Origin of the sequence: Sphingomonas sp. KRR8 (genome assembly GCF_023559245.1) — a bacterium.
Classification (GTDB): Bacteria; Pseudomonadota; Alphaproteobacteria; order Sphingomonadales; family Sphingomonadaceae; genus Sphingomicrobium.
The window spans coordinates 1,456,102-1,569,557 of record NZ_CP097462.1 but is presented as its reverse complement, the minus strand read 5'-3'; the positions used below and the strand labels follow the sequence as shown (position 1 = coordinate 1,569,557).

107 protein-coding genes and 1 tRNA gene (2 of these 108 only partly in view) are annotated in these 113,456 nt (G+C 66.6%); 51 read left to right on the top strand and 57 right to left on the bottom strand.

Annotated features, from left to right (window positions below; genetic code table 11):
• The 7 genes from M8312_RS07905 to M8312_RS07875 all read left to right on the top strand — a co-directional run.
• Positions 1–909, top strand: partial view of a bifunctional riboflavin kinase/FAD synthetase gene (locus M8312_RS07905; RefSeq protein WP_250117177.1) — the 3' portion only. Its footprint begins 15 nt before the window's first position; 909 of the gene's 924 nt are visible here — the last part of the coding sequence; the start codon falls outside the window, past its left edge; it ends in the stop codon at positions 907–909.
• The gene (locus M8312_RS07900; protein ID WP_250117176.1) at positions 906–2,000 is read left to right on the top strand and encodes a glycerophosphodiester phosphodiesterase family protein; all 1,095 of its coding nucleotides are present in this window, start codon (positions 906–908) and stop codon (positions 1,998–2,000) included. The genes M8312_RS07905 and M8312_RS07900 overlap by 4 nt, the downstream gene beginning before the upstream one ends.
• Positions 2,001–2,044: 44 nt before the next feature.
• Positions 2,045–4,936, top strand: a complete 2,892-nt coding sequence (gene ileS, locus M8312_RS07895) for an isoleucine--tRNA ligase (protein WP_250117175.1) — start codon at positions 2,045–2,047, stop codon at positions 4,934–4,936.
• 38 nt (positions 4,937–4,974) lie between these two features.
• Positions 4,975–5,454: a signal peptidase II gene (gene lspA / locus M8312_RS07890; RefSeq protein ID WP_250119737.1), complete on the top strand. Its 480-nt coding sequence runs from the start codon at positions 4,975–4,977 to the stop codon at positions 5,452–5,454.
• On the top strand, positions 5,447–5,860 hold the full coding sequence (locus M8312_RS07885) for a DUF3035 domain-containing protein (protein WP_250117174.1): 414 nt from the start codon (positions 5,447–5,449) through the stop codon (positions 5,858–5,860). The genes lspA and M8312_RS07885 overlap by 8 nt, the downstream gene beginning before the upstream one ends.
• Before the next feature lie 29 nt (positions 5,861–5,889).
• Complete coding sequence (locus M8312_RS07880) at positions 5,890–6,438, top strand: winged helix-turn-helix domain-containing protein (protein ID WP_250117173.1); 549 nt, start codon at positions 5,890–5,892, stop codon at positions 6,436–6,438.
• A 124-nt stretch (positions 6,439–6,562) separates the two neighbouring features.
• Positions 6,563–6,901 carry a hypothetical protein gene (locus M8312_RS07875; RefSeq protein ID WP_250117172.1) on the top strand — a complete coding sequence of 113 codons (339 nt, stop codon included), beginning with the start codon at positions 6,563–6,565 and terminating at the stop codon, positions 6,899–6,901.
• Here the strand turns inward: M8312_RS07875 and sseA are convergent.
• The 9 genes from sseA to M8312_RS07830 all read right to left on the bottom strand — a co-directional run bounded on the left by sseA (position 6,898) and on the right by M8312_RS07830 (position 16,185).
• Positions 6,898–7,737 (bottom strand): 3-mercaptopyruvate sulfurtransferase, encoded by an 840-nt coding sequence (sseA, locus tag M8312_RS07870; protein WP_349773276.1) that lies wholly within the window; start codon positions 7,735–7,737, stop codon positions 6,898–6,900. The genes M8312_RS07875 and sseA overlap by 4 nt on opposite strands.
• On the bottom strand, positions 7,734–8,183 hold the full coding sequence (gene queF / locus M8312_RS07865) for a preQ(1) synthase (protein WP_250117171.1): 450 nt from the start codon (positions 8,181–8,183) through the stop codon (positions 7,734–7,736). The genes sseA and queF overlap by 4 nt, the downstream gene beginning before the upstream one ends.
• Positions 8,180–10,201 carry an OPT family oligopeptide transporter gene (locus M8312_RS07860; protein WP_250119735.1) on the bottom strand — a complete coding sequence of 674 codons (2,022 nt, stop codon included), beginning with the start codon at positions 10,199–10,201 and terminating at the stop codon, positions 8,180–8,182. The genes queF and M8312_RS07860 overlap by 4 nt, the downstream gene beginning before the upstream one ends.
• 14 nt (positions 10,202–10,215) lie before the next feature.
• Positions 10,216–11,421, bottom strand: a complete 1,206-nt coding sequence (locus tag M8312_RS07855; protein WP_250117170.1) for a M20 metallopeptidase family protein — start codon at positions 11,419–11,421, stop codon at positions 10,216–10,218.
• A complete protein-coding gene (locus tag M8312_RS07850; protein ID WP_250117169.1) occupies positions 11,418–12,071 on the bottom strand; it encodes a hypothetical protein in 654 nt (217 codons plus the stop codon). The genes M8312_RS07855 and M8312_RS07850 overlap by 4 nt, the downstream gene beginning before the upstream one ends.
• 41 nt (positions 12,072–12,112) lie before the next feature.
• A complete protein-coding gene (gene spt, locus M8312_RS07845; protein WP_250119734.1) occupies positions 12,113–13,351 on the bottom strand; it encodes a serine palmitoyltransferase in 1,239 nt (412 codons plus the stop codon).
• A 17-nt stretch (positions 13,352–13,368) separates the two neighbouring features.
• Complete coding sequence (locus M8312_RS07840; protein WP_250117168.1) at positions 13,369–13,623, bottom strand: acyl carrier protein; 255 nt, start codon at positions 13,621–13,623, stop codon at positions 13,369–13,371.
• 79 nt (positions 13,624–13,702) lie between these two features.
• Positions 13,703–14,776, bottom strand: a complete 1,074-nt coding sequence (locus M8312_RS07835) for an aspartyl protease family protein (protein WP_250117167.1) — start codon at positions 14,774–14,776, stop codon at positions 13,703–13,705.
• A gap of 71 nt (positions 14,777–14,847) precedes the next feature.
• Entirely contained in the window at positions 14,848–16,185 is a 1,338-nt protein-coding gene (locus tag M8312_RS07830; RefSeq protein ID WP_250117166.1) for an Nramp family divalent metal transporter, read from the bottom strand.
• 145 nt (positions 16,186–16,330) lie between these two features.
• Between M8312_RS07830 and M8312_RS07825 the strand changes: the two genes are divergently transcribed.
• Positions 16,331–16,876 carry a D-Ala-D-Ala carboxypeptidase family metallohydrolase gene (locus M8312_RS07825; protein WP_250117165.1) on the top strand — a complete coding sequence of 182 codons (546 nt, stop codon included), beginning with the start codon at positions 16,331–16,333 and terminating at the stop codon, positions 16,874–16,876.
• A complete protein-coding gene (locus M8312_RS07820) occupies positions 16,866–17,234 on the top strand; it encodes a hypothetical protein (RefSeq protein ID WP_250117164.1) in 369 nt (122 codons plus the stop codon). The genes M8312_RS07825 and M8312_RS07820 overlap by 11 nt, the downstream gene beginning before the upstream one ends.
• 9 nt (positions 17,235–17,243) lie before the next feature.
• Here the strand turns inward: M8312_RS07820 and M8312_RS07815 are convergent, their stop codons facing one another.
• Positions 17,244–18,116 (bottom strand): alpha/beta hydrolase, encoded by an 873-nt coding sequence (locus tag M8312_RS07815; protein ID WP_250117163.1) that lies wholly within the window; start codon positions 18,114–18,116, stop codon positions 17,244–17,246.
• Between the two features lie 87 nt (positions 18,117–18,203).
• Here M8312_RS07815 and M8312_RS07810 point away from each other — a divergent pair, with 87 nt between their 5' ends.
• Entirely contained in the window at positions 18,204–18,593 is a 390-nt protein-coding gene (locus tag M8312_RS07810) for a PaaI family thioesterase (RefSeq protein ID WP_250117162.1), read from the top strand.
• Here M8312_RS07810 and M8312_RS07805 read toward each other — a convergent pair.
• From M8312_RS07805 to M8312_RS07795, 3 genes are read right to left on the bottom strand one after another with little or no spacing between them, the layout of a single operon-like run.
• The gene (locus M8312_RS07805) at positions 18,587–19,717 is read right to left on the bottom strand and encodes an acyl-CoA dehydrogenase family protein (RefSeq protein ID WP_284070163.1); all 1,131 of its coding nucleotides are present in this window, start codon (positions 19,715–19,717) and stop codon (positions 18,587–18,589) included. The genes M8312_RS07810 and M8312_RS07805 overlap by 7 nt on opposite strands.
• A gap of 3 nt (positions 19,718–19,720) precedes the next feature.
• Positions 19,721–20,884 (bottom strand): acyl-CoA dehydrogenase family protein, encoded by a 1,164-nt coding sequence (locus M8312_RS07800; protein WP_250117161.1) that lies wholly within the window; start codon positions 20,882–20,884, stop codon positions 19,721–19,723.
• 46 nt (positions 20,885–20,930) lie between these two features.
• Positions 20,931–21,557 carry a hypothetical protein gene (locus tag M8312_RS07795; protein WP_250117160.1) on the bottom strand — a complete coding sequence of 209 codons (627 nt, stop codon included), beginning with the start codon at positions 21,555–21,557 and terminating at the stop codon, positions 20,931–20,933.
• A 102-nt stretch (positions 21,558–21,659) separates the two neighbouring features.
• On the opposite strand from M8312_RS07795, the gene M8312_RS07790 reads away from it, so the two are divergent.
• From M8312_RS07790 to M8312_RS07770, 5 genes are all read left to right on the top strand, one after another.
• Complete coding sequence (locus tag M8312_RS07790; RefSeq protein ID WP_250117159.1) at positions 21,660–22,916, top strand: acyl-CoA dehydrogenase family protein; 1,257 nt, start codon at positions 21,660–21,662, stop codon at positions 22,914–22,916.
• Positions 22,917–23,008: 92 nt separating this feature from the next.
• Complete coding sequence (locus M8312_RS07785) at positions 23,009–23,785, top strand: SDR family NAD(P)-dependent oxidoreductase (protein WP_250117158.1); 777 nt, start codon at positions 23,009–23,011, stop codon at positions 23,783–23,785.
• Positions 23,786–23,787: 2 nt separating this feature from the next.
• Positions 23,788–24,567, top strand: a complete 780-nt coding sequence (locus tag M8312_RS07780) for an SDR family NAD(P)-dependent oxidoreductase (RefSeq protein WP_250117157.1) — start codon at positions 23,788–23,790, stop codon at positions 24,565–24,567.
• Between the two features lie 15 nt (positions 24,568–24,582).
• Positions 24,583–26,640 carry a 3-hydroxyacyl-CoA dehydrogenase NAD-binding domain-containing protein gene (locus tag M8312_RS07775; protein ID WP_250117156.1) on the top strand — a complete coding sequence of 686 codons (2,058 nt, stop codon included), beginning with the start codon at positions 24,583–24,585 and terminating at the stop codon, positions 26,638–26,640.
• 79 nt (positions 26,641–26,719) lie between these two features.
• Complete coding sequence (locus tag M8312_RS07770; protein WP_250117155.1) at positions 26,720–27,352, top strand: cytochrome b; 633 nt, start codon at positions 26,720–26,722, stop codon at positions 27,350–27,352.
• Here the strand turns inward: M8312_RS07770 and M8312_RS07765 are convergent.
• The 4 genes from M8312_RS07765 to typA all read right to left on the bottom strand — a co-directional run bounded on the left by M8312_RS07765 (position 27,349) and on the right by typA (position 32,092).
• Positions 27,349–28,521: an MFS transporter gene (locus M8312_RS07765; RefSeq protein WP_250117154.1), complete on the bottom strand. Its 1,173-nt coding sequence runs from the start codon at positions 28,519–28,521 to the stop codon at positions 27,349–27,351. The genes M8312_RS07770 and M8312_RS07765 overlap by 4 nt on opposite strands.
• A gap of 37 nt (positions 28,522–28,558) precedes the next feature.
• Positions 28,559–29,071, bottom strand: a complete 513-nt coding sequence (locus tag M8312_RS07760; RefSeq protein WP_250117153.1) for a response regulator — start codon at positions 29,069–29,071, stop codon at positions 28,559–28,561.
• 193 nt (positions 29,072–29,264) lie between these two features.
• Positions 29,265–29,963, bottom strand: coding sequence for a cell wall hydrolase (locus tag M8312_RS07755; RefSeq protein ID WP_250117152.1), 699 nt, complete (start codon positions 29,961–29,963; stop codon positions 29,265–29,267).
• Positions 29,964–30,268: 305 nt separating this feature from the next.
• Positions 30,269–32,092: a translational GTPase TypA gene (typA, locus tag M8312_RS07750; protein WP_250117151.1), complete on the bottom strand. Its 1,824-nt coding sequence runs from the start codon at positions 32,090–32,092 to the stop codon at positions 30,269–30,271.
• A 108-nt stretch (positions 32,093–32,200) separates the two neighbouring features.
• Between typA and M8312_RS07745 the strand changes: the two genes are divergently transcribed.
• Positions 32,201–32,437, top strand: a complete 237-nt coding sequence (locus M8312_RS07745; RefSeq protein WP_250117150.1) for a plasmid stabilization protein — start codon at positions 32,201–32,203, stop codon at positions 32,435–32,437.
• A 109-nt stretch (positions 32,438–32,546) separates the two neighbouring features.
• Here the strand turns inward: M8312_RS07745 and M8312_RS07740 are convergent.
• Positions 32,547–32,620, bottom strand: a tRNA-Gln gene (locus M8312_RS07740).
• Between the two features lie 141 nt (positions 32,621–32,761).
• Here M8312_RS07740 and M8312_RS07735 point away from each other — a divergent pair.
• Positions 32,762–33,820 (top strand): Ppx/GppA phosphatase family protein, encoded by a 1,059-nt coding sequence (locus tag M8312_RS07735; RefSeq protein ID WP_250117149.1) that lies wholly within the window; start codon positions 32,762–32,764, stop codon positions 33,818–33,820.
• Positions 33,817–34,473, top strand: coding sequence for an RlmE family RNA methyltransferase (locus tag M8312_RS07730; RefSeq protein WP_250117148.1), 657 nt, complete (start codon positions 33,817–33,819; stop codon positions 34,471–34,473). The genes M8312_RS07735 and M8312_RS07730 overlap by 4 nt, the downstream gene beginning before the upstream one ends.
• 237 nt (positions 34,474–34,710) lie before the next feature.
• Here the strand turns inward: M8312_RS07730 and M8312_RS07725 are convergent, their stop codons facing one another.
• Together M8312_RS07725 and M8312_RS07720 are read right to left on the bottom strand one after the other, a co-directional pair.
• On the bottom strand, positions 34,711–35,253 hold the full coding sequence (locus M8312_RS07725) for a biliverdin-producing heme oxygenase (RefSeq protein ID WP_250117147.1): 543 nt from the start codon (positions 35,251–35,253) through the stop codon (positions 34,711–34,713).
• A gap of 1 nt (position 35,254) precedes the next feature.
• The gene (locus M8312_RS07720) at positions 35,255–37,873 is read right to left on the bottom strand and encodes a histidine kinase dimerization/phosphoacceptor domain -containing protein (RefSeq protein ID WP_250117146.1); all 2,619 of its coding nucleotides are present in this window, start codon (positions 37,871–37,873) and stop codon (positions 35,255–35,257) included.
• 246 nt (positions 37,874–38,119) lie between these two features.
• On the opposite strand from M8312_RS07720, the gene M8312_RS07715 reads away from it, so the two are divergent.
• Positions 38,120–39,871, top strand: a complete 1,752-nt coding sequence (locus M8312_RS07715) for an aspartyl protease family protein (RefSeq protein ID WP_250117145.1) — start codon at positions 38,120–38,122, stop codon at positions 39,869–39,871.
• Here M8312_RS07715 and M8312_RS07710 read toward each other — a convergent pair.
• From M8312_RS07710 to M8312_RS07700, 3 genes are all read right to left on the bottom strand, one after another.
• On the bottom strand, positions 39,868–40,587 hold the full coding sequence (locus tag M8312_RS07710; RefSeq protein WP_250117144.1) for a DsbA family protein: 720 nt from the start codon (positions 40,585–40,587) through the stop codon (positions 39,868–39,870). The two genes, M8312_RS07715 and M8312_RS07710, sit on opposite strands and share 4 nt — an antisense overlap.
• On the bottom strand, positions 40,584–41,954 hold the full coding sequence (locus M8312_RS07705) for a M48 family metalloprotease (RefSeq protein ID WP_502957396.1): 1,371 nt from the start codon (positions 41,952–41,954) through the stop codon (positions 40,584–40,586). The genes M8312_RS07710 and M8312_RS07705 overlap by 4 nt, the downstream gene beginning before the upstream one ends.
• Before the next feature lie 86 nt (positions 41,955–42,040).
• Entirely contained in the window at positions 42,041–44,674 is a 2,634-nt protein-coding gene (locus tag M8312_RS07700; protein ID WP_250117143.1) for an Rne/Rng family ribonuclease, read from the bottom strand.
• Positions 44,675–45,055: 381 nt separating this feature from the next.
• Here M8312_RS07700 and M8312_RS07695 point away from each other — a divergent pair, with 381 nt between their 5' ends.
• From M8312_RS07695 to M8312_RS07680, 4 genes are all read left to right on the top strand, one after another.
• Positions 45,056–45,901 carry an N-acetylmuramoyl-L-alanine amidase family protein gene (locus tag M8312_RS07695; protein WP_250117142.1) on the top strand — a complete coding sequence of 282 codons (846 nt, stop codon included), beginning with the start codon at positions 45,056–45,058 and terminating at the stop codon, positions 45,899–45,901.
• A 46-nt stretch (positions 45,902–45,947) separates the two neighbouring features.
• Entirely contained in the window at positions 45,948–48,527 is a 2,580-nt protein-coding gene (locus M8312_RS07690; protein ID WP_250117141.1) for a penicillin-binding protein 1A, read from the top strand.
• Between the two features lie 67 nt (positions 48,528–48,594).
• Positions 48,595–49,722 (top strand): peptide chain release factor 2, encoded by a 1,128-nt coding sequence (gene prfB / locus M8312_RS07685; protein WP_250117140.1) that lies wholly within the window; start codon positions 48,595–48,597, stop codon positions 49,720–49,722.
• A gap of 134 nt (positions 49,723–49,856) precedes the next feature.
• Entirely contained in the window at positions 49,857–50,528 is a 672-nt protein-coding gene (locus tag M8312_RS07680; protein WP_250117139.1) for a class I SAM-dependent methyltransferase, read from the top strand.
• A 30-nt stretch (positions 50,529–50,558) separates the two neighbouring features.
• Here M8312_RS07680 and M8312_RS07675 read toward each other — a convergent pair whose 3' ends face one another.
• Positions 50,559–51,140, bottom strand: a complete 582-nt coding sequence (locus M8312_RS07675; protein WP_284070162.1) for a class I SAM-dependent methyltransferase — start codon at positions 51,138–51,140, stop codon at positions 50,559–50,561.
• Positions 51,141–51,181: 41 nt separating this feature from the next.
• Positions 51,182–51,580 carry a JAB domain-containing protein gene (locus M8312_RS07670; protein ID WP_250117137.1) on the bottom strand — a complete coding sequence of 133 codons (399 nt, stop codon included), beginning with the start codon at positions 51,578–51,580 and terminating at the stop codon, positions 51,182–51,184.
• A 120-nt stretch (positions 51,581–51,700) separates the two neighbouring features.
• Between M8312_RS07670 and M8312_RS07665 the strand changes: the two genes are divergently transcribed.
• From M8312_RS07665 to M8312_RS07655, 3 genes are read left to right on the top strand one after another with little or no spacing between them, the layout of a single operon-like run.
• Complete coding sequence (locus tag M8312_RS07665) at positions 51,701–52,495, top strand: thymidylate synthase (protein ID WP_250117136.1); 795 nt, start codon at positions 51,701–51,703, stop codon at positions 52,493–52,495.
• Between the two features lie 54 nt (positions 52,496–52,549).
• Entirely contained in the window at positions 52,550–52,675 is a 126-nt protein-coding gene (locus M8312_RS07660) for an entericidin EcnA/B family protein (protein ID WP_250117135.1), read from the top strand.
• 42 nt (positions 52,676–52,717) lie between these two features.
• Complete coding sequence (locus M8312_RS07655) at positions 52,718–52,858, top strand: entericidin EcnA/B family protein (protein ID WP_250117134.1); 141 nt, start codon at positions 52,718–52,720, stop codon at positions 52,856–52,858.
• Positions 52,859–53,000: 142 nt separating this feature from the next.
• On the opposite strand, the gene rpoC is transcribed toward M8312_RS07655, so the two are convergent.
• The gene (gene rpoC, locus M8312_RS07650) at positions 53,001–57,275 is read right to left on the bottom strand and encodes a DNA-directed RNA polymerase subunit beta' (RefSeq protein WP_250117133.1); all 4,275 of its coding nucleotides are present in this window, start codon (positions 57,273–57,275) and stop codon (positions 53,001–53,003) included.
• A 71-nt stretch (positions 57,276–57,346) separates the two neighbouring features.
• Positions 57,347–61,516, bottom strand: coding sequence for a DNA-directed RNA polymerase subunit beta (gene rpoB / locus M8312_RS07645; RefSeq protein WP_250117132.1), 4,170 nt, complete (start codon positions 61,514–61,516; stop codon positions 57,347–57,349).
• Between the two features lie 283 nt (positions 61,517–61,799).
• Here rpoB and M8312_RS07640 point away from each other — a divergent pair, with 283 nt between their 5' ends.
• Together M8312_RS07640 and M8312_RS07635 are read left to right on the top strand one after the other, a co-directional pair.
• The gene (locus M8312_RS07640; RefSeq protein WP_250117131.1) at positions 61,800–62,180 is read left to right on the top strand and encodes a hypothetical protein; all 381 of its coding nucleotides are present in this window, start codon (positions 61,800–61,802) and stop codon (positions 62,178–62,180) included.
• 56 nt (positions 62,181–62,236) lie between these two features.
• Complete coding sequence (locus tag M8312_RS07635; RefSeq protein ID WP_250117130.1) at positions 62,237–63,658, top strand: hypothetical protein; 1,422 nt, start codon at positions 62,237–62,239, stop codon at positions 63,656–63,658.
• Between the two features lie 81 nt (positions 63,659–63,739).
• Here M8312_RS07635 and rplL read toward each other — a convergent pair whose 3' ends face one another.
• The 3 genes from rplL to M8312_RS07620 all read right to left on the bottom strand — a co-directional run bounded on the left by rplL (position 63,740) and on the right by M8312_RS07620 (position 65,489).
• Positions 63,740–64,114, bottom strand: coding sequence for a 50S ribosomal protein L7/L12 (gene rplL, locus M8312_RS07630; RefSeq protein ID WP_250117129.1), 375 nt, complete (start codon positions 64,112–64,114; stop codon positions 63,740–63,742).
• Between the two features lie 57 nt (positions 64,115–64,171).
• Positions 64,172–64,687, bottom strand: a complete 516-nt coding sequence (rplJ, locus tag M8312_RS07625; RefSeq protein ID WP_250117128.1) for a 50S ribosomal protein L10 — start codon at positions 64,685–64,687, stop codon at positions 64,172–64,174.
• A 274-nt stretch (positions 64,688–64,961) separates the two neighbouring features.
• Positions 64,962–65,489, bottom strand: coding sequence for a GNAT family N-acetyltransferase (locus M8312_RS07620; RefSeq protein ID WP_250117127.1), 528 nt, complete (start codon positions 65,487–65,489; stop codon positions 64,962–64,964).
• Positions 65,490–65,597: 108 nt separating this feature from the next.
• Between M8312_RS07620 and M8312_RS07615 the strand changes: the two genes are divergently transcribed.
• Positions 65,598–66,281, top strand: a complete 684-nt coding sequence (locus tag M8312_RS07615) for a hypothetical protein (protein WP_250117126.1) — start codon at positions 65,598–65,600, stop codon at positions 66,279–66,281.
• Here the strand turns inward: M8312_RS07615 and M8312_RS07610 are convergent.
• Genes M8312_RS07610 through aroF form a run of 3 tightly spaced genes read right to left on the bottom strand, consistent with a single transcriptional unit; the run spans position 66,169 to position 69,256 of the window.
• On the bottom strand, positions 66,169–66,747 hold the full coding sequence (locus M8312_RS07610; RefSeq protein ID WP_250117125.1) for an anthranilate synthase component II: 579 nt from the start codon (positions 66,745–66,747) through the stop codon (positions 66,169–66,171). The genes M8312_RS07615 and M8312_RS07610 overlap by 113 nt on opposite strands.
• Positions 66,744–68,246: an anthranilate synthase component 1 gene (locus M8312_RS07605; protein WP_250117124.1), complete on the bottom strand. Its 1,503-nt coding sequence runs from the start codon at positions 68,244–68,246 to the stop codon at positions 66,744–66,746. The genes M8312_RS07610 and M8312_RS07605 overlap by 4 nt, the downstream gene beginning before the upstream one ends.
• A complete protein-coding gene (gene aroF / locus M8312_RS07600; RefSeq protein WP_250117123.1) occupies positions 68,243–69,256 on the bottom strand; it encodes a 3-deoxy-7-phosphoheptulonate synthase in 1,014 nt (337 codons plus the stop codon). Before aroF ends, M8312_RS07605 begins: the two co-directional genes overlap by 4 nt.
• A gap of 247 nt (positions 69,257–69,503) precedes the next feature.
• On the opposite strand from aroF, the gene M8312_RS07595 reads away from it, so the two are divergent.
• Entirely contained in the window at positions 69,504–69,683 is a 180-nt protein-coding gene (locus M8312_RS07595) for a hypothetical protein (RefSeq protein WP_250117122.1), read from the top strand.
• A 46-nt stretch (positions 69,684–69,729) separates the two neighbouring features.
• Here the strand turns inward: M8312_RS07595 and M8312_RS07590 are convergent, their stop codons facing one another.
• The 12 genes from M8312_RS07590 to M8312_RS07535 form a co-directional block, all read right to left on the bottom strand.
• Entirely contained in the window at positions 69,730–70,137 is a 408-nt protein-coding gene (locus tag M8312_RS07590) for a UrcA family protein (protein ID WP_250117121.1), read from the bottom strand.
• Between the two features lie 293 nt (positions 70,138–70,430).
• A complete protein-coding gene (locus tag M8312_RS07585; RefSeq protein ID WP_250117120.1) occupies positions 70,431–70,979 on the bottom strand; it encodes a hypothetical protein in 549 nt (182 codons plus the stop codon).
• A 129-nt stretch (positions 70,980–71,108) separates the two neighbouring features.
• Positions 71,109–71,375, bottom strand: coding sequence for a hypothetical protein (locus tag M8312_RS07580; protein ID WP_250117119.1), 267 nt, complete (start codon positions 71,373–71,375; stop codon positions 71,109–71,111).
• A gap of 37 nt (positions 71,376–71,412) precedes the next feature.
• The gene (locus M8312_RS07575) at positions 71,413–72,585 is read right to left on the bottom strand and encodes a BaiN/RdsA family NAD(P)/FAD-dependent oxidoreductase (RefSeq protein ID WP_284070161.1); all 1,173 of its coding nucleotides are present in this window, start codon (positions 72,583–72,585) and stop codon (positions 71,413–71,415) included.
• Positions 72,586–72,654: 69 nt separating this feature from the next.
• Complete coding sequence (rplA, locus tag M8312_RS07570; RefSeq protein WP_250117118.1) at positions 72,655–73,350, bottom strand: 50S ribosomal protein L1; 696 nt, start codon at positions 73,348–73,350, stop codon at positions 72,655–72,657.
• 3 nt (positions 73,351–73,353) lie between these two features.
• Positions 73,354–73,785 carry a 50S ribosomal protein L11 gene (rplK, locus tag M8312_RS07565; protein ID WP_114228465.1) on the bottom strand — a complete coding sequence of 144 codons (432 nt, stop codon included), beginning with the start codon at positions 73,783–73,785 and terminating at the stop codon, positions 73,354–73,356.
• Positions 73,786–74,792: 1,007 nt separating this feature from the next.
• Positions 74,793–75,221 (bottom strand): hypothetical protein, encoded by a 429-nt coding sequence (locus M8312_RS07560; protein WP_250117117.1) that lies wholly within the window; start codon positions 75,219–75,221, stop codon positions 74,793–74,795.
• Between the two features lie 116 nt (positions 75,222–75,337).
• Complete coding sequence (locus tag M8312_RS07555) at positions 75,338–76,351, bottom strand: sulfotransferase family protein (protein ID WP_250117116.1); 1,014 nt, start codon at positions 76,349–76,351, stop codon at positions 75,338–75,340.
• Positions 76,352–76,354: 3 nt separating this feature from the next.
• On the bottom strand, positions 76,355–77,674 hold the full coding sequence (locus tag M8312_RS07550; RefSeq protein WP_250117115.1) for an outer membrane protein assembly factor BamB family protein: 1,320 nt from the start codon (positions 77,672–77,674) through the stop codon (positions 76,355–76,357).
• Positions 77,675–77,697: 23 nt separating this feature from the next.
• Positions 77,698–78,399: a tetratricopeptide repeat protein gene (locus M8312_RS07545; RefSeq protein WP_250117114.1), complete on the bottom strand. Its 702-nt coding sequence runs from the start codon at positions 78,397–78,399 to the stop codon at positions 77,698–77,700.
• Positions 78,400–78,531: 132 nt separating this feature from the next.
• A complete protein-coding gene (gene panB, locus M8312_RS07540; RefSeq protein ID WP_250117113.1) occupies positions 78,532–79,401 on the bottom strand; it encodes a 3-methyl-2-oxobutanoate hydroxymethyltransferase in 870 nt (289 codons plus the stop codon).
• Positions 79,402–79,410: 9 nt separating this feature from the next.
• A complete protein-coding gene (locus M8312_RS07535; protein ID WP_250117112.1) occupies positions 79,411–79,875 on the bottom strand; it encodes a hypothetical protein in 465 nt (154 codons plus the stop codon).
• A gap of 78 nt (positions 79,876–79,953) precedes the next feature.
• Between M8312_RS07535 and M8312_RS07530 the strand changes: the two genes are divergently transcribed.
• Together M8312_RS07530 and M8312_RS07525 are read left to right on the top strand one after the other, a co-directional pair.
• Positions 79,954–80,235 carry an usg protein gene (locus tag M8312_RS07530; RefSeq protein WP_250117111.1) on the top strand — a complete coding sequence of 94 codons (282 nt, stop codon included), beginning with the start codon at positions 79,954–79,956 and terminating at the stop codon, positions 80,233–80,235.
• A gap of 6 nt (positions 80,236–80,241) precedes the next feature.
• Entirely contained in the window at positions 80,242–80,484 is a 243-nt protein-coding gene (locus M8312_RS07525) for a hypothetical protein (RefSeq protein ID WP_250117110.1), read from the top strand.
• Here M8312_RS07525 and M8312_RS07520 read toward each other — a convergent pair.
• The 5 genes from M8312_RS07520 to M8312_RS07500 form a co-directional block, all read right to left on the bottom strand.
• Positions 80,481–81,851 carry a sensor histidine kinase gene (locus tag M8312_RS07520; RefSeq protein WP_250117109.1) on the bottom strand — a complete coding sequence of 457 codons (1,371 nt, stop codon included), beginning with the start codon at positions 81,849–81,851 and terminating at the stop codon, positions 80,481–80,483. The genes M8312_RS07525 and M8312_RS07520 overlap by 4 nt on opposite strands.
• A 6-nt stretch (positions 81,852–81,857) precedes the next feature.
• Positions 81,858–82,538 carry a winged helix-turn-helix domain-containing protein gene (locus M8312_RS07515; RefSeq protein ID WP_250117108.1) on the bottom strand — a complete coding sequence of 227 codons (681 nt, stop codon included), beginning with the start codon at positions 82,536–82,538 and terminating at the stop codon, positions 81,858–81,860.
• 266 nt (positions 82,539–82,804) lie between these two features.
• Positions 82,805–83,371, bottom strand: a complete 567-nt coding sequence (locus M8312_RS07510) for a L,D-transpeptidase family protein (RefSeq protein ID WP_250117107.1) — start codon at positions 83,369–83,371, stop codon at positions 82,805–82,807.
• Positions 83,372–83,446: 75 nt separating this feature from the next.
• Entirely contained in the window at positions 83,447–83,917 is a 471-nt protein-coding gene (locus tag M8312_RS07505; RefSeq protein ID WP_250117106.1) for a hypothetical protein, read from the bottom strand.
• Between the two features lie 32 nt (positions 83,918–83,949).
• On the bottom strand, positions 83,950–85,548 hold the full coding sequence (locus M8312_RS07500; protein ID WP_250117105.1) for an FAD-dependent oxidoreductase: 1,599 nt from the start codon (positions 85,546–85,548) through the stop codon (positions 83,950–83,952).
• A 104-nt stretch (positions 85,549–85,652) separates the two neighbouring features.
• Between M8312_RS07500 and M8312_RS07495 the strand changes: the two genes are divergently transcribed.
• Complete coding sequence (locus tag M8312_RS07495) at positions 85,653–86,363, top strand: MIP/aquaporin family protein (protein ID WP_250117104.1); 711 nt, start codon at positions 85,653–85,655, stop codon at positions 86,361–86,363.
• On the top strand, positions 86,360–86,770 hold the full coding sequence (gene arsC / locus M8312_RS07490) for an arsenate reductase (glutaredoxin) (protein WP_250117103.1): 411 nt from the start codon (positions 86,360–86,362) through the stop codon (positions 86,768–86,770). Before M8312_RS07495 ends, arsC begins: the two co-directional genes overlap by 4 nt.
• A 69-nt stretch (positions 86,771–86,839) precedes the next feature.
• Here the strand turns inward: arsC and guaA are convergent, their stop codons facing one another.
• Both guaA and M8312_RS07480 read right to left on the bottom strand, forming a co-directional pair.
• A complete protein-coding gene (gene guaA, locus M8312_RS07485) occupies positions 86,840–88,399 on the bottom strand; it encodes a glutamine-hydrolyzing GMP synthase (RefSeq protein ID WP_250117102.1) in 1,560 nt (519 codons plus the stop codon).
• An 83-nt stretch (positions 88,400–88,482) separates the two neighbouring features.
• Positions 88,483–89,052, bottom strand: coding sequence for a hypothetical protein (locus M8312_RS07480; protein ID WP_250117101.1), 570 nt, complete (start codon positions 89,050–89,052; stop codon positions 88,483–88,485).
• Between the two features lie 208 nt (positions 89,053–89,260).
• Between M8312_RS07480 and M8312_RS07475 the strand changes: the two genes are divergently transcribed.
• Positions 89,261–90,376 carry a lipase family protein gene (locus tag M8312_RS07475; protein ID WP_250117100.1) on the top strand — a complete coding sequence of 372 codons (1,116 nt, stop codon included), beginning with the start codon at positions 89,261–89,263 and terminating at the stop codon, positions 90,374–90,376.
• 1 nt (position 90,377) lies between these two features.
• On the opposite strand, the gene mscL is transcribed toward M8312_RS07475, so the two are convergent.
• Together mscL and M8312_RS07465 are read right to left on the bottom strand one after the other, a co-directional pair.
• Positions 90,378–90,800, bottom strand: a complete 423-nt coding sequence (gene mscL / locus M8312_RS07470) for a large conductance mechanosensitive channel protein MscL (protein WP_250117099.1) — start codon at positions 90,798–90,800, stop codon at positions 90,378–90,380.
• Positions 90,801–91,013: 213 nt separating this feature from the next.
• The gene (locus M8312_RS07465) at positions 91,014–93,119 is read right to left on the bottom strand and encodes a prolyl oligopeptidase family serine peptidase (protein WP_250119730.1); all 2,106 of its coding nucleotides are present in this window, start codon (positions 93,117–93,119) and stop codon (positions 91,014–91,016) included.
• 200 nt (positions 93,120–93,319) lie between these two features.
• On the opposite strand from M8312_RS07465, the gene der reads away from it, so the two are divergent.
• Together der and M8312_RS07455 are read left to right on the top strand one after the other, a co-directional pair.
• Positions 93,320–94,684, top strand: a complete 1,365-nt coding sequence (gene der, locus M8312_RS07460) for a ribosome biogenesis GTPase Der (RefSeq protein ID WP_250117098.1) — start codon at positions 93,320–93,322, stop codon at positions 94,682–94,684.
• Between the two features lie 35 nt (positions 94,685–94,719).
• On the top strand, positions 94,720–95,178 hold the full coding sequence (locus M8312_RS07455; protein ID WP_250117097.1) for an Hpt domain-containing protein: 459 nt from the start codon (positions 94,720–94,722) through the stop codon (positions 95,176–95,178).
• Here the strand turns inward: M8312_RS07455 and M8312_RS07450 are convergent.
• From M8312_RS07450 to M8312_RS07440, 3 genes are all read right to left on the bottom strand, one after another.
• On the bottom strand, positions 95,175–96,431 hold the full coding sequence (locus M8312_RS07450) for a DUF418 domain-containing protein (protein ID WP_250117096.1): 1,257 nt from the start codon (positions 96,429–96,431) through the stop codon (positions 95,175–95,177). The genes M8312_RS07455 and M8312_RS07450 overlap by 4 nt on opposite strands.
• Before the next feature lie 60 nt (positions 96,432–96,491).
• Entirely contained in the window at positions 96,492–98,768 is a 2,277-nt protein-coding gene (purL, locus tag M8312_RS07445; RefSeq protein ID WP_250117095.1) for a phosphoribosylformylglycinamidine synthase subunit PurL, read from the bottom strand.
• Between the two features lie 184 nt (positions 98,769–98,952).
• Positions 98,953–99,297: a hypothetical protein gene (locus M8312_RS07440; RefSeq protein ID WP_250117094.1), complete on the bottom strand. Its 345-nt coding sequence runs from the start codon at positions 99,295–99,297 to the stop codon at positions 98,953–98,955.
• A gap of 129 nt (positions 99,298–99,426) precedes the next feature.
• On the opposite strand from M8312_RS07440, the gene M8312_RS07435 reads away from it, so the two are divergent.
• The 14 genes from M8312_RS07435 to murB all read left to right on the top strand — a co-directional run.
• Complete coding sequence (locus tag M8312_RS07435) at positions 99,427–99,633, top strand: hypothetical protein (protein WP_250117093.1); 207 nt, start codon at positions 99,427–99,429, stop codon at positions 99,631–99,633.
• On the top strand, positions 99,630–100,304 hold the full coding sequence (locus tag M8312_RS07430; protein ID WP_250117092.1) for a DUF4350 domain-containing protein: 675 nt from the start codon (positions 99,630–99,632) through the stop codon (positions 100,302–100,304). Before M8312_RS07435 ends, M8312_RS07430 begins: the two co-directional genes overlap by 4 nt.
• Before the next feature lie 293 nt (positions 100,305–100,597).
• Positions 100,598–101,083 (top strand): division/cell wall cluster transcriptional repressor MraZ, encoded by a 486-nt coding sequence (locus M8312_RS07425; protein WP_250117091.1) that lies wholly within the window; start codon positions 100,598–100,600, stop codon positions 101,081–101,083.
• Entirely contained in the window at positions 101,080–102,036 is a 957-nt protein-coding gene (rsmH, locus tag M8312_RS07420) for a 16S rRNA (cytosine(1402)-N(4))-methyltransferase RsmH (protein ID WP_250117090.1), read from the top strand. The genes M8312_RS07425 and rsmH overlap by 4 nt, the downstream gene beginning before the upstream one ends.
• Complete coding sequence (locus tag M8312_RS07415) at positions 102,033–102,734, top strand: hypothetical protein (RefSeq protein WP_250117089.1); 702 nt, start codon at positions 102,033–102,035, stop codon at positions 102,732–102,734. The genes rsmH and M8312_RS07415 overlap by 4 nt, the downstream gene beginning before the upstream one ends.
• Positions 102,731–104,437, top strand: a complete 1,707-nt coding sequence (locus tag M8312_RS07410) for a peptidoglycan D,D-transpeptidase FtsI family protein (protein WP_250117088.1) — start codon at positions 102,731–102,733, stop codon at positions 104,435–104,437. The genes M8312_RS07415 and M8312_RS07410 overlap by 4 nt, the downstream gene beginning before the upstream one ends.
• 6 nt (positions 104,438–104,443) lie before the next feature.
• Positions 104,444–105,859, top strand: a complete 1,416-nt coding sequence (locus M8312_RS07405) for a UDP-N-acetylmuramoyl-L-alanyl-D-glutamate--2,6-diaminopimelate ligase (protein ID WP_250117087.1) — start codon at positions 104,444–104,446, stop codon at positions 105,857–105,859.
• On the top strand, positions 105,856–107,253 hold the full coding sequence (locus tag M8312_RS07400; RefSeq protein ID WP_250117086.1) for a UDP-N-acetylmuramoyl-tripeptide--D-alanyl-D-alanine ligase: 1,398 nt from the start codon (positions 105,856–105,858) through the stop codon (positions 107,251–107,253). Before M8312_RS07405 ends, M8312_RS07400 begins: the two co-directional genes overlap by 4 nt.
• Positions 107,253–108,323 (top strand): phospho-N-acetylmuramoyl-pentapeptide-transferase, encoded by a 1,071-nt coding sequence (gene mraY / locus M8312_RS07395; RefSeq protein WP_250117085.1) that lies wholly within the window; start codon positions 107,253–107,255, stop codon positions 108,321–108,323. Before M8312_RS07400 ends, mraY begins: the two co-directional genes overlap by 1 nt.
• Positions 108,320–109,594 carry a UDP-N-acetylmuramoyl-L-alanine--D-glutamate ligase gene (gene murD / locus M8312_RS07390; protein ID WP_250117084.1) on the top strand — a complete coding sequence of 425 codons (1,275 nt, stop codon included), beginning with the start codon at positions 108,320–108,322 and terminating at the stop codon, positions 109,592–109,594. Before mraY ends, murD begins: the two co-directional genes overlap by 4 nt.
• Positions 109,591–110,802, top strand: a complete 1,212-nt coding sequence (locus M8312_RS07385) for an FtsW/RodA/SpoVE family cell cycle protein (RefSeq protein ID WP_250117083.1) — start codon at positions 109,591–109,593, stop codon at positions 110,800–110,802. Before murD ends, M8312_RS07385 begins: the two co-directional genes overlap by 4 nt.
• Positions 110,803–110,807: 5 nt before the next feature.
• Positions 110,808–111,959: an undecaprenyldiphospho-muramoylpentapeptide beta-N-acetylglucosaminyltransferase gene (murG, locus tag M8312_RS07380; RefSeq protein WP_250117082.1), complete on the top strand. Its 1,152-nt coding sequence runs from the start codon at positions 110,808–110,810 to the stop codon at positions 111,957–111,959.
• Positions 111,956–113,371 carry a UDP-N-acetylmuramate--L-alanine ligase gene (murC, locus tag M8312_RS07375; RefSeq protein ID WP_250117081.1) on the top strand — a complete coding sequence of 472 codons (1,416 nt, stop codon included), beginning with the start codon at positions 111,956–111,958 and terminating at the stop codon, positions 113,369–113,371. Before murG ends, murC begins: the two co-directional genes overlap by 4 nt.
• On the top strand, positions 113,368–113,456 hold the start of the coding sequence (gene murB, locus M8312_RS07370; protein ID WP_250117080.1) for a UDP-N-acetylmuramate dehydrogenase. Its footprint extends 808 nt past the window's final position; the window shows 89 of its 897 coding nt (coding positions 1–89); it begins with the start codon at positions 113,368–113,370; the stop codon falls past the right edge of the window. Before murC ends, murB begins: the two co-directional genes overlap by 4 nt.

The window sequence follows — 113,456 nt, the reverse complement described above, 5'->3', positions numbered from 1 at the left end:
CTAAGCGCCGGCCTGCCCGATCGGTTCCGGGGCAGCGTCGTCGCTCTCGGCAATTTCGATGGCTTTCACCTCGGCCACCAAGCGGTCGTCGGGCGGGCGGTAGCCCGTGCCGCGCACGAGGGCCGACCGGCGCTGGTCGCCACCTTCGATCCCCACCCGGTTCGCTTCTTCAAGCCCGACCTCCCGCCGTTCCGCCTGACCAGCCTCGATCAGCGGGAGCGTCTGTTCGGCCAGGCCGGCGCGGACGCCACCCTGGTGTTCAACTTTGACGCCGATCTGGCTGCCACTAGCGCGGGGGAGTTCGTCCACCTGCTCGCGGAGGAGATCGGCGCCGCAGCCGTGGTCACCGGCGAGGACTTCACCTTTGGCGCCAGGCGCGGCGGCAATGTCCATGTACTGCGAGAGCTTGGGCAGGCTTGCGGCATGATCGCCGAGACCGTTGCCGCCGTGGTCAGCGAGGGCGAGCCGGTCTCCTCCAGCCGGATTCGCGACGCCCTTGCCGCAGGGGACCCTGGCACCGCCACGCATCTGCTCACGCGTCCATTCGCCATTCAGGGCACTGTGCAGCACGGGGACAAGCGTGGGCGTGAACTCGGTTATCCGACGGCCAACCTGGTGCTCGGCGATTACCAGCGCCCCGCCTACGGTATCTACGCGGTGCGGGTGACCCTCCCCGACGGCCGGGAGCAGGCCGGCGTGGCCAACGTGGGTATCCGGCCGACCTTCGAACCGCCAACTGAATTGCTCGAGGCCTTTCTGTTCGACTTCAGCGGCGATCTCTATGGGCACACCGTCGAGGTGGCGCTTCACCACTTCATCCGCCCCGAGCGGAAGTTCAGCGACATGGATTCGCTGGCCGAACAGATGCGCGCCGACGAGGCTGAAGCACGCCGATTGCTGCTTCCTTGAGCGGAGACGAGGGCGAACCCGGCGCTCAGCCGAACTCGCGCCTGTCCGTCTGGACCTGGCGAATTCTCACGGGACTTGCCGTCCTGCTGTTCGGGCTGACGCTGTTCAACGCCAGCTGGCTGGCGCCCACCCCGCGCGGCACCCTCCGGCTCATCGCCAGCCGCGGCGTGAGCCAGCTGTTCGATCATGCGGGCGTGACCGAAGACAGCTGCACCGCAACTCGCATTGAGCCGCCGGTTCACGACCGCATTGAGAACACGACCCGCTCGATGACCGACGCTCAGCGGCTCGGCGCGAGCATGGTGCAGGTTCAGGTCGTCTCCACCGCCGACGGCAGGCTGGCCCTCTTCCACGACTGGAACCTCGACTGCCGGACCAATGGCCACGGTCCGACCCGCGGTGCGACGCTGGCGCAGCTTCAAGGCCTTGATCCGGGCTACGGCTACACCGCCGACGGTAAGACATTCCCGCTCCGCGGCCAGCAGGGCACGCATATTCCCAGCCTGGAAGAAGGGCTCGCCGCGCTTCCCGGAACGTCCATGCTCTTCACCCTTAAGAGCCACGACCCGGCGGAGGCCGACCGGCTCGTCATGGGCCTCAAGGCCGCTCAGCGCGAGGTCGAGCAGCGCGGCGATGCGTTCACCGGCGATCCGGCGCTGCTTGCCCGCATCCACGCGGCTTTCCCCGGTGCCTGGACCTACAGCAAACAAGGCGTGAAGGCCTGCACCGTCGGATATCTCAAGACCGGCTGGTTCGGCATCGTTCCGGAGGCCTGCCGCAACGGCACCCTGATGGTTCCGGTGGACAGGGGCTGGGCCTTCGCGGGCTGGCCCAATCGCCTGCTGGCCAGGATGGCGAAGGTTGGCGGACGCGTGGTCGTGGTCGGCCCCCAGGGCTCGCCACGGCTCGGCATGGGCCTCACCCTGCCCGAACAGCTCAGCCAGGTTCCGGCCGACTTCAAGGACTTCGTCCTTGTTGACGATATCTGGACCATTGGCCCGTCCCTCCACCCCGACCGCGACTTCCGTACCCAGGCGCAGATCGACGCGGCGAATGCGGGGCTCGACCGACGCCGGGCGCGCGGCGACTAGCCCATGCTTTGCACTTCGCTCTCCGCCCGCTAGAGCCGCCCCAAATGGCCGACGCACCCACCACCACTGACTATCGCGACACCGTCTTCCTGCCCAAGACCGCCTTCCCCATGAAGGCCGGGCTGCCGCAGAAGGAGCCGCAGATTCTCGCCCGCTGGCAGGCGGAGGACCTCTACGCCCGCATTCGCGAGGCGCGCTCGGGCCGCGACAAGTTCATCCTTCACGACGGCCCGCCTTACGCCAATGGCGACATGCACATCGGACATGCGCTGAACCACATCCTCAAGGACATGGTGGTCCGCACCCAAACGCTGCTCGGCAAGGACGCGCCCTACGTGCCGGGCTGGGACTGCCACGGCCTGCCGATCGAGTGGAAGGTCGAGGAGCAGTATCGCAAGCAGAAGAAGAACAAGGACGAGGTGCCCCCGGCCGAGTTCCGCGCCGAGTGCCGCGCCTATGCCCAGACCTGGGTCGACCGCCAGCGCGAGCAGCTGAAGCGGCTCGGCATCGGCGGCAACTGGGACAAGCCCTATCTGACGATGGACCCGCAGGCCGAGGCGACGATCGTCTCCGAGCTCCTGAAGTTCGCCGCCTCGGGCCAGCTCTACCGTGGCGCCAAGCCGGTGATGTGGAGCCCGGTCGAGAAGACCGCGCTGGCCGAGGCGGAGATCGAATATGAGGACGTCACCTCGACCCAGATCGACGTGGCATTCGAGATCGTCGAGAGCCCGATCCCCGAGCTGGTTGGCGCCCATGCGGTGATCTGGACGACCACCCCGTGGACGATCCCGGTGAACCAGGCGATCGCGTATGGCGAGAATGTTGAGTACCAATTGGTCACTGAGCCAGGTGGTCGTAAGCTTTTGATCGCTACCGAGCTTGAGGACGGTGTCTTCATGCGGCTATCCGACCCTCACGACGAATATCGATGGGGCGGCACTTGGCGAGGCAAAGGCTCCGACCTCGCCGGCACCATCGCCCGTCACCCGATGCACCACCTCGGCGGCTTCTTCGCCACCCCGCGACCGCTGATCCCCGGCCACCACGTCACCACCGACGCCGGCACCGGCCTCGTCCACATGGCGCCCGACCATGGCGAAGAGGATTTCGAGGTCTGCAAGGCGCACGGCATCAACCCCGTCTTCGCGGTCGAGGGCGACGGCAAATATCGTGCCGACTGGCCGTGGCTCGGCGGGCAGGGGAGCGTCATCAACCCCAAGTTCAACGCGCCCGACGGCCCGATTTGCTCCGACCTGCGCCAAGCGGGTGCGCTGCTCAGCGCGGGCGACTTCCGCCACAGCTACCCGCATTCGTGGCGGTCCAAGGCCCGCGTGATTTATCGCTGCACCCCGCAATGGTTCGTTCCGATGGACCGGCCGCTCGACCATCTCCCCGCCATCTCCCGCGCCGAGCAGCGCTGGGAAGGCGAGGGCGGCAATGCGGCGATCGACGACCAGCCGGCGGCCGGCTCGCCAAGCTTGCGCGAGCTGGCGCTCCAGGCCATCGCCGACACGCGTTTCTATCCCGAGAAAGGTCGCAACCGGATCGGCTCGATGGTCGCCGACCGCCCCGATTGGGTGCTCAGCCGCCAGCGCGCCTGGGGTGTGCCGATCACGCTGTTCGTCGACCGCAAGTCCGGTCAGTACCTCGTCGACGCGGACGTCAACGCCCGCATCGTTGCCGCCGTCGCTGAAGGCGGCGTGGACGCCTGGACCGCCGAGGGCGCCGTTCAGCACTTCCTCGGCGAGGGCCGCAACCCCGACGATTTCGAGCAGGTCACCGACATTCTCGACGTGTGGTTCGACAGCGGCTGCACCCACGTCTTCACGCTCGAAAGCGGCCGCTGGCCCGAGCTTCGCTGGCCGGCGGACCTCTATCTCGAAGGCTCCGATCAGCATCGCGGCTGGTTCCAGTCCTCCTTGCTGGAAAGCTGCGGCACCCGCGGCCGCGCGCCCTATGACGCGGTTCTGACCCACGGCTTCACCATGGACCCCAAGGGCATGAAGATGTCCAAGAGCCTGGGGAACACCGTGGATCCCATCAGGGTCATGGAGACCAACGGGGCCGACATCATCCGACTGTGGGCGCTGTCGGTCGACTTCACCGAAGACCATCGCATCGGCGACGAGATCCTCAAGGGCGTTGCCGACCAGTATCGCAAGCTACGCAACACCTTCCGCTACCTGCTCGGCGCGCTGGAGGGGTTCGGCGAGGAGGAGCGGGTCACGGACGTCGCGGAGATGCCCGAACTGGAGCGCTACATGCTGGCGCTCCTGTCGCAGCTCGACGCCGAGCTGAAGCGGGCGGTCACCGATTACGACTTCAACACCTACACTCGCGCGCTCACGGACTTCTGCAACAACGACCTCAGTGCCTTTTTCTTCGATATCCGCAAGGACAGCCTCTACTGCGACGCGGCGGACGACCCGAAGCGGCGGGCCTATCGAACGGTGCTCGACACGCTGTTCCACGCGCTGGTCCGCTACGCCGCGCCGGTGCTGGTGTTCACCGCCGAGGAAGTGTGGGGCACGCGATATCCCCACGGCGGAAGCGTCCACCTGCTCGAATGGCCCGAAATCGGCGATTGGCAGGACAATCGCCTCACCGAAATCTGGACGGGCTACCGGTCGCTGCGCGAACTGGTCACCGCCGAGATCGAGCCGATGCGCCGCGAGAAGACGGTCGGATCGAGCCTCGAGGTGCGGGTGGCGCTCGGCTTCCCCGACGACTCCGACCGGCCGATGCTCTCGGCCGAGGAACTGGCCGAGCTGTTCATCGCCTCGGAAGTCGTGCTCGACACCGGCCATGTGGTGAGCGGCCCGGCGGTGGTCGTGCAGCGCGTCACCTACGACAAATGTAATCGCTGCTGGCGGCTCCTGCCGGAGGTCGAAGCCAATGCCGGGCTTTGCGATCGCTGTAAGGGAGTGGTCGCGTGAGTAGTGCCATTCTACGCGTGCGCCCCACCTTCGGCCTTATGGTGGCGGCTCTCATCTTTCTCTCCGACCAGGTCAGCAAGTGGCTCGTCGCCGGGCCCCTGAAGATGCGCGGGGAGGGCGACCGGCTCGATCTGCTGCCCTTCTTCGACCTGCTGCGGGTGCACAATCATGGCATTTCGCTGGGCCTGCTGACGGCCTCCAACGACACGCATCGTTGGCTGCTGGTGGCGTTCACCGCGGGCATCGCCCTGCTCGTCGCCGTGTGGCTGTTCCGCGAACCGAAGCGGGGCGACCAGCTGGCGCTCGGCATGGTATTGGGCGGGGCACTGGGGAACATCGTCGACCGGTCCCGCTTCGGCTATGTGCTCGATTTCGCCGATTTTCATATCGGTGCGTGGCGTCCGTTTCTGGTCTTCAATGTCGCGGACGCAGCGATTAGTATCGGCGTCGTGATCCTGATATTGCGGGCGCTGCTGGTAAAGGACCAGCCGCCCAGGGAGAAAGTTCAAAATGCGTAAGTCGACCCTCATCCTGGGTGTGGCCGCCAGCGCGGTTCTGCTGTCGGGTTGTCACAGCTTCGGTGGTTCGAAGGCCAAGCGCCTCGATGAGTTTGCGGTTGCCCGCAATGCGCCGCTGGTGATCCCGCCCGATTATACCCTGACTCCGCCCGCGCCGGGCACTGCCTCCCTGAGCGCCTCGGACGCGCAGCAGCAGGCGATCCAGGCCCTGTTCGGGGGCGCTGCGCCTCGCTCGGCGAGCGAGACCAGTCTGCTGGAAAAGGCTGGTGGTGACCGGGTCGCGCTTGGCATTCGCAGCAATGTCGGCGACAACGACACGCAAGTGGTCGACAAGGGCGAGACCACGCGTACCCTCCTGTCTGCGCCGGCAACGGACAGCCAGGTGGCAATCGCCTCGGTTCCTTAAGGCAATATTGGGAAAATAGCGGGGGACGCATGGCGGACGACAACCTCTCCGGCCGACTGGTCGAAATCGAAGCAATGCTCGACCGATCGCGGCGGCGCTTCGAAGAAGGCGCCAAGCTGGTGGAGGAGGCGCACAAATCGATCGCCGAGCTTCAGCAGCAGCTGCTCGGCGCGCCGCAGAGCATGCAGGACGATAGCGATGAGATGGCATCGCGCCTGTTGTCGACCATTCGGGCTAGCGGCGGCGAGATGCCGGCCACGCTGTGCGGCGGTCGCCTTGCGGTTGATCAGGTCCAGCGCCTTATTCGCATCGACGGCCACCCGATCGCCATTACCGAGATGGAATATCGCGTCCTTGAACTGCTGGCCTTCGCCCGCAACAACGTCGTGACGCGGACCATGCTCTTGAAGCATCTCTACCGCCGCGCTGACGACCAGCCGCAGCCGAAGATCATCGACGTCTTCATTTCCAAGCTGCGCAAGAAGCTGCGCATGGCGTCAGGCGGGGCTGAGTTCATCGAGACCATTCCTCAGCGCGGCTGGATCCTCCGCGACATCCAGAACGCCGACGCGGCCTGAGCTCTGGTTCCTCCTACTGCGGTGCGGGGAAGGGCAGGGCTAGGCTGGCGGGCGGCGCCGGAAGCAGCTCGAGGTTGACCACGACTTTCACCGTTCATTTACCATTGGCGCCCATCCCGAAAGGATGGCCCGCCCTCTCCCACGCCCCGAGTCGTCACCGTCGAACGAGGGCGCCCACGCGGCGGCCCACCTCGCCAGCATCCGGCAGGCGCTACGCACCGCCGACATGATCGCCGGGAAGAGTGCGGCACAAGTGGCTGAGCCCATCGATATTCTCCAGGTCTGGCCAGAGCTTCCGCCACTCCACCGCGACGCGTTCGCCCGCCGCTCGCAGCGGGTCGCCGACCGTGCACTCGGCGGGCTCGAGCTGCTGCTGAACGCCCCAAATCCGCACGCCGCCGAGCGGCTGTCGCACGACCTGCGCGCCGGTCTCGCCGAGGTGGAGGCTCTGTTCCGCCGTTAGTCGGCGGGACCAGTCACCTTCGGCGTCGCCGGGTCCGAGCCCCACTCGCTCCAGCTTCCGTCGTACAACCTCGTCTCATCATTGCCGAGCAGGTGCGCGGCAACGATCAGGGTATTAGCCGTCAGGCCCGATCCGCAGCTCGCCACGAAGGGCCTGGTGGGATCGACCTTGGCATGGGCGAAGGCAGCTCTCAGCTCATCTGGGGAGCGGAAGGTCCCGTCATCCCGGTACATGGCAGAGTAGGGGAGGTTGCGTGCCCCCGGCATGTGGCCCGGCGCGATCCCCGGCCGCGGGTCATTCTCTTCTCCGCTGAAGCGCTTGGCCCCACGTGCGTCCACGACCTGTACGCCGGACCCGCGGAGTAGCTCATCCTTGTGAATCACCTGGGCCGGCTGCGCGACCGCGTCGAACCGGGCGTCGCGATAGCCGGGTGTCCCTGCCTCGACTGGCCGTCCCTCGACGACCCACTTACCAAGTCCGCCGTCCAAGATGGCCACCTGACTGGCGCCGAAGTGGCGAAGCATGAACCAGGCGCGGGCCGAAGTCCGCAGTGCACTGTCGTCATACACAACGATCCGGTCGCCGTTGCTGACGCCCAGATCCGTCATTGCGGCGCCGAACAGCTCAGCCGAAGGCAGCATGTGCGGAAAGCCCGCATCGTGATCGCTGATGGCTTCGATATCAAAAAAGCGCGCCCCCGGGATATGCCGGGCCTCAAACTCCTGGCGTGCCGACCGGTTGGTCGCAGGCATGTGCCAGCTCGCGTCCAGCACCATCAGGTCGGGTGCGCCCAATTGCTCGGCGAGCCACTCGGTTGAAACAAGAGTTTGCATCATCCTCTCCCGCGATAGCTGGCTACCCCCTGGTCCGGTACCCACAGCCCCTCGGGCGGGTTCGCGGTCTGCCAGAAGACATCAATTGGTATGCCGCCACGCGGATACCAGTAGCCACCGATCCGCAGCCAGCGTGGATGCATCTCTTCCGCGAGGCGCTGACCGATCCCGACCGTTACATCCTCATGAAAACCGCAGTGATTGCGGAAGGATCCGAGGAATAGCTTGAGGCTTTTCGACTCCACGATTGTCTCGCCGGGCGCATAGTCGATCACCAGATGCGCGAAGTCCGGCTGACCCGTGACCGGGCACAATGAGGTGAATTCCGGCGCAGCGAACCTCACCAGGTACAGCGATCCGGCCCTGGGATTCGGGACATAGTCGAGCACCGCCTCCTCTGGAGATGAGGGCAGGGGGGTGGCCTGGCCGAGGAAGCGCGGTCCGCTCACCGGAAGTTTTCCGGCGGGGGCGCGGCGCCCACCGGATCGGTACCGGGCGCCACGGCTGAAGACCGCCGCGTCAGCGCGTACAGCGCACCAATCGCCAGTGCGAAAACGACCGCGGCGACTGGCATGGCGAGCGGATAAGTATCGACCACCGCGAGCACGTCGGCACTATTCGGCGATCCGGCCTTTTCAGCCGCGGCAACGAGGCCCGCATAGACGACCCCCATCAGGCTCTCACCAACAATGAGTCCGGTGGCCATCAGGGTGCCCATGCGTTCGGCGAAGGCCGGGTTGGCCGTACCCCGGGCCCAACGGTCATAGCTCCAGCCGAGCAATGCGCCGACAGGGATCAGCAGGTCCACCTCCATCGGCAGGTACATGCCCATGCCGACCGCCAGCGGGGGAAGGGAGAAGCGTCCCGCCGAACCGCGCTTCAGCAACTCGTCGACCAGCACGACAACCGCGCCGATGCCTACCCCGATCTCGATCATCTGCCAGTCGAGTGTGCCGCCGAGCACACCTTTGGTGATGCCGCTGATGAGCAAGGCCTGCGGTGCAGCGAGTGCGTTTGGCCCGGCGCCTGGAGCGCCCTGGAAGCCGAATGCGCTGTTGAGGAGGTTCAGGATCGGCGGAATGACCAGCGCACCGAAGATGACGCCGATCACCAGCGCCAGCTGCTGCCGCCATGGGGTCGCACCGACGAGCTGGCCCGTCTTCAGATCCTGGAGATTATCGTTGGCAATGGTAGCTACGCCGAAGATCACGCCGGTGACCAGCAGGCCAAATGCCACCAGGCTTTTGGTCGCTTCCGGCGGCGCACCGCGGAACAGTGCGGCCAGGATCAGCGAGATGCCGAGGGCAGTCAGGATCCCAACGCCCGACACCGGGCTGTTGGACGCGCCGATCAGCCCCGCCATGTAACCGGTAATGGATGCGATGATCAGGCCAGCAATCAGAATATAAGCGACCGACACCAGCACCAGCGTACCAGCGTGGGCGGCAAGCGCACCGCTGGCGGCGAAGCTCCACAGCAAAAGGCCGATCGGCAGCATGGATAGCAGGATGGCGCCGCCGACGATCGTGATAGGCAAGTCGCGTTCCGTCAGTTCCAGCGTTTCGCCACCGCTGCGCGCGCGATTGGCGGCGAGGGCCTGGCGAATGCCGCCGATCACCGGGCCGATGACCTTGAGCAGGGTCCAGAGGGCCGCGACCAACATGGTGCCCGCGCCAATGTATCGGACCTTGGTGCGGAACACCGTCCCGACCAGCGCCTCCACGTCGGTCCCGGCGGGTACCCCCGCCTGTGACGTGAGCCAGGGGATCAGCCCGACCCAGCTGATCAGGATGCCGACCAGCATGGCGATGCCGACAGCCATGCCGACCAGGTGCCCGACGCCGATCAGGGCCATCGACAGGCTGGTCGCCGCTCCGCTTGCGCCCGCGCCGACCCGGAAGGTGCGGGCGACCGTGTCGGTGAGCAGCTTGGTCTTGGCAAGCGTGAAGAAGCCCGCTGACACCAGCGACGCCCAGATGATGGCGAGCAGACCGCGGCGGTTTTCTTCGTGGCCGCCAACGCCGGCGCCGACCTTGAGCACCTCGGCCGCAGCTACGCCTTCCGGGTAGGGCAGATCGCTGCCCGTCACCAGGGCGCGACGCAGCGGCACCGAGTACATGACCCCGAGTATGCCACCGAGCCCGATGACCCCGACACTCAACCAGTAAGGAAAATCGGTCCACCAGCCCACCATGATCAAACCGGGCAGGACGAAGATGATCGCGCTCAGCGTGCCGGCCGACGAAGCGATCGTCTGGACGATGTTGTTCTCCTGGATCGTGCTGTCGCTGAACAGCTTGAGTACCGCCATGGAGATCACCGCGGCAGGAATCGATGTGGCGAAAGTGATTCCGAGCTTCAGCCCGAGATAAACGTTGGCGGCGGTGAACAGCACGGTCAGCACCGCGCCGAGCAGAATGCCGCGCAGGGTCAGTTCGGTGTGGCTCGCAGGGACAGTCGCGGGAATGGTCGCCAACGGCCTTACTCCCACCCACTCGCCAGGAAGCGAGTCGCAAAGGCGCAGTGCAGCGCTACTCCGCGAGCCAGCCAATCCTCATGGATCGTCATCTTGCCGTTGTGCAGCGGCGCACGCGGCGCCGGGTCCTCGCCCGGCGGAGCCACGCCCAGGAAGGCCATCGCCCCTGGTACCTTCTGCAGCACATAGGCAAAGTCCTCGCCGCCCATGATCGGAGTCGGCATCTCGGCATACTGAGCGGCGCCGAACAGGTCGGCAGCCACCTCACTGATCAATCGTGCTGCGCGCGGATCGTTGACGCAGGCCGGATAGCCGGTGTCGATCCTGACCTCGGCCGTGCACTCGTGCGCTGCCGCGACCTGGGTCACGATCCGCTCGAATGCCGTCTTCCCGGCGTCGCGCCGCTCGTCCGACAGCGTACGGAGCGTACCTTTGATCTCCACCGTATCGGGCACGATGTTGTAGGCGGTGCCGGCGTGGATCTGTGTCACCGACAGGATCGCGGGGTCGAAGAAGGGCGTCCGCCGGGCAATGAAGGCCTGCGCCGCACTGACTGCCTCGCACGCGACCGGAATCGGATCGATCGCGTCATAGGGCATGGCGGCATGCCCACCGCGTCCGCGGATGGTGGCGTTCAGCGCATCGGTGGAGGCGAGTAGCGCGCCCGGCCGGGTGGTCACCACGCCGCCAGCGATATTCGGGAAAATGTGCAGCGCAAAAGCGGCGTCGGGCTTGGGATCATCCAGCAGCCCGTCCTCGATCATGAAGCGGGCACCGTGATGCCCTTCCTCGCCCGGCTGGAACATGAACACGATCGTTCCCGCGAGGCTGGCCTGCTGTGCGCACAGGATACGTGCCGCGCTTGCCAGCATCGCTGAGTGCGTGTCGTGACCGCAGGCGTGCATGTTGCCCTCGACCGTGCTGGCGAAGGGAAGGCCGGTCTCCTCGCGGATCGGCAGCGCATCCATGTCGCCGCGCAGCAGCACCGTCCGGCCTGGCTGCGCCCCGCGCAGGATTGCCATAAAGCCGCTGGTCGACCGGCTGTCCCTGATTTCAAGCGGCAGGTCGGCAATCGCCGCCTTCAGCTTCTGCGTCGTCCGGGTGCAGTGGAGCCCCAGCTCCGGGTCGGAATGGATCGCGCGCCGGAGCTGGATCATCTGGTCGAACTCGGCGGCTGCGGCCGCGCGGAAATCGGTGTTGAGCAGGGTCATGGAGTCACCTTGCGGAAGCGGATGCCGGTGTCAAAGCGGTTCATGGACAGCGTCTCACCGTCGATCATGAGCTGCTCGCCCTTGAACGCAACCTTGCCGAGATCATTGGGAACGAACCGGAAGGTCACGCGATGCCCGTGAGCCGGATCGAGCCCCACCCTCCCGGCCACCTCGCCACCGTAGATAGGCAGCTGTGGCACCAAAGTTTTGGGGTAGGGCAGGGTGCCAAGGCGCACTTGCCCGTCGCTGTCAGTCCGCAGCAGCTCGGGTTCAAGATCGGCATAGCCGAGCCACAGCTCCAGCGGCAATTGAAAGCCGAAACCCGGCGGGTCGAGCTTCACCCACAACTCACCTGCGGGCGCCGGCTCGTCCTTCAGCAGTACAAAGGCGGGAGGCACGGGCATCGGATCGCTAGTCAGCGCGATGCGATCACCACGCAGCTCCCAGCGGCCCTCGGCGACCTCATCGGCCGCGCCATAACTCAGCGCATAACGAAAGCGGCCGCCCGGCATCAATTTCAGCGCGCCGGCCATCTCCATCTGGCTGGTCCGCCACTCGCCTTCCAGCAGGTCTGCACGCAACCTTTGATCAGGCTGCGTCGCCTGCACCGGCGTCACGACCGCTGCCAAGGCGGCAATCATTAGGAGCATCAACCGATGGTGCGCTTCGCCGGCACCCTTGGCAAGGTTCGCTAGATTACCCCGACGCGCTTCCCGGCCGCTTCGAACATGCCGAGGATCTCGCCGACCTGTTCCTCGCTATGTTCCGCACAGAGGGAGCAGCGCAGCAGCGTCATTCCCTGCGGCGTCGCGGGAGGCCGCGCCAGGTTCACATAGAGGCCCTCGTGCAGCAGCGCTTCCCACATCGCCGCCCCCCGCTCGAGGTCGGGCATGATCACCGCGATGATTGCCGACTGCGGTGTGTCGGTGCCGAGATGGAAGCCAAGGCCCTTCAGTCCGCCATGGAGCCGCTTGCTGTTCTCGATCAGGTGCGCGCGCTTGTTCCCGCCATGCATGAGCTTGCGGATGGAGGTTGCCGCCGTTGCGACAACACTTGGCGGTAGGCTGGCGGTGAAGACATAGGGCCGACACACCAGCCGCAATATCTCGAACTTGGGATGGTTCGACACGCAGAAGCCACCGACGGTCCCGACGCTCTTGCTGAAAGTCCCGATGATGAAGTCGACATCGTCGATGACACCTTGGGCTTCGGCGACGCCGCGGCCGTGTTCGCCGATGAAGCCCATCGAATGCGCCTCGTCTACCAGCACCATTGCGCCATGCGCCTTGGAGACAGCGACCATCTCCTTGAGCGGGGCAACGTCGCCAAGCATCGAATAAACGCCTTCCAGCACGACCAGCTTGCCCGCCTCGGCCGGAAGCCTCTTCAGCCTTTTTTCCAGCGCTTCGACGTCATTGTGACGAAATGCGACGATCTGGGCGTTTCCGAGCCCGCAGCCGTCGTAGATTGACGCATGGCTATCGATGTCGAGGATGACGTAATCGTCCTTGCCCGCCAGCGTGGAGATGATGCCGAGATTCGCTTGGTATCCGGTCGAGAAGACCATCGCCCCGGACATGCCGTAGAAGTCGCGCAGCGCGTCCTCGCACTCGCGGTGTCCCTGGTAGGTGCCATTGAGCACCCGGCTGCCGGTCGTTCCAGCGCCGAATTCGTCCAGTGCCTTCTTGCCGGCCGCGATGACGTCCGGATCGAATGTCATGCCCATGTAATTGTAGGTGCCGAGCAGAATCGTCCGCTTGCCGTTGCAGATGGCGACGGTGGGGCTTTCCACTCGCTCCATCACGAGGTTGAACGGGTCCGTCAGCCCCGTCGACAGTAACGCTTGGCGCTGGTCGATCAGTGGCTGGAACTTGTCGAACAGGTCGGGCGCGGTGCCCCGCACACTTGGCTGCCCTGCATCGGCGGTCATCGCCAGGCCAGGATCGGTCATGCGTTCCCCGGCTGGCTAAGCTCGCCCACCGCATCAACCAGCTGGCCGACGGTCTCGATATCGGCGGCGCGGTTCATGGTGATGATGATGTCAAACTCATCCTCGACCGCTGCGACGAAATCCATGACGGTGAGGCTGTCCCACTCGAGGTCCTGGGCAAAGCGGGTGCCTTCCGAAACGGCGATCCCCTTCTTGTTGAACTCGCCAATGAGGCGCTGGATGGTGTCGAGCCGTTCGTCGCGGTCAGTCATGGCGGCGTCCTAAAGTGAGCGCTCGCCAGTGGCAACGTCGTGCGGCAGGATTGCGGCAATGGGTTTCGCAGAATGCGCCCTAATCCTGGCAGGCCTGATTACCACCCACGCCTTGGATGCGTGTCACCCGGTCGGGATTGGTGCTGATGGTGATACCTTCGCTGACGCAACGGCGGAGCTGGAAGCGCACCCTGCGCGCACGAAAATCGAGCGACACCCGACGGAACTGCTCCATCAGGTCCGTTCCCAGCAGCATGGCCGGCTGCTTCGCCAGCCCGAATAGCGCAAACGGCGGAGCGTCAACGAACGCGATCGGAACATCACGCAGCAGGATGGGACCGACCTCCAGATCGCTGATCACGGCCAGCTCGATCTTGATCGGGGTGCCGGTGACCCCGATCATGTCGATGGTGCGAAGCGTCGCCCGTTTCTTGCGGACCAGACGATCGCGAAGCGCCAGGTTGCCGATCGTCACTTCGCTACCGGTGTCGATGATGGCGTCCAGCCGCTGGTCGGCTGCGCGGACGCCAGTCATGATCAGCTGCCCGCGCCGACGCCGTGCCACCACGACAATTTCACCGGGCAGCGCCTTGATCGGCACGCGTCCGTCCTCGACCTTGATCAGGCGTTTCTCGAAATCGAGCATCAGCCTTTGCTCGACGAGGGCGTCCAGGCCGATCAAACCGGCGCTGCCGACATTTTCCTCACTGAGCGCGGGCAGTTGCAGGTCGTGAACAGTGGTTGCCCCCACCGTCAGTGAGGCGACCTTCACCCTATCGACAAGCGTGGTTCCCGTCATGCCGTGAAGTGTGGCGGGAGTACCCAACGGCAACTCCAGCTGACGGGCAAGCGAGACGCCGATGACGGAGGAGTCGGCTCCACTGTCGACAATGAAGCGATAGGGTCCACGATCGTTGATCCGGACGTCCACGCCCAGCCGAGTGTCCACCTTGCGGGCCTTGATGTCGCTTCCGCCTACCTGCAGAGAGGGATCATATTTAGCGGGCGGCAGCGGCAAGACGCTGCCCGGAACTGTCGGAACGGGCCGAGGCTTGCTGATGACTGGCGGCTCGACGTAAGCGCCACGTAGCGCCGCCGTTGCCGAACCGGCCGCCAGCCCGGCGGCGATCAAGATGAGACGCGTTGCAATCACCCGCTTCCTCCCCCTTGCCACCCACTCTAGCACGAAGGCGGGCGCGAGGGGAAAGGCGGGCCTAACGGCCGTCAGCCGCCGGTCACGAAGCTGGCGAGCAGCCGCAGGTTGAGGCCGATGATCAGAACCGCGCAGGCAGTTGCGGCCACGGTCAACAACCTGCTGTTGACCAGCGCTCCCATCTGTTTGCGGTTGCTGGTGAACTGGATCAGCGGGACGATCGCGAACGGCAGCTGCAAGCTGAGCACGACCTGGCTCAGCACCAGCAGCCGCGCGGTGCCGCTTTCGCCATAGAGGGCGGCCACCACGACCGCCGGGATGATTGCCAGCCCGCGGGTGAGCAGCCGTCGCACCCACGGCGCGAGCTTGAGGCCGAGGAAGCCCTCCATCACCACCTGACCGGCGAGCGTAGCGGTGAGCGTCGAGCTTTGGCCGGAGGCGAGCAGCGCGACCGCGAACAGGGTGCTGGCCGCTGCCGCGCCGACCGTCGGGCTAAGCAGCTTGAAAGCCTCCTGAATCTCCGCCACGCCGGTCTGGCCCGACGCATGGAAGGCCGAGGCAGCAAGGATGAGAATCCCGGCATTGACGAACAAAGCGAGCAGCAGGGCGAGACTGCTGTCGAATACGGCGAAGCGCACCGCGGCTCGCTTGCCGGGGGTACTGGTGTCGAAGGCACGGGTCTGCACCGCTGCCGAGTGAAGGTAGAGGTTGTGGGGCATCACCGTCGCCCCGATGATCCCAATGGCGATGTAGAGCATGGCGGGATCTTGGACGATCTGGGTCGTCGGAACGAAGCCGCGCAGCATTGGGCCGAGCTGCGGCTGAGAAACGGCCACTTCGTAGGCAATGCAGCCAGCGATCACGATCAGCAGCGTGATGACGAATGCCTCAAGCTGGCGGAATCCGCGCCGCTGCAAGGCAAGCAGCAACAACACGTCGAGCGCCGTCAGCACCACGCCGAGCACCAGCGGGATCCCAAACAGCAATTGAAGCGCGATGGCCGAGCCGATCACTTCAGCCAGATCACAGGCAACGATCGCGGCCTCGCACACCAGCCACAAGGCGAACGCCACCGGCTTGCTATACTGGTCGCGGCAGGCCTGGGCGAGGTCGCGACCGGTGGCAATGCCAAGCTTGGCAGTAAGCGCTTGGAGCAGCATCGCCATCAGGTTGGCAAGCAGGATGGTCCACAGCAGGGAGTAGCCATAGGCCGACCCGCCGGCGAGGTCGGTCGCCCAATTGCCTGGGTCCATGTAGCCGACGGCGACCAGGTATCCGGGACCCGCAAAGGCTCCGAATCGACGCAGCAGGCCGCTCGACCTGCCCGGCAGCGCAATCGAACGATGCGCCTCGGCGAGGCTGACGTCGTCGCCTGTTGCGGGCACCGGCTGAAGATCGCGCGGGGTCATCGCTCCTGCATAGTCGGCGACCGTCGGCAGTCCAGAGCGGCAAAAGGCCGCGTGTGGCTCGCGATCGGCTTTCAAGAGTGTTTCGATCTGGTGCAGCGCGCAATCGGGCGGAACGCTCGAGGCCAACTGACGTTATGAGCCCTTCATGCCGGTCCGGTATTCTCTTCGTGCGCGGTGTGGCTTCCTCGCACTCGCTGCCTTCACCGCGTTTCTTGGCGCGCCCGCCGGCGCGGCCCAGCGCGGAGGGGCGGAGCGGCTGATGTTGGCGGTTTCCTCGCCTTATCTGCTTGCCCCGGCGCGGATCGGGGCGCAGTTCGGGGTCGTGACCAGCGGCTACCGCAGCGTCGAGCATAACCGCCGGGTAGGTGGCGTATCGAACAGCTATCATCTCCTCGGCCGGGCCATTGACGTGCAACGGCGACCCGGCGTCAGTCACGCCATGATCGATGCCGCGCTGCGCCGGGCGGGCTTTAACCTGATCGAGTCGCTCGACGAGATTGACCACAGCCATTTCGCTTTTGGCGATGTTGCGCCGGTGCGCTACGCTCCTTCCGCACGCCCTGTGGCAGTTTCGGTAGCAATGGTGCCCGCCAAGCCGGCGGAGCCTGCGCTGCTGGCTGATGTGCATGGCGTGCTCGCGATCGACGATCGTCATGCGCAGGCGAATGGAGGAAGTGCCGGTGTCCCCTAAGTGCACCCTGGCCGCGGCAGTGCTTGTGGCGATGCTCGTCGCCACGCCTGCCGCCGCGGCTCCGACTGCGCAGGATGTGCGCTGCTTCATGCTCAGCAACCTGTTCGCTCAGAAGTCCGACAAGGAAGAAGGACGCAAGCTCGCCCAGGTCAGCGGATTCTACTTTCTCGGCAAGATACAGGGCATGAGCGACGCGGACTTGCGCCGCAACATCGCCGAGCAGCAGAAGACGATCAATCAGGCGACCGCCTCGCGAGAAATGCAGAGCTGCGCCCAGATCGTGCAGGCAAGCGGACTGCACATCCAGTCACTGGCGCCTCCCCCGCCAGCACCCCCTCCCGCCCCGAAGCGGAAGTAGAGCGGCGCCTTAGCGGGAATTGGCGCGAAGAAAGTCGATGCTGTCCGCCAGCACTGGGCTTGAGCCGCGGAACGGAACGGACAAGCCCTTCACCAGATCGACATGGCTCCTGCCCGGGTAGAGCCGAAGCTCCACGGGAGCGCCGAGACTTCGCAGTTTTTGCGCCAGCCGCTCGCTGTTGCCAGGTTTCACCACCGTATCGGCGGTACCGGCAGCAAGCAGCAGCGGCGGTGCATCGGCGCGAGCGAAATGGATCGGCTGAGTGTCGAGCGGGCGCGGCCATGCACCAAGAGCGTCGCGCCCACGCTGTTCGGTGAAGGGGTAGAAATCATAAGGCCCGGCAAGCAGTGCCGCTGCGCGCACGGTGCGGGGATCGACCCCGGCATCGCGCAGGAAATGGGGGTCGAGCGCCAGCATCGCGGCATTGTAGGCACCAGCGGAATGGCCGGATAAGGTGAGCCGGCGCGGGTCGCCGCCGAACTCCGCCGCATGGTCCCGGGCCCACCTGACCGCCAGCGCGCCATCTTCGATGAAGGTCGGAAAACGTACGGTCGGCACGAGGCGGTAGTCGGGAATGATCGCAACGAAGCCCTTGCTGGCGAAGGCACGGCCCGCGAAGGCGTAATCGCCCCGCGCGCCGCCGACCCAGCCGCCGCCGTAGAAGAACACCACGACGGGCAGGCGTGCGCCGGGCCGGCGACGGCCCTCGGGCGAATAGACGTCGAGCTTGAGCCGTGGGTCCTCGCCGAACGAAATGCCGCTCGCCACCCTGCCCGGAGCGCCGGGCGCGGTCACCCGGTCGAGGCCGCTCAGCAGCCCCGTGGGCGAGCAGGCGGTGAGGGAAGCGAGGCCAAGCGCAGCAGCAAGCAGGGGACGGATCATCCGGCAGTTACGCCTGAGGTCAGCGGATGGACGCAGCGTTAGGCCGCCGATTGCCTTGCGCCGCTTCATCCTCTTAGGGTTTCATCGATGACCGTGCTTCCGCCCTATGCCGCGTTGCTCCGCCTCCACTCCGAGGAGGTGGATGGCGGCTTGCGCTTCGTCATGCCGTGGCACGATGACGTAATGGGCCGGCCGCAGATGCTGCACGGCGGGGCGATTGCCGGGCTGCTCGAGTTCGCCGCCTTCGCCACATTGCGGCGCGCGCTCGCGGCGGAGGATGGCACGATTCCGACGATGAAGCCCATCACCGTGACGGTGAATTATCTCCTCGGCGGGCGCGATCGCGAGACCTATGCCGAAGCGATTGTCGAGCGGCTTGGCCGGAATGTCGCCAATGTTGACGCATTCGCCTGGCAGGATAGTCGAGCCACGCCGATCGCAACGGCGCGGATCAATTTCCTGCTGGAACGTCAGTAGCCGGCTAGCCGCGCCACTTCGCCGGCGTGGAAACGCCAGTCGCCGAACAGCCGGTCGAGGACCGCCTGCCGCTTCATGTAGAAGCCGATGTCATGCTCGTCGGTCATGCCGATGCCGCCGTGCATCTGCACGCCTTCCTGGACGCTGAGCGCCGCAGCGCGGCCGGCCTTCGCCTTGGCGACATGGACCATGAGCTCGGCCCGGTCGGAGCCGGCGTCGAGCAGTTCGGCCGCCTTGTAGGCAGCGGCGCGGGCGATCTCGATCTCGCTGAACAGGTGGGCGGCGCGGTGCTGGAGGGCCTGGAACTCGCCGATCAGCTTCCCAAACTGCTTGCGCTGCTTGAGATAGTCTGTGGTCATGTCGGCCGAACCCGCCGCGACCCCCACCAGCTCCGCGGCCGAGCCGGCGCGGCCGGCGTTGAGCGCGCGGGACAGGGGCGCCCAGCCATTGTCGACCTCACCCACCACCGCGTCGGCATCCACGACGACGTCGTTGAACGTCAGCCGCGCGGCCTTGCTGTGGTCGGCGAGGGTGACGTTCTCAATGTCGAGGCCGTTGGCGTCCCGCTCCACCGCGAAGAGGGTGACGCCCTCGCGCTCTCCCACCGAACCGCCGGTCCGTGCCGCAACCAGGATCACGTCGGCGGACGCGCCGTGGACCACGAATTGCTTGGCCCCGCTGAGGGTGAAACCGTTGCCCGAGCGGGTGGCGGTCGTCGCGACCGCGCCGGGCCGATGATGCTTGCCTTCGTCGATCGCCAGTGCGGCGACAGTGTCGCCCGCGAGAATGCCTGGGAACCAGCGGTTCCCCTGGGCGGTGCCTTCGAGTGCCCGCGCCGCAGCAACGGCAGTGGTCAGGAAGGGCGAGGGGGTCAGGTTGCGGCCGACCTCCTCGAGCACCAGCGCTGCCTCGGTCGCGCCGAGACCCAGGCCGCCGTTGTCCTCGGGAATGGCGATGCCGGTCAGGCCGAGCTCGGCGAACTGCTTCCATAGGCCGTGTCCAAAGCCGTCTTTGCAGCCGGTGTCACGCCAGTGGCGCAGCTGCTTCTTGATCGTGCCCTCCTCGGCAAGGAAGGACTTCGCCATGTCGTGTAGCTGGCGCTGGTCGTCGGTCAGTAGGGTCAACGCTTACGCTCCCGGAAGACGGAGGATGTGCTTGGCGATGATGCCGAGCTGGACTTCGCTGGTACCGCCCTCGATCGAATTGGCCTTGGTGCGGAGCCATTCGCGAGCCGGTTTGCCCTTGCGGGTGCGCTCGCTCTCCCATTCCAGCGTGTCGGAGCCGCCGCCGGCCATGATCAGCTCATGCCGCTTCTTGTTGAGCTCGGTACCTGCATATTTCATCATGCTCGGCATCGCCGGGTGCGCTTCGCCGGCCTTGAGCTGGTCGATGAACCGCTCGCTCATTGCCGCGAAGGCCAGCGCGTCGACATCGAAGGCGGCGACTTCGGCGCGGAGGGCCGGGTCGTCGATTTCGCCAAGCGTTTTGCCGAGCAGGGCAGTGCCGCCGCCCAGCCCCATGCCGCTGATCATCTCACGCTCATGCCCGAGGAGATACTTGGCGACGTCCCAGCCCTTGTTGACCTCGCCCACGACCTGATCCTTGGGCACCTTCACATTGTCCATGAAGGTCTCGCAAAAGGGCGAGTAGCCGCTGATCAGCAGGATCGGCTTGGTTGATACGCCTTCCGACTCCATGTCGAACAGCAGAAAGCTGATGCCACCGTGCTTCGACTCGGTGCTGGTGCGGACTAGGCAGAAGATCCAGTCGGCCTGGTCGGCGTAGCTCGTCCAGACCTTCTGGCCGTTGACGAGGTAATGGTCGCCCATGTCCTCGGCCCTGGTCTGCAGGCCGGCGAGGTCACTGCCAGCGCCCGGTTCGGAATAGCCCTGACACCAACGAATCTCGCCACGCACGATCGGCGGCAGGAATCGCTGCTTCTGCTCTTCAGTGCCGTACTTGAGCAGCGCCGGCCCGAGCATCGAGATGCCGAAGCTGTTGAGCGGATTGCGTGCGCCGATACGGCGCATCTCTTCCTTCAGGATCTTCGATTCGGCCGGAGTAAGGCCGCCACCGCCGACTTCCCTGGGCCAGTCCGGAGTTGTCCAGCCGCGCTGTGCCATCACTTCGAGCCAACGCTTCTGCGCGTCGGACTGGAACTTGAAGTTGCGCCCGCCCCAGCAGACGTCCTCTTCCGACTTCACCGGCTGGCGCATCTCGGGCGGGCAGTTCGCCTCCAGCCAAGCGCGGGTTTCCTCGCGAAACTGTGTCAGGTCAGCGGCTTCGGCCATGGTGCACTCCTCTTAGCGCAGCGATGCAACGGTCACGCCGCGCTCGTCAATGCGGGCCGGGGGGCAGGTCGATCTTGGCGATGTGCCAGCGGCGCTGCTCGGCCGTCGAGCCGTCGACATCGTTGACCCGGCGCAGCGTGACGGTACCCGGCTCCTCAAAGCGCTCACCTTTGTTCGTCACGCCGTAGCTCTTGATCGGCACCTCGACGTAGAGCGAGCCCGCCGCGCCTTCGATCCGGCCGGGCGCGTACACCTCGGCGTGATACTCGCGGTACTGCCGGTAAGGCGCGGCAAAGGTCGCGTCGGCTAGATCGCTCGACGGACCCCACAGCTTGTGCGCCTCCGCATACTTCTTCGCCTCGATCAGCGCATAATAGGTCTGCACGACATTGGCAGCGCCCTGCGCGCTAGTCGCGGTGAACGGCGCCTCGCTGACCACCTCGCGCTCCGGCTTCGCGGGAGCAGCCGGGGCCGCGGTGTTCGTCGGGGGAGGGGCCGGTGCGGGTTCGGTCCCGTTGGTCGGCTCGCCGGCGCCGCCGCTCCCGCCCGCCACGGCCGGCGCGTTGGCCGCGGCGACCTCGTCGGTCGTCACGTTGGCGGCGTTGCTGGTGGATGAGGACTGGACGGAGCAGGCGCCGAGCAGGCCGGCCCCCATGATCAGAAATTTGCGCATCACACGGAAACGAGCCGTCGGCACTAGCCGTTCCGACAGGCTGGCGCGGCGCCCGGCAATCTGACAGAGCGGCACTCAAGCGTCCCATTCGAAAGGTCCCCGATGGATTTCGACCTTACCGACCGCCAGGCTCATTTCCGCGACCGCGTTCGCGATTTCATCGACGAGCATGTCCGCCCCGCCGTCCCGGATCTGCAGGCCGAGCTCAACAACGGCAATCGCTGGCACCATCTTGAGGGACTGGAGCCGCTCAAGGCAAAAGCCAAAGCGGCAGGCCTGTGGAACCTGTTCATGCCACCGGGCGGCGCGCTTCAACATGTCGACGAGAGCTTTCCGTTCGAAGGTGAGCAGCTCTCCAACCTCGAATACGCGATGTGCGCCGAGGAGATGGGCCGGGTCGGCCACGCCTCCGAAGTGTTCAACTGCTCGGCGCCTGACACCGGCAACATGGAGGTGCTGCACCGCTACGGCACCCGTGCGCAGAAGGATCAGTGGCTTGCTCCGCTGATGCGCGGCGAAATCCGCTCCGCCTTTTTGATGACCGAGCCAGGCGTCGCCAGCTCCGACGCGACCAACATCCAGTGCCGGATCGATCGGGATGGCGCCGACTATGTCATCAACGGCAAGAAATGGTGGTCCTCCGGCGCTGGCGATCCGCGCTGCAGGGTCGCCATCCTCATGGGCAAGACCGACTCGGAGGCCCGCAAGCACCAGCAGCAGTCGATGATCTTGGTGCCCATGGATGCGCCCGGGATCACCATTGAGCGCTACCTCAGCGTTTACGGCTTCGACGATGCGCCGCACGGGCATATGGAAATCCGGCTGGAGAATGTGCGCGTTCCTGCCGACAACCTGCTGCTCGGCGAAGGTCGCGGGTTCGAGATCGCGCAGGGCCGTCTCGGACCGGGCCGCATCCACCACTGCATGCGCACCATCGGCGCGGCCGAGGAGGCACTCAAGCTGATGGTCAAGCGAATCCAGAGCCGGGTGGCGTTCGGCAAGCGGATCGCCGAGCACAGCGTCTGGGAACAGCGCGTCGCAGAGGCCCGGATCGAGATCGAGGCCACGCGCCTGCTGTGCCTCAAGGCTGCGGACATGATGGACAAGGCCGGCAACAAGGCCGCCAAGGCCGAGATCGCGATGATAAAGGTCAAGGCGCCGCAGATGGCGCTCAAGGTGATCGACGATGCCATCCAGGCATTTGGCGGCGCCGGCGTTAGCCAGGACACGCCGCTGGCGCACATGTGGGCTGGCATTCGCACGCTGCGGCTGGCGGACGGGCCTGACGAGGTCCATAACCGTTCCATCGCGCTGATGGAATATGGCAAGCATCTGCCCGACGATCCACAGGTGCCTTGAACCCTTTCTCCGCTCGTGCCGAGCGCAGTCGAGGCACGGGCGGCCAAGGGTCCCTCGACTCCGCTCGAGGCGAACGGACTGGAGGAGATTGCATGAATTCGTTGTTCGACCTTTCCGGCAAGACGGCCATCGTCACCGGCAGCTCCCGCGGGATCGGGCGCGCCATTGCCGAGGAGATGGCGGCGCACGGCGCGAACGTGGTGATCTCCAGCCGCAAGCAGGACGCCTGCGAGGAAGTGGCGAACGCGATCAACGCGGCAGGCAAGGGCAAGGCGATCGCCGTCGCGGCGTCGATCTCCGACAAGGAGGCACTACAGCACTTGGTCGACGAGACCCGTCGGCAGCTCGGACGAATCGACGTGTTGGTCTGCAACGCCGCGTCCAACCCTTATTTCGGGCCGATGGCCGGAATTACCGACGACCAGTTCCGCAAGATCATGGACAACAACGTCCTGTCCAACCACTGGCTGACCAGCATGGTCGCGCCGGAAATGCTGGAACGGGGCGAGGGGTCCATCGTGATCGTATCGTCGGTCGGCGGGATCACCAGCTCGACCGTGATCGGCGCTTACAACATCTCGAAGGCCGCCGACCTGCAGCTGGTCCGGAACCTCGCCGCCGAGTTCGGACCCAAGGGCGTGCGGGTGAACGCCATTGCACCCGGCCTGGTCCGAACTGACTTCGCGCGGGCCCTCTGGGAAAATCCCGAGATTCTCAAGCGGGTGACGGCCGTGTCGGCCCTCAAGCGTATTGGTGAACCGCGCGAAATCGCCGGGGCTGCGGTGTTTCTGGCGAGCCAGGCCGGCAGCTTCGTGACCGGCCAGACGCTGGTAGTGGACGGCGGCAGCACGTTCGGCGCGGGCTTCTGACCATGTCCGTCGAACCCGCACATCGTCACCATCCCCGCCTCGAAGGCAAGGTGATCGTCGTGACCGGAGCCGGATCGGGCATTGGCAGGGCCACGGCCCGCCTGTTCACCGACCATGGTGCCACTGTGATCGCCGCCGACCTGAGGGGTGCCGACCACCAGGCGGATGCGGGCGAGGAAGAGGACGTCAGTCGCCTCGTCTCCATGGCACGCGAGGAGCATGGTGCGCTGCACGGCTTCTTCGCCAACGCCGGCATCTCGGGCGGGCTGGACTCCATCTTCGAACAATCTGTCGGTGACTGGCAGGAGATCCTGCGGGTCAACCTGATCGGACCGTTCCTGGCGATCAAGCATGCCGCGCCGGTCATCAAGGAGCAGGGCGGCGGATCGATCATCTGCACCGCGAGCGTGGCGGGTCTGCGCTCGGGGGCGGGGGGACCGGCTTACTCCGCTTCCAAGGCTGGAGTGATCAGCCTGGTGAAGACCGCCGCGCAGCAGCTCAGCGGCTCCAATGTGCGGGTCAACGCCATCTGCCCCGGCCTCATCGAAACCGGCATGACCGAGTTCGTCTACGAACGCGCTCGCGCCAAGGGCATGGAGGACCGCTTGGGCCACCTGAATCCGCTGCGGCGTGGCGGACATCCCGAAGAGATTGCGCACGCGGCGCTATTCCTCGCCTCCGATGAGTCGAGCTACGTGAACGGTCATGCGCTGGTGGTGGACGGAGGTCTGTCTTCCTCCCACCCGTTCAATCGTCAGGATTACGGCCGCACGGCCATCTAAACCACGGAGACTTCAGTGACCTCGCCCATCAGCACGCAGAAGCACGGCCACGTCCTCATCGTCACCTCGAATAACCCGCCAGTGAACGCGCTTGGTGCGGCGGTCCGGCAGGGCCTGGTGGCGGCAATCGAGGAAGCGGAAGCGGCGGATGATATCGCTGCGGTGGTGATCCGCTGCGAAGGGCAAACCTTCTTTGCGGGCGCTGACATCACCGAGTTCGGCAAGCCTCCGATCATGCCGTGGCTACCGGAAGTGGTCGACCGCATCGAGAATTGCACCAAGCCGGTGGTCGCCGCGATCCATGGGACGGCGCTCGGCGGCGGGCTCGAGGTGGCGCTTGGCTGCCATTATCGGGTGGCGGTGCCGACGGCGAAGTTGGGTGTGCCCGAGGTGAAGCTTGGCCTGCTGCCCGGCGCTGGCGGCACGCAGCGGCTTCCGCGCGTCGCGGGCGTTGAAAAGGCGCTACAGATGACCACCAGCGGAACGCCGATCGGGGCGAAGGAGGCGGCGGACTGCGGGCTGGTCGACCGTATCGTCGAGGGTGACCTGCTTAAGCACGCGGTGGCGTATGCGACCGAGGTCGCCAACGTTCGGCCGCTGCCGAAGACCAGTGAGCGCCAGGACAAGGTGACCGGCGTTGACCCGTCGGTGTTCGACCAGTTCGTCGCGGCGAACGGCCGCACCTTCAAGGGTTTCGAGGCGCCGATGAAAAACCTCGAGGCCGTCCGCGTCGCTACCCAGAAGCCCTACGCGGAGGGCGTGATGGAAGAGCGCAAGCTGTTCATGGAGCTGATGAGTGGTACCCAGGCCAAGGCGCAGCAATATTTCTTCTTCGCCGAGCGCAAGGCGGCCAAGATCGAAGGTGTCGCCGAAAACGTGCGCCCCCGCGAGATCAAGCGGGTCGGCGTAATCGGTGCCGGCACCATGGGTGGCGGCATCTCGATGAACTTTTTGTCGGCGGGCATCCCCGTGACCATCGTCGAAATGGCGCAGGAAGCGCTCGACCGTGGCACGGGTGTCATGCTCCGCAATTATGAGGCGAGCGCCAAAAAGGGCCGCTTCACCGAGGCTCAGGTTGGCGAGTTCATGGGCCGGCTCAATCCGACTCTCGACTTCGATGCGCTGGCCGACTGCGACCTCATCATCGAGGCCGTGTTCGAGCAGATGGACATCAAGAAGGAAATCTTCGGTCGGCTCGACAAGGTTGCCAAACCGGGCGCGATCCTCGCCAGCAACACCAGCTACCTCAACATTGACGAGATCGCCGCCGCCACATCGCGGCCGCAGGACGTCGTCGGTCTGCATTTCTTCTCGCCTGCCAACGTAATGAAGCTGCTAGAGGTGGTGCGCGGAGCGAAGACCGCCGACGACGTGCTCGTCACCGCCATGGCGCTTGCCAAGAAGATCAAGAAAGTCGCGGTCGTCGCCGGCGTTTGTTACGGCTTCATCGGCAACCGCATGCTGATCCCGCGCCAGACCGAGGCGACCAAGCTGCTGCTGGAAGGGGCGACCCCGGCGCAGATCGACAAGGTGCACACTGACTTCGGCATGCCCATGGGACCATTCCAGATGGCGGACCTCGCCGGCGTCGACATCGGCTGGCACCGCGATCCGACTCGTATCGAGAACATCCGCGACGCGCTGTGCGCGCAGGACCGTTGGGGTCAGAAGAAGGGCGCTGGCTTCTACGATTATGACGAGAAGCGCCGCCCGTCGCCAAGCCCCAAGGTGCAGGAGATCATCGAGGACTTCCGGGCCAAGGCGGGCGTCACGGCGCGCGAGATCAGCGGCCAGGAGATCGTGGAGCGCACCCTCTACACCATGGTCAACGAGGGCGCGAAGATCCTGGAAGAGGGCATGGCCCAGCGCGCGTCTGACGTGGATGTGGTCTGGATCTACGGCTACGGCTGGCCAGTGTATCGCGGCGGCCCGATGTTCTGGGCCGACACCGAAGGGCTGACGAAGATCGTTGATGGCTTGAGAGCGCAGCAGGAGCGGATGGGGAAGGATTTCTCCTTCTCTCAGCTGCTGCTCGACAAGGTGGCGAAGGGGGAGAAGTTCACAGGGCGCTAAGCTGGCCTTTGGGCGGGGCGGCGGACCCGAAACCGCTGCTCATGCTTTTCGCTGGTGAAGCCAAGCAGGAGAATGGCCGATGGCCGAGACTGATGCCGTCCCGCAGGACCCGATCCGGCGCTATTCGAATGTGACAGTCGCCATTCACTGGACAACCGTCGCCCTTGTGCTGTTACAAATCTGGTTGGGGCTCAGCCTCGACGACCTCAAGGGGGCGGCGCGGGCGAACACGTTCGACTGGCACAAGACCATCGGTGTCACCATTCTGCTGCTGACGATAGGTCGCCTCACCTACCGCCTCTCGAACCCGCCGCCCGCATTTTCGCCCGACGTTCCCAGCTGGGAGCGCATCGCAGCCGTGTGGAACCACCGTCTCTTCTACCTGCTGCTGATCGGGCTTCCGATTGGCGGCTATGTCGCCGTGTCCGGCTTTGTAGGGGGAAAGCCCACCACGCTGGTCGGCGGGATCACCGTCCCGACGCTTCCGGGTATCTCGAAGCAGATGGGTGAGCTGGCCGGGGAAGCGCATGGCGCGCTTGCTTGGGGCCTGATCGCGCTCATCGCCGTTCACTTCCTGGCGGCCATGAAGCACCAGTTCATCAATCATGCGCCGGCAAGCGGACGGATGCCGCCGTTCCGCCCTCCGCATGGCGAGGAGACGGTCGTCGGCCAGGGCCACGGCGCTACTCCGATCGAGGCGGCACGGGCCTAGTCGCGCACCGCCTTGGGAAGGGTGAGCAGCATGAACCCTGCGAAGAAGGCGACCAGCGCGCTGGCGGTGAAGGTCGCCTCTGGGCCCTGCCGGTCCCACAACCAACCGGCACCAAGACTTGCCAGCAAAGTCGCGATCCCTGTCGCGAAGTGAAAAAGGCCAAACGCCGTGGCGCGCTCATCTACTGGAGCAACATCGGCGACCATTCGAGCAAACAGCCCTTGGGTTAGCGCCATGTGACCGCCCCACAGGAATATGCCGACGGCTGCCCAGGCCAGACCGCTCGTCTTGCCGAGTACCAAGTCCCCAAGGACCAGCAAGCCGATGCCAGCCGCCAATATGGTGCGCGGATCGAAGCGGTCGCTGAGCGCGCCGGCCGGGTAGCTCAGCAGCAGGTAAGCAAGATTGAAGAGCACCAGCGTGAGCGGCGCGAAGGTGAGGGACAGCCCCGCCTCGGCCCCCTTGAGGATAAGAAAGCTTTCCGAGAAACGCGCGAGGGTGAACAGCGACGCGACCAAGATCAATCGTCGGCAGGAGGGGTCGATGTCCCGAAAGCCGCTCAGCAGCGGCTGCAGCTTGCCAGTGTCGACGTGACGCGCGGGCTCCCGTAGGGCGAGCCAGGCTAAAGTGACGCTGGCCAGGCCGGGAAGCACCGCGATCCAGAAAACGGTGCGGACATTCTGGGCAAACACCCACATCAGCGCGACCGCGGCGAGCGGCGCCAGGAATGCTCCGACGGTGTCGAGCCCCTGGCGTAGCCCATAAGCCGCGCCGCGGATTTCGGCCGGCGTTTCATCGGCGACCATCGCATCGCGCGGGGCGCCGCGGATGCCCTTCGCAGTGCGGTCAACAAGCCTAGCGCCAAGCACGGTCAGCGGGGAGCCGGCGAGCGCGAAGAGCGGCTTGGTCGCGGCCGCAAGGCCATAGCCCAGGAGAATCCAAGGTTTGCGCCGCTGGTTACGATCGCTCAGGCGCCCAGCCGCCAACTTGGCGAATGCCGCGGTGGCCTCGGCCACTCCGTCGATCGCACCCAACATGGTCACCGACGCGCCCAACGTGACGGTGATGAACAAGGGCAGCAGGGCGTGGATGATCTCGCTGGACAGGTCCATCAGCAGGCTGACGAAACCGAGCACCCAAACGGAACGTGGAAGGCGCGGACGGGTCATGGACTCTGCCTTCCGGCAATTGACCCGACATGCAACCCTAGTGCGAGGTGCCGGTGATCCAGGCGCCGATACGTCGGCTGAACGACAGACGCTCGGGAACGAAGCTGGTCTGCTCCGTTGTCGCGGCCACGGGTGCCTCATCCGCTTCATAGAAAGTCAGGTTCTTGGGCATCCGCGGGCGCAGCGTCTCGCGGCCGCGCATCATGTCTTCGGCCATGGCCAAGGCACGGTGCACATCGTCGCCGGTGAATGGCTTCATCAGGCAGCCGAGCGCGAGGTCGGGCATCGGGAAACCCGGCGACTTGCCAGTGACGAACAGGCAGGGAATGCCAGCGCCATTAAGGTGCGCGGCGACCGAGAAGCCGGTGGTTCCGCGGGCCAGATGAAGGTCGATCAAGGCGAGATCCGGGTCCTCCCGGTCGGCGATGGCGGTCGCCCCGGCTGCATCCTCGGCCAAGCCGACGACACGGTAACGCGGATTGTCCTCGACTAGATACTGCAAGGTCGTGGCGAGCTGGCGGTCGTCCTCGACAATCAAGATCTTCAGCATCTCACCCCCCACGGTTCTGCCGCTGTGGATAAGCTTGCGGAAAACCCTGCGGATGAGAATCGTCCCGTCCCCGCATTATCGGCGAACCGACTCGTTAAAGCGCCGGAACGCTCTGGCCTGCCTAAAGGTAAACGCAGAATCAAGAAGGACGAGCCCTGCCAAGCGAGCCCTGCCCGAATTCAGTGCGGCTTTCTCAGGAACGATAGAAGATGTGAGCGCCGATCTTTTCGACCATGCTCAACCGGTGACCCCAGCCGGGAGCCACATAGTCGGCATGATACCAGAGAACGTCGTCAGGAAGCGCCTGCACTTGCCGGGCCTGCGCGATACGCGCGATCGACTGGGCGTACCCCCAGGCGGCGCTTTGCGTGTTGATGCGCGGAAACTGCCCGCCGCGCACAAAGCTGAACTGCGCCGGCTGCTTGACCACGCCGCAGTAGGTCGATGGATAGCGGCCAGAGCGCGCACGGTTGAGAACCACGTCCGCCACGGCAAGCTGGCCGTCGAACGGCTCACCCCGCGCTTCAAAATAGACGGCGGTGGCGACACAGCTTAGTTCCTCGTCGAGCGCCGGGCCGTTCATGTTGGCCCAGATCATGGGCCACAGACTTTCATGGGTAACGGCCGGTCGGACTGGTACGGCGCCGGCGGGAGGAGTGGTCACGCCGGACGCGGGCATCGCCCTCGTGCTGGGAAGAACGGCGACACTGGGAGTAGAGGGCGAAACGCTGACGGCCTTGACCGGTGTCGCAATCGAGTAAGCGGTGGTTGTGGCCAGCGGCGTCACGGCCGCGTTGGCAACCTCGGCAGCGGCTGGAGTGGCGCCGCTCATGGCCATGATGCAGGTTGTCACAATGGCCGAAGCACCGCCGGCCCCGAAGAAACGGGTCATTCTGTCTCGTATCTGTGCGGCGGGCCTCCGACTTCGGCCCGGGCTCCTCCACTGGGGAGGGTGCCGGCCTCGCTTCCGCCATCCGACTTGCCCTGGAGCGTGGCCTCGCCAACCGCTCACTCGCTCTCGAATTCAGTAGCGTTCAGATACGCGATGCCGCCCAAGCCACAACCCGACTAGCGGCGAACCGAGCCCCCGCCCGGACCAAAGGCAGGAACTTTCCCATTTTCAGACAGGGCGTTGGACGAGCCGAGCACCACCCGCGACGAACCGAAAACGGTCGTCGCGGGTGAATGCCGAATCGATCAGGCTGCCTCAGCCTTGCGCGAATGGCGCTTGCGCTCATGGGGGTCCAGGAACCGCTTGCGCAGGCGGATGGACGAGGGCGTGACCTCGACCAGCTCGTCATCGTCGATATAAGCGATCGCCTGCTCCAGCGTCATCCGCTTCGGCGGGGTGAGGCGAATGGCATCGTCCTTTCCTCCGCTCGCGCGGAAGTTCGTCAGCTGCTTGGCCTTCATCGGGTTGACTTCAAGGTCGTCCGTCTTGGCATTCTCGCCGACGATCATTCCTTCGTAGAGCGCCTCCTGGTGCCCTACGAAGAGGATGCCGCGCTCTTCCAGCGGACCGAGGGCGTAGCTGTTCGCCTCGCCCGCGCCATTGGAGATGAGCACGCCATTCTTGCGGCCTTCGATCTTGCCCTTGTGGGGACCATATTTCTCGTAGATTCGGTTCATGATTCCGGTCCCGCGCGTGTCGCTCAGGAACTCGCCATGGTAGCCGATCAGGCCACGCGACGGGGCCGAGAAGGTGATCCGGGTCTTGCCACCGCCCGACGGGCGCATGTCGGTCATCTCGGCCTTGCGGATCGCCATCTTGTCGATGACGGTGCCCGAATATTCGTCGTCCACGTCGATCACGACCGTTTCATACGGCTCAGTCTTGTTGCCATTCTCATCTTCGCGGAACAGCACACGCGGCCGGCTGATCCCCAACTCGAAGCCCTCGCGGCGCATCATCTCGATCAGCACGCCAAGCTGAAGTTCGCCGCGGCCAGCAACCTCAAAGCTGTCCTTGTCCTCGCTCTCGGTCACCTTGATGGCCACGTTCGACTCCGCCTCGCGAAACAGGCGGTCGCGGATCATGCGGCTGGTGACCTTCTTGCCTTCACGGCCGGCCATCGGTGAGTCGTTCACGGCGAAGCGCATCGACAAAGTCGGCGGATCGATCGGCTGCGCGTGCAGCGGCTCGGTCACCGACGGATCGGCAATAGTGTCGGCGACGGTGGCGGTCGTCAGGCCCGCGATCGAGATAATGTCGCCGGCCGAGGCCTCCTCGACAGGGACGCGCTCGAGCCCGCGGAACGCCATGATCTTGGACGCGCGGCCAGTCTCGACAATCTTCCCGTCGGGATTGAGGGCATGAATCGGCGCATTGGTCTTGATCGAGCCCGAGAACACCAGGCCAGTCAGGATGCGGCCAAGGAAGTTGTCGCGGTCGAGCAGGGTGACCAGGAACTTGAACGGTCCATCCGGATCCGCCGACGGCGGCGGGACATGGTCGACGATGGTGCTGAACAGGGGCGTCAAATCGCCCGAACGAACGTCGTCCGTGGTGCCGGCGTAGCCGTTGCGGCCGGAGGCATAGAGCACCGGAAAGTCGAGCTGCTCGTCATTTGCGTCCAGCGTCACGAAGAGGTCGAACACCTCGTCCAGCACTTCAGCCGCGCGGGCGTCGGGACGGTCGATCTTGTTCACGACGACGATCGGCTTGAGGCCGAGGCCCAAGGCCTTGCCGGTGACGAACTTGGTCTGCGGCATCGGGCCTTCGGCTGCGTCAACCAGCAGGATGACGCCGTCGACCATGGAGAGGATGCGCTCGACCTCACCGCCGAAGTCCGCGTGGCCGGGGGTGTCGACGATGTTGATGTGGGTGCCCTGCCACTCGACCGAGGTGCACTTGGCGAGAATGGTGATCCCGCGCTCTTTCTCGAGGTCATTCGAGTCCATCGCTCGCTCTTCGACGCGTTGGTTGTCGCGGAAGGTGCCGGACTGACGGAAGAGCTGGTCGACGAGCGTGGTCTTGCCGTGATCGACGTGGGCAATGATCGCCACGTTGCGAGAAGTCATTTGAATGTCCTTGGAAAAGTCGCGCCGCCCTTAGCGGAACTGCTGCAATGCAGCAACTCGCATCCCGTTTGGCTTTCTCGCGTTCATGAGCCGAGAGGAGAAATGATCATGCCGCAAGGAGACAAGAGCGCCTACACGGACAAGCAGCGCCGTGAGGCGGCCCATATCGCGGACGGCTACCTGAAGCGGGGCGTCAGCCGAAAGGAAGCGGAGGAGCGCGCCTGGCGCACGGTCAACGCCCATGAGGGCGGAGGCAAGGAAAACGGTTCGGGTCGAAAGTCGAGCCGGTCGGAAGCGGCGAAAAAGGGATGGGTCACTCGGCGGAAGCGGTCGGCTGGGAAGTAGGCGACACTGGAGTAAATCGGCTGCGCCGCCGGACCTGCTTGCTGGTGCAACCCGCCCACCGTCGGGCCGCGTCTCTTGAGAAGCTCCGCTATGCTCGGCGCTCTGGGAGTGGATGCCCGACGTGGATTCGAACCACGATTGACGGAGTCAGAGTCCGTAGTCTTACCATTAGACGATCGGGCAGCGCGCTTGCGGTGCGGGCGCCCACCTAGGTCCGGCCTTCTTGCCTGTCAACTTGCGGGGAGCGGCAACTTCCGCTTAAAACGGCGGCAAGTCAGCCGTTTGCCCTTGGGTGGCGGCGAAGGAAAGAAGACAGGCTCATTCATGGCGTCGATACCGGCTGCCAGTGCGCCGCAGCCCCGCCATTCGGGTGCAGCGGCCAACGCCAAGCTCCCGCCGACCGGCGCGTCACGCCACACCTACGCCGCGATTGATCTTGGCACCAACAACTGCCGGCTGCTGATCGCGCGCCCCAGCGACGACGGCTTTGTCGTGGTCGACGCGTTCAGCCGGATCGTCAGGCTGGGCGAGGGGCTGGCGAACAGCGGACGGCTGTCGGCGGAGGCGATGGACCGCGCGGTCGAGGCGCTCGGCGTGTGCGCCGACAAGCTGAGGCGGCGGCGGGTGAGCCTCGCCCGCTCGGTAGCGACGGAAGCCTGCCGGCGTGCCGCCAACGGCCGCGACTTCATCGAGCGGGTGCACCGCGAAACCGGCATCGCGCTGGAAATCATCCCTCCGCAGGAAGAAGCGCGGCTGGCCGTGCTCGGCTGCCACAAATTGCTGGAGCCGGGTGACGGACCGGCGCTGATCTTCGACATCGGCGGCGGCTCTACCGAGCTGGTGCTGGTGGAGCCGGGCGACGAAGAGGAGGGCGCGCCGCCGCGGATCAAGGCCTGGTGGAGCGCGCCTTGGGGCGTGGTCAGCCTGACCGAAAGCGAGGGCAGGGCCGCACTGGAGGGGCCGGACCGGGTGGCTGCTTACCGCCGCATGGTCGAGCGGGCACGGCACAGCTTCGCGCGCTTCGCCGAGCTGCTGCCGAGCGACGAGGAGAACATCCGCCTCCTCGGCACCAGCGGCACGGTGACGACGCTGGCCTCGGTCCACCTGGCGCTGCCGAGCTATGATCGGCGGGCGGTGGACGGGCTGCATGTGCCGATCGAGGCGATGCGCGAGATCAGCACCGCCATCTCGGAGATGGACGGCGAGGAGCGCGCGGCGCTGCCCTGCATCGGGGCGGAGCGCGCGGACCTGGTGGTCGCCGGCTGCGCGATCCTAGAAGCGATCCTGGATATCTGGCCGGCGGCACAGCTGGGGGTTGCCGACCGCGGGATTCGCGAAGGCATATTGCGCGCCCTGATGGCCCGCGACGGGTATGTCCTGTGACCCGGCTGAAAACCGCCAAGGGCCGCAAGGTCGGGTCGACCAAGTGGCTGCAGCGGCAGCTCAACGACCCCTACGTCAAGCGCGCCAAGGCCGAGGGCTATCGCAGCCGCGCGGCCTACAAGCTCATCGAACTCGACGAGAAATACAGCCTGCTGAAGGGCGTCAAGGCGGTGGTCGACCTCGGCATTGCGCCGGGCGGATGGAGCCAGGTGGTGCGCAAGAAGGCACCGCAGGCGCGGGTGGCGGGGATCGACTTCCTGCCGGTCGATCCGCTGGATGGGGTGACGATCCTGCAGCTCGACTTCACCGACGAGACCGCCGACGCGCAGCTGAAGGCGGCGTTGGGCGGCGAGGCGGACCTGGTGCTGTCCGACATGGCGGCGAACACCGTGGGCCATCCGCAGACCGACCACCTGCGCACGATGGGGCTGGTCGAGCTTGGGCTGGAGTTTGCCAAGGACGTGCTGAAGCCAGGCGGAGCCTATGTCGCCAAGGTGCTTGCCGGCGGAACCGACCACCAGCTGCTGGCCGAACTGAAGCGCCATTTCACCACCGTGAAGCACGCCAAGCCGCCCGCCAGCCGCAAGGATTCGAGCGAATGGTACGTGGTGGCGCAGGGGTTCAAGGGCCGGCCCGAAGCCGCCGCCGAGTAGCGCTTCGAAGCTGAACAAGTTTCCATGTTTCCCTGGTTCGGGTGTCGAACGGGCCCGAACTTCCTGAACAAGTTTCCAAGTTTCCCTGGTTCCCTGGTTGAACCGGGCAAGTTTCCGCGCTTCGGGGGTGTTCGACCAACGGCCGTTGGCGAGAGCTTGTCGTTGTCAAAGAAGCGGCTGTCCGCAGGCGCCAGACGAGCAGCCCAAATCCTATTGTTCAAGCCTGCCCACGCGCGCTCAGGCGGTCAGTTGCTCGCCGAGCGTTGTGAAGGTGCGCCGGGCGGCGGCGACGGACGCGTCAAGCTCGTCCGCGCCGATCGCGTGGTCGAGACGGGCGCGGAGGCTTTGCCATCGCTGAGCAGTCTGCTTGCCGTAGCCGCCGTGAAAGGCAGGTTCGAAGCCGAGATGGCCGCGAACGTGCGCCGCGATCAGAAGCCCGCCGAGCGTCGAGCCTTCGAGCACGTAAAGCGCCCCGAGCGCCTCCGCCTGAGTGGTGAAGGGGTAGAGCGGAGCTTCGTGCCCAGGGCCGACCGGCCGCCCGAGCGCCGCCAGATCGCGTTCCAGCAGCGGCAGCTTGCGGCGCTCGTCGAAGAAGAGCGGGTCATCGACCGCTTCGGCCAGCGCCGGCTCCCAACCCGAATAGAAGCCCTGCAGCCGTTCCAGCCAATCGGCGTAGGACTGGCGGTCGGCGGCGCGGGACTGCCAGTCGAGAGCCTCCTCGATCCGATCGTGCTCCGCGCGGGTGCGTTCGCGCAAGGTGTTGGCGATACCCGCCGGCACGTCAGGTGCGTACCGTGAAGCAGGCACCCTGGCGGCGATCGGAAATCACCTCGAGTTCGCCGTCGATCTGCTTCAGAAGTGCGCGGATGACCCGCATGCCGAGCCCGCCGCCCTCGCGCTGGCGCGTCTCCCAGTCCGGGGCGAGGCCTTCACCTTCGTCGCAGACGGTCAGCGTGAGCTTGCCCGGAGCATCGCCGCGCAGCGTGAGCGATACCGGCCCGGTCTTATCGCCCGGATAGGCGTATTTGATCGCGTTGGTGACCAGCTCGGTCGCAATCAGGCTGACCGCCACGGCGGTCGAACTCGGCACCATCAACCCGTCGTCGACGTCGACTTCCACCATGTCCTCGCGGGCGAGCACGCCGTGGGTGAGGTCGCCGCACAGCTGGCGAAGGGATTCGCCCAGGTCGACCTGCTGGTCTTCGCTGGCCTGCAGGCTGTTGTGCACCCGGGCGACGCTCATCACCCGGGCATAGGTGTCCTGGAACGCTGCCTTGGCGTCTTCGTCGGCAACTGCGCGCGACTGCAGGAGCATCACGCTGGCCACGATCTGGAGCGAGTTCTTGACCCGATGGTCGATCTCGCGCGCCAGCAGGTCCTTCTTCTCGAGCGCGTCGGCGAGCTCCTGCCCCGTGTGTCGCAGCTCGGCGATGGTGCGCCCCTGACGGAGTGCCACGCCGTCCACGGCGGCGGCAAAGGCACTAGCGGCGTCGACCTGCCAGTTATCCCAGCGTTCGGACTGGCCAGCGCGCTCCTCGACCCAGCGCTCGAAGGAGCGGCGGGGAAGGATGGTGCCGGTGGTCGTATCTGCCAGCACGGTCTTGTTGGGATCGCCGCCCCACACGACGGTGGAGGCGATTTCCGGCTTGAACCAGAGGAGGAGATTGCTGCGATCCGCGTCGATGAACACGGCGAGAAGCCCGCTGGCGACTGCGCGCCACGCCTGGGCGTCGGGCCAGTGCGCGGAGAGGTCGGCGGTCGCGAAGGAGCGGGTGTCGGAGGAGACGGCGCCGCGAAGCCAGTCGGCGAGGGCGCGAAGCGACGGTTGGTCGGGGGTTTGCCCGACGGTGGCAACGCGGTCGCCGCTGATGACCGCCGCGCCACTGCTTCGGAACAGCCGGCTGAGGCCCGGCCCCTTGTCATCCGGTGGAGCGAGCGTCGCGACGAAATCGTCGGAGCCGGCCAGATCGCGCAGCAACTCGTTCTGCTGCTGGAGGCCGAGCTGCTGCTCCCGCCAGGCGCTGCTGGTGGCAAGTTCGTGAACGCGCAGGGCGAAGGCGTCGGTCACCAGGGTGGCGAGGGCGCGGGTCTGCGGGGTGACGTAATGCGGTCGGCGGCAATGACCGATGACAAGGCCCCACAGCTTGCCATCGACCACGATCGAAATCGACATCGACCCGTTCACGCCGAGGTTGCGCTGATATTCGAGGTGGATGGGCGACAACGCCCGCGAATAAGCAAGGCTGAGGTTGACGGGCGCGTTGCCCGCCTCGGGGCGAGCGACCAGGGTCGCGGGCACGGCGTCGCGATCGATCACGAAGCGCGCGGGCGCGTTGACGTAGAGGGCCCGCGCCTGCGCCGGAATGTCGGAAGCGGGAAAGTGCAGGCCGAGCAGGGAAGGATAGGCGTCCTCGTCCCGGCACTCCGCGAGCGCTTCGCCGTTCCAGTCCTCGTCGAAGCGATAGACCAGCACCCGCTCAAACCCCGTCATGTCGCGGATGTGGCGGGCACATTCGCCGGCCGCCGTGTGGAGGCTATCGGCGGCGCGGATCTGGCGGACCGCGTCCAGCGCCTCATCGGCCGAGGCCTCCGCGAAATCGCCGGGGCGGGCGGGGAGCAACTCAATCTCGAGGATGAGGTGGCCGTCGTTGAGGTGGGCGGCGACGGTGAAGTCGCGCTGCTCCGGGCCGAGCGGAGCCGTCAACCGCCACGGTCGCCCGGGAACGGCCTGCGCCTGGCTGGAGACGACGGACGCGAGCCCCGCCAGAACGTCGGCCGGGAACAGTACATCGGCCGGGGCGCCGATCACCGCCGTCGGCGGAAGGCCGAGCGCGTCGGCGATATTGTCACTGCAGGCGACGACCTCGAGCGTTGCGGGATCGAGCACGACAGTGGCGGTGTGTGGTTGGACCGCGCCGGGAATATGGATGGGCTCCAGCGCGCAGACGTCGGAATCGACCGGTTCTGCCCGGACGCGGCGGTCGACGGCATCCGCCGCGACGCTGCTGGCGCGGCGCTGAGGGCTGGAGTTGAGACGGCCGAGTTGGTGGATGGTGAGCCAGTAACGGTCGGGCTCGGCCGCAGCTCGCATCGTAACCTCGACTCGCGCCAGTTCATCGAAGCCGAAGACGAAGCCGAACACCGAATGGAGGTGGCCGCGGCGGACCCCGTCGAGGAACCGGCCGCGGAACGCTGGCAGGTTGGTGCAGGGCGCGACGTCGCGGAAGAAATCGCGGCCCATCACCCGCTCGGGCGCGCGGCCCGAAAATCGGCTCTCGGCCGCATTATATTTCCGGATGGTGCCCTGACCGTCGAGCTGGATGACGCCAAACGGCAGCGCATCGAGTTGCTCGTCGCCGAGGCCGTCAAGCGGGACTTGGGCCGTGTCACCGTGAACCAACAAACTACCTCGCTGCGTACGGAGCGAGAGCATGCTTATTGGAGAAAACGCCAACAAAGCTCAGGCGACCGAGGACCCCCCTGAAGCGGACACATACTTCGCTTTGGGCGGCTGGCAAGCCACAACGGACGGGAATTGGCTGGCTTCCGGTAAGGCGTAGCGCATTGTAACTGTTGTTAAGTTCGTCCGGATGGCTAGGCTCGCTTCGGGCGGCCAGTGTCCCGCGAAGCGGTCGGTGGAGGGTTCATGCGTCTGCGTATTCGATTGGCGTTCGGAACGGCGGCGCTGGGCTGTTCCACCATGGCCGGCGCGGCCTGCCACCTGACGCAATATTTCGAACTGCCGATCACAATGGTCGGCGCCCGGCCGCTGGTGAACGCCAAGATCGATGGACGCGATGCGCGGTTCATCCTCGACAGTGGCGCCTTCTTCAGCACGCTGTCACCTGCCACCGCCCAGACCTTCAACCTCAAGCTGAACGATCTTCCGCCGGGCTTCTACCTGCGCGGGATCAACGGCTCGGCCAGTGCGAGCCTGACCACCGTCAAGCGGTTCACGGTGGGTGGAATCGACATTCCCAACGTGCAGTTCATCGTCGGCGGAACGGACATCGGACAGGTCGGCCTGCTGGGGCAGAACCTCCTTGGGCTGTTCGATGCCGAATATGATCTTGGCCATGGCGTCGTCCGGGTGCTCAAGCCCAGCGGCTGCAAGGTCGAGGAGCTGGGCTATTGGCCGAGCGAGCAGCCGCTGACGATCATCCCGATCGAGGAGCGTTCGGCGAACCAGAGCCATACGATCGGGACCGTGACGCTGAACGGCGTTCGGCTCCGCGCCCTGTTCGATACCGGAGCGCCAAGTTCGCTGCTGACCATGGCGGCGGCGCGGCGGGCGGGGGTCACTCCAACGAGCCCGGGGGTGGAGGCAAGCGGACCGGCGACGGGCCTTGGCACCAGGACGCTGCGGAGCTGGATGGGCAAGTTCGACAGGCTGCAGATTGGGGGCGAGAGCATTCCGCATCCGCAAATCCGCTTCAGCGAGGCCCAGTTCAGCAATGCGGACATGCTGATTGGCGCGGACTTCTTCCTCACTCACCATGTTTATGTCGCCAACAGCGCAAACAAGATGCTGATCACCTACGAAGGCGGCCCTGTGTTCGGAATCGCTCCGACGGGCGCGCGGCTGGCGAATGGCGAGCGGCTCGACCTGACGGACCGGGCAGCGGTGCCGACCGACGCCGAAGGGTTCGCCCGGCGCGGGGCGGCGCTGCTAAGCAAGCAGAAGGTGGCGGAGGCGCTGGCGGACTTCGACAAGGCGGTGGCGTTGGCTCCGACCAACGCCGGCTTCCTTCGCCAGCGAGCGACGGCGCGGATGGTCAATCGCCAGCCTCTGCTGGCCGCGGCCGACCTCGACAAGGCGCTGTCACTCGACCCGAACGACACGGAAGCGCGGCAGATGCGGGCGGCCATGAAGCTCGTCGGGCGCGACCCGCAGGGCGCGGCGGAGGACCTGCGGGCGCTCGACCGGATCCTGCCGGCGGCGGCGGGGCAGCGGCTGCAGCTGGCCGGCATGGCCAATGCCGCCGAGCAGCCCGAGCTGGCGCTGACCAACTACGACGCCTGGCTCAAGACGCATTCGGAGGACGCAGCGCGGCCGTCCGCGCTCAACGGGCGCTGCTGGGCGCTGGCGCAACTCAACCGTTCGCTGGACCAGGCGCTGAGCGACTGCAACGCGGCATTGAAGGCACGGCCGAACACGGCGGCGTATCTCGACAGCCGGGCGCTGGTGCGGCTTCGACAGAACAACCTGCCGGCGGCGCTGGCCGATTATGATGCCGCCATCCGGCTCAGCCCGAGGAACGCGTGGAGTTTGCTGATGCGCGGCTTGGTCAAGCGGAGGATGGGCGACGCAGCAGGTGGCGAGGCGGACCGGGCCGCGGCCATGGCGATCACGCCGGCCGCAGCGGAGCGAGCCGCCAAGCTGGGGCTCGTCAACTAGGACTTGGCGGCGCGGGCGGCGGCGATGGCGGCTTTGAGCGAGTCGTAACCGACAGCACCGTTCAGCACCTGATTGCCGACCACGAACAGCGGCGTGCCGGTGGCACCAAGCTCGGTCGCGAGCTGGTAGTTGCGCTTGAGCTCGGTCTCGAACTCGGGGCTTTGAGGAATCCCGGCCGGGATGCCGGCAGCCTGTGCGGCCTGGGTCAGCGTCTGCTGGTCCGGGCGGCCGGCGGCGTAGAGGGCATCGTGGAACTGGGTGAACTTGCCGGCCTTGCTGGCGCCCAGCGCCATCCGCGCGGCGGCGACGCTGCCTTCGCCGAGAATCGGGAAATCGCGGTAGACGATGCGTAGCTTCGGATCTTCCTTGAGCAGGCGATCGAGCACCGGGAGCGAGGCTTTGCAGTAGCCGCAGGCGTAGTCGTAGAATTCGACCAAGGTGACGTCCGGGTTGGCGGCGCCCTGCCAAGATGAGCCAAACGGCGTTTCGAGTGCGGTCCGGTTGGCCGCCAGCGTTGGTGCATATTGCCGCTGCTTGAGGCTTTCGGAGGCGGCGATCAGCATGTCCGGGTCGCGGGTCAAGGACTGGCGGACATAGCGATCGAACCAGCCGGCGTGCGCGCCGAAAGCAAGGACGAGGAGCGTCAGGAGCGTGCCCCCCAATGCTCCGAGGAGGGCGGCGGGGAGCGGTGACGGCGCCCGGTTCGGTTCGCTCACTTGCTTCGATTGCCCTTCTTGTTCTTGTCGACTTCGGCGCGTGACACCATGGCGATATCCTGCGCCCGAAGATAGTCCGGCGTGCCCGGCGGAATCCCACGCATGGCGGTCTCGGCGCTGACCAGCGCAAGCTTGGGATCGCCTTCGAGATTGTAGCGCTCGGCCGTCGCCAGGGCGGCGCGGGCGAGGTCGCCCTTATGCTCGTAGACCATGCCGAGTTGGTACCAGGCGAAGGGATTATCGTTGTCGCGGTTGACCGCGGCCTTGAGCACCCGCTCCGCCTCCGGGTAATTGCTCTCCTGCTCGGTCGCGATGAGGGCATGGCCGAGCATGGCCGCGATCATCGGCTTGTCGGGGGCGGCGGCGACCGACTGGCGAAGCGGTTCCAGCGCGTCCTTGGGCTTGCCCGATTCGAGCAGGACCTGGCCCTTGAGTTCGAGAAAGTAGGGATCGCCCGGCCGGGCCTTCAGCAGGGCGTCGGTCTCGGCCAGCGCCTGATCGCGAAAGGCCTGCCGATGGTAGGCGTAGGCCCGAGCATAATGGGCCGGGATGGACTGGTCGCTGGGCGGATAGGAAGCGAGGACCGCCTGCGGTTCGGAGATGAAGCCGATCAGTTTGGCGCGGACCCGCTGGAAGCGCTCTTCCAGCTTGGGATCGGTACGCTGAGTCCAGGCCGGGTCCTTCTGGTAAAGGGTCTGGAGTGTCTGGATGCGTTCCGACGAGAGCGGATGGGTCTGGCCGTAACTGTCGGTCTTATACTGCGCCAGGCGATATTCCTGGTTCTGCAGCTTTTTGAAGAATTCGAGGCTGCCGCGCCCGCTGATCCCAGCCTTGCTGAGGTAGGAGGCGCCGGCGAGGTCGGCGCTGGTCTCCTGCGTCCGCGAAAAGGACAGGAAGGTGCCTTCGGCGGCCTGCTGCCCGAGCGCCATGGCGCCCATCGCCGCGTCGCCGCTGCCCGCTGCGAGCGCCAGCCCACCAAGCACGAGGCTGAGGATCTGGATGGCGGTTGCCTTGCGGACGCCTTCATAGACCCGGATGGAATGGCCCCCCGCGACGTGGCCGAGCTCGTGCGCGATTACGCCCTGGAGCTGGTTGGCGTTGTCCGCGGCCGTCAGCAGGCCCGAGTGGATGTAGACGGTTTGGCCGGTGGCGACGAAGGCGTTGATCTCGGGGTCGTTGATCAGGACGACCCTGACCACCTTGGGATCGAGCCCCGCCGCCTGGATCAGCGGTCTGGACAGGTCATTGAAGAGCGCTTCGGATTCGCTGTCGCGAAGAATGGCCTGCGCCGCAGCCGGCTGGGCCGCGGCAAAGGACAGGACCAGGGCCAGCATCAGCCAGCGGGCGAACAGGGTCAGGCGTCGCATGGAGCGCCTCTGAGAGGGCTGGGCTGAATGGGCGGTGAAAGGACGCAGGAACCTCCCCGTTGCGCCGCAACGGGGAGGTTTCCCGATCAGCCGAAGGTGCGCTGCCACCAGCCTTGCCGGCGGGGGCCGCTGTCCTCGGCGGGAGCGGACTGGCCGGTCGGTGCCGAGTCGTTGCTTGGTTCTGGAGCCGGTTCCGGCGCCGCTTCGGCGACCGGTTCCGGCGCAGGCTCCGGAGCTGCCTCGACCACCGGCGCGGCTTCGACGGCCAGGGTCGCGTCCGCCTTCTTGGCACGGCTGCGGCGCTTGGGCTTGGCGGGTGCTTCGGCCGCCGCATCTTCGCCGGCGACGTCGGCCGGAGCCTCGGGCGCCACGATCTCCAGTGCCGGAGCAGCCTCGGGAGCAACGGCCTCGGCCTTGCGGGCGCGGGGGCGGCGGCGAGCCTTGGGCTTGCCCTCTTGGTCCTCGGCCGGTGCTTCGACGGTGTCGGGTGACGGATCCTGCGAGGGGACCGGTTCCTTCATCGGTGCCTCGTCCGGGGCGGGCAGGTCGACGGGCTGCTCACCCTCCGGCCGCTCGTCACCACGCTCGCGGCGACCGCCACGACGGCGGCGACGGCCACGCGGCTGCTCCTCCTCATCGCGCGGAGCCTCGGCCTCGACCTGCTCGGCTTCCTGGCTGCCGTCTTGCGGCTCGCCCTCCTCGGAATCGCCTTCCAGGGTCGCTTCACCATTCTCGAGCGGCTCGCCATCGCGGCGGCGATTGCGACCGCCGCGGCGGCGGCGACGGCGGCGGCGCTTGCCACCTTCGCCCTCGTCCTCGGAACCGCGCTCCTCGCGGGGACCACGCTCCGAACGCTGACCGGAGCGCTCCTCCTGCTCCTCGGCTTCGTCCTCGAACTCTTCCTCGTCCTCGAATTCGTCGTCCTCGACGGCGTCGATCGGCGCCGGGAGGGACTGCGGCTGCGGCCGGGCGATCGGGCGCGGGCCCGAGCTGTCGACACTCATCCGCGCACCTTCAAGGCCCGGATCGACCAGCACTTCGATCGAGACACCGTAGCGTGCCTCGATGTCGGCCAGCTCGGTCCGCTTCTTGTTGAGGACGTAGATGGCGGCTTCGGCGCCGGCGCGAAGGCAGACCTTCTCACCACGGCCGCGGGCGGCTTCGTCCTCGATCAGGCGCAGCGCCTGAAGGCCGGCCGACGATGCGGTGCGCATCAGGCCGGTGCCGTCGCAGTGGGCGCAGGGCTTGGTCGAGGCCTCGAGCACGCCGGTGCGAAGGCGCTGGCGGCTCATTTCCATCAGGCCGAAGCTGGAGATGCGACCGACCTGGATGCGGGCGCGATCGTTCTTCAGCGCCTCCTTCATCGCCTTCTCGACCTTCCGGACATGGCCGTTCTGTTCCATGTCGATGAAGTCGATGACGACGAGGCCGGCCATGTCGCGCAGGCGCAGCTGGCGGGCGATCTCGTTGGCGGCTTCCAGGTTGGTCTGGAAGGCGGTCTGCTCGATGTTATGCTCGCGGGTCGAACGGCCGGAGTTGATGTCGATCGAGACCAAGGCCTCGGTCGGGTTGATCACCAGATAGCCGCCGCTCTTCAGCTGGACGAGCGGCTGGTACATGGCGCCAAGCTGCTCCTCGACGCCGTAGCGCTGGAACAGGGGCGTCGCTTCGGTGTGGCAGGTGACCCGGCGCACGTGGCTGGGCATCAGGAGCTTCATGAAGCCGCGGGCGGCCTTGTAGCCGGCCTCGCCCTCGACAATCACTTCCTCGATCTCACGATGGTAGAGGTCGCGGATTGCGCGCTTGATGAGGTCGCTGTCGCGATAGATCAGCGCCGGGGCGCTGGACTTGAGCGTCACCTCGCGGATCTCGTCCCACAGGCGGGCGAGATAGTCGAAGTCGCGCTTGATCTCGGTCTTGGTGCGCTGGAGGCCGGCGGTACGGACGATCAGGCCCATCGTCTTGGGCAGCGACAGGTCGGCCATGATCGACTTCAGGCGCTTGCGGTCCGCCCCGTTGGAAATCTTCCGGCTGATCCCGCCACCATGCGAGGTGTTGGGCATCAGCACGCAATAACGGCCGGCGAGGCTGAGGTAGGTGGTCAGCGCGGCGCCCTTGTTGCCACGCTCTTCCTTGACGACCTGGACCAGCAGCACCTGCCGCCGATGGATGACGTCCTGGATCTTGTAGCGGCGGCGCAGATTCTGGCGCCGGCGGCGCAGGTCGTCGGCCTCGTCAACCGCGGCGCGGCGGCCACCGCCACCGGTTTCCTCGGCGCGCTGCGCGGGCTCTTCGCCGTCTTCCTCGTCGCCGTGGCCTTCGGCCTCATCGTCATAGTCGTCGGGGCGGTCGTCCGAACCGTCGTCGTCGTGGTGGGTGTCGAGCGGATAATCCTCGTCCGCCTGGGCGCGCAGGCGCTCTTCCTCGGCGGCGTGCTCGGCTTCCTCACGGAGCAGCGCCTCGCGATCCTCGCGCGGAATCTGGTAATAATCGGGGTGGATTTCGCTGAAGGCGAGGAAGCCGTGACGATTTCCGCCGTAATCGACGAACGCCGCCTGGAGCGACGGTTCGACCCTGGTGACCTTGGCGAGGTAGATATTGCCTTTGAGCTGTTTGTGCTCAGCGGATTCGAAGTCGAATTCCTCGATCCGGTTACCCTTGGCGACCGCGACCCGGGTTTCTTCCGGGTGGCGCGCGTCGATCAGCATGCGCATTGTCATGAAAAAGTCTCCGCTGGCGCGCCTGAACCCCCTCGGGGCGGCGCGCGCGTGATGATTCCAGCGCCGGCGCGGCGGGGCCGCGGGCGCTGGGAAGGATGATGAAATCTGCTGCTGCTGCGTGCGCCACCCGCGAAGACGCGCCGTCGAGCTCTGCGAAGAGCTCCCGACGGGCGTTGGATGGTGTCATTGCAGCGTCAACCTGTTTGAACCCAGGACAGCTTGAGTCCTGATGGACGGCCGACCCGGGGCTGGTCCGCTCACTTTTCCTCGAACTGCGAGGACAAGCGGGACCGGTCATCGGCCTAGCACCGCCGCAGCGCCGCCGCAATGGCAGCAGTGGCCGACTTTAACCGTGGTCAACAAGCCTCTAAGCCTGAGCTGATGAAGTTGCGGGGAGCAGGACTGATCGCGCTGGCGGCGCTGGCCGGCTGCACGCGGCATGACGCGGGCGGCGACGCGTTGCCGGGCGAGGAGCAGGGCGGAAGCCTCACTCTGAGCCTGTCCGACCCGCTGACCGACGTCAGGGTGATCGAGGCGAGAGTGCCCGGGCGGCCACTGGTAGTGATCGACGCCGGGCATGGCGGGCGCGATCCGGGAGCCGCGGGGATCGTCACCGGGATCAAGGAAAAGGAACTGACGCTGGCGGTAGTGCGCGAGCTGCGCGACCGGTTGGCCAAGGACGGTCGGGTGCGGATCGCGCTCACCCGCGAGGACGACCGCACGATCGGACTCGACAACCGCTCCGACATTGCGCGGCGGCTGGGCGCGGCGCTGTTCGTCTCGCTTCACGCCGACAGCTCCAATGATCCGGAAGCGCGCGGAGCCACCGTCTATTCGCTGTCGGAGGTGGCGTCGGACGCCGATGCGGCGCGCATGGCGGCACAGCAGGACGCCAGCGCCGGGGTGCCGGCCGCTGCCAGTGGCGGGGTACGGGCGCTGCTTGCCGACCTCGCCATGCGCGACACGATGAGCGCGTCGGCCGATTTCGCGGTGCGCCTCATCGGGCAGGCCAAGGGTACGATGACGCTGCGCCCCGAGCCGCACCGCTTTGCGGCGTTTCGCGTGCTTCGTCGGACGGAAGCGCCGGCGGTGCTGGTAGAGGTCGGGTACCTATCCAACGCCGGGGACGAGGCGATGCTGCGCGATCCGGCTCAGCGGGCACGGATGGTCGCGGCGCTGGCGCGGGCGATCGAGACGGAGATGGCGCTGAAGGCGACGGCCCGCTGACGAGCCGCTTTCCCGAGTGAGAGCAAGCGGCTAGAGCGTGCGCCCTATGGACGCCGTTGCGACTTCCCACTCGTCCCCGTGGCTTGAGCGTCACCACCGCGCCGCCGACCGTGTGCGCGGCTGGTGGGGGCAGCGGTGGTTTCGCTGGCTGACCTATGCGGCCGTCACCTTTTATTTCGGTTTCCTGCTGGTGTGGGCGGTGTTCGCACGGGAAATCCCGAGTTCGGAAAGCCTGCTCGCCTATCAGAACCCGCTGCCCACCAACGTGCGCGGCTATGATGGGCAGCCGATCCAGACCTTCGCCCGCGAGCGGCGGGTCGAGCTCAGCTTTGACGAGATGCCCAAGCTGGTGGTCGAGGCCTTCACTTCGGCCGAGGACAAGAACTTCTTCACCCACGGCGGGATCGACTACACCGGCCTGCTCGGGGCGGTGTTCGACTATGGCACCAAGAAGGTCACGGGCGGCGGGCGCGCGCGCGGCGGCTCGACCATCACCCAGCAGGTCGCCAAGAACCTGCTTCAGGACAACAGCTACAATGTCGGGCGCAAGATCCGCGAGGCGATCCTCGCCTTCCGCCTGGAGTCGACGCTGAGCAAGCCGCAGATCCTGCAGCTGTATCTCAACCAGATCTTCCTTGGCCGGAATGCCTACGGCATCCAGGCTGCTGCACGCGCCTATTTCGACAAGGATATCGGCGACCTGACGCTGCCGGAGGCGGCCTATCTGGCGGTGCTGCCCAAGGCGCCGAGCAACTACGATCCGATCCGCGCGACGCAGAAGGCGCTGGACCGGCGCAACTATGTGCTGCGCGAGATGTACCGCAACGGCTACATCAGCGAAGCGGATTGGAAGCAGGCGGCGGCGACCCCGCTCGGCACCATCCCCTATGGCTCGAACCAGAAGTTCCAGGATCAGGGCGGCTACTTCATGGAGGAGGTCCGCCGCGACCTCATCCGCCGCTATGGCGAGAAGCCTGCGGACGGGCCGAACAGCCTGTATGCCGGGGGGCTGTGGGTGCGAAGCTCGATGGACCCGAAGATGCAGGACGCGGCGGCGGCGGCCTTGCAGGAAGGGATGGCGAACTTCGACGGCGGCCGCGGCTGGCGCGACAGCGGACTGAAGATCGATGTCGACGGAGACGGTTGGCAGGCGGCACTCGACCGCACGCCGGTGGGCACCGGGTTCAAGGATTGGCGCAAGGCCGTGGTCCTGCGGAAGGGCGACGGTGTCGCCGACATCGGTTTTGAGAACGGCTCAACCGGTCGGCTGCCAGCCGGCAACGCTTCCCAGCCCAAACGCGGAGTGGGCGGCGCGGCGTTCAACTTCCTCCAGCCTGGCATGGTGATCATCGTCAAGGATGGCGGAAACGGCAGCTATTTCCTCCGCTCGGCGCCGGAGATCGGCGGCGGATTCACCGCGGAGGAAGTGCGCACCGGCCGGGTGCTGGCGATGCAGGGCGGGTTCGACTCGCGCGGGTCGTCCTACAATCGGGTGACGCAGGCGAACCGCCAGCCCGGATCGACCTTCAAGCCGATCGTCTATTACACCGCGCTGGCGAACGGCATGACACCGGCGAGCATCGTTCCCGACGCCCCCTTCTGCGTGTGGCAGGGCGCCGGCCTCGGCAACAAATGCTTCCGCAACTTCGACGGCAAATATTATGGGCCCAAGACGATGCGCTGGGGCGTGGAGCAGTCGCGCAACCTGATGACGGTGCGCACCGCAAGCCAGATCGGAATGCCCAAGATCACCGACACGGCGCGCCGGCTGGGGGTTGGCGATTATCCCAACTACCTGTCGATCGCGCTTGGAGCCGGCGACACCACGGTGCAGAAGCTGACCAACGCTTATGCGATCCTGGCCAATCACGGTCGGGCGGTCACGCCGACGCTGATCGACTTCATCCAGGACCGCAACGGCAAGGTCATCTACCGCACCGACAACCGCTGTCAGGTGATGGGCAATTGCAACGACTGGAATGGCGGCATCATGCCGCGGCCGCCGCTCCGCTCCCGCCAGATCCTCGATCCGCAGGCGGCGTTCCAGATGGTGCACATCATGACGGGCGTGATCCAGCGCGGCACGGCGGTGGTGCTGCGTGACCTCAATCGCCCGCTGTTCGGCAAGACCGGCACCACCTCAGGCCCGACCAACGTGTGGTTCGTGGGCGGGACCCCGGACGTGGTCGCGGGTACCTACCTCGGCTACGACCAGCCCCGCTCGCTGGGAGGCGGTGCGCAGGGCGGCCGGATCGCCGCGCCGATCTTCAAGCAGTTCGCGCAGGCCGCGTTCAAGGACGTACCGCCAGTGCCGTTCGTCGCTCCGCCGGGCATACGGATGGTCCGGATCGACCGGGTCAGCGGCCGCAAGGTGTTCGGCACTTTCCCCACCCAGGAGGATCCAAAGGCGGCGGTCATCTGGGAAGCGTTCAAGCCGGAGACCGAGCCGAGGCGTTCGTTCCGGCGTGGTGGCGAAGACGAGGAAGAGGATTCCGAGGCGTCCGCGCCCGCGACCGCGCCGCGCCGGGTTGCCGCCGCTCGCCAGCGCCCATCTGTTGCTCGCGCCAAGGCGGCGACCCAGCCGTCGCAGGACGACTTCTTGCAGAGGCGGGGCACCATCTACTAACGCCGGTAGCGGCTTTTCGCTTTTTCGGTGCGCGGCCACGCACCCGACGCTTCAGTAAGGATTATCCATGCGCGCCGAAGCGCAGGCTCATATCGACCAGATCAACGCCGCCACGCAGCTGCTGCGCCGCTTCCTGGACTGGGACCGCGCGCACCGCCGCCTTGAGGAACTGAACGGCAAGGTCGAGGACCCGACGCTGTGGGACGATCCCAAGGCGGCGCAGGAAGTCATGCGCGAGCGGCGGCGCCTGGAAGAAGCGATCGGCGCCACCCGCAAGCTTGAGACCGAGCTGACCGACACCGTCGAGCTGATCGAGATGGCCGAGGCCGAGGGCGACGACGAGCTCGTCGACGATGGCGTGAAAAGCCTGGCGGAGCTCGCGGAGCGGGCGGAAAAGGACAAGGTCGCGGCGCTGCTGGCCGGGGAGGCCGACGCCAACAACAGCTATGTCGAAGTGAATTCAGGCGCAGGCGGGACCGAGAGTCAGGATTGGGCCGGGATGCTGCAGCGAATGTATTCGCGCTGGGCCGAGCGGCACGGGATGAAGGTCGAGCTGGTCGACTTCCACGCCGGCGAGCAGGCCGGCATCAAATCGGCGACCCTGCTGATCAAGGGCGAGAACGCCTACGGCAACCTCAAGGTCGAAAGCGGGGTTCACCGGCTGGTCCGGATCAGCCCGTACGACAGCTCGGCCCGGCGGCACACCAGCTTCGCCAGCGTGTGGGTCTATCCCGAGGTCGACGACGACATCGACATCGAGATCAACGAAAGCGAGCTTCGCATCGACACCTATCGCGCGTCGGGCGCGGGCGGGCAGCACGTCAACACGACCGACAGCGCGGTCCGCATCACCCACCTGCCGACCAACATCGTCGTGCAATGTCAGAATCAGCGGAGCCAGCACAAGAACCGGGCCGAGGCCTTCAAGCAATTGAAGGCACGCCTGTATGAGCTGGAGTTGCAGAAAAGGGAGGCCGAGGCCAACGCCAGCGCCGCCAGCAAGACGGATATCGGCTGGGGCCACCAGATCCGCTCCTACGTGCTGCAGCCCTATCAGTTGGTGAAGGACCTGCGCACGGGAGTGACGTCCACCGCCCCGAACGACGTGCTCGACGGCGACCTCGATCGCTTCATGGCGGCCGCGCTGAGCCAGCGGGTGACGGGCGAGAAAATCGACGTGGAGGACGTGGATTGAGCCAGCTCCTCCCCCTTTGGGGAGGTATCCGCCAGCGGCCGACTGAGGGGTCGGCTGCATCCCCTTGTCATGCTGCGCACGACGGCTCCCCCAAGAGGGAGAAGCGGGGTGCGGGCTCGCTCCTCCTTCCGCTTTTGCTTCTCACGGCCTGCCGCGTCAACGCCAGCGCCGAGAACCCCTTTCCGCCAGCCGAGCGTGACGTCGCGCCGATCGTCTCGGGCGCCTACTCAACCGAGGACGCGCGCGACCGCATTGGCGAGTTCGAGCAGGTGATGGCGCAGGCCGATGTGCGGGCCGGAATGTCGGTCGCCGATGTCGGCGCGGGCGAGGGCTATTACACCGTGCGACTTTCTCCGCTCGTCGGGCCGACCGGGCGGGTGCTGGCGCAGGACGTGGTCGCCGAAACGCGTGATGAGTTGGCGCAGCGGGTGCAGCGCGAGAAGCTGGACAATGTCGCGGTGCGGCTTGGCCAGCCGGCGAACCCGATGCTCCCGCCCGCAAGCTTCGATCGAATTTTCCTGGTGCACATGTACCATGAGGTGACCCAGCCTTACGAGTTTCTGTGGCACCTTGCGGGCGGGCTGAAGCCGGGCGGCGAGGTGGTGGTGGTCGATGCGCTGCGGCCGGTGAAGCGGCACGGGATGCCGCCGCCCGAGCTCAAGTGCGAGTTCGCGGCCCTTGGGCTGAGCGCCGTGAAGTTCGTGCCCTTGCACGGCGGCGACAGCTTCCTGATGACCTTCCGCCAGACAAGCGCCCGGCCCGAACCGGGTGCGATCAGGCCGTGCCGGGATGGACGCCCGCGCTGAGGCCTACGGCGCGCCGCGAGCCAGCGGCCGCTATTTCATCAGCACCATGATGGCGCTGGCGCGATCGGACGGGGCAAAGGCCATCTTCCAGATGCGCTTGGCCCGGTGGCGCCAGCCTTTGCGGAGGGTCTTGAGCGGCGGCTGGTGATAGAACACCTCCAGCAGCTCCTGCAGCATGGGAAACACACGGAAGGAGCGAAATCCGATCTCCTGAGCGTGGCGCCAGATGAGGTGCGGGGGCATGTCCCGCTCGGCCACGCCATAGAGCCGCATCGCCTCGATCAAACCGGGCGCTGTGGAATGCCCCTCACCCGGTTCGTGGGCGATCAGCACACCGCCGGGCTTGAGTGCACGATAGGCGCTTGCGATCGCTGCGCGCTCGTCCTCAGCGTGGTGCAGGCAATCGAAGATCACGGCGTCGAACTCATCGACGAAGCCGCCGCTCTCGAAGTCGCCGCAGATGAAGGAAAGACGTCCCTCGACCTCCGCCGACGCCCGCTCCCGCGCCAGGTCGATCATGCTGGAAGCGATGTCCTGGCCTACCACGTCGTAGCCCCGCCTTGCAGTGCCCGCTGTTGAATAGTTTGCATGAGAGAAAGCGAAACTGGCCACCCTCCTGCCGGTGTCCGGTGGAGCGATCCAGTCCGAACGGCTTAAAGAAGTCCGATCCGGCGCATGCTGGTGCAGGTGTCGCCGGCGAAGATCAGGTGGTCGACCAGCGTGATGTCGCACGCCTCCGCGGCGAGGGCGAGGCGATGGGTGGCGGCGCGGTCGGTGCGGCGCGGGCTGCTGTCGCGGCCTGGCTGGCGGTGGGCGAGCAGCAAGCCGGCGCTGCCCTGTTCTGCGGCATCGGCAAGGATTTCCGGTAGCGGAGTCTCACCAATACCCGCCGCATCGGGGTAGGCCTGAAGATGGATGCAGCGGGCACCCTCGTCGAGGTGGGCGACCCAAAGCGTTTCATGACCGGCGAGCGGATCGACACAGCCGGCGAAGAAGGCCCTGGCTGCGTCGACCCCGGCGAGGGTGGCTGGCGTTTCGGCACGCTGAAGCATCTGCCCTTGTCATAGGTCCCCGGCGCACCGTCCCGAAGCGAAGTCGAGTCCACTTCCTTATCCATTTCGGACGTATCGCCGCCTCTCGCCTTGGCAGGGCCCGGCGGCTAGCATCGGGCCATGCAGACCTATCATGAGCTGATGCAGCGGGTGCTCGACCAAGGCGTACCGCAGCAGGATCGCACTGGCACCGGTACGCTTTCCCTGTTCGGAGCGCAGATGCGGTTCGACCTGGCGGACGGCTTTCCGCTGGTGACCACCAAGAAATTGCACCTGCGGTCGATCATCGTCGAACTGCTGTGGTTTCTCAATGGCGACACCAACGTGCGCTGGCTGCAGGAGCGCAAGGTCAGCATCTGGGACGAGTGGGCGGACGAGCAGGGCGACCTGGGCCCGGTCTATGGCAAGCAATGGCGTGACTGGGAGGCCGCGGACGGCCGGCACATCGACCAGATCCGCGAGCTGGTGGAGCTGATCCGGCGCGATCCGGCGAGCCGGCGGCAGATCGTCACGGCCTGGAACCCGGGCGAGATCGGGCGAATGGCGCTGGCGCCGTGCCATTGCCTGTTCCAGACGCAGGTGGCGGCTGGGCGCCTCAATCTGCAGCTCTATCAGCGCAGCGCCGACCTGTTCCTGGGGGTGCCGTTCAACATCGCTTCCTATGCACTGCTGACCCACATGCTGGCGCGCGAATGCGGGCTGGAGCCGGGCACCTTCGTGTGGACCGGTGGGGATGTGCATCTCTACTCCAACCACCTCGACCAGGCGCGACTGCAGCTGACGCGGGACGTGCGCTCGCTTCCGCAGCTCAGGATCAAGGACCGAGGTCAGGACTTGTTCGGCTACGAACTCGAGGATTTCGAGGTCGTGGGCTACGACCCCCACCCACATATCTCGGCGCCCGTCGCGGTCTGACGAAACTAACCGCTCCCGCAACGGTTGTTCAGCGGTCAGACAGGAGAATTGACGATGCTTCGCAAGGTAGTGACTCTGGCCCTGATCGGCAGTTCGTTGGCGATCGCGGCTTGCAACACCGTTCGCGGTGCCGCCAAGGACGTGAACTCGGCTGCAAACGCGGTCGACAACGCGATCTGATTTCGGCCATGGTCATTTCGGGTTCGTAAGAAAGGGATGACCATGGTGAAGACTGTTGTTGCACTCGGCCTGATCGCGGGTTCGCTGGCGCTTGCCGCCTGCAATACCGTTCGGGGTGCGGCCGCCGATATCAACTCGGCCGCCAACTGCACCCAGAACACGATCAACGGGGCGCGCTGCTAACGGCCTCGCCGGACAGCAATCTGCAAAAGAAAAACCCCGTCGGAGCCAAGGCTCCGGCGGGGTTTTCTTGTGAGTTGAAGGCGATGCACTGCCGGCCCCGCGTTCGGGGCCCCTCCATTGAACGGGGAGGGGCCCCGACCGGTTAATCCTGCAGGTAGTCGCCGGCGTCCGCGTCGCTGCCGTGGCCGCTGGTCACGACCTCGCCCAGCGGGTCGCCGCCGATGCCGGCGGTGTCGTCACGGACCGAACGGGCGTTCTCTGCGGCACGCAGCTCGTCGGCGCTGTTCGGGGCGACCAGCGCCTCGGCCAGCTTGCGCTGCGTTGCCCGCATCGCCGCGTCGCGGCTGGTGGCCGCCACGCGCAGGCGGTTCATGCCCGCGCCGGTACCCGCCGGGATGAGGCGGCCGACGATGACATTTTCCTTGAGCCCGTTGAGCGTGTCGATCTTGCCCTGCACCGAAGCCTCGGTGAGCACCCGGGTGGTCTCCTGGAAGGAGGCCGCCGAGATGAAGCTGCGGGTCTGGAGCGAGGCCTTGGTGATGCCGAGCAGGACGGGCTTGCCGACAGCCGGCTTGCCCTTCTTCTCGAGCTTCGAGTTAATCTCGTCCATTTCCTCGCGATCGACCTGTTCGCCGGCGAGCAGTGTGGTGTCGCCACCGTCGGTGATCTCAACCTTCTGCAGCATCTGGCGAACGATCACCTCGATGTGCTTGTCGTTGATCTTCACGCCCTGCAGTCGATAGACCTCCTGAATCTCGCTGACGAGATATTCGGCCAGCGCCACGACGCCGAGCACTTCCAGGATGTCATGCGGATCGGGTGAACCGCCGACCAGGTTGTCGCCACGCTTGACGAAGTCGCCTTCCTGGACGTCGATCACCTTGGACTTGGGCACCAGATACTCGACCGGATCTCCACCGTCGTCGGGGACGATCGCGATCTTACGCTTGGCCTTGTAGTCCTTCATGAAGGTGACCTTGCCGGACACCTTGGCGATGATCGCATTCTCCTTCGGCTTGCGGGCCTCGAACAGTTCCGCCACCCGCGGCAGACCGCCGGTGATGTCGCGGGTCCGGGCCGCTTCGCGCGGGAGACGGGCGAGCACTTCGCCGGCTTCCACGCTCTGGCCGTCCTCGACCGCGACGATCGCGTTGGTCGCCAGGCGGTAGACGCCCGATTCCGTCGCGTCGGCGCCAAGCAGGGTGAGGCGGGGGCGCAGGTCGTCCTTCTTGGAACGGCCCATGTCCTCGGTCACCACGCGCTGGGCGATACCGGTCGACTCGTCGGTCACCTCCGTCATGGTGCGCTGCTCGATCAGGTCCTGGAACTTGATCGTGCCCGCCCGCTCCGTGATCACCGGCGCGAAGCTCGGATCCCACTCGGCGATGCGGTCGCCCTTGGAGACGATGTGTCCGCTCTCGCACAGCAGGTGCGCGCCGTACGGCACGCGGTGCGTGGAGAGCTCGCGGCCGTCCATGTCGAGGATCGCGATCTCGCCCGAACGTGACAGCGAGATGTGCCGGCCGCGCGGATCGGTGATCGTCGGCATGTCCCGAAGCTCGATGGTGCCGTCGACCGGCGCCTCGAGGTTCGACTGCTCGTTGAGCTGGGCCGCGCCGCCGATGTGGAAGGTCCGCATCGTCAGCTGGGTGCCCGGCTCACCGATCGACTGGGCGGCGATAACGCCGACCGCTTCACCGATGTTCACCGGCGTACCGCGGGCGAGGTCACGCCCGTAGCACTTGCCGCAGACACCCTGGCGGCTGGCGCAAACCAGCGGCGAGCGGATCTTGATGCCCTGGAGACCAGCGGCCTCCAGCTGCGCCACCATCGGCTCGTCGAGCAGCACGCCCTCGGCAACGATCGTCTCGCCCGTCTTGGGATCGACGACGTCCTCGGCCGTGGTCCGGCCCAGCACGCGGTCGCCGAGCGAGGCGATCACCGCGCCGCCCTGCACGATGGCGCGCATCTCGAGCGCCTGGTCGGTGCCGCAATCCTCCTCGACGATCACGGCATCCTGCGAGACGTCGACCAGACGGCGGGTCAGGTAACCCGAGTTCGCCGTCTTGAGCGCCGTGTCCGCCAGGCCCTTGCGGGCGCCGTGGGTCGAGTTGAAGTATTCAAGGACGGTCAGGCCTTCCTTGAAGTTCGAGATGATCGGCGTCTCGATGATCTCGCCCGACGGCTTGGCCATCAGGCCGCGCATGCCGGCCAGCTGCTTGATCTGCGCCTGGCTACCACGAGCGCCCGAGTGGGCCATCATGTAGATGGAGTTGATCGGCTTCTCGCGGCCATCCTCGCCCTTCGGCGTGGCCGAGATTTCCTTCATCATCTCCTGCGCGACGCGATCACCGCAACGCGACCAGGCGTCGATCACCTTGTTGTACTTTTCCTGCTGGGTGATCAGGCCGTCCTGGTACTGCTGCTCATAGTCCTTCACCAGCGCACGGGTCTCCTCGACGAGGGGATCCTTGGCGGCCGGGATGACCATGTCGTCCTTGCCGAAGCTGATGCCGGCCTTGAAGGCGTGGCGGAAACCCAGCCCCATGATGGCGTCGGCGAACAGCACCGTGTCCTTCTGACCGGTGTGACGATAGACCTCGTCGATAACGTCGCCGATGTCCTTCTTGGTCAGCAGGCGGTTGACGGTCTCGAACGGCACCTTGTGGCTCTTCGGGAGCGTCTCGCCGAGCAGCATCCGGCCCGGCGTCGTCTCGAAGCGCTTCATATACTGGTTGCCAGCCTCGTCCGTCTGCGGAACGCGGCTGATGATCTTGGAGTGCAGGGTGACCGCCCCGGCCGCAATGGCCGAGTGAACCTCCTGCATGTCCGCCAGCAGCATGCCCTGGCCCGGCTCTCCGTCCTTCTCCATCGAGAGGTAATAGAGACCCAGCACCATGTCCTGCGACGGCACGATGATCGGCTTGCCGTTCGCGGGCGAGAGGATGTTGTTGGTGCTCATCATCAGGACGCGCGCTTCCAGCTGCGCCTCGAGGCTCAGCGGAACGTGCACGGCCATCTGGTCGCCGTCGAAGTCGGCGTTGAAGGCGGCGCAGACCAGCGGGTGAAGCTGGATCGCCTTGCCCTCGATCAGCACCGGCTCGAACGCCTGGATGCCGAGACGGTGGAGCGTCGGGGCGCGGTTCAGCAGCACCGGATGCTCGCGGATCACCTCATCGAGGATGTCCCAGACTTCCTTGCGCTCCTTCTCGACCCACTTCTTGGCCTGCTTGAGGGTCATGGAGAGACCCTTGGCGTCGAGGCGCGAGTAGATGAACGGCTTGAACAGCTCGAGCGCCATCTTCTTCGGCAGGCCGCACTGATGAAGCTTGAGCTCCGGACCGGTGACGATAACCGAACGGCCCGAATAGTCGACGCGCTTGCCGAGCAGGTTCTGGCGGAAGCGGCCCTGCTTGCCCTTGAGCATGTCGGACAGCGACTTCAGCGGACGCTTGTTGGCGCCGGTGATGGTGCGGCCGCGACGGCCGTTGTCGAACAGCGCGTCGACCGCTTCCTGAAGCATGCGCTTCTCGTTGCGGACGATGATGTCCGGCGCACGCAGCTCCATCAGGCGCTTCAGGCGGTTGTTGCGGTTGATGACGCGGCGGTAGAGGTCGTTCAGGTCCGAGGTCGCGAAGCGGCCGCCGTCCAGCGGCACCAGCGGGCGCAGCTCGGGCGGGATGACCGGAACGACGTCGAGGATCATCCACTCCGGACGGTTGCCCGACTCCAGGAAGCTCTCGACGACCTTGAGCCGCTTGATGATCTTCTTGGGCTTGAGCTCGGACTTGGTGACCGCCAGCTCTTCGAGCAGGACCTTGCGCTCACCCTCGAGATCGAGGTCCATGAGCATGATCTTGACCGCTTCCGCGCCGATGCCGGCGGAGAAGGCGTCCTCGCCATATTCGTCCTGCGCGTTGAGGAGCTCGTCCTCGGTGAGCAGCTGATACTTCTCGAGCGGGGTCAGGCCCGGCTCGATCACGACATAGCTCTCGAAGTAGAGGATCCGCTCGAGCTGCTTCAGCTGCATGTCGAGCAGCAGGCCGATGCGCGACGGCAGCGACTTGAGGAACCAGATGTGTGCGACGGGCGCGGCGAGCTCGATGTGGCCCATGCGCTCGCGGCGGACCTTGGAGACGGTCACCTCGACGCCGCACTTTTCGCAGACGATGCCCTTGTACTTCATGCGCTTGTACTTGCCGCACAGGCATTCGTAGTCCTTGATCGGACCGAAGATGCGCGCGCAGAACAGGCCGTCACGCTCGGGCTTGAACGTGCGGTAGTTGATGGTCTCCGGCTTCTTGATCTCGCCGAACGACCAGCTGCGGATCTTCTCCGGGCTCGCGATCCCGATCTTGATCTCGTCGAAGGTCTCCGGCTTGGCCACCGGGTTCGCGAAGTTCGTCAGTTCGTTCATCACTTACTCCTGAGCCCCGAGCGGGGCTTCGAGTTCGAATAATTTGGGCGGGTAGTGAGGGTCGCTGCCCCTCACTCCGCTGCCAGCGCCGGCGGCTCGTCGGCCTCGTCGATGCTGGTCAATTCGACGTTGAGGCCGAGCGACCGCATTTCCTTGACCAGCACGTTGAAGCTTTCCGGAATGCCGGCCTCGAACGTGTCGTCGCCCTTGACGATCGCCTCGTAGACCTTGGTGCGGCCGATCACGTCGTCCGACTTCACCGTGAGCATTTCCTGCAGGGTGTAGGCCGCGCCGTACGCCTGCAGGGCCCAGACCTCCATCTCACCGAAGCGCTGTCCGCCGAACTGCGCCTTACCGCCCAGCGGCTGCTGGGTGACGAGGCTGTACGGCCCGATTGAACGGGCGTGGATCTTGTCGTCCACAAGGTGGTGCAGCTTGAGCATGTAGATGTAGCCCACCGTCACCTTGCGGTCGAACGGCTCGCCAGTGCGGCCGTCGAACAGGGTGACCTGGCCCGACGGGTCGAGACCCGCCTTCACCAGCATGTTGGCCACGTCCGCCTCGCGGGCGCCGTCGAACACCGGAGTGCCCATCGGCAGGCCGCCGGTCAGGATCTGCGCCAGCTCCATGACAGCGTCATCGTCGCGTGCGTCGATCGCCTCGTCATACTGCGGACCATACATATCCTTGAGCTTGGCGCGGACCTTGCCGACGTCCTTGCCGGCGAGGTCCTTGCCGCGGTGGTGCATGTCCTCGAGCATCGCCGAGACCTGCTGGCCCAGACCGCGCGCGGCCCAGCCCAGGTGGGTCTCGAAGATCTGCCCGACGTTCATGCGCGACGGCACGCCCAACGGATTGAGAACGATGTCGACCGGCGTCCCGTCGTCGAGGAACGGCATGTCCTCGTTCGGCAGGATGCGGCTGATCACGCCCTTGTTGCCGTGACGGCCGGCCATCTTGTCGCCCGGCTGAAGCTTACGCTTCACCGCCACGAACACCTTGACCATCTTGAGGACGCCGGGGGCGAGCTCGTCACCGGCCTCGATCTTCTGAACGCGGTCCTCGTAGCGCTTGACGATGACGTTGACCGCCTCGTCATACTGACCCTTGAGCGCTTCCAGATCGGCTTGGCGGCTGTCGTCCTTGACGGCGATCTTCCACCAGTCGAACCGCTCGATGCTGTCCAGCGTCTCTTCGTCGAGCGTGGCGCCCTTCTTGAGACCCTTCGGCGCCGCGGTCGCGGTCTGGCCGAGCAGCATTTCACGCAGACGGGCGAAGGTGGCGCGGTTGAGGATGGCGCGCTCGTCGTCGGCGTCCTTCTTCAGGCGGTCCTTTTCCTCGGCCTGGATGGCGCGGGTACGGTCGTCGATGTCGATGCCGTGACGGTTGAAGACGCGAACCTCGACCACCGTGCCGGCGACTCCCGGGGGCAGGCGCAGGGAGGTGTCGCGGACGTCTGAAGCCTTTTCACCGAAGATGGCGCGAAGGAGCTTTTCCTCCGGCGTCATCGGGCTTTCGCCCTTCGGCGTGATCTTGCCGCACAGGATATCGCCCGGCTCGACCTCGGCACCGATGTAGACGATCCCGGCTTCGTCGAGGTTGCGAAGCGCTTCCTCGCCGACGTTCGGGATGTCGCGGGTAATGTCCTCCGGCCCGAGCTTGGTGTCGCGGGCCATGACCTCGAACTCCTCGATGTGGATCGAGGTGAAGACGTCGTCCTTCACGATCCGCTCGGAGATCAGGATCGAGTCCTCGTAGTTGTAGCCGTTCCACGGCATGAACGCGACGAGGACGTTGCGGCCGAGCGCGAGCTCACCGAACTGGGTCGAGGGGCCGTCGGCGATGATCTCTCCGCCCTCGACCGTGTCACCGACCTTCACCAGCGGACGCTGGTTGATGCAGGTGTTCTGGTTCGAGCGCTGGAACTTCATCAGCGTGTAGATGTCGACGCCGCTTTCGCCCGGCTTCAATTCACCGGTCACGCGGACGACGATGCGGGTGGCGTCGACCTGGTCGACGATGCCCGGACGGCGGGCGGCAATGGCCGCGCCGGAGTCGCGCGCAACCGTCTCTTCCATGCCGGTGCCGACCAGCGGAGCGTCCGCCTGGAGCAGGGGAACGGCCTGCCGCTGCATGTTCGAGCCCATCAGCGCGCGATTGGCGTCGTCATTCTCCAGGAAGGGAATGAGCGAGGCCGCAACCGAGACGAGCTGCTTGGGCGACACGTCCATCAGCGTGATCTGGTCGCGCGGGGCGATCAGGAAGTCGCCGGCCCGGCGGGAGGAGATGATCTCCTCCACGAAGGTGCCGTCGGGCGCGATTTCCGCGTTCGCCTGGGCGATCGTGTGCTTGGCCTCTTCCATCGCCGACAGGTAGACGACCTCGTCGGTGACCTTGTGGTCGATGACCTTGCGGTACGGCGTTTCGATGAAGCCGTACTTGTTCACCCGGCTGAAGCTGGCGAGCGAGTTGATGAGCCCGATGTTCGGGCCTTCCGGAGTCTCGATCGGGCAGATTCGGCCATAGTGGGTCGGGTGGACGTCGCGGACTTCGAAGCCCGCGCGCTCACGGGTCAGGCCGCCCGGCCCGAGGGCCGAGACGCGACGCTTGTGAGTGACCTCGGACAGCGGGTTGGTCTGGTCCATGAACTGCGACAGCTGGCTGCTGCCGAAGAACTCACGCACCGCGGCCACCGCCGGCTTGGCGTTGATGAGGTCGTTGGGCATGACGGTCGACACGTCGACCGAGCTCATCCGCTCCTTCACCGCGCGCTCCATGCGGAGCAGGCCGACGCGATACTGGTTCTCGAGCAATTCGCCCACCGAACGCACGCGGCGATTGGCAAGGTTGTCGATGTCGTCGATGTCGCCCTTGCCGTCCTTGAGGTTCACCAGCTCCTTGACGACGGCCAGGATGTCCTCGCGGCGCAGAGTGGTGACCGTGTCCTCGACGTCGAGGCCGAGACGCATGTTGAGCTTCACGCGGCCGACGGCCGAGAGGTCGTAGCGCTCCGGATCGAAGAACAGGCCGTAGAACAGCGCGTCCGCGGTTTCGCGGGTCGGCGGCTCACCAGGGCGCATCACGCGGTAGATGTCGGACAGCGCATGGTCGCCATCCTCGGCCTTGTCGGCCTTGAGCGTGTTGCGGATCCAGGGACCGGTGTTGACGTAATCGATGTCGAGCAGCTCGAGCCGGTCGACGCCAGCCTTGTCGAGCAGTTCGAGATTCTCGGCGCTGACCTCGTCGCCGGCCTCGATGTAGATCTCGCCCGTGCTCTCGTTGATCAGGTCGTAGGCCGAGAAGCGGCCGAAGATCTGCTCGGTCGGGATGATCAGGTTGGCGAGGCCGTCCTTGGCCGCCTGATTGGCGCGGCGCGGGGTGATCTTCTCTCCGGCCTTGAAGGTGATCTCACCGGTGTCGGCGTTGACCACGTCGTACAGCGGCTTCTGCCCACGCCACTGCTCGGCGGCGTAGGGGATCTGCCAGCCGTTCGGGCCGCGGACGTAGACGACGCGGCCGTAGAACTCGTTGAGGATCTCTTCCGAAGTCAGGCCAAGCGCGTGCAGCAGGGCGGTGACCGGCAGCTTGCGCTTACGGTCGATGCGGACGTTGACGATGTCCTTGGCGTCGAACTCGAAGTCCAGCCACGAACCGCGATACGGGATGACGCGGGCGGCGAAGAGATACTTGCCCGACGCGTGCGTCTTGCCACGGTCATGGTCGAACAGGACACCCGGCGAGCGGTGCATCTGGCTGACGATGACGCGCTCGGTGCCGTTGACGATGAAGGTGCCGTTGCCCGTCATCAGGGGCATGTCGCCCATGTAGACGTCCTGCTCCTTGATATCGATGACCGACTTGGCCTCGGTATCCGGATCGATCTCGAACGAGGTCAGGCGCAGGGTGACGCGCATCGGCGCGGCGTAGGTCAGGCCACGCTGGCGGCACTCGTCCGTGTCGAACTTCGGGTCTTCGAGGACATAATGGTCGAAGTCGAGGTGCGCGGTGCCGGCGAAATCCTGGATCGGGAACACCGAGCGCAGGGTCTTCTCGAGCCCCGAGACATAGCCCGTGGCCGGATCCGAGCGCAGGAACTGCTCATACGATTCGCGCTGAACCTCGATGAGGTTCGGCATCTCGCTGATCTCGTGGATGTTGCCGAAGATCTTGCGGATGCGCCGCTGCTTGGCATTGCGGCCCGAAGAGGTGTTGTGGGGAGCGTCGATCGCCTTGGTCGCCATGGTTCTTCCTGCGCTCGGGACGCGCGACATCGCCGCGGGCCCTGTTCGTGGTTCCGGCGCGGCTCCTGTTAAGTTCCCCGCCATACGTGCGGGCCGATGCGCGGTGCGGCCCGTGTCCCGGCGGGGACAGGAAAGGCCCCTGGCGCACGACAAGGTGCGGCGGAGCCGTTATGTTTGTTGGATTGACCCCATCTACGCATCGCAGCGCCGATTGCAAGAGGGGGAAGCAACCAAAACGACGACCGAGCGATTGGACCGGCGACTAGTCTGGAAGGACCGCCCCATGCGCTTGCTGCCGATCGCCGCCCTCGCCGTTTCGCTCGCTGCCTGCTCCAACAGCCAGAACCCGGCGGGTAAGGACCTGGGCGATGCGGCCAATCAGTCGGACCCCGCTGCCGCCGCCGTGCTGGAGCAAGCCGACAAGAATGGTGCCAACGAGCAGGCGGCGCTGCAGGCGGCCGGCAACGCGGCGGCGCTGAACGACCAGGCGGCGGCGCAGCGGGCGCAACGCGGGCCGGTGCAGGCCGTGCCCAACACCGTGCAGACGCCCAATCGCCCGGACGGCACCCAGCCGCCGAAGAAGGGCACTGGCCATACGGACGTGCCGGGCAAGCAGATGGGTGGTGAGCCCAAGTTCCCGGAGGCGAGCGGCGGGCAGCGCTAGGGGGCAATCGTCGAGCTTGATGGTGTCTTAACCACGACGCGCTTATCAGTGCGTCGATGGCAACGGCAGTCCTCGACACCACCCCTCAGCATAGCACCAGTGCCCCGGGCGAATGGCGCCATTCGGTGGCGGTATGGTCGGTGGCGCTGCTGGGCCTCGCCATCCTGTTGATCTTCCCCGGCCGGCTATTCGGCGACGGCGACACCGGTTGGCACCTCGGCGCCGGCGAGTTCATGCTTCGGACCGGCACAATCCCCAAGGTGGACCCGTTCTCGTTCACTTTCCGGGGGGCGCCGTGGACGGCTCACGAGTGGCTTGCCGAACTGCTGATGAGCGGGGCCTTCCGGCTTGGCGGGTGGACCGGCCTTGCCCTTTTGTTCGCGCTTGCCGGGGCGGTGACCATGCTGCTGATCGGCCGCGAATTGCTGCGGTGGCTCCCGCAGCGCTGGGCCGGCGCGGCGCTGTTCGCGGTCGCCTGTTCCGCGGCGCCGATGGTTCACGCCAGGCCGCACATGTTGGGCTGGCTGCTGTTCACCGCCTGGCTGATCCTGCTGCTCCATGCGCGCGAGCGGCGGCAGGCCCCACCCTGGTGGGCACTGCTCCTGATGGTCGTGTGGGCGAACTTGCACGCCAGCTATATCCTTGGGCTCGGGATCGCCGGCATCTTCACGCTCGAAGCGCTGATCGACCATCGCCGCGAACCCCGGGCGGCTCTGCGCTGGGCGCTGTGGGGGCTGTGTGCCGTGGCCGCGACCGCGGTGACCCCGCACGGCCTGCAGGGCTTCCTCTACCCATTCCAGGTCAAGGACATGAAAGTCCTTGCGATCATCAACGAATGGCGGCCGACCCGCCTGCGGGACGATGCGCCCTTCCTGTTCTACGCGGCGCTGTTCTGGGTGTTCGTGGCGGTGCGCTGGCGGCGGCTGCCGCCGCTCAGGCTGCTGCTGCTGGGCGTGATGTTCGCGTTGGCCATGAGCCATGTTCGGCACCAGGCCCTGTTCGCGATTACGGCGGCCTTGGTGGCGGCGCCTTTGCAGGGGCAGCCCAGCGTTCGCCCGGACCTGCGCTGGGGCTGGGTGGCGGGCGTGCTTGCCGTGCTGGCGGCGGTGCGGCTAGCGGTGCCGTGGCAGATGCACGACACGCCCGTCTATCCGCTGGCGCTGATCGCCCGAATTCCCGCGCCGCTGCGGAGCACTCCGGTCCTGAACGACTACAGCATGGGCGGGCCGCTGATCATGCAGGGGATCGCGCCGGCGATCGATGGTCGGGCCGACATGTACGGCGACGACTTCACCTTCGCGCACCTGGCGATGCAGAAGGGCGACATGAAGGTGTTTCGCCCCTTCGCCGCGCGCTGGGGTGTCCGCTGGACCATCCTGACGCGCGAGTCGCCGCTGGCGAAGAAGCTGGACCGGGAGCCGGGCTGGAAGCGACTGGCCTCGGACACGAACGCCGTGGTCCACGTGCGGGTACACTGACGCGAAAAGGGCGACGTCTTGCGACGCCGCCCTTCCCGATCACGGGCGCTTCAAGACACCCGCAAAAGCTTGGTAAGAAGCTTACTTGAGCTCGACGGTGCCGCCGGCTTCCTCGATCTGCTTCTTGATCTTCTCGGCCTCGTCCTTGTTGACACCTTCCTTGACCGGCTTCGGCGCACCCTCGACGAGGGCCTTCGCCTCACCCAGGCCCAGGCCGGTGATCGCACGGACTTCCTTGATGACGTTGATCTTCTTGCCACCGTCGCCGGTGAGGATCACGTCGAACTCGGTCTTCTCTTCAGCGGCCGGGGCAGCGGCGCCGGCAGCGGCCGGAGCGGCGGCGACGGCAGCGGCGGCCGAAACGCCCCACTTCTCTTCGAGCGCCTTGGCGAGCTCGGCGGCTTCGAGAACGGTGAGCGCCGACAGCTGGTCGACGATGTTGTTGATGTCAGCCATTTTATACTCCTGTGCGGGCAAGCAGGCCCGACTTGATCGTGCGTTGAAAAGGTAAGCTTAGGCGGCTTCCGCCGCAGCATAGGCACCGAAGACCCGGGCGAGCATCGCACCTGGCTCGTTGATCGTGCGGGCAATCTTGCTCGCGGGCGCCTGAATAAGGCCCACGAGGGTTGCACGCAGCTGATCGAGCGAGGGCAGCTCGGCGAGCGCCGTGATCCCATTCACGTCGAGGACGGTCGATCCCATCGCTCCACCAAGAACCTCGAACTTGTCGGTGGTCTTGGCGAAATCCACGGCGACCTTGGCGGCCGCGACGGGATCGAGCGAGGTGGCGATCGCAGTGGGACCCTTCAGCAAATCGCCGATGGGCTGGTACTGCGTTCCGTCCAGCGCGATGAGAGCAAGGCGGTTCTTCGCAACCTTGAACTGCGCCCCGGCGTCGCGCATCCGCAGGCGCAAGTCGGTGGACTGCGCCACCGACAGACCGAGATTGCGGGTGACAACCACCACGCTGGTCTCGGCGAAGACCTGCTTCAGCTCGGCAACCAGATCCGCTTTTTCATTGCGATCCATGCCAACTCCAAACATTGGCCGGGGTGTCGCCACTCCGGCCGGCTGCAAAGACCTGTCGCGGGGCGAGCCCCGCAGCCAGGCGTACGAATGTCCGTGGGGTTGGGCGATCGGTGCGTATCAACGCACGAGCGGGCAGGCGGCATGGCCGATGCCCGGATGATCTCTCTTCCCCGTCTAGGCCGCGAATTAAGAGGGCAAGCCCTCAGCAGCTGTCTCGGACGGCGGTCCGGCGAACCGGAACGTGGGCGGGCCTATACGCGAAAACGCCGCCCGTTCAAGGGGGTGACGAGGCGCCGGCCCCCAGCGCTCGCTGCATGTAGACATTGTCGAGCCAGCGGCCGTGCTTCCACCCGAGCCCCGACAAACGGCCCACTTCGCTGAAGCCGCAGCGCGCATGAAGGGCAATCGACGCTGGCTCCGCTCCACCGATGACCGCCACCATCTGACGGAAGCCGCATTGCTCGGCCGCGGCGATCAGGGCCGTGAGCAAGGCGGTGCCAATTCCGCCCTTCATCGCACCGGGGGCGACGTAGATGCTGTCCTCACACGCATGGGCGTAGGCTGGTCGCGGCCGGAACTGACTGGCGCTTGCCCAGCCCACCACGTCCGTGTCGCGCTCGGCCACGAGCCACGGCCATCCGGCGGCAAGCACCGCGTCCATGCGGGCCGCCATGGTCGCGGTGTCCGGAGGGTCGATCTCGTAAGAGGCGGTGCCGTGAAGCACGTGATGGGCATAGATGCGGGCCACGGCAGCGGCGTCGTGCAGGGACGCGGTGCGGATGACCAGATCAGTCTTGCTCACGGGGCTTCAATGCGGCCGGTCCGCGCCCACGCCAAGGTGAATTGCTGGCTCGCCAGACGGCCTCGTGCGTTGATGCGCACGCAAGTGCCAGCTGAAGGAGGAGTTGAGATGGCAGGCTATCGCGGCGACGGTTATGGCCAATATGGCGATCATGGCGACGACGATTTCCGCTTCGGCGACGAGCGCGGCCGCGACGATCGCGAGAAGCAGCGCGGCAGGGAGCCTGAGCATGGGCAGGAGCGCGGATTCTTCCGCGACGAGCGCCGTGACGAGCCCGAGCATGGAGCAGCCCATGGCAACCTGATGGGCCGGGCCGAGCAGCGCGTGCGGGAATGGACCGAGGGCGGCCACTTCGATCAAGGCCGGCCGGGACAGGACCCGCGGGCGAGGCGGGCGGCCGGTGATTGGGACCGTCATTTCGGCCGCGAGGGTTATGAGGGCAGCTACGCCCAGCATCAGCACGACGAGCCCTACCGCAGCTTCAGGCAGAAGCATCTGGACGAGATGGATCGCGACTATGACGCGTGGCGGCAGGACCGGCAGCAGGAGTTCCAGCGCGACTTCGACAGCTGGCGTTCGCAGCGGCGGCAGGGCTCAACGATGAGCCAGCAGCAGCCCGACGAGATGCCTGCACTGGAGCTGAGCGACGCCGCCCATGCGACCTCGCTCGGAACGCCCGTTACGGCCGAGCAGCCAGGCGTAGCAGGTTCGCAAGCATCGCGTCGCCGTGGGTCGTCAGGATCGACTCCGGGTGGAACTGCAAGCCCCACTGACGAGCCTCGGGATCGCTGAAGGCCATGGCCATTCCGTCGACCTGTCCGTGCACGGTGAAGCGCGCGGGCAGGTCACGGGTGCAAAGCGAATGGTAACGCCCGATCCGTAAGGAATCGGGTAGCCCCTCGAACGGGCCGGCGCCGTCATGGTCGAGCACGGTCGCCTTGCCATGGACCGGGTCGGCCGCTCGCTCGACCCGGCCGCCCGCCTGCTCCACGACGGCCTGGTGGCCAAGGCAGATGCCGATCACGGGCACGCGGCCCAGCGCGAGGGCGATCAGCTCGAGGCAGCAGCCCGCCTCCCTGGGCGCGCCCGGCCCGGGCGAGAGCATGATGGCGGCACCCGTCCGCTCCGCTTCCGCCACCGCATCCGCCGCCGCGATGCTGTTGCGGAGAACCCGGACCTTGCTTCCCAGCCGCTGCAGGCTTTCCACCAGGTTGAAGGTGAAGCTGTCGAGATTGTCGATCAGGAGAACAGGGGTCATGCGGCGCTCCTGAGGACGCCCAGAAGGGCCGACGCCTTGGCCCGGGTTTCGGCGGCCTCGGCCATGGGATCGCTGTCGTGGACGACGCCGGCGCCGGCGCGAACGTGGGCTGTGCCGTCGATGACCAAAGCTGTGCGGATCACCACGGCAGTGTCCATCACGCCGCCACCGTTCACCCAGCCGACCGCTCCGCCATAAGGGCCACGGCGAGTCTGCTCGAGCTCGCGCAGCAACTGCATGGCGCGGATCTTGGGCGCGCCGGTCAGCGTGCCGACATTGAGGCAGGCGGCGAGGGCGTCGAAGGCGTCGAGGCCGATGCGCAGCTTGCCGGTAACCGAGGACACGAGGTGCATGACGCGCGAATAGCGCTCGACGGTGAGCAGCTTCGCCACCCGGCGGGTGGCCGGGAGTGATACTCGGGCAACGTCGTTCCGCGCGAGATCGACCAGCATCATGTGCTCGGCGAGCTCCTTGGTGTCGAGCCGCATCTCGGCCTCGAGCCGGTCATCCTCGTCGGGGCTGGCGCCGCGCCTGCGGGTGCCGGCGATCGGCTTGACCTCGACGGTGAGGGCCCCGCCAGCGTCGGCGTCGCGGTAGAGGCGGACGCTGGTCTCGGGGCTGGCGCCGAGCAGCGTGAATTCCGCGCCACGAAGGTAGAAGCGATAGCTTGAAGGCTCGATCGTGCGAAGGCGGGCGTAGGCGGCGAGCGGGTCGGGGCAGGGTGCGGAGAAGGTCCGCGACGGGACGATCTGGTAGACCTCACCTGCCGCGATCGCTTCCTTGGCCCGCGCGACGATGGCGGCATAAGCGCTGTCGTCGAGGTCGGCGGCGACCGCTTCGACCGGCCTATTGGCCTGTCCAGCATTCGTCGCCGCACCCGAGGGCAGCGAAGTGCTGAGGTGCAGCATCTCCTCCAGGCGCCGAGCGGCGTCGTTGGATTGCCGCTCGTCGGCTCCAAAGGCAGCGCAGACCAGGCGGGCTGCCCCGGTCGGCTCGATCACCGCGAGGCCTTCCGGTACCCAGAAGAGATAGTCGGGAAAGCCCAGCGGGTCGGCGGCGGCAGGCGCGATGGCCTCACCGAAGCCGGCCTGGTCAAAGCTGCTGACCCCCAGCACCATAGCGCCGAATGGGTCGGCGGGGTGGCCCGCGGCGGCGAGCAGTGCGCGAAGGGCATGGAGCGGGGCGGGCGCGGCGAGCCGTTCCTCGGCGTCGTTGGTGGTCGGGACCGGATAGTCGAGCACCAAGGCCGGCGCGAAGGGCTGGCCTGCCCGCCGCGCAACCTCCGCCACCAGTGCCGCGCCATTAGCGGTGAGCGCCTCCAGCGTCACCCGGCCGTCGCGGGCCGTGACCCGAACGGCCGCTGCCGTCATGACGAGCGTGCGGCCATCATTGGCTTCGAACAGGCCGGTGTCTGGCCGCGTTCCGCCGGCGGTGGCGGCGACATAAAAGCCAAGCGGGTCAAGCCGCTCGCCAAGCCGCCGCTGAACCAGTCGGATCACAGGCTGCGCCCGACCGCCGCGGCCAGTGGCTTGAGGCGGCCCATGAGGATGGCGAACTGGTCGGGGTATAGCGACTGCGCGCCGTCGGACAGCGCCTTGGCGGGATCGCGATGAACCTCGATCAGCAGGCCGTCGGCACCGGCAGCGATTCCGGCCATTGCCATGGCGGGAACGAGCTCCCGCAGCCCCGTGCCGTGGCTGGGATCGACGATCACGGGCAGGTGGGTGCGCGCCTTGACGTAAGGCACGGCATTGAGGTCGAGCGTGTTGCGGGTGGCGGTCTCAAAGGTGCGGATACCGCGTTCGCACAGGATCACCTGATCGTTCCCGGCGCTGAGCAGATATTCGGCGGCCAGCAACCACTCCTGGATGGTGGCGGAGAGACCGCGCTTGAGCACCACCGGGCGGCGGGTCTGGCCGACCGCGCGGAGCAGCGCGAAGTTCTGCATATTGCGCGCGCCGATCTGCAGCGCGTCGGCCTGGGCGGCGACCGCGTCGAGGTCGGCGGTGTCCATGACTTCGGTGACGACCGGCATTCCAAGCTCGTCACCGACCTCGCGCAGGATGGACAGGCCGGCGGGTCCGTGGCCCGAGAAACCATAAGGACTGGTGCGCGGCTTGTAGGCGCCGGCGCGAAGCAGGGTCGCGCCTGCCTTCTTGGCGGCCAGCGCGCTGTCGTAAAGCTGGTCGCGATCCTCTACCGCGCAGGGGCCGGCGATCACCGCCAGGCGATCTCCGCCGACCGGAACGCCGCCGACGTCGACGACCGTATCGTGCGGGTGAAGCTCCCGGCTGACGAGCTTGTAGGGAGCGAGGATTTCCTTGACGCTTTCGACCGCCGGATCGCTGTCGAGCGCCAGTTCGGCAAGGACGCGTTCGTCGCCGAGGGCGCCGAGCACGACACGTTCGCTGCCCGGCATATGCAGCGGCTTGAGGCCGGCGCCTTGAATACGATCGAGCAGTCGCTGGGCGCTGTCGGCGGGGGCGTCGGGCTTGAGAACGATGATCATGGTGTGGGGATTTCCTGCGAGGGGATGAGGAACTCGGCAGGCACAAAAAAACCCGCCGGAGCGGCGGGTCGGATGAACTCGTCTGGTGGAAAAACGAGTCTAGGCCGGCACGCCGCAATGGGAATGCCAGCGCCACCAACGACGGGTCGGAAGAACTGCGTGGGTCATCGGCGCCACTCTTAGTCGGCACGTGGAAGGCGTCAAGCGGGCCTTTGCAACAGGGTGGGTCGAAAGGCGTTCGCTCCAGATGATTCTGTCCCCTGAATATCGCGCGAGGCGTCACCACCAGGACGCTCGCGACAGCCTCAAGCTCGCGATGAAGGCTCGCGACGAGCGGGCTCTGGCCCTGCTGATCGACACGGCGATCGAAAGCCGCCGTCAGGAGGAGCGTGCCCGGCGCGAAGTCGAGGAGCGAGCCGCGCATTGAAGCGGGAGCGGCGCCGCAAGTTGGCGTCGCTCCCGCGTGATGGAGCTCATTGAGCGCCAAAACGGATGGTGGTGTTGAGCGCCAGCGCCCGATCCTGCGCGGTGGCATTGCCGCTGGCGAGGCGTTCCGCGCGAGCGACAACCGCTGCGATCTGCGGCTTGGCGTCGTCCCAGGCGGCGTTCTGGCACTGCGTGTAGCGCGAAGTATCGGTGCCCTCGTAGGACGGCGCGCAGACCGTGCGGACGGCGGACGCGACGCGGCGGTTCAGTGTCTTCTGCCCAGCGCGATGAACGAGGTCGAGGTCGGCAAAGCTGACCCGCGCGACCGGCACGTCATTCTCCATCTGGGCGACGACCGTCACGTCCTTGGCGGCGGCAGGGCCAGCGGCGAGCAGCACGCCACATCCGGCGGTGAGAACGGCGGCGGCGCCGAACAGCAGCTTGGTCTTGAACATGGCAACACTCCTTGTTTCGATCCCCCGGCAGGAGTGGGGTGAGAAGCGTTGTACGGCGCCGTAAGCACCTTTTCCCGTCGAGCTCGGCGGGGAACGCCCACCATCGGCGGAGCGGCGAATGGGCGGTGCTGGCACGACCGATGTGCGCGGCACTTCGACGAACGGAGGCCAGCCGACGAACGGACGGTGGGCGCAGGCAAAGCGACGACGAATGGCCAGAATGGGGCTGGCCCATGCAAAAACTCCCCCGCGGCGGGCGCCGCGGGGGAGCAAAATCACGTGGGTTGAACGGCTTAGAAGCTGGAGGTTCCGCCACCGCCGGTCGACATTTCGTCGTGACGCTGGCCACCGCCGGTCGGGCTCTGGCCGAACTGGCTCATCGACTGGTCCTCGCCTTGGGCGCTGACCGATTGGCCTGACGTGTAGGCGCTGCCGCCTTCGCGGTCGTTGTTGCTGCCCATGCGCTGCATGGAATCGCTGCTCATGCCGGACTGACCGCTGCTGCTGCCCATCGATGAGGAGGAACTGCCGCCCGAGCCGAACTGGCTGAACGCGCTTCCGCTGCTGGAGCCGCCGCCCTGGCCACCTTCGCTCCCGCTCATGGTGCTTTGCAGGCGCTGCTTGGCCTGGTCGGCAAGCTGGCGCTGCATCTGCTGCGCCTGTTGGAAGAACTCGCGGAGCTGCGGATCGCTGTTCGCGTCGCCGAGGAACTTCTGGCAAAGGTCGGCGCCCTTAAGGGCGTGGTAGAGGACCGACACCACGTCATAGGTGCTGTCGCGGGTTCCGCTGCTCTCACTGCTGCCGCCGCCGCTGCTGCTCATGCTGCTGCTGTTCTGATCCATGGAATTACTCCTCCTTTGGACGTCCGCGCTCGGGGGACGGCGCGGTCAGGGTTGTTAACGTCCAGGGCGACCAGAAAGGTGCTCTGTTCGCCGCGCCGATCAGAGAAATCGGCGCGGCGAAACAAGAGTTTACTGCCCGTTCAGGGGCAGGCTGTCGCGGCGGCCGGGGTCATCGGCATTAAGCTCTTCGATCCGGTCGCTTTCGAGGTCCGCGCCGGCGGCTGCTCCGGCGGCATCGCCCTGCGCCTCGACTTCATGTGCGGCGAGTTCGGCGTTGATCGAGTCGAAGGCGGTGCCGGCCAGTTCGCTGGGGCTGCTCAACGGGTGTTCGTCGCCAAACTCCTTGTCGTCCTCAAGGTCGGCGGTCTGGTCAACGGGCGGGTCGCGGTCGGTCATTGCTGGTCTCCTTCGCCGGCCTGAACGCACGAACCCGTTAAAGGGCCTGCGCCGCCGCGTAACCGCTCGCCCACGCCCACTGGAAATTGTAGCCGCCGAGCCAGCCGGTGACGTCCACTGCCTCGCCGATCGCGAACAGGCCGGGGACGGTGCGCGCTTCCATGGTCTTTTGCGACAGCTCGGCCGTGCTGATTCCGCCGGCGGCCACCTCGGCCTTGGCATAGCCTTCGGAACCGTTGGGCATGAAAGTCCAGTCGGCGAGCCGCTGTTCGGCCGTCTCAAGCGCCTTGTCCGCAAGGTTGGCGAGCTCACCGTCAAGGGCGAGGCGCTCGGCCAGCGTCTCGGCGAGGCGGGCGGGGAGCTGCTGGTTGAGGAGGGTGGAAACGCGGCTGCGTGGCCGCTCGCGCTTGGCCTCGCGGAGCCACCCCTTTGTGGCCTGCGGCAGGAAGTCGATGGCGACGGCCTGGCCGCGCCGCCAGTAGCTGGATACCTGGAGGATGGCGGGACCGCTCATGCCGCGATGGGTGAAGAGCGCGGCTTCGCGGAAGGCCGCACCGCCACAGCGCGCCTCCACGGGGGCGGCGACGCCGGACAGGGTGCGGAACAGCGCGTCATCGCCGCTGAGGGTCAGGGGAACGAGCGCGGGGCGCGGCTCGACCACCTTGAGGCGGAACTGGCGGGCGAGGTCGTAGGCGAAACCGGTGGCGCCAAGCTTGGGAATGGAGGGGCCGCCGGTGGCGATCACCAGCGCGGGAGCGGTTAGCGTGCACTCACCGGCGGTGACCCGGAAATGGCCGTCGGCATGAGCGACGTCACGAATGGGAGCGCCGAAGCGGAAGATCACGTCGCCCTTGGCGCACTCGTCCATCAGCATGGCGACGATCTGCCGGGCCGAGCCGTCGCAGAACAGCTGGCCGAGCGTCTTCTCGTGCCAGGCAATGCCGTGCGCCTCGACCAAGGCAAGGAAATCCTGGGCGGTGTAGCGGCTGAGCGCCGAGCGGGCGAAGTGGGGATTGGCGGAGAGGTAGCGGTCGGGCGCCGCGCCGAGGTTGGTAAAGTTGCACCGGCCGCCGCCGGAGATGAGGATCTTGCGGCCCGGCTCGTCATTATGGTCGATCACCGCGACCCGGCGGCCGCGCTGGGCTGCGACGCTCGCGCACATCAGCCCGGCACCGCCGGCGCCAAGGATGATGGCGTCAAATTCGCTCACGGCAGCATCCTACAGAAAAGGCCGAGGCGTTGCCGCCCCGGCCTTCGCTGTTTCGTTCGGGGTATTGCCTCAGGCAACGCCCTCGTCGAGCTGCACCTTGATGCCCGGGCCCATGGTCGAGCTGAGCGCCGCCTTCTGGAGGTACTTGCCCTTGGCGCCCGCCGGCTTGGCGCGCTGGATGGCGTCGACGAACGCGTCGAAGTTGGCGCGCAGGTCAGCGGCGTCGAACGAGCACTTGCCGATGCCGGCGTGGATGATTCCCGCCTTCTCGACGCGGAACTCGATCTGGCCGGCCTTGGCGTCGGTGACCGCCTTGGTGACGTCCATGGTGACGGTGCCGAGCTTCGGGTTGGGCATCAGGCCCTTGGGGCCCAGCACCTTACCGAGACGGCCGACGACGCCCATCATGTCCGGGGTCGCGATCACGCGATCGAAGTCGATCTGGCCGCCCTGGATGGTCTCCATCAGGTCCTCGGCCCCAACCACGTCGGCGCCGGCCGCGGTGGCTTCCTCGGCCTTGGCGCCCTTGGCGAACACCGCCACGCGGACGGTCTTGCCGGTGCCCTTGGGCAGGTTGACGACGCCGCGGACCATCTGGTCGGCGTGGCGCGGATCAACGCCCAGGTTCAGCGCGACCTCGAGGGTCTCGTCGAACTTCGAGGTGGCGAGGCTCTTGGCGAGGCTGATCGCCTCGTCGACACCGTACAGCTTCTCACGGTCGACCTGACCGACGCTGTTCTTCTGCTTCTTGGTCTGCTTGGCCACTGCTTAGCCCTCCACAACCTGGAGGCCCATGGCGCGCGCCGAGCCTTCGATGATCTTGGTCGCGGCCTCAATGTCGTTGGCATTGAGGTCCTTCATCTTCGTCTCGGCGATCTGCGACAGAGCCGAGCGCTTGATGGTGCCCGCGCTGACCTTGCCCGGCTCCTTCGAGCCCGACTTCAGACCGGCGGCCTTCTTGATGAGGAAGCTCGCGGGCGGGCTCTTGGTCGCGAAGGAGAAGGAGCGGTCCGCATAGACGGTGATCACCGTCGGAATCGGCATGCCCTTTTCCATCTCCTGCGTCGACGCGTTGAACGCCTTGCAGAATTCCATGATGTTCACGCCGCGCTGACCCAGGGCTGGGCCGATCGGCGGGGAGGGATTGGCGGCGCCGGCCGGCACCTGCAGCTTGATATAGCCGGTAATTTTCTTGGCCATGTCACTCTCGTTTCAAGTTGAGCGGTCCAGACGGATGCACGAGGCATCCTCCCGCAGGCTGTTCCAGTGCTTTCTGGAGTGGCGGGCCCTTAGCGGAGGAGGGCCGCTGGGGCAAGAGCGCTGCCCGCCAGCAATCGTCCGACGTCGCGGGGCGACAAGTTGCCAAGTTTCCCTACTTCGGGGGTGAAGAGGAAGGTTCGGTGGACCGAAGTTTCCATGTTTCCCTGGTGAGGGTAGTGCCGGCGTCTTCTGTTCACCACGCCTGCCAGCAGCCATATTGGGTTCGTTGGTCAAAGACGCGACAGCCCGCATCCGCAGTCCAGCAGGCGTTATCCTATTGTGCAAGAGTGCGGGCGAATGTCTGCAATGGGTGGAAAGCGGACATTGCGTAGCGTAGTGGCCGGCTCATGTGGCAGGTTCTAGTTACCGGCGCTCTCGCTCTTACCACGGCAGCAAGCGAGCAGCCGCGCAGTGATCGTGCGATGCCGCGCTTTGCTCTTCTCGAAGAAGGCGGCGGGTTGGGTATCGAAAGCCATAACTCCACCTCGTTCCTCTCAAGCGGAGTAGGGGCAAATGCCCACTGGTTTGCCGAGACCTACGACGAGGAAAGCGATCGGTGCGGTCGTCAAAGCGCAGGTAAGTGCGAGGCGACGACCTTGAAGTTTCATCGATACATCGACGGGAACGACTGCCCGGCACTTCGAAGTGAGATGAGCCAGCTTCCGCAGGTCAGGTCGCAGGAGCGCAACGCTTCGCACCCAATCGTGTCCGACACGCCGCTGTTGTCCCTGATTACATACGAGGGAGAGGGCATGCGAACGGAGCGCCTTGCCGAGTATATCGGGCCACTGGCGAGCTGGTGGCGCAAAGCTCAAGGTCGCCTAACCTCATGCTGGACCGACACTCGGCCTCCGCCCCTCTAATGTCCGCAATGGGTCGAAAGCGGACGTTGGGCTCACACAAGCAGTAGCGACCCGGCACGCTTGGCGCCGGGCCGCCGCTTTTCCTTATTGTCCGGCCATGCGCAGATAGTCGGCTGCGGTCACCGGGCCGATGACGAACGTGTCGGTGTGGTAAGCCATAAATTTGCGCAGCTCGAGCGAGGCGGCGGGGCCGGTTGGCAGGCCCATCCGCTTGGCCGCGGCGTCGACAGCGGCATCCTGCGCTGGCGTGGTGACCGGGTCGATCGCCAGATAATCCCAGCTGTCGCCGTCCGTGTGCGCGTACAGCTTGCCGGTCGGGACGCCCGCGGCCTGCGCCGCGCGGTCCTGTGCGGCGAAATACTTCAGCATGGCGATCTGCTGTCCCGGCGCTGCCCGGTAGAGGGCGACGCGAGCCTTGGGCGGTTCCGGTGCGCCGGCCTGCGCATAGACGACGGTGCCGGACGCAAGCGCGCCCACGGCCGCTGCAACAGCCAGTTTGATGATCTGCTTCATATGGGTCCCCATTGGCTTGGCGTTGACGCTCACCAGGGAATGTACGTCGCGCGATCCCGAAGGCCCCCAGCGCGAGTGCAAGGGCTGGGCTCAAGCGCGCGGCGAGTCAAATGACATCAGGCCCGCCGAGGCTTAGCCTCGCCGGCGGGTTCCACGGCCAGCCAGTGCGAGAGGTCGCGGCCGATCAGGCGGCCGAGCTTGGCGGTGTCGGCGGCGAACGCCTCGTGCAGCTGCTGGCGAAGGGCGTGGTCGAGGTGGGGTTTGGAGGCCGGCACCTCGTTGAAGCGGATGAGCTGCTTGCGGGCGCGCATGATGGCGGTGACCGGCGCGGGGGTGGGCTTGGCCGAGCCCTTGGCAAGCTTCGCCCGGAAGCGGCGGCCGGCGAGGAGCCGCTTCGCCAGCGGCGGGCGCTGAAGGAGGCGCTGGAGCCAGTGCCAGCGGACCCCGGCAGCGGCGCGCATCGGCGGGAAGTCGGTGCGGCCGTCGTGGGGCAGGTCGAGGAAGTTCAGCATTCCGGCATAGACGTCGGCCGGGCGGCTGATGAGATCGTCGTGGACGACGACGTGGCAGCGTTCGCGGCCGACGACGTCGAAGAAATGCTCCACCGCATCCCCGAGCCTGCCGGCGATGTCGTAGCGCAGCATGCGGGGGTCGAGGCAGCTTGCCGGGATTCGGCGGCCGGCGGCTCGTTCGGGCACCAGCTGCCAGGCTTCGACGAAGCTGGTGGCGGTCTCGTCGCCCGTGACGAGGTAGCGCTGATGCAATGACGGGAGCATCGTCATCGGGTCGCGGACGGCGATGATGAACCTGGCGTCGGGCCAGAGCCGCAGCAGCGGCTTCAGCTTGTCGGCGCCGAACAGGTAGGACACCGAGCCTTCCATCAACAGCTCGGCATCGCGCCAGTCAGCGCCGAAGAAGCGGTCGAGATAGCCCTGCTCAACCGTTTCGCGCAGCTCGGCATCGCCGAGGCCGTCGAGGTCGAAGATCGTGAAGTAATGCGGTTCCTTCGGCGACGAGAAGGTCACCGCTGGATGCGTCATCAGGTAATTGGCGAGGCTGGTCGTGCCGCAGCGCGGCGCACCGACGATCGCGGCCAGTGGAGGCCATCGGCGGGCCGGCGTTGCGGTCATGACCTAGCGGTAGGCGTGCAGCCGGGCGCGATCATCGAGGATGTAGAGCGCATTGTTGGCGACCACCGGGGCCAGGTGAACACCGGCGCCGACGTTGACCTGTCCCAGCACCGCGCCATTGTCCGGATTGACGCTGACCAGCGCACCGGTCGAGCTGGCGAGCAGCAGGCGGCCACCGGCGGCGACCGGGCCGACATAGGTGATGACGCCCGACTTGCTCTTCTGCTTCACGTAGCCGGGCAGCTGGGTGATCCAGCGGATCTTGCCCGAGGCGCGCGCGATGGCGACGAGGCGGGCGTCGTCGGTCACCACGAACACCCAGTCACCGACCACGGCCGGAGTCGAGATGCCGGCGATGTTGAGTTCCCAGATGCGCTGGCCCGAGAGCAGGTCGATCGCGACCATCCGGCCGCCCTGGCCGACCGCGAAGACCTGGCCATTGTCGATCACCGGCGAGGCGTCGATGTCCGACAGGGTCGCGACCGAGGTGGAGATGGAGGTGCGGGCAAGCGCGTCCTGCCAGACGTTGCGGCCGTTCTCCGCCCGGTAGGCGTTGAGCTCACCCGAGCTGAAGCCCGCGACCACGGTCGACTGGGCGATGGCCGGAGCGCCGGTGCCGAACACGCCGGCGATCTCCAGGCTGGCCGGATTGGTCCAGTTGGTGGTGCCGTCCGATGCCTTGAGCGAGGTGATCTGGTTGTCCTGGCTCATGATGTAGACGTTGGTGCCGTCGAGCGAGGGGGCGCCGCGCAGCGGGCCGCCCATGCGGACGGTCCAGACGACCCCGCCATTGGTCGTGTCGAGCGCCGCGACATAGCCGAGGCCATTGGTCGCGAAGGCCCGGCCGCCGCCGACCGACACGCCGCCGCCGAACAGCGAGGCGGCGTTGCGCTTGTTGGTGCCGAACTGCGTCGCCCACAGCTGGCGGCCGCTGGCGGCGTCGAAGGCGCGCACGGTGGAGCTGGTGTCGATGGTGAAGACCTTGCCACCCTCGACCACCGGAGCCGCGGCGAGCCGCTCGTTCGGGCGGTCACCGCCGCCAACGCTGGCGGTCCAGGCGGGGCTGAAACTGGCGGGCAGCGCGACATGGCCAATGGCCTTGTTCGGCGTTCCGCCCGGCTGCGGCCAGTCGGTGTTGGTCGTGGCGCCGGGCAGCGAGAAGGGCGCCGAGGCGGTGGCAGGATCAACCGCGATGTCCGCGTCACGGGTGAGGACCGAGGTCCGCTCGCCCACCACGGGGGTTTTCTTGACCCGGCCCTTCAAGGGGTTGCAGCCGCCAAGCAGGGCGGCCGCGATCATCACCCCGACGATGCTCTTCTTCATGTGAATCACGATCCTTTGGAACCTTACTGGCCGCCGGCGAGCCCGGTCGCGGCGTCCACCCCCAGCGAACTGGCAAGCTGCTGCGCCCGCGAGCGAATGCCGCCCGGCACGTTGTTGTCCTCGGCGATGCGGGCGAACAGGCGCCCCGCTTCCGCCTTGCGATTGGCCTTGAGCAGGGCGGCGCCAGTCATTTCGCCGGCGGTTCCGAACCACGGGTTGCCGGGTTCGGTGAAGGGCTGCAGGCGGGCGATCACGTCCTCCGGCTTCATGCTGTCGAACTCGACCGCGGTCTGGCGGATGAGCGCAGCGTCGCGGACGGACTGCGGCTGGCCCTTGTCGGCGGCCACCGCCATGTAGGCGGCAAGCGCCTTGGCGCGGTCACCATTGCCCTGCGCCAGTGCGCCCTGCGTCATCTGCGCCAGAGCGGCGAACTCATCGTCACTCTGGTCCGCGATCGCCTGGAGCTTGTCCTGCACCGGCTTGCCGTTGCGGCCTCCGGCAACGTCGTTGAGGACGGCGAGCAGCTGCTCACTATGCTCGGCGGCCTGCTGACGCTTGTGCTCCTGCCACCAGAGGGTGGCGCCAGCGGCGACGATGAACAGGACCAGCGCCGCGATCAGCCAGCTGCCGTAGCGCTTGACGAAATTCTCGGCCTGGTCGCGACGAAGATTCTCGTCGACCTCGCGAATGAAGCTTTCGTGCGTTTCGCCGGGAGCCAGAGCCAAGGATGCGGACTTTCGAAGTGGTGATGACGCCTGCCTTGCCCCTTCACCCGATGGCGGATGAACAGAAGCTTGGCAGCACGCGCGTCTAGAAGCTTTTGCGCGCGAGGCAAAGAGCGGCGGACAAGCGGCGGCTCAGGCCTTGGGGCGATAGGTCTGATCGGCGGTGGGAAAGCTGCGGTTGCGGACTTCGCCGGCGTAGGTCTCGACCGCGGCCGAGATGCGGGCGGCAAGGTCGTCATAGCGCTTCACGAACCGCGGGGTCCGTTCGAACAGGCCAAGCATGTCCTCGGTAACCAGCACCTGGCCGTCGCACCTGGCGGAAGCGCCGATGCCGATGACGGGCGGCTCGACTGCCTGCGCGACCTCGGTGGCGATGTCCTCTAACACGCCCTCGACCACGATGGTGAAGGCGCCGGCCTGGGCAACGGCGCTGGCGTCGGCCTTGATCTTGGCGGCTTCCGCCTGATTGCGGCCGCGCGCGCCATAGCCGCCCAGCGCATTCACCGCCTGGGGGGTGAGGCCGACGTGACCGATGACGGGAATGCCGCGCTCGGTCAGGAATCGGATGGTGGGGGCAATGGCTTCGCCGCCCTCCAGCTTCACGGCTGCGCAGCCGGTCTCCTTCATGATCCGGGCGGCGCTGGCGAAGGCGGCTTCGGGCGACGCCTCGTAACTGCCGAACGGCATGTCGACGGCGACCAGCGCGTGCCAGCTGCCCCGCACAACGGCGGCGCCATGGGCGCACATCATGTCGAGCGTCACGGGCACGGTGGAGGGCAGGCCGTAGATCACCTGGCCGAGGCTGTCGCCAACCAGCAGCAGGTCGCAATGGGGATCGAGCAATTGCGCCATCCGCATGGTGTAGGCGGTCAGCATGACGATCGGCTCGGCGGTGGTGCCGTCGGCCTTGCGGCCCTTGAGCCCAGGAACGGTCATGCGCTTGCCCGGAACCGGCGACGGCGTGGCCCGGCTGGTGGCGGTGTCGAGGGTGTAGGTGCTCATGGCAGGCTCCTAGCGCAGCCAGGCGCGCTGGCGGCTATGCCGGGCGAACCAGAAGATGGTCCAGGTCAGGACCAGGATGACGCCCGGCACCAGGAGGACGTCGGACGACGCGGTCTCGCGGATCTGGCGAACGAGGATGAAGGCGGCGAACCACAAGGCGGTACCGGTCAGGCTGATCCCCAGCAGCGGCTCGGCCCAGCGGCGGCGGAGCAGCAGGCCGACGCTTCCTGCCAGCCCGGCCCACACGCCGATCGCGAAGGCCGCCGTCTGCCACCAGGGGGTGATGGCAAGCAGCTGCCTCTCGTCGAGCGACAGGCGGGCGGGGTCAGCGGTGACCTGGAGGACGTAGGTCCAGCAGCCCATCGCCATGACGAGAAACGACGCCACCGCGCCGGCATAATACCAGCGGGCCAGCGGCTCGGGACCGAAAGGTTCGTCGCGGTTCATTCCTGCCCTCTGGATTGAGAAGTTCACCTGCATAGTGGCGCAGCTTGACGTTGGGAACGCAATCGCAACCATATGCGTCGACAAGGAGAGCAACGGAGAGGAGCAATGCGCAAGGGCCTCGTCACCCCCGACCTTGAGCTTCAGCTGCAAGGCTATGGGCTGAGCCTCGTCGAAGTGCATTATTTCATGCCGGATCATCCGAGCCTGCTGCAGCTATTCTCCTTCCAGCAATATGACATCGCGCCCAAATATCCCGCGCTGAGCCACTTCCTCGATCACTGGCGGCGCGAGATCGAGGCGACCATCCATTCGATCCGGATGAACCATCAGGCGCTGGTGGGCGCGTCGGAGTGGCGCAACGTCGATACCGAGTGGCTGATCAACTGAGTCTTCGTGCCGTCACGAGTCCGGCACCGCAGCGCCATCCGCGCGGGTCATGGTGGCGGCATGGACAAGGACCTCGACTATCACCGCGAGCGAGCCAACCGCGAGCTGAACCTGGGGTTGGCCTGCAGCTCCATCCGGGTGGCGCGAGCGCACCTGCAGCTAAGTTCGCTGCACTTCCGAAAGATGCGGGAGATCGAGCTTCAGGCGGGGCCACGCCAAGCGGTCGAGCCGCCGCCCTTCGTGCTTTAGGCTGTCGCTTCGGCCGGCGGGTCCAGCGGGAGCTCCAGCTCCGCGCTTAGCCCCGGGCGATTGTCGCGCAGCACCAGCTCGCCGTCATGAAGGTGGGCGATCGCCTGCACCAGCGGTAGGCCAAGCCCGGCGCCCTGGCGCGAGCGGCTGGGATCGAGCCGGCCGAAGCGGCGGCGCGCCTCTTCACGGCGCTCGGCCGGGATGCCAGGCCCTCGGTCGGCGACGCCAAGCCGAAGCGTATCCTCGTCGGCGGCGATGAAGACGCGGATCTCTCCGCCCGAAGCGCCGTAATTAAGGGAATTCTCGATGAGGTTGCTGAGCGCCTGGGCAAGCAACTGGCGGTGACCGAAGACGGTGGCGGGATGGGCCGCGCTGCCGAAGGAGAGGGTGACGCCCTGCTCTTCCGCGACCGGTTCGTACATCTCGACCAGCTCGCGGCCGAGCTCGTCGGGGTCGAAGCGGGTGAACTGGCTTCGCGCGGTCCTCGATTCGGAGCGGCCGATTTCGAGCACGGTGGTGAGCACGCGCATCAGCGAGTCGGCCTGGGCGATGACGTTGCCGAGCAGCAGGTCGCGTTCCTGCTCGTCGGTGGCGCTGACCGCGGCGTCGGCGGCGGAGCGGAGGCGGCTGACCGGGGAGCGCAGGTCGTGCGCCAGGCTGTCGGTGAGCATCCGAAGCTCTTCCATCAGAGTGGCGATGCGGTCGAGCATCTGATTGATCTGACGCGACAGGCCGGCGAAGGCGTCCCCGCCCTTGGCCTGCACCGGCAGTCGGCGGGCGAAGTCGCCGGCGCCGAACGCGCTGGTGATCCCCACGATGTCGCGGACGCGACGCTCGACGAATTGCGCGAGAAGGCCGCCGGTCAGCAGCCCGAGCAGAACCGCGATGGCGAGGCCGATCAGCAATGACCGTTCGAGGATCTCTCGTACGGCCATCTCATCGCCGGTGAGGCGGCCGGTCAGCAGCCAGTGCTGCGGGTCGGCGCGGAAAAGACGAACGGAAGCTTCGCGGGCGACCGGATCGCCGTGCTTGCGGACCTTCGTGGTGAGGTAACCCTCGTGCAGCGGCTCCCGCCAGTCGGGCCGCGACTGAAGTGAGCCGACGAGCGGATTGCCGTTGTTGTCGACGATCGCGACCACCGCCTGCGGATCATTCTGCAGATCGGGGTCGAGCACGGCGTTGCGCAGAGCGGGGAGGCCACCGCTGCGATTGACGTCGGCAAGCGCCTCACCCTGCTCCTGCAGCTGGCGGTAGCGGTTGGACGACATCTCGTCGTGCGTGCGGAAGGTGATGAAGCCGATCACGGCAAGGTTGGACAGCAGCGCGAGAAGCCCCGCGAACAGGGCGATGCGCAGCGTGATCGGCACCCTTGCCTACGCCGCCAGCATGTAGCCCGCGCCGCGCACCGTGTGCAGCAGAGGCTTGTCAAACCCGTCGTCCAGCTTGCGCCGGAGGCGGCTGACGTGGACGTCGATCACGTTCGTCCCTGGGTCGAAATGATAGTCCCACACCTTCTCCAGCAACATGGTGCGGGTGACCACGCGTCCGGCGTTGCGGGCGAAATATTCGAGCAGCAGATATTCGCGCGGCTTGAGGTCGAGCTTCTTGCCGGCGCGTCGGACGCTGCGGGCAAGCGGATCGATCTCGAGGTCGGCGACGGTCAGCTTGGGATCGACATTGACCCGTGCCTCGCTCCGCCGGAGCAGCGCATTGGCGCGCGCCAGCAGCTCGGCGAAGGAGAAGGGTTTCACCAGATAATCATCCGAGCCGCTTTCCAGCCCATCGATGCGGTCCCCGACGGACGCCAGCGCGGAGAGGACGAGCACGGGAGTGGTGATGCCGGCCGCGCGCAGGGCCTTCAGGACCGCGATTCCGTCCAGCCCCGGCAGCATCCGGTCGAGGATGATAAGGTCGAAGTGTCCATCCGTGGCGCGGAATAGCCCGTCCTGACCGTTGGCGGCATGATCGACGCTATGGCCTTCCTCGGTGAGGCCGCGCGTCAGATAGGATGCCGTTTCGGCATCGTCCTCAACGATCAGAATCTTGCGGCCCATCGCCACCTCTCGAACCGCACCTTGGTGCATGCTTGTATCACGCCTGGCTGAACTGGAAACATGCTGCATCCCGCCGGTGCCGGACCGAGGACAGGGGGTGCCCCGGGCCGGCTCCGGCGGGATGCAGCGAGGCTCAATCAACTCAGAACGAAGGGAGTCTTTGCCGAGCGAGCCTACTTCAATGCCAGTAGGTTTAGTCCTTCGGCGCTCGCCTTGAGGTGGAATGCCAATGAAAGATTGTTCATGGCTGCCAACGAGATGCGCCCTCAGCCCTCGATGATGACCTTGGTTCCGACCTTGGTCAGGCCATAGAGTTTCTCGGCGAACTTGTAGGGCAAACGGACGCAGCCGTGGCTGGCGGGATAGCCGGGCAGGGCGCCGGCGTGGAAGGCGATCCCCTTCTCGTCATACATCTGCATGAACGGCATGGGCGCATTGTCGTAGCGCCGCGAATAGCCCTTCACCTGCTTGCGGAAGACGGTCCAGAAGCCCAGCGGCGTTTCGCGGCCCTTCTTGCCGCTGGACAGGGTGGACACGCCGACCAGCGCGTCGCCCTTGTAGACGTAGAAGGTCTGGGTGAGCAGGTCGATGACGACCTTGGCATCGCCATCAGGAATGGCCGGGGTGAAGCGGAAATCGCCGGGGCGCAGGGCCAGCGGGCCGAACGTGGCGAGCGCGTCCTTGCGGGCCTGCGGAGCGAAGCCGTTGGTCCACTTGTACGTAAGCTCGGCGACGGGGGCCGGCGGGGGTGCCTGCACGGTGCGGGTCGGAGTCGTCGCGCAGCCCGCCAGCAGGGTAGCGAAGGCGGCGGCAGGAAGAAGGAGCTTGCGCATGGAACAGCGATGCAGCCGAGCGGAGCGGCGGCGTCAAGACGCCGGTAAACGGCAAGTTGACGTTAACCGGGGAGGTCAGGGGCGACGCCGTGCGACATGGATCGCGAGCGGTCCGGCGAGCGCCCCGAGCAGCGCCAGTTCGAGCGCGTTCCAGCCCTCGTTGGCCCAACCGATGGCGGTGAGGTGGCCGTGCTCGATGATCACCTCGTCATCACTCATGAACATCTGTCCGGGAACCAGCCGAAGCACTGTATAGGCCGTGCCCAGGCCGCCGATACACAGCCCGGCGAGCGCGCCGATGAGCAGGCCGGCGCGGCGGGTTCGGAGGCCCAGGCGCTCGGCCAACGCCCAGAGCGGCAGGCCGACGAGCAGGCTCGCGCCGATGGCAATCGGAAGGCCGAAGACGGCGGCGAGGACGAGCAGGCTGCGGAGGCGCAACGGCCAATAAGGATCGTCGATCTTGATCCCCAGCCAGGCGTCATGCCCCGCCACCCAGAGCACGATGAGCAGCCAGACCGCGACCGCCACCGCGAGAAGGCCGAGCACCCTTCGCTTGATCGGTATCGGTGGCGCGGCGCTCACCCGCCGATGCCGGTGCTTGCGGGCGGCGGGTTGAGGTGGCTCCAGATGGCGCTGACCACGACCGAGCCCTCACCCACCGAGGAGGCGACGCGCTTGACGGAGCCGGCGCGGACGTCGCCAACGGCGAAGATGCCGGGGTGCGAGGTCTCGAATCCGCTGCCGCCGCCCACGTCGCGGCCGGTCCGGACGAAGCCCTTGGGATCGAGCTCGACCAGCCCTGACAGCCAGTCGGTGTTGGGCGCGGCCCCGATCATGATGAACAGGGCGGAGGCCTGAAGGGTCTGCTCGCCGTCTGGGCCGGCGATGCGCACCGCCGCGAGCTTGTCATCGCCGTCGAGGCCGCACAGCTGGCTGTGGTAATGGATGGTGATGCGCGGGTCGGCCTCGAGCCGATCGCGCAGGTAGGCGCTCATGGTGGAGGCAAGCGAGCCCGAGCGGACCAGCAGGTGAACGTGACGGGCGGTGCGCGACAGGTACATGGCGGCCTGACCCGCGCTGTTGCCGCCGCCGATCACCACCGCTTCCGTCTCGCGGCAGAAGCGCGCCTCCATCTCGGTCGCGGCGTAGTAGACGCCGGCGCCCTCGAAGTCGGCCAGGCGGTCAATCGGCAAGCGGCGATACTGGACGCCCGTCGCCACCAGCACCGCGCGGGCGCACAGCCGGGCACCGTCATCGAGGGTGGCGCAGAAGCCGTCGGCCGTCTTCTCCAGCGCCTCGACCCGGCGCGGCATGGCGAAGCGGGTGCCGAACTTCATCGCCTGCACCTGGCCGCGGAAGGTGAGGTCGGCCCCCGAGATGCCGGTCGGGAAGCCCATGTAATTTTCGATCCGGCTGCTGGTCCCGGCCTGGCCGCCGATGGCGCTGTCCTCGATCACCAGCGCGGACAGCCCCTCGGAGCCCGCGTAGACCGCCGCCGCGACTCCGGCCGGCCCGCCGCCGACGATGAGCAGGTCGAGTTGCTCGTCCGTGCCGGGGTCGAGATGGAGCCCGAGCCGCTCGGCAAGGCAGCGGGTGGTGGGCGGGACGATCGGTTCTCCGGCGAAGGACACTCCCGGGCGGCCGCCCGGACCGTCGGCTGCCGGAGCGCTGCGGAAAGCGATGCGATTACGCGACAGGAAGCTCGCGACCCGCGCGATCGCCGGGTCATCGTCCTGCCCGAACAGGAAGATGCTGCTGCGGCCTTCCGCCACGATCATCCGGCGGCGCGCGGCGAAGACGGTCAGGACATGGTCACCGATCTCGGGCACCTGGCCCATCAGCGCCAGCATGGCCGGGCGCGGCACTTCGAGCGTCCGGGTCGGCATGGACGCCCGCATCGCCAAGGTCATCGGAGCGCCGTTGAGGAAGCCGAGTTCGCCCATGAACTGTCCCGCCCGGAGGCTGGATTCCATCATGCGCAGGTCGGTAGCCGGATCGACCACCTCGATCTCGCCTTCGAGGACGAGCACGAAGCGGTCCTGGGGCTGTCCCGCGGACAGGACGATATCGCCGGACGAGTAGGTGCGCTCTTCCCCAGCGGCACGCATGGCGGCCAGTTCCTCGTCGCTGAAGGGGGTCGGCCGCATGGCCGTGAGGTCGTCGCCGATGCTTTCCATGCGCTCCGCTCTTCACCGTTCGCTTGCCGAAGGTGGGCGTGAACAGCCCATTGAGCAAGCGCATCGTCTTGGCCCCGTAACGAGCGCCGCCTAATGACAAGGTCATGACCGTCGCCGACCGCGCCAGCCTCGAGCCTCCGCTGGAGGACTTCAGCCTGGGGCAGCGGCTATTTGCGGAAGGGCTGGGCACAGCGCTGCTGCTGGCCATCGTGATCGGGTCGGGGATCATGGGCGAGCGGCTGGCAGGCGGAAACGCCGCCGTCGCATTGCTGGGCAACACCCTTGCAACCGGCGCTGGCCTGGTGGTGCTGATCACCATCTTCGGGCCCTTGTCCGGTGCGCACTTCAACCCGGCGGTGACGCTCGTGTTCGCTTGGAGGCGTGAGATTTCGGCGAGACACTCGGTCGCCTATGTGGCGGTCCAACTGGCGGGCGCGGTGCTTGGGGTATGGGCAGCACACCTGATGTTCGGCGAGGCGTTGTGGCAGGTTTCTACCAGACTTCGCGGCGAGCCGGGGCAGGCCTGGTCGGAGGTGGTCGCGACTTTCACGCTGATCATCGCGATCCTGGGCTCGCTTCGTTTCCGACCCGACGCGACACCGGTCATCGTCGGGCTGACCATCACCAGCGCTTACTGGTTCACTGCCTCCACATCCTTCGCCAATCCGGCGGTCACCGTGGCACGGTCGCTGAGCGACACCTTTGCCGGGATCGCGCCGGTGTCTCTGCCATGGTTCATCGGCGGACAACTGGTGGGGGCGATGGCGGGAGGCTTGATCGGCGGATGGCTGTTCAGGCAGGAGCGGCGGCCATGAGCGACTTTCCCATCACCATCTACCACAACCCGGCCTGCGGCACGTCGCGCAATACGCTGGCGATGATCGAGGCGGCGGGTTACCAGCCGACCGTGGTCGAGTACGTCAAGGAAGGCTGGACCCGCGAGCGGCTGGAGCAGCTGCTGAGCTCCATGGGCGTGGGTCCGCGCGATGTGCTTCGGACCAAGGGCACGCCCGCGGAGGAGCTGGGGCTGCTGGGGGCCGGGGTCAGTGACGAGGCCATCCTCGCGGCGATGGTTGAGCATCCGATCCTGGTGAACCGCCCCATCGTGGTCACGCCCAAGGGGACCAGGATGACGCGGCCATCTGAGCAGGTGCTGGACCTGCTGGAACAGCAGCCTGAAGGCTTCACGAAGGAAGATGGCGAGGTCGTTCGGCCGCGCTGAGCCGGCGCTACGGCCTGGCGGCAGATGATCAAGCCCGCAAGCATCCCCCGGATGCTTGCGGTCCCGCGTTCATTCCCACTCGATCGTGCCGGGCGGCTTGGACGTATAGTCGTAGACCACCCGATTGATGCCCTTGACCTCGTTGACGATGCGGGTCGCGGTGCGGCTGAGGAAGTCGCTGCTGAAGGGATAGACGTCGGCGGTCATGCCATCGACGCTGGTCACGGCGCGAAGCGCGCAGACGTAGTCGTAGGTGCGCGCATCGCCCATCACGCCAACGGTGCGGACGGGGAGCAGCACGGCGAAGGCCTGCCAAATGGCATCGTAAAGGCCCGCGTTGCGAATTTCCTCGAGGTAGATGGTGTCGGCGCGGCGGAGAATGTCGCACTTGTCCTTGGTGACTTCGCCGGGGATGCGGATGGCGAGGCCCGGGCCGGGGAAGGGGTGACGGCCGACGAACGCTTCGGGAAGGCCAAGCTCACGGCCGAGTTCGCGCACCTCGTCCTTGAACAGTTCGCGCAGGGGCTCGACCAGTTGCATGTTCATGCGCTCGGGCAGACCGCCGACATTGTGGTGGCTCTTGATGGTCACCGACGGGCCACCGGTGAAGCTGACGCTTTCGATCACGTCGGGGTAGAGCGTACCCTGCGCCAGGAACTGGGCGCCGCCGATCTTTGTCGCCTCCGTCTCGAACACGTCGATGAAGGTCTTGCCGATGAACTTGCGCTTGGCCTCCGGGTCGGCGACGCCGGCCAGACCGGATAGGAACAGCTCCTCCGCCTCCACATGGACCAGCGGGATGTTGTAGCTGTTGCGGAAAAGCGAGACGACCTGTTCGGCCTCCGCGGCGCGCATCAGGCCGTGGTCGACGAAGACGCAGGTCAGCTGCTCGCCGATGGCTTCGTGGATGAGGACGGCGGCGACCGCGCTGTCGACGCCGCCGGACAGGCCGCAGATGACCTTGCCGGTGCCGACCTGATCGCGGATGTCGCGGATCTTGGCCTGGCGGTAGGCCTCCATGCTCCACTCGCCGCCGCAGCCGCAGATGTGGCGGGCGAAGTTGGCGAGCAGCTTGCCGCCATCGGGCGTGTGGACCACCTCGGGGTGGAACATCAGGCTGTAGCGGCGGCGCTCCTCATCGGTGGCGATGGCAAAGGGCGCCCCTTCGGAGCGGGCGACGACGGAGAAGCCCTCGGCCAGGCTCTCGACCCGGTCGCCGTGACTCATCCACACCTGGTGCTTTTCGCCGACCTGCCAAAGGCCGTCGAACAGGGCGGACGGGGCGACCACCTCGATGAAGGCGCGGCCGAATTCCTTCTGGTCGGAGGTTACGACGGTGCCGCCAAGCTGCTGGTGCAGGGTTTGCTGGCCGTAGCAGATGCCGAGCAGGGGCAGGCCGCTGTCGAACAGGACCTGCGGCGCGCGCGGGCTGTCTTCCCAGGTCACGGAGGACGGGCCGCCGGAGAAGATGATGCCCTTGGGCTGCAAGCGGTTGAACGCTTCCTCGGCGGCGTTGAAGGGCGCGATCTCGCAATAGACCCCGGCCTCGCGGACGCGGCGGGCGATGAGCTGGGTCACCTGGCTGCCGAAGTCGACGATGAGGAGGGTTTCGGCCGGCTGCAGGGTCACGGGAGGTCAGGCCTTTCGCACAACGAAAAAGTGCGCGGACCACTAGGGCCCGCGCACTCCTTTGTCACCTTGTGGCTGCGGACTTAGTAGCCGTACCCGTAACCATAGCCGTAGCGCCGGCGTTGGATCTGCAGGTCGCTGATCTGGCCGCTGCGGACATCCACCTTGCAGTTGAAGAAGATGTCAGGCGCACCGCCGCCATAGGCGCCGTTGTAGCCATATCCGCCATAGCCGCCATAGTTGCCGCGGAAGCCGCCCTGTCCGGCCCAGCCATGGACTCGGACATTGCCCTTGCCGGTGCGCTGGACCGATTCGATCTGGGTCACGCGGGCGCCGCCGCCGCCCCAAGTCCCGTAGCGGTTATAGCCGCCGTAGCCGCCGTTGAGGCGAGCCTCGGTCGCTCGCGAACATTGAGCGACGGCATAGCGCTCGGGTCCGTAGTCGAAGCCGTTGTAATTATACGCGCCGCCGCTCCAGCTGCCGCGCAGGATGTTGTTGAGGATGGATCCGACGATCACGTCTCCGGCGCCGCCGCCGTAGCCGTAATTGTAGCCGCCATACGGATAATATTGGGCGGCAGCGGGGGTCGCGAGGCCGATGGTGGCGACCGCCGCGGCAGCACCACCGATGAGAAGTGTACGAACAGCCTTCATGGCCACTCTCCTTACTTGTCAGGCGGGCCCTCCCGCCGATCGTGCCCCTTTTGCCCGAGTCGGTCTGCACCGTGACTGAAGACTGTGTTGCCCTTCATTCAGCTGTGCGGACCTGATCGGGCCGAGGCCGGGTCTGGACTATAGACGGTATGAACATAGTTCGGTTCCGTTGGTTCTGCCTCCGGAACAACCGACATGGGGGAGGTTCATGCGCAAGCTTGCACTCACCGCCGCGCTGCTCGGCAGTGCTTTGGCCGCCTCGCCGGCGTTGGCGCAGGCCGGCCGCCTGATCGCGGCCGACCCGATGGTGGAGACGCCGGCGGGCACCCAAGCGTGGAAGATCCGCTATCTCACCACCGACGATCGCGGGCGGGCTCGCGAGGTAACCGGCGTGGTCGTGGCGCCGCGTGAAGCCGTGCCCGCCCGGCCGCGTCCGGTGCTCGCCTGGACACACGGGACGTGGGGTACCGCGGAGAAGTGCGGCCCTTCGCTCAGCCCCAATTTCTTCGCCAAGACCCCGGCGATCGAGGCCGTGAGCCGCGGCTACGTGGTGGTGGCGCCCGATTACATCGGCCTCGGCAATCCCGGGCCGCATCCGTATCTGGTCGGGACGGCAACGGCGCGATCGGTGCTGGACGCCGTTCGGGCGGCACAGGCCATCCCCGCCGCCGCGGCGGGCCGACGCTTTGCGGTATGGGGCGAGAGCCAGGGTGGACACGCGGCCTTGTGGACGGGGCAGCTGGCCGGTGTCGAAGGAGCCGGGCTCGAGCTGGTGGGTGTGGCCGCCGGCGCTCCGCCGACGGACCTTGCCGCCAACTTCCGCAAGGCGAGCGACCCTAACGCCAAGGCGTTCCTGACGGCGCTCGCGACCGACAGCTGGTCGAGCTATTATGGCGTTCCGCTGCAGATCGGCGCACGGCGCACGCCCGGGATCATCCGGCGCATGGCGGCGAATTGCGTGGTGGTCGACAGCGGCCCCAAGCTCGGCACGCTGCTCGGTATCCTTGCGCTTCGCCAGGACCTGAAGCGCACCGACCTTGGCACGCTGCCGCCCTGGTCGAGCTTTGTGCGGGCCAACAGCACGTCACCAGTCAGCCGGGTGCCGGTGCTGTTCGCGCAGACCCAGGGCGACCCGCTGGTCGCGCCGGCGGTGACCCGCGCCTTCGCCCGGCGGATGTGCGCCAACCGGGTGCGGGTGGGCTGGATCGATCTGCCCGGCAAGGACCATGCGACCACCGCCAAGCAGAGCGCGGCGGCGACGCTGGCGTGGATCGACGATCGCTTCGCCGGACGGCCAGCGCCCAACCAGTGCGGGCGGTTCTAGCCTAGCGGCGGAGCGAGTCGCGGATCTCGCGAAGGAGGAGGATCTCCTCCGCGGTCGCTTCCTCGGCGTCGAGGCGCTTTCCCATCGCCCGGTTGGCCGCCTTGACCAGCAGGAAGATGATGAAGGCGAGGATCACGAACTTGATCAGCGCCGTCAGGAAGGCGCCATAGCCGAGCAGCGGCACGCCCGCCTTCTTGAGCGCGGCATAGTCGGTAAGCGAGCCGGCGTAGTTGGCCGGGACCTCACCCAGCCGGACGAAGTAGCTGGAGAAGTCGAGGCCGCCAGCGAGCTGGCCGATGACCGGCATGATGACGTCGTCGGTAAGAGAGCTGACGATGGCGGCGAAGGCGGCGCCGATGATGACCGCAACGGCGAGGTCGAGGACGTTGCCGCGAGCGATAAAGGCCTTAAATTCACGAAGCATGATCGGCTCTCCTTGGCGGATGAACGGCTGCTTTGTGTCACAGGAAGCGAGCCTTGCAAATGCTCCGCCCCGCGAGGGTCCAGGCAAGCGCTGGTCTGGGGTGGCACAAGGCGCTGCCCGGCGTGCCGAGCGACGAGCCGGAGGTGACCGGCGGGTTGAAGGAATAAGACGGGAGGAGGGCGCCGGCGGGTAGCTGCCGGCGCCCTCCTTTGCTTAGTTGATGGCCAGGCCGGTGTACTTCGCCAGGAAAGCGTAGACGTCGCTGGTTTCCTCGATGATTTTATCGGTCGGCTTGCCCGAGCCGTGGCCTGCCCGGGTCTCGATCCGGATGACGTGTGGCTGGCCGTTGGGGTCGGCATTCTGCAGGGCCGAGATGTACTTGAAGCTGTGGCCTGGGACGACGCGGTCATCAGTGTCAGCGGTGGTCACCAGCACCGCCGGATAATGCACGCCCATCTTGATGTTGTGGTAGGGTGAGTAGGCCAGCAGGGTGCGGAAATCGGCTTCCTTGTTGGGATAGCCGTAGTCGTCGACCCAGTAGCGCCCGGCCGTGAAGCGGTCGAAGCGCAGCATGTCCATCACGCCCACCGCCGGGTGGGCGGCGGCGAACAGGTCGGGGCGCTGGTTGACCACCGCGCCGATCAGCAGGCCGCCGTTGGAGCCGCCCTCGACCGCCAGCTGGTTGGGCCCGGTGATCCCTTGCGCCTTCAGATACTCGCCCGCGCCGATGAAGTCGTCGAATACGTTCTGCTTGTTGGCGAGGCGGCCGGCGTCGTGCCACGCCTTCCCATATTCGCCGCCGCCACGGATGTTGGCCTGCGCCCACACGCCGCCAGCCTCGATCCAGGCGAGGCGGGTGGGGGAGAAGCCCGGCGTCAGCGAGACGTTGAACCCGCCATAGCCGTAGAGCAGGGTCGGCGCCGGACCGCTGGTGCCCTTCTTGCGGACGATGAACATGGGCACCTTGGTGCCGTCCTTCGAGGCGAAGAAGCGCTGCTCGACGGTGAAATCGTCGGGATTGAAGGTCAGCTTGGGCGTGGCCCAGGGCGTCGCCTGGCCGCTCGCCACGTCGTAGCGATAGACGGTGGTCGGCCGGTTGTAGCTGGAGAAGGCGAAGAAGGTTTCGTTGTCCTTGTCCTCGCCGCCGAAGCCCGACGCCGTGCCGAGCCCGGGCAGGTCGACGTTGCGCACCAGCTTGCCGGTCAGGTCATACACATGGACCGCGGACTTCGCGTCCTCGAGGTAGGAGGCGATGAGCTTGCCGCCGACGAGGCTGACCCCGTCGAGGGTCGCCGCCTGCTCCGCGATGATCGTGCGCGGCTGCGGATTGGGCTGGGCGATATCGAGCGAGACGACGCTGTTTCGCGGACTTCCCTTGTTGGTCTGGAAGAAGAAGGTGGTCCCGCGATTTCCGATCGGGCTCCATTCGTTGTCGAGGCCGGCGATCAGCGTGCGCGGCGTCCAGTTCTTCGCCTTCAGGTCGACGACGCGCACCTCGTTGCGATTGTCCGTGCCTTCGCTGGTCAGGATGAGAAGGTAGCGGCCATCCTCGGTCACCGCGCCGTAATGGCCACGCTTGGGCTGGTCGGGAGTGGCGAAGACCTTGCGGTCGGCGCTCTGCGGGGTGCCGAGCTTGTGGAAGTAGACCGTGCTGTTCTCGTTGGTGGCCTGGAAGGTGGCGCCGGCTGGCGGCTCCGGGAAGCGGGTATAGAAGAAGCCTGACCCGTCCTTCATCCAGTCGCCCGCGGACGTCTTGACCCACTTGATCTCGTCACTGGTCGGCTTGCCGGTGGCGACGTCGATCACCTTGACCGTGCGCCAGTCGGTGCCGCCGTCCTGGATCGAGTAGAGGAGGTGCTTGCCATCCTCGCTGGGGGTCCATTCCGCGAGCGCGGTGGCGCCATCCTTGCTCCACGTGTTGGGGTCCGCCAGCAGGCGCTCGGGCCCGTTCAGGCTGTCGCGGACGTAGAGCGGCGACTGATTCTGGAGGCCGGTGTTGCGCTGGTAGAAATAGCGGCCGCCCTTCTTCACCGGGGTGCCGGTGCGCTCATAATTGTAGAGCTCCGTCATCCGTGCCTTCAGCGTCTCGCGGCCGGGCAAGGTGGCGAGGAAGGCATTGGTGACGCTGTTCTGCGCGTTCACCCAGCTGCGTACTTCCGGCGAGTTGCGGGCGTCGGTCTCGAGCCAGCGATAGGGGTCGGCGACCGTGGTGCCGAAGAACGTGTCTGTAACATCCTCGCGGCGGGTCTGCGGGTAGGCGAGGGTGGTGCGCGGTGGTGCAACATGGTCGGGTGGCACGCCGGGGTCGGTCTTGATCATGTCGGAAGGTATCATTCTGGGTGCGGGAGTAGTCGAGCAGGCGGCAACGATCGGCAACGCAAACAGGATCAGATGGTGACGCATGGAGCCTCGCAAGGGAGAGATGGATGCGGCCCACGCTAGGGAGGCTGCGCGACCCGTCAAGCACCCTGACCGCAAGGCGGTGGTCCAAACGACGCCCTTGGGGTAGAGGCGCGGCCATGCCCCTGCCCACCGTTGCCATCGTCGGCCGACCCAATGTCGGCAAATCCACCCTGTTCAACCGGCTGGTCGGCAAGCGCATCGCGCTGGTCGACGACCGTCCCGGCGTCACCCGCGATCGTCGCGAAGGCGACGCGACGCTGCTCGGCATGGACTTTCGCGTGTTCGACACCGCCGGTTTTGAGGACGAGGATCCGGCCAGCCTGCCGGGCCGGATGCGGCGCCAGACCGAGGCCGCGGTGCGCGAGGCGGACGTGGCCCTGTTCCTGATCGACGCGCGCGAGGGCGTGACCCCGCTGGACGAGGAAATCGCCAACTGGCTGCGGGCCGAGGACGCGCCGGTGATCGTCGCCGCCAACAAGGCAGAAGGGCGGCAGGGCGAGGCCGGCCGGATGGAAGCCTATGCGCTCGGCCTGGGTGAGCCCATCGCCATTTCGGCCGAGCATGGCGAAGGCGTGGTCGACCTGTTCGAGAGCCTGCGGCCCTTCCTTGAGCGCGAGGAGGTCGAGCCCGAGCCGGAAGAAGATCTGGAAAGCAACGACCGCCCGCTGCACATCGCGGTTGTCGGCCGGCCGAACGCGGGCAAGTCGACGCTGGTCAACAAGATGCTTGGCGAGGAGCGGATGATCACCGGGCCCGAGGCCGGGATCACCCGCGACAGCATCGCGCTCGATTGGCAATGGGCCAGTCCTGACGGCACAGTGCGCGAGGTCCGGCTGGTCGATACGGCGGGCCTGCGCAAGCGGGCCAAGGTGGACGACAAATTGGAACGGCTGTCGGCGGCGGACACGCGGCGGTCGATCGACATGGCGGAAGTCGTCGTCCTGCTGCTCGACGCCACGCGCGGGCTGGAGGCGCAGGACCTGCGCATCGCCGACGAGGTAGTGGACGAGGGCCGCTGCCTGCTGATCGCCCTGAACAAGTGGGACGTGGCCGAGCATGCCTCGTCCTTGTTCAACGGGGTCAAGGCGGCGCTGGAAGAGGGGCTCAGCCAGCTCAAGGGCGTGCCGGTGCTGACCGTTTCGGCCAAGACCGGCAAGGGGATCGACCAGATCCTCAAGGCCGCGTTCGAGCTCCGGGCGAGCTGGAACCGCCGGGTCACCACGGGCGAGCTCAACCGCTGGTTCGAGCGGGCGGTCGAGAACAACCCGCCGCCGGCGCCGGGCGGCAAGCGGATCAAGCTCAGGTACATCACCCAGATCAAGAGCCGGCCGCCGACCTTCGTGGTGTTCGGCAGCCGGGTCGACCAGTTGCCGGAAAGCTATCGGCGCTATCTGCTGAACAGCATGCGGCGCGACCTTGAGCTGGGGCCGGTACCGCTGCGGATGAGCATGCGCAGCCCGAAGAATCCGTTCGACCGCTAACGCCCTCTTTACCCTTTCGGGCCTAGTCCGGGGACGTGGACGAGCAAGGTAATGAGCTGCGCGAGGAGGATCTCGGGATCCTTGACTGGGCGCATTTCGAAAAGACCCGGGCGGAGCTCGGGCCGGGCTTCATCCGCATCCTCGGCTACTTCCGCGAGGACGGGGTGAAATCCGTGTCGCAGATCGAAGAGGCGATGCACCGGCAGGACACGGTGGCGCTGGTCCGGCCGGCCCACACCATCAAGGGTGAGGCGCGGCAGTTCGGGGCGGAGCCGCTGGCCAAGGTGGCCGAGCTGATCGAGTCCACGGCGCGACTGTGCGTCGAAACCAAGCGCTTTCCCGACGAGCTCGTCCCGCAGGTGGTCGAACTGCGCCGGCTGTTCGGGCGCACGGTCGAACTGTTCGACAAGGTCACCAACCCGCTGCAGAGCCGGCGTCCGGCGACCGGCGGGTTTGGCCGCAAGTCGGCCTCGCAGGGCTTCGGCCGGCTTTAGGCGGCGATGGGCGCGGGCGCTGGGCGCTTGCGCATCGGCTGCAGCGCGCCGCGACTGAGCGAACGCCACAACCATTCCAGCGGCCCATACTGAAAGCGTTCGAGCCATGGCTTCGACCAGGCCAGCATGGCGAGCCACACGACCGGCGCAAGCAGCCACGCGTGATAGCGTGACACACTGCCGTAGAGCCCGAGCCCCCAGCCATAGAAGACGAAGCTCGCGACCAGGCTGGTGCCGAGGTAATTGGTAAAGGCGCAGCGGCCCGCGGCCTCGATGCGCCCGGCGAGCGGACCCATGCCGCGACCGGCAAGGATGATCAGCGCGGCATAGCCGAGCGCCATGCCCGTCCGGAACGGGACAAGGGCGAGGAAGCCGCCGAACACCAGGGGCGAATAGAAGTGGCTGCGCACATCGACAAAGGCGAGCAACGCGAACGCGATAGCGCCGACCGGCACGGCGATCCATGCGAGATGGCGATACGAGGTGTCGGACCAGGCGCCGGTCAAAAAGCCGCTCTTCAGCCCGGCCATGCCAAGCAGCATCAGGCCGAGCGTTTCCGGGCCAATGCCGAGCAGGCTGGTGAACGGCTCAGCGCCGCGTTCCGTGAACATATATTCCGAGCGTCCGAAGAAGCCGCCGCGATGGACCGCCAGGTCGTGCATGAAGTCGGAGGGCAAGGGGTAGAGCAGCCGACCGATGCCGTTCCAGTCGGCGATCGTCTCCGCTGATGCGCCAGCCGCATGCGCGGCGAGGTCGGCGCTGTGCATGTGGAAGGCGAAGAGAGTGAACATGATCGTGCTGACCAGCAGCAGGCCGCCGCCGGAGATCGCCAGCTGACGCGCGCTCCGGTTGCGGAACAGGAAGGCGATTATGCCGACCGCACCATAGCTGAACAGGATGTCGCCGAACCAGATGAAGTAGAAGTGCAGCAGGCCGAAGCCCATCAGCACGATCATCCGGCGCAGGTGGACGGCGGCGGCGTTCTGTCCGGCCGCCTCGGCGCGGTCAATGACCAGCAGCATGGAGGCGCCGAACAGCATGGAGAACAGGCTGCGCATCTTGCCATCGACGAGGACGAGGTTGAGCGCCCATAGCCACAGGTCGAGGCCGCTGTGGCCACCATACGCGCCGGGGTTGAAGTAGGCGCCCTCGATCATGGCGAAGGCGATCACGTTGACCGAGAAGATGCCCATCACGGCAACTCCGCGGATGAGGTCAAGCGTGGCGATGCGGTCGGTTGCGGTGCTGGCCACGTCTGTTCCCCCGTGGACGCTGGTTGGAGGAGTGTGACGCAGCTTGCCCTTCTTGGGAAGCTAGACGGCGAGCTCTCCGCTCATCAGCTTGGGAAAGAAGCCTTCGTGCGCGGCGCGGAGGTCGGCCAAGGAGACTTCGGACAGGCCGTCGAAGCGGTCGGCCTCCCACTCCTTGACGTCGACGAACTTTAGCCGGTCGCCTGCGACCGTACCGATGATGGCGCATTGGATGCCGGCGGCTTCGCAGGCGTCCTCAAGCGCGGTGAGGGCGGTGAGGTCTTCGTCGTCGCTGACCGTGACAACGTAGAGGCCCTGATCTTCACCGAAGGCGTCGGCGGTGAACGGCTCCCACAGCAGGATCTCGGCGCCGAGATTTCCGGCCAGCGCCATTTCGGTGATCGCAACGGCGGTGCCGCCGTCGGCGACATCGTGGACTGCCGTGACCATGCCGCGGTCGATGAGCTCTCTTACCAGGGTGCCCACGGCGAGCTCGTGATCAAGGTCGACTTCGGGCGGCTCGCCCGCCTGTTGGCCCGCGATCTCGCTCAGCCAGAGCGATTGGCCGAGGTGACCGTTGCCGTCGTTGCGGCGGCCGCCGACCAGGCAGATGGTGTCACCTTCGGCCTTGAAGGCGATGGTCGCGGACTTGCGCCAGTCCGGCATCAGCCCGACCGCGCCGATCGCCGGGGTGGGGAGGATGGCGCTGCCGCCGCCGGTTGCCTTGCTCTCGTTGTAGAGGCTGACGTTGCCGCTCACGATCGGGAAGTCGAGGGCGCGGCAGGCCTGGCTCATGCCGTCGAGGCAGCCGACGATCTGGGCCATGATCTCCGGACGCTGCGGGTTGGCGAAGTTGAGGCAGTTGGTGACTGCCAGCGGGGTCGCGCCGACGGCCGAGAGGTTGCGGTAGGCCTCGGCGATGGCCTGCTTGCCGCCTTCGACCGGGTCTGCGTAGCAATAGCGCGGGGTGCAGTCTGTGGTCATCGCCAGCGCCTTGTCGCTGCCGTGGACACGGACCACCGCGGCATCGCCACCCGGACGCTGCACGGTGTCGCCGCCAACCTGCGTGTCATATTGCTCCCAGATCCAGCGGCGGCTGGCGAGGGCGGGGGAGCCCATCAGCTTGAGGAGGTCGGCGCCGATGTCGGTGCTTTCGGGCAGCTCGCCCAGGGGCTTCACATTGGCCCATCCCTTGTATTCTTCCTGGCTGAGGTGCGGGCGGTCGTAGAGCGGGGCTTCGTCGGCGAGCGGTCCCAAGGGAATGTCGGCGACGGTCTCGCCCTTCCACACCAGTTCCATGCGGCCGGTGTCGGTGACGGTGCCGATGACCGCAAAGTCGAGCTCCCATTTGTGGAAGATGGCTTCGGCCTCGGCCTCGCGGCCGGGCTTCAGGACCATCAGCATGCGCTCTTGGCTTTCGGAGAGCATCATCTCGTAGGGGGTCATGCCTTCTTCGCGGCAAGGGACCTGGTCCATGACGAGCCGGATGCCGACGCCGCCCTTGCTGGCCATCTCGACCGAGGAGGAGGTGAGCCCGGCGGCCCCCATGTCCTGGATGGCGACGATGGCGTCGGAAGCCATCAATTCGAGGCAGGCTTCGATCAGCAGCTTCTCGGTGAAGGGATCGCCGACCTGCACGGTGGGCCGCTTCTCTTCGCTGTCCTCGCCGAAGTCGGCTGACGCCATGGTCGCGCCGTGGATGCCGTCGCGGCCGGTCTTGGAGCCGACATAGACCACCGAATTGCCGATCCCGGCAGCCGCCGAGTAGAAGATCTTGTCGGTCTTCGCCACGCCGACGGTCATGGCGTTGACCAGGATGTTGCCGTCATAGGCGGGGTCGAAGTTCACTTCGCCGCCGACGGTCGGCACGCCGACGCAATTGCCATAGCCGCCGATGCCATGAACCACCCCGCTGATCAGGTGGCGCATCTTGGGATGGTCGGGGCGGCCGAAGCGCAGGGCGTTCAAGTTGGCCACCGGGCGCGCGCCCATGGTGAAGACGTCGCGGAGGATGCCGCCGACACCGGTCGCCGCGCCCTGGTAGGGCTCGATGTAGGAGGGGTGGTTGTGGCTCTCCATCTTGAAGATGGCCGCGTCACCATCCCCGATGTCGATGACGCCTGCATTCTCGCCCGGGCCGCAGATCACCCAAGGGGCCTCGGTCGGCAGCTTCTTCAGGTGGATGCGCGAGGACTTGTAGGAGCAATGTTCCGACCACATGACCGAGAAGATGCCCAGTTCGGTCAGGTTCGGCTCACGCCCGAGAGCGTGGAGCAGCCGCTGATATTCGTCTTCGGACAAGCCGTGTTCGGCAACGATCTGGGGCGTGATGGCGGGCATGGCCGCGCTTTAGCGAGGCGCGCGCAAAACAAAACCCCGGCCGGTTAAGGCCGGGGTTGTCAGTGGTTCTTCGGGAAGGCCTTCACGGAAGTAAATCCCGGGCCGTCGGTCAGGCTCTCTTCGCGACCTGTCGGCCGGCCTTCGCCGTCTCAGCTAAGCGCGGCTTAGCTTTGGCGGCTCAGGCTCAGCCCTTGCAGCTCTGACCCTTGTAGGTGATCGTCGGAGCCTTGGCGTCGCCCTTGATGTCGGCCGAACCGGCGGGGATGTCGGTGCCGGTGGCGTCCGTCTTGTTCTTCTTGACGCGGGCCGCGCCGTTGCTGAGCCAGTCGATGTAGACCAGGCTGTTGTCCTTGCAGCGGTAGACCTTGCTGGCGGTGATCGCCGGCGGCAGCTCCACCGGCGGAGCATTCTTAAGCTCATTCGCCATGGGATCCGGCGGACCATTGTCCACGAGGTTGTGGTCGCTGCTGTTGCAGGCGCTGACAGCCAAGGCCGCAGCGATCGGAAGGAGGATGAGTTTGCGGTTCATGTTTGCGCCTTTTGCGGCTGCGAGATGAACCGTCAATGGCCGTTTGACGACAGCAGGTTTGCAAAGCCCCTAGAACGGGCATAGGCTTTCGATCGTCTGGGGGAGGGATACAAGCTGGCATTGGATAGCATGCAGCGCATCCGTTATGGCCTGACGGGGCTTGCTCTCGTCTTCCTGATCGTGCTGCTCGGCACTGCCATTGTGCGCAGCAGCGGGGAGCCTGAGGCCAACGCCGTCAACGCCGCCGCGCCCAGCGATCCCCTTAGCGAACTGGGTGTTGCGCCCGGCCAGAACCCGGACGAGAACCGGGCGCAGAACAGCTCCAAACCCAAGTGATCCGGGCGGTTGCGGCGGGACTTTTCCTGCTGGTGGCGGGAGGCTGCCGTGAGCAGACGGCGGCTCCGGCCGAGCCGCGGGCAACCGTCTACCTGCTGACCGGATTGCCGATCGCTTTTGGTGAAAGTTTCACCCTCGAAGCGCCGAAGTCGCCGGTGATGGCGGCACTTGAACAGGGATATCGCGTCAAGCTGATCGACGGACCCGAAGCGCTTGCGCCGCGCGGGCTGCTGCTCGCCGCGCAGCCGCGAGCGCTCACGCCCGAGCGGCTGGTCGCACTCGACGCCTGGGTTCGCGGCGGGGGAAGGCTGCTGCTGCTGGCGGACCCGCGGCTGACCTGGCCGAGTGATCTGCCGCTGGGGGACAGACAGCGCCCGCCCTACGCCTTCGCCGACACCGGGCTGCTGGCGCACTGGGGGCTGCGGAGCGAGGCTCCAGCCCCCGGCGCTTCGGCGATGGTGGGTTTCTCCGTTGCGGGTGAGGCGGTGCAGAGTGACAGTGCCGGCACCCTGAGCAGGGTCGACGGATCGTGCAAGGTCGCTGTGGACAAGCGCTCGGCCGAATGCCGATTGGGGAAGGGATGGGCGCTGGTGGTCGCCGATGCCGATTTCCTGCGGCTTCCGGGCGGTCCCGCGGCCATGGTCGGAATGCTTGTCTCGTTGAACCACTAACCGCCCCCGAGTCCCTTCCACACAGGGTTATCCACAGCTTCCCACACATCAAATCCGCGCCTGTGGACGGCGTGGATTGTGCCTTTCGCGCCGCAGAAATCCGCCAAAACGCATCATTGCCCATGAAATCCCATCGAATCCCATTGCTACCCATCTCCACCCGCGTTACACACATCCCCAGCGCGGGGCTGACCATCATTCGGTCACTAGGGCGTCGGAGCGCACGTTAACCCCGTGCATCCGGCGAACAGGGAAGCTTTGCCCAGCGCGGCGGGAGTGGTTGCGCAGTGGCATTGGAGCACCTGTTTCAGGGCAGTGCGCTCAATGCGGTAGACGCCAAGGGGCGCGTCTCCGTGCCCGCCTTCCTGCGCACCGTGATCGAGCGCCGGGGCGACAGCCGCACCATTGTCCTCGCCAAGCACGAGCAGTTCGACGCCTTGAGCGCCTATGATCCCGCTTATGCGGCGCTGAAGCACGAGAAGCTGGAGCGCCTGCTGGAAAAGCAGGAGACCGATCCCAAGGCGCAGCTGCAATATCAGCAGCGCAATCTGATGGCCTTCGCGGCCAGCGAGGAAGTTTCCTACGACAGTTCGGGCCGCATCCTCATGCCGCCAATGATGCGCCGCAAGGGCGGCATCCAGGATCTCGCGCTGTTCCTGGGCACGGGCGAGACATTCCAGATCTGGAACCCGCAGACCTTCCTCAACGACAAGAATATCCCGGAGGATTTGAAGGACATCTGCCGTTACCGGCTCGAAGAGCGGGGGATCAGCGCGTGAGTGCTGTCCCCACCTCCGCTCAGGCCCACGTGCCGGTACTGGTTGATGAAGTCGTCGCTGCGCTCGCCGTGGTTCCTGGCGAAACGCATGTCGACGGCACGTTCGGGGCAGGCGGCTATACGCGCGCCCTGCTCGGGGCGGGGGCGGGACGAGTGATCGGTTTCGATCGCGATCCGGATGCGATCGCGAACGGGCCGGCGCTCGTCCCTGCCGCCAATCTGACCCTGATACACGAGCGCTTTTCACGCATGGACGAGGCGCTCGAGGAGCGCGGCCTGGCGCCGGTCGACGGCGTGACGCTGGATATCGGCGTGTCCTCCATGCAGATCGACCAGGCGGAGCGGGGCTTCTCGTTCGCCAAGGATGGTCCGCTCGACATGCGGATGAGCCAGGCGGGCCAGACCGCCGCCGACTTCCTCAACGAGGCCGACGAGGCCGAGATCGCCCGGGTCATCCGCGACTATGGCGAGGAACCCCGCGCACGGACGGTGGCCCGCGCCATTGTCGCCGCCCGTCCGCTGACCCGCACGGGTGAGCTGGCGGCCGTGATCCGCAAGGCCCTGGGCCATCATGCGGGCATGAAGACCGACCCGTCGACCCGCACCTTCCAGGCCATCCGCATTCACCTCAACGCCGAACTGGAGGAGCTGGAGCAGGGGCTCCGCGCCGCGGAGCGCGTGCTTCGTCCGGGCGGCCGGCTGGCGGTAGTCACCTTTCACTCCCTCGAGGACCGTATCGTGAAGCGTTTCCTGCGTGACCGCAGCGGGGCCACGCCGGCCGGCTCGCGCCACCGGCCCGCCGTGCAGACCGGCCCCGCGCCGACATTTGCCCATGTCGCCAAGCCGGTGTCGCCTAGCGACGCCGAACTCGCCCGCAATCCGCGCGCCCGGTCCGCCCGGCTGCGCAGCGCCGTCCGGACCGACGCTCCGGCCGGCAAGGAGCTCGCCGCATGAGCCTCAAGAGCTTCAAGTCCGTCGGCTGGGTCGCTGGCATCGCGGCCACCGCGCTCGGTTGTTACATGGTCAACCTGCAGGTCGCGGCCGAACGGTCGAACCTGGAGGAGGTCGAGAACCGGATCGTGCTCGCCCAGCGCGACATCCGCCTGCTGCAGACGGAGATCGGCACGCGCGGGCGGCTGGCCCAGCTGGAGCAGTGGAACGTCAAGGTGCTGGCGCTGTCGGCGCCCAAGGCCAATCAGTTCCTGGAGGGCAGCTTCCAGCTCGCCACCCTGGCCGCGCCGCACAAGACGATGGATCCGGGAGCCCCGGTGGTGCTGGCTTCGGCCAAGGCGCCGGAGCATGTCGCGCCCGTGGTCGACGACGATGGTCCGGTCAGCGATGCGCAGAGGGCGCCGACGCCGGCCCCAACGACCGCCGTTGCGCCCGCGCCACGGCCGAGCTCTCCGTCCGAGATGATGCACGTCGCCGGGCTGCGGCGTGACCTTGGCGAGCCAACGGCCGCCGCGCCAGTGAAGCAGAAAGCTGTGGAAAAGCCGGTCGTTCGCAAGACTGCGGCTGCGACGCCAGCCAAGTCGCCTGTTATCAAGGTCGCCGATTCGAGTGTCCGGCCCAAGCCCAAGGCGCTCGCCACCGCCGCCACCAAGCCTACGAACACCAAGACAAAGTCCAGGGAAGCCGCAACCGAACGATGAACGCGCCGACCCCCGCTCTCGTCGCCCGGCCCGAGCGGCTCCGCCTGGTTGGCCAGCGGCGGCAAACGCTTGCGGTGATGCACCAGCGGCTGATGTTTGGAATGCTGCTGTACGGCGGCATCATCACGCTAATCGTATTGCGGCTGATGTACCTGGCGGCGTTCGGCGATCACGCCGGCCGCAAGGGCATGGTGACGGCGCTGGTCCCCGCCCGCGGCGACATCGTCGACCGCAACGGTGAGCCGCTGGCCCGGACCATCGACGCGTGGACCATTGCCATTCAGCCGACCAAGGTGATCGGCGACAAGCTCGACCTCGCCCGCAAGATGGCCGCGCTGATGCCAGAGCACGATGCGGCCGGCTGGCTTCAGCTGCTGCGGTCGGACAAGCCGTTCATCTACATCCGCCGCCGCGCGTCGCCGAGCCTGGTGGAGCAGATCAATGCGCTGGGCGAACCGGGGCTGGCGTTGAGCCGCGAGCCAGACCGCCTCTATCCGCAGACCGACCTGGCTGCCCACGTGCTCGGCTTCACCGACATCGACGGCCATGGCGCGGCGGGGATGGAGCGGGCGTTCGACGAGACGCTGACCAACCCGAACACGCGCGGCAAGCCGCTGGTGCTGTCGATCAACAGCGCGGTTCAGCAGGCGCTCGAGCATGAGCTGCTGGACGCCAAGGCGACCTTCTCGGCGCTGGGTGCCGCCGGCGTCATCATCGACATCCACACCGGCGAGGTGATGGCCATGGCCTCCTTGCCGCAGCTCAACCCCAATGTCGCCGGCAACGCCGACAATGAGGCGCGCTTCAACCGCGCGACCCAGGGCGTGTGGGAGCTGGGCTCGACCTTCAAGCCGTTCACGGTCGCGATGGCCTTGGAAACGGGCAAGGTCCGTTCGATGGGGCAGATCTATAATTGCCCGCTGGCGCTCAAGGCCTATGGCCGGACCATTACCGATACCCATCCGTTCGGGCGTGAGTGTTCGGTCGCCGAGATCATGGAGGAAAGCTCCAACATCGGCACCGCCCAGATCGCCGCGCAGGTCGGTGCAACCGACCAGAAGCGCTATCTAAAGGCGATGGGCTTCCTTGATCCGATGCCGTTCGAATTGAGAGAAAAGGGGCGCCCGCTCTATCCGCGCGACTGGACTCCGCTGGACGTGATGACGGTCGGCTTCGGCCACTCGATCGCGGTGTCGCCGCTGCATCTGGCGACCGGTTACGCGACCCTGTTCAACGGCGGCGTGTTCCATGCGCCGACACTGCTCAAGGTCGGGCCGGACCATCCGGTCGCACCGGGGCACCGCGTGTTCAGCGAAGAGACCAGCTACAAGATGCGGGCGCTGCTCCGGCTGGTCGTGACCAAGGGTACCGGCAAGCAGGCCGATGCGCCGGGCTATCGCGTGGGCGGCAAGACCGGCACCGCCGAGAAGATCGTCAACGGCCACTATTCCAAGACGGGCCAGAACGTCACCAGCTTCGCCGGCGTATTCCCGATGGACGAGCCGCGCTATGCCATGGTGGTGATGCTGGATGAGCCCAAGGCGACCGCCACCACATTCGGTTTTCGCACGGCCGGCTGGAACTCGGCGCCGACCTTCGGCAAGACGGTGGCGCGGATCGCCCCGATGCTGGGTGTCCGCCCGGACCTCAAGCGCGATGCGAACATGGCCGAGGTGATGCCCTTCGTTCACGAGAAGAAGTAAGCGCCGGTGCGGCTGTCGGACATCTTGCCCGAGGCGAGCGCGCAAGAGATCAGCGGCTTCGCGATCGATCACCGAAAGGTGGTGTCCGGCACCGTGTTCGGCGCCTTCCAGGGCAGCACCCGTAACGGCGAGGACTTCATCCCCGAGGCAATCGAGCGCGGCGCGATTGCGGTGATCGCCCGGCCCGAGGCCCGCGTCGAAGGCGCGCTGCACCTGGCGGACGAGGAGCCGCGGCGGCGTTTCGCTTTGCTCGCCGCTCGCTTCTTCGCGCCTTATCCGGAGGTGACGGTCGCAGTCACCGGGACCAACGGCAAGACCTCAACGGTGGAGATGACGCGCCAGTTGTGGCGCATGGCCGGACACCGCTCGGCGTCGGTCGGGACGTTGGGCGTGACCACCGCCGACGACCAGGTAAAGACGGGGCTGACCACGCCCGACATCGTCACCTTCTTGCACAACATGTCCGGCCTCAAGACCATGGGCATCAGCCATGTCGCTTATGAGGCGTCGAGCCATGGCCTTGATCAATATCGGACCGAGGGGCTGCCGGTTCGGGCCGCGGCATTCACCAACTTCTCCCGCGATCACCTCGATTACCACGGCACTATGGACGCCTATTTTGAGGCCAAGATGGCGCTGTTCGAACGGGTCGTCGACGTCGACGGAGTGGCGGTCGTCTGGACCGGCGATCCGAAGAGCGACGAGGTCGTGCTGCGCGCCAAGCGGCGCGGGCTGAAGGTCGAGACGGTCGGCCCCGGCGGGACGCTGATCGACCTGGCTGCCCAACGGCCAAGTGCGCTGGGGCAGCAGCTGGACCTGGTTCATGCCGGCAAGAGGCAGCTGCTCAAGCTGCCGCTGATCGGGGCCTATCAGGCGGCCAACGTTCTGACGGCGGCGGGACTGGTGCTGGTCACCGGCGGTGAGTGGGCGACGACTTTCTCGGGAATGGCGCGCCTGAGCCCGGTGCGCGGCCGGCTTGAGAGGGCGGTGATCACTCGCGCCGGAGCGCCGGTCTATGTCGATTATGCGCACACGCCCGACGCGCTGGAGGCCGCCATCGCCGCGCTTCGGCCGCATGTCGAAGGTCGGCTCATCACCGTGTTCGGCGCCGGCGGCGACCGCGACGAGGGCAAGCGGCCGGAGATGGGCGCGGTTGCGGCACGCTTCAGCGATCTGGTGATTGTCACCGACGACAATCCGCGCAGCGAAGATCCGGCCAAGATCCGCGCCGAGGTGGTCGCCGGCGCACCGGGCGCGCGCGAGATTGGTGGTCGCCGTGACGCCATCGCCGCGGCGATCGCCGAAGCCGGCAAGGCCGACATCATCCTGCTCGCCGGCAAGGGACATGAAACCGTGCAGATTATTGGCGAGAGCAGCCTGCCGTTCGACGACGCGCAGGTCGCGCGCGAGTGCGCTGCGTGACGCCGCCGCTATGGACCTCCCGCGAGATTGAGGAAGCGACGGGTGGGCGTGCCTCAGCCAGCTTCGAGGCGACGGGCGTCACCTTCGACAGCCGCGAGGTGGAGCCGGGCTGGCTGTTCGTCGCCATGCCGGGAACAGTCGCCGACGGGCACGACTTTGTAGAGAGAGCCTTCGCGGCCGGTGCGTCGGGCGCACTGGTCAGCCGGCCCGTGGACGGTCCACACGTGCTGGTGAACGATGTCGCGCAGGCACTGACCGGCTTGGCCGTTGTCGCCCGCGCACGGATGCAGGGCAAGGTGGTTGGGGTAACCGGTTCCGTTGGCAAGACCGGAACCAAGGAAGCGCTCGCCGCAGCGCTCTCCCGGCGGCACTCAGGCCGGGTCCACCGCTCGCTCAAGAGCTACAACAATCACACGGGAGTGCCACTGAGCCTTGCCCGAATGCCCCGCGACAGCGTCTATGGCGTGTTCGAGATGGGAATGAACCATGCCGGCGAGATCGCCGCGCTGACCCGGCTGGTGCGCCCGCATGTCACCCTGATCACCGCCATCGCGCCGGCGCATATCGAGAACCTCGGATCCATGGAGGCCATCGCCGACGCCAAGGCCGAGATCGCACAAGGGCTAGAACCCGACGGTGTCGCTATCGTCCCGGAAGACACGCCCTACCGGAGCCGCCTGGTCGAGGCGGTCCGCCGGCATGCGGGGCTGGTGGTCACCTTCGGTTCGGGGGACGCGGATGTGACCGCCCTGCACGCGGTTCGTTCCGGCCATGGCGGAAGCCTGGTCACGGCGCGGCTGCTCGAGGCGGAACTGACCTACACGATTGCACAGCCCGGCGATCACTGGGTGTCGAACAGCCTGGCGGTTCTGACGGCCGTGGAAGCGCTGGGCGCCGACGTGGCGGCCGCGGGTCTGGCGCTCGGCGATATGGGCGGGATCAAGGGCCGCGGCGAACGGCACAGGGTTGCGGTGGACGGCGGCGAGGCGCTGCTGATCGACGAAAGCTACAACGCCAATCCGGCGAGCATGGCCGCGACGTTGAAGAATTTGGCGGCCGAGCCGGTCACGGGGCGGCGGCTGGCGGTGCTCGGCACCATGCTGGAGCTGGGCGAGCATAGCGACCGCGAGCATGCCGGGCTGGCGCATCCGGTGCTGGCGAACAAGGTCGACGAGCTGATCCTGGTGGGGGATGCCACCGCTCCGTTGGAGCGGGAGCTTGCCGGCCAGCTGGCCGTGACCCGCGTTGCCGACGCGACGGCGGCGACCGCGGCCCTGCTTGAGCGGCTGCGCCCCGGCGACGCGGTTCTGGTCAAGGCGTCCAACGGAGTCGGCCTTGCAAAACTGGTCGAGCGAGTGGCAGGGGCCGCACCCGGAAAGGGGTTCAAGCCCTAATGCTTTATATCTTCGCCGAAGCGCTGGGCTTCCCCGGTCTCCTCAACCTCATCCGCTACATCAGCTTTCGGGCCGGCGCGGCCACCGCGACCGCCTTGTTCATCGGACTGGTGCTCGGGCCGTGGTTCATCAACTGGCTGCGCGTGCGGCAGGGCAAGGGGCAGCCGATCCGCGCCGACGGACCGCAGACCCACCTCGCCAAGCGGGGGACGCCGACCATGGGCGGGCTATTGATCCTCACCAGCGTGACCGTCTCGGTGCTGCTGTGGATGGACCTTGGCAATCCTTACGTCTGGGCCTGCCTGCTGGTGACGCTGGGCTTCGGCGCGATTGGTTTCCTCGACGACTATGACAAGGTGAAGAAGGCGCATCACGCCGGCATTCCCGGCAAGGTGCGGCTGGCGCTGGAGTTCATCATCGCCGGCTTCGCCACCTGGCTGATGGTGCGGCACAGCGGCACGCACCTCTACCTGCCGTTCGTGCAGGGGTGGGTCGCCGATCTTTCGTGGTTCTATGTGGCGTTCGGCGCATTCGTGATCGTGGCGTTCGGCAATGCGGTCAACCTGACCGACGGGCTGGATGGGCTGGCGACCATGCCGGTGGTGATTGCTTCGCTTGCCTTCGTGCTGATCGCCTACCTCGTCGGCAATGCGAAGTACGCGACCTACCTCGGCATTCCGCATGTGCTCGGGACGGGTGACCTGACCGTGCTGCTGCTGTCGGTGGTGGGCGCGTGCCTGGCGTTCCTGTGGTTCAATGCGCCCCCGGCGGCAGTGTTCATGGGCGATACCGGAAGCCTGGCGTTGGGCGGCGCGCTCGGTGCGGTGGCGGTGGCGACGCACCATGAGTTCGTGCTGGCGGTGGTGGGCGGGCTGTTCGTCGTCGAGGCGATGAGCGTCATCATCCAGGTCGCGGTCTACAAGCGGACCGGCAAGCGCGTCTTCCTGATGGCGCCGATCCACCACCATTTCGAGCATAAGGGGTGGAGCGAGCCGACGGTCGTGATCCGCTTCTGGATCATCGCCTTCATCCTGGCGCTGGCCGGTCTTTCGACCCTCAAGCTGCGGTGATCACGGCCAAGGCCTGGTCCGGAAAACATTATGCAGTCTACGGCCTCGCGCGGTCGGGGCAGGCGACCGTTCGTGCGTTGGTGGCGAGCGGGGCGCGGGTAACGGCGTGGGATGAGAAGGCGGAGGCACGGGCGCAGGTCGAAGGCGCCGAGCTGCTCGACCTTGCGACCGCCGACCTCAGCCAGTTCGATATCCTTGTCGTTTCCCCCGGCGTGCCCCTGAACACGCATCCGCTGGCCAAGCGGGCGCGGGACGCTGGGCTGGAAATCATCGGCGACATCGAGCTCTTCGCCTGCGCGCGCCCCGAGCTGCCGCCGCACAAGGTGGTCGGGATCACCGGCACCAACGGCAAGAGCACGACCACCGCGCTGGTCCACCACATCCTCCAGACCGCGGGCGTGCCGACGACCATGGGCGGCAACATCGGGCTGCCGATCCTGGCGCAGGACCCACTCCCAGAGGGCGGGGTCTATGTGCTGGAGCTGTCGAGCTATCAGATCGACCTGACCCAGAGCCTCGACTGCGAGGTGGCGGTGCTGCTCAACATCACGCCGGATCATCTCGACCGTTATGGGAGCTTCGAGGCCTACGCAGCGAGCAAGGCGCGATTGTTTGAAATGCAGTCGCCGCATCGGCTCGCCGTTGTCGACTATCGAGCAGAGGCTGAAGAGGATGTCCTCGCGGAGGCGGAGGACCCGATCATCCAGTTCATCGATGATGTGGCTCTCAGTGAAGAAGTCTGGCCGGCGCTCTCTGGACATCACAATCTTCAGAACGCGCGTGCGGCCTGGGCGGCTTGTGAGCAACTCGGCCTTTCGGAGTCGACAATCGCTGAAGCGTTGCGCTCCTATCCTGGCCTCCCGCACCGGATGGAGCGGGTGCGCGAGGTCGGCGGCGTCCTGTTTGTCAACGACAGCAAGGCGACCAATGCCGAAGCGGCTGCGCCGGCCTTGGCGGCTTATCCGCATATTCGCTGGATCGTCGGGGGGCAGGCGAAAACCATGGAGCTGGGTGACACCGCCGGGCACCTCGACCACCTCGTTCACGCCTACACCATCGGCGAAGCCGGTCCGATGTTCGCCCGGCTGCTGCGCGAACGCGGCGTCCCGGTGACCGAGTCGGAAACGCTTGAAAATGCGGTCAAAGGCGCTGCGGCGGATTCACAAGCGGGTGAGGTTGTTCTACTCTCTCCGGCGTGCGCGTCGTTTGACCAGTTCCGGGACTTCGAAGCACGCGGGGATGCCTTCAAGGCATTAGTGGGGGCGCTATGAATACGATCCTGGCCGGGAAGCTGAAGGCGAGTCCGTTGCTCGACCCGAACCGCTATGGGCGCGCCGACCGTTCGGCGGTCGGCCGCTGGTTCTGGGAGATCGATCGGGTCCTGCTGCTGCTGGTCACGGTGCTGATCGGCATTGGGCTCATCGCCGTCGCGGCCGCCAGTCCGGCTGCCGGCGAGCGTTACTCGGGCGCGGCCCTGTCGGTCGCCCCGCTGCACTATTTCTACCGGCAGATCGTGTGGATCGGCATCTCGGTGCCGGTGATGATCGCCATCTCCATGATGCCGCGCGAGCGGGCCAAGCGGCTGAGCCTGATCGGCGCAGCGGCCTGCCTTGTCGCGCTGGTGTTCGTGCCGCTGATCGGTCCGGAAGTGAATGGCGCCCGCCGCTGGCTGGGCGTCGGCTTTGCCCAGGTGCAGCCGTCGGAATTCCTCAAGCCCTTCTTCATTGTCCTGACCGCCTGGCTGCTGAGCCTGAAGGACAAGGACAAGAAGCTGCCGGTGTTCTGGGTCTCGGGCGCGCTGACCGGCCTCGTCGCCGTGCTGCTGATGACCCAGCCGGACTTCGGCTCAACCATCATCTTCGGCTCCGTGTGGATCGTCATGCTGGCGTTGGCCGGCATCAACCTGCGGACGCTGGGGCTGCTGGGGTTGGCCGCCGTGGTCGGCGTGGTGCTGGCCTATTTCTTTTATCCGGTCGCGACGGTCCGGATCGACGGCTTCCTGTTCGGCGAGGGCGACAATTTCCAGGTCGAGAACGCCATGCGAACCCTGACCGCCGGCGGGCTGTTCGGCATGGGTCCGGGCGGCGGCACCCGCAAGTTCGGGCTGCCTGAACCGCATACGGACTATATCTTCTCGGTCATCGGTGAGGAGTTCGGGCTGATCGCCTGCATCGCCATCGCCGCCATCTATCTGGCGATCGTCGCGCGGGTGTTGGTCAAGCTGCTCGACGAGGAGGATAGCTTCGCGGTGCTGACCGCGGCCGGGCTGGCGGCGCAGTTTGGGTTGCAGGCGCTGATCAACATGGCAGTCAACGTGCGGCTGGCGCCGTCCAAGGGGATGACGCTGCCGTTCATCAGCTATGGCGGTAGCTCCATGCTGGCGCTGTCGATCGGCATGGGCCTGCTGCTCGCCTTTACCCGCCGGAACCCGTATCTGAAGCGCTCTCCTTATGTGGTGACCTGGAACGGGGACCGTTAGAACAGATGCATTTCGTGCTCGCCGCCGGCGGAACCGGCGGTCACATGATCCCGGCCCACGCGCTCGCCGCCGAGTTGAAGGCGCGCGGGCACGGCGTGCTGCTGATCACCGACGAGCGCGGCAAGCGCATTCCGGGGCTGTTTGAAGGCACGCCGGTCGAGGTGCTGCAGGCCGGTCGGATCACCAAGAACCCGATCGCACTGGCGAAGGGCGTGTTGAGCGTGCTTGCTGGGCGGCGCGAGGCCAGGGCGCTCTATCAGCGCGGGCGTCCGGATGCGGTGGTAGGCTTTGGCGGTTATCCGGCCTTTCCCGCGCTGCTCGCCGCCCGCTCGTTGGGCATTCCGACGGTGCTGCATGAGCAGAATGCGGTGCTTGGCCGGGTCAATCGGCTCTTGGCCGGCGGGGCGGCCGCCATCGCCACCGCTTATGAGCGGATCGAGCGGCTGAAGCCTTCGCAGCGGGCCAAGTGCGTGCTGGTCGGCAATCCGGTGCGCGAGGCGATCGTGCGGCTGGGCGAGCAGCCCTTCCCGCCTTTTGACGAATTCTCGCCGCTAAAGATCCTGGTCACCGGCGGAAGCCAGGGTGCGACCGTGCTTGGCCGAGTAGTGCCGCGCGGCCTGGGCGAATTGCAGCCCGTGCTCCGTCACCGGCTGCAGGTGGTGCAGCAGTGCCGGCCCGATGACATCGAGAAGGTGCGCGAGGCCTATCGCGAGCTGGAGATCCCGGCGGAACTGATGACCTATATCGAGGATATGCCGGCCAAGCTGGCCGACGCCCATCTGGTGATCGGGCGGGCGGGTGCCTCGACCATTGCCGAGCTGACTGCCGCCGGCCGGCCCGCGATTCTTATTCCCCTGCCGATCGCGACGGACGACCACCAGACCGCCAATGCACGCGAGATGGCACGGGCCGGCGGTGCGCGGATGATCCCGCAGCCGCAATTCACGCCCGAGACGTTGGCCCGACAGATCGAGGTTCTGGCGGCCAATCCCGAGGCGCTGGCCGATGTGGCTGCACGTGCGCTGTCGGTCGGCCGTCCGCGTGCGGCGCAGGACCTTGCCGACCTGGTCGAGCGAGTGGCCAACAAGCAGGCACCCTTGTTGGTCGGACCGGCCGTTGCACCGGCCAAGCTGAAGCCGGCAGGAGCGGCCGCATGAAGGCGTTCGGCACCGACATCGGCACCATCCACTTCGTCGGAATCGGCGGCATCGGCATGTCCGGTATTGCCGAGGTGATGCATCAGCTGGGCTACACGGTGCAGGGCTCCGACGTGGCGGACAGCTATGTCACGGAAGGACTGCGCAAGGCCGGCATCAAGGTGATGATCGGGCAGAGCGCCGACAATCTGGGTGATGCGACGGTGGTGGTGACGTCCACCGCCATCCGCCCGGACAATCCCGAGGTGCAGGCCGCCGCCGAGCGCCGCCTGCCGCGGGTCAAGCGCGCCGAGATGCTGGCCGAGCTGATGCGAATGCAGCAGACCATCGCGGTCGCCGGCACGCACGGGAAGACCACGACCACGTCGATGATCGCCGCCATGCTCGACGCGGGCGGGATCGACCCGACCGTGATCAACGGCGGAATCATCAACAGCTATGGCTCCAACGCCCGGCTCGGCAAGTCCGAGTGGATGGTGGTCGAGGCGGACGAGAGCGACGGCAGCTTCCTTCGGCTGGACGGCACCATCGCGGTGGTGACCAACATCGATCCGGAACACCTCGACCATTACGGCAGCTTCGACGTGGTGAAGGACAGTTTCGTCGAGTTCGTCGAGAACGTGCCCTTCTACGGCCTGGCGGTGATGTGCGTCGATCACCCGGTGGTTCAGTCGATCCTCAGCCGCATTCGCGACCGGCGGGTGGTGACGTATGGCTTCTCGGCGCTGGCCGACTTGCGCGCGGAGAATGTCGTGCCGGCGGACGGCGGTTCGCGGTTCGATGCCCATGTCCTGGAGCGCGATGGCGGACGGCGGGTGATCGAGGGCGTGCGCCTGCCGATGCCGGGCCGGCACAATGTGCAGAATGCGCTGGCGGCGATCGCGGTAGGCATCGAGCTTGGGATGAGCGACGAGGCGATCCGCAAGGGCTTCGCGCAGTTCGGTGGGGTCAAGCGCCGTTTCACCCGCGTCGGCGAGGTGGATGGCGCGATCATCATCGACGACTACGCCCATCATCCGGTGGAAATCCGGGCCGTCCTGTCTGCCGCTAGGGAGAGCGCGCAGGGGCGGGTGATCGCCGTGGTCCAGCCGCACCGCTTCACCCGGCTGCGCGACCTGATGGAAGAATTTTCGGGCGCCTTCAACGATGCCGACGTGGTGCTGGTCGCGCCGGTCTATGCCGCGGGCGAGCAGCCGATCGAGGGCGTGGACGCGGCGGCCCTGGCCGAGGACATTCGCGCCCGCGGTCACCGGATGGTTCGCACGGTGGCTGATCTGGACGACCTGTGCCACGCGCTGCGCGACCTCGCCGCCGAAGGCGACATGGTCATCTGCATGGGCGCCGGCGATATCACCAAATGGGCCGCCAAGCTGGCCGACGGGATCTGCGCGGCCAGGGCCACCAAGGCATGAGCGTCGCCGAGCTTCCCAAGGTGCGCGGCAAGCTGAAGACGTCCGCTCCGCTGGCGCCGCTGGTCTGGTTCAAGTCCGGCGGCCC

What these genes read in the sequence shown, in the direction of transcription:
- M8312_RS07530 (WP_250117111.1), top strand. Translation starts at nt 79,954, where the DNA reads ATGCGCAAGGGCCTCGTCACCCCCGACCTTGAGCTTCAGCTGCAAGGC.
- M8312_RS07850 (WP_250117169.1), bottom strand. Translation starts at nt 12,071, where the DNA reads ATGCTCCTAATGATTGCCGCCTTGGCAGCGGTCGTGACGCCGGTGCAG.
- M8312_RS07765 (WP_250117154.1), bottom strand. Translation starts at nt 28,521, where the DNA reads ATGACCCGTCCGCGCCTTCCACGTTCCGTTTGGGTGCTCGGTTTCGTC.
- M8312_RS07385 (WP_250117083.1), top strand. Translation starts at nt 109,591, where the DNA reads ATGAATACGATCCTGGCCGGGAAGCTGAAGGCGAGTCCGTTGCTCGAC.
- M8312_RS07810 (WP_250117162.1), top strand. Translation starts at nt 18,204, where the DNA reads ATGACCGTGCTTCCGCCCTATGCCGCGTTGCTCCGCCTCCACTCCGAG.
- M8312_RS07655 (WP_250117134.1), top strand. Translation starts at nt 52,718, where the DNA reads ATGGTGAAGACTGTTGTTGCACTCGGCCTGATCGCGGGTTCGCTGGCG.
- arsC (WP_250117103.1), top strand. Translation starts at nt 86,360, where the DNA reads ATGAGCGACTTTCCCATCACCATCTACCACAACCCGGCCTGCGGCACG.
- murG (WP_250117082.1), top strand. Translation starts at nt 110,808, where the DNA reads ATGCATTTCGTGCTCGCCGCCGGCGGAACCGGCGGTCACATGATCCCG.
- M8312_RS07695 (WP_250117142.1), top strand. Translation starts at nt 45,056, where the DNA reads ATGAAGTTGCGGGGAGCAGGACTGATCGCGCTGGCGGCGCTGGCCGGC.
- lspA (WP_250119737.1), top strand. Translation starts at nt 4,975, where the DNA reads ATGGTGGCGGCTCTCATCTTTCTCTCCGACCAGGTCAGCAAGTGGCTC.
- M8312_RS07715 (WP_250117145.1), top strand. Translation starts at nt 38,120, where the DNA reads ATGCGTCTGCGTATTCGATTGGCGTTCGGAACGGCGGCGCTGGGCTGT.
- M8312_RS07800 (WP_250117161.1), bottom strand. Translation starts at nt 20,884, where the DNA reads ATGGCCGAAGCCGCTGACCTGACACAGTTTCGCGAGGAAACCCGCGCT.
- aroF (WP_250117123.1), bottom strand. Translation starts at nt 69,256, where the DNA reads ATGATCATCGTTCTCAAGCCCGACGCCCCCGCCGACAGCGCCCAGCGA.
- rplJ (WP_250117128.1), bottom strand. Translation starts at nt 64,687, where the DNA reads ATGGATCGCAATGAAAAAGCGGATCTGGTTGCCGAGCTGAAGCAGGTC.
- M8312_RS07580 (WP_250117119.1), bottom strand. Translation starts at nt 71,375, where the DNA reads ATGACCGACCGCGACCCGCCCGTTGACCAGACCGCCGACCTTGAGGAC.
- spt (WP_250119734.1), bottom strand. Translation starts at nt 13,351, where the DNA reads ATGACCGCCGATGCAGGGCAGCCAAGTGTGCGGGGCACCGCGCCCGAC.
- M8312_RS07735 (WP_250117149.1), top strand. Translation starts at nt 32,762, where the DNA reads ATGGCGTCGATACCGGCTGCCAGTGCGCCGCAGCCCCGCCATTCGGGT.
- M8312_RS07770 (WP_250117155.1), top strand. Translation starts at nt 26,720, where the DNA reads ATGGCCGAGACTGATGCCGTCCCGCAGGACCCGATCCGGCGCTATTCG.
- M8312_RS07595 (WP_250117122.1), top strand. Translation starts at nt 69,504, where the DNA reads ATGATTCTGTCCCCTGAATATCGCGCGAGGCGTCACCACCAGGACGCT.
- prfB (WP_250117140.1), top strand. Translation starts at nt 48,595, where the DNA reads ATGCGCGCCGAAGCGCAGGCTCATATCGACCAGATCAACGCCGCCACG.
- M8312_RS07515 (WP_250117108.1), bottom strand. Translation starts at nt 82,538, where the DNA reads ATGGGCCGCAAGATTCTGATCGTTGAGGACGATGCCGAAACGGCATCC.
- M8312_RS07475 (WP_250117100.1), top strand. Translation starts at nt 89,261, where the DNA reads ATGCGCAAGCTTGCACTCACCGCCGCGCTGCTCGGCAGTGCTTTGGCC.
- rpoC (WP_250117133.1), bottom strand. Translation starts at nt 57,275, where the DNA reads ATGAACGAACTGACGAACTTCGCGAACCCGGTGGCCAAGCCGGAGACC.
- M8312_RS07495 (WP_250117104.1), top strand. Translation starts at nt 85,653, where the DNA reads ATGACCGTCGCCGACCGCGCCAGCCTCGAGCCTCCGCTGGAGGACTTC.
- M8312_RS07815 (WP_250117163.1), bottom strand. Translation starts at nt 18,116, where the DNA reads ATGATCCGTCCCCTGCTTGCTGCTGCGCTTGGCCTCGCTTCCCTCACC.
- M8312_RS07635 (WP_250117130.1), top strand. Translation starts at nt 62,237, where the DNA reads ATGGCAACGGCAGTCCTCGACACCACCCCTCAGCATAGCACCAGTGCC.
- typA (WP_250117151.1), bottom strand. Translation starts at nt 32,092, where the DNA reads ATGACTTCTCGCAACGTGGCGATCATTGCCCACGTCGATCACGGCAAG.
- M8312_RS07790 (WP_250117159.1), top strand. Translation starts at nt 21,660, where the DNA reads ATGGATTTCGACCTTACCGACCGCCAGGCTCATTTCCGCGACCGCGTT.
- rplL (WP_250117129.1), bottom strand. Translation starts at nt 64,114, where the DNA reads ATGGCTGACATCAACAACATCGTCGACCAGCTGTCGGCGCTCACCGTT.
- M8312_RS07830 (WP_250117166.1), bottom strand. Translation starts at nt 16,185, where the DNA reads ATGACCCCGCGCGATCTTCAGCCGGTGCCCGCAACAGGCGACGACGTC.
- murC (WP_250117081.1), top strand. Translation starts at nt 111,956, where the DNA reads ATGAAGGCGTTCGGCACCGACATCGGCACCATCCACTTCGTCGGAATC.
- M8312_RS07440 (WP_250117094.1), bottom strand. Translation starts at nt 99,297, where the DNA reads ATGAACCGCAAACTCATCCTCCTTCCGATCGCTGCGGCCTTGGCTGTC.
- der (WP_250117098.1), top strand. Translation starts at nt 93,320, where the DNA reads ATGCCCCTGCCCACCGTTGCCATCGTCGGCCGACCCAATGTCGGCAAA.
- M8312_RS07665 (WP_250117136.1), top strand. Translation starts at nt 51,701, where the DNA reads ATGCAGACCTATCATGAGCTGATGCAGCGGGTGCTCGACCAAGGCGTA.
- ileS (WP_250117175.1), top strand. Translation starts at nt 2,045, where the DNA reads ATGGCCGACGCACCCACCACCACTGACTATCGCGACACCGTCTTCCTG.
- M8312_RS07640 (WP_250117131.1), top strand. Translation starts at nt 61,800, where the DNA reads ATGCGCTTGCTGCCGATCGCCGCCCTCGCCGTTTCGCTCGCTGCCTGC.
- M8312_RS07745 (WP_250117150.1), top strand. Translation starts at nt 32,201, where the DNA reads ATGCCGCAAGGAGACAAGAGCGCCTACACGGACAAGCAGCGCCGTGAG.
- M8312_RS07560 (WP_250117117.1), bottom strand. Translation starts at nt 75,221, where the DNA reads ATGAAGCAGATCATCAAACTGGCTGTTGCAGCGGCCGTGGGCGCGCTT.
- M8312_RS07700 (WP_250117143.1), bottom strand. Translation starts at nt 44,674, where the DNA reads ATGACAATGCGCATGCTGATCGACGCGCGCCACCCGGAAGAAACCCGG.
- M8312_RS07660 (WP_250117135.1), top strand. Translation starts at nt 52,550, where the DNA reads ATGCTTCGCAAGGTAGTGACTCTGGCCCTGATCGGCAGTTCGTTGGCG.
- M8312_RS07510 (WP_250117107.1), bottom strand. Translation starts at nt 83,371, where the DNA reads ATGCGCAAGCTCCTTCTTCCTGCCGCCGCCTTCGCTACCCTGCTGGCG.
- M8312_RS07885 (WP_250117174.1), top strand. Translation starts at nt 5,447, where the DNA reads ATGCGTAAGTCGACCCTCATCCTGGGTGTGGCCGCCAGCGCGGTTCTG.
- M8312_RS07855 (WP_250117170.1), bottom strand. Translation starts at nt 11,421, where the DNA reads ATGACCCTGCTCAACACCGATTTCCGCGCGGCCGCAGCCGCCGAGTTC.
- M8312_RS07795 (WP_250117160.1), bottom strand. Translation starts at nt 21,557, where the DNA reads ATGCGCAAATTTCTGATCATGGGGGCCGGCCTGCTCGGCGCCTGCTCC.
- M8312_RS07610 (WP_250117125.1), bottom strand. Translation starts at nt 66,747, where the DNA reads ATGACCCCTGTTCTCCTGATCGACAATCTCGACAGCTTCACCTTCAAC.
- M8312_RS07690 (WP_250117141.1), top strand. Translation starts at nt 45,948, where the DNA reads ATGGACGCCGTTGCGACTTCCCACTCGTCCCCGTGGCTTGAGCGTCAC.
- M8312_RS07435 (WP_250117093.1), top strand. Translation starts at nt 99,427, where the DNA reads ATGCAGCGCATCCGTTATGGCCTGACGGGGCTTGCTCTCGTCTTCCTG.
- M8312_RS07465 (WP_250119730.1), bottom strand. Translation starts at nt 93,119, where the DNA reads ATGATCAAGACCGACCCCGGCGTGCCACCCGACCATGTTGCACCACCG.
- M8312_RS07670 (WP_250117137.1), bottom strand. Translation starts at nt 51,580, where the DNA reads ATGCTTCAGCGTGCCGAAACGCCAGCCACCCTCGCCGGGGTCGACGCA.
- M8312_RS07590 (WP_250117121.1), bottom strand. Translation starts at nt 70,137, where the DNA reads ATGTTCAAGACCAAGCTGCTGTTCGGCGCCGCCGCCGTTCTCACCGCC.
- M8312_RS07555 (WP_250117116.1), bottom strand. Translation starts at nt 76,351, where the DNA reads ATGACCGCAACGCCGGCCCGCCGATGGCCTCCACTGGCCGCGATCGTC.
- M8312_RS07840 (WP_250117168.1), bottom strand. Translation starts at nt 13,623, where the DNA reads ATGACTGACCGCGACGAACGGCTCGACACCATCCAGCGCCTCATTGGC.
- rplK (WP_114228465.1), bottom strand. Translation starts at nt 73,785, where the DNA reads ATGGCCAAGAAAATTACCGGCTATATCAAGCTGCAGGTGCCGGCCGGC.
- M8312_RS07705 (WP_502957396.1), bottom strand. Translation starts at nt 41,954, where the DNA reads ATGCGACGCCTGACCCTGTTCGCCCGCTGGCTGATGCTGGCCCTGGTC.
- rpoB (WP_250117132.1), bottom strand. Translation starts at nt 61,516, where the DNA reads ATGGCGACCAAGGCGATCGACGCTCCCCACAACACCTCTTCGGGCCGC.
- M8312_RS07615 (WP_250117126.1), top strand. Translation starts at nt 65,598, where the DNA reads ATGGCAGGCTATCGCGGCGACGGTTATGGCCAATATGGCGATCATGGC.
- mscL (WP_250117099.1), bottom strand. Translation starts at nt 90,800, where the DNA reads ATGCTTCGTGAATTTAAGGCCTTTATCGCTCGCGGCAACGTCCTCGAC.
- purL (WP_250117095.1), bottom strand. Translation starts at nt 98,768, where the DNA reads ATGCCCGCCATCACGCCCCAGATCGTTGCCGAACACGGCTTGTCCGAA.
- M8312_RS07825 (WP_250117165.1), top strand. Translation starts at nt 16,331, where the DNA reads ATGCCGGTCCGGTATTCTCTTCGTGCGCGGTGTGGCTTCCTCGCACTC.
- M8312_RS07500 (WP_250117105.1), bottom strand. Translation starts at nt 85,548, where the DNA reads ATGGAAAGCATCGGCGACGACCTCACGGCCATGCGGCCGACCCCCTTC.
- M8312_RS07480 (WP_250117101.1), bottom strand. Translation starts at nt 89,052, where the DNA reads ATGAAGGCTGTTCGTACACTTCTCATCGGTGGTGCTGCCGCGGCGGTC.
- M8312_RS07410 (WP_250117088.1), top strand. Translation starts at nt 102,731, where the DNA reads ATGAACGCGCCGACCCCCGCTCTCGTCGCCCGGCCCGAGCGGCTCCGC.
- M8312_RS07880 (WP_250117173.1), top strand. Translation starts at nt 5,890, where the DNA reads ATGGCGGACGACAACCTCTCCGGCCGACTGGTCGAAATCGAAGCAATG.
- M8312_RS07415 (WP_250117089.1), top strand. Translation starts at nt 102,033, where the DNA reads ATGAGCCTCAAGAGCTTCAAGTCCGTCGGCTGGGTCGCTGGCATCGCG.
- mraY (WP_250117085.1), top strand. Translation starts at nt 107,253, where the DNA reads ATGCTTTATATCTTCGCCGAAGCGCTGGGCTTCCCCGGTCTCCTCAAC.
- M8312_RS07550 (WP_250117115.1), bottom strand. Translation starts at nt 77,674, where the DNA reads ATGAAGAAGAGCATCGTCGGGGTGATGATCGCGGCCGCCCTGCTTGGC.
- sseA (WP_349773276.1), bottom strand. Translation starts at nt 7,737, where the DNA reads ATGATGCAAACTCTTGTTTCAACCGAGTGGCTCGCCGAGCAATTGGGC.
- M8312_RS07785 (WP_250117158.1), top strand. Translation starts at nt 23,009, where the DNA reads ATGAATTCGTTGTTCGACCTTTCCGGCAAGACGGCCATCGTCACCGGC.
- M8312_RS07585 (WP_250117120.1), bottom strand. Translation starts at nt 70,979, where the DNA reads ATGGATCAGAACAGCAGCAGCATGAGCAGCAGCGGCGGCGGCAGCAGT.
- M8312_RS07760 (WP_250117153.1), bottom strand. Translation starts at nt 29,071, where the DNA reads ATGCTGAAGATCTTGATTGTCGAGGACGACCGCCAGCTCGCCACGACC.
- M8312_RS07875 (WP_250117172.1), top strand. Translation starts at nt 6,563, where the DNA reads ATGGCCCGCCCTCTCCCACGCCCCGAGTCGTCACCGTCGAACGAGGGC.
- M8312_RS07780 (WP_250117157.1), top strand. Translation starts at nt 23,788, where the DNA reads ATGTCCGTCGAACCCGCACATCGTCACCATCCCCGCCTCGAAGGCAAG.
- panB (WP_250117113.1), bottom strand. Translation starts at nt 79,401, where the DNA reads ATGAGCACCTACACCCTCGACACCGCCACCAGCCGGGCCACGCCGTCG.
- M8312_RS07755 (WP_250117152.1), bottom strand. Translation starts at nt 29,963, where the DNA reads ATGACCCGTTTCTTCGGGGCCGGCGGTGCTTCGGCCATTGTGACAACC.